This window comes from Plantibacter auratus (assembly GCF_050587365.1).
Lineage (GTDB): Bacteria > Actinomycetota > Actinomycetes > Actinomycetales > Microbacteriaceae > Plantibacter > Plantibacter auratus.
The window spans coordinates 1,001,953-1,117,295 of record NZ_JBOBFV010000002.1 but is presented as its reverse complement, the minus strand read 5'-3'; the positions used below and the strand labels follow the sequence as shown (position 1 = coordinate 1,117,295).

The window sequence follows — 115,343 nt, the reverse complement described above, 5'->3', positions numbered from 1 at the left end:
ATTCTCTAGGAGGCCGCGAACGCTCCTCCTCCGTTCCGCCAACGGTTGCGCCGGATAACGAAGGCGACTAACCGCTATTTGATGGAACCGAGAGCAGTCGCATCCAGGCGTCTGCAGGGCCGCGACTGGAGTGAAGCACGATTCGTTTCCCCGGGGCTAGCTGGTGGCAGGCACCATGTTGAGTTCGTCGGCTTCTTCTTCCGTGACGATTCCGACGAGCTCGGCTATCTTCACGGCAATGTCCTCCATTGGCTCTTCGGCCGTGCTGAATCCACCGCGCGACGCAAGGGTGGGGGTGACTTGATCGAGCTCCTCGAATGTCACACCGTGCATGACCGGGACGAGGATTTGCGATGGGACATTGGACATCGCCCCGCCTCCTTCGGTCAGGAACAGCCCCGTGGCGAGCGTGCTGTATCGCACGTCGCCTTCGGTGAAGGTCAACCGGGCGTGGAATATGACATCTTCACCTGGAAGACATAAGACAGCTACTTGTGAACGCGCACGCAAAGTGTCAAGCAGTGCGCCCCGCGTGGAGTGCTCATGGGCGCCTCCTCTCGAGCTCTACGCCGCTTGGATCCGGTACTCAGGCGACGAGGTTCTGCTGGGCCCACTCCCGGAGCGTTGTAGTCGGGATCGACCGGCGCTCGTTAAACGTGTCGCTCTTGTCCCAGGCTACGCCTCGCCCCTGCGCGAACACGGCGCGGTACTTCCGGGTCATGTTGTCTGGGTCGTTCGCCAGCTCGTTCATAAGCGACGACTCTGTCCAAACTGCAAGTTCGAACGGACGACCAAGGACTGCTTCCAGGGTTTCAGCGACCTGGCGATACGTGATCGTGTCGCCTGCTACGTAGACGATCTCGTTGCGGATCCGGGGCTCCTCGAACAGAATCTCCGCCGTGAGTGCACCGATGTCTTCCGGCGTGGTCACCGTGACCGCGGTGTCGGGGCTGCCGAGCGCGTTGACGGTGTGGTTCGGCAGGTCGACCATTCCTGAGCCTGGCTCGAAGAGGTAGTTCATGAACATGCCGGTGGAGATGATCACCCACTCGGTGTCGTGCTGCGCCCTGAGCAGATCTCGCACGTCGAGTTGCGAGTCGAAAATGTCCTGTGGACTGCCACGCCCGATCACATCGAAGTCGACGCCGAACTGCCACGGGAAGTACCGCGGAATCTTCGCCTGCAAAGCGGCCTGTGCGACTTTCATCGGAGTTTCAACGCCGGCTGTGATCCCGGTGCAGCCGATCACGGTGTCATATTCCGCGAAGATGGCCGCGAGTTCATCGATTGACTGCCCAACGAGATCCCCTTGAACGATGCCGACTCCCAAAGCGCGGATCTCAGCGACGTTGCGCTGCTTTGCGGGAGTGGTGGAGTCGATCGTGTTCGACCGCAGGAGCACATCGACGGACGCTTCCGGAGCTGGTGAGGCGCGCCTCACGACGTTGCGGAGGACAGGCATGCCGAGTTCTCCTGCTCCGATGACGAGAATGTTCCGCGAGGGGGCGCTGGAGGCGGTCGCCGACATAGGTGTGTCCTTCCTTTGGTCGCCCAACGGTTGGGCGCCCATCATGTCAGCCAGCGTAAAGTTTGACACCAGTGTCAATGTCAACTCCGGGTGCGGTGAAGGGATGGCTGAAGGATGAAGATCGGTGAAGCGGCTGCTGTGGTCGGCGCTCCGACGCGCATGCTGCGCTACTACGAACAACAAGGACTGATCCAGTCGACGCGATCGGCGAACGGCTACCGCGAGTACTCCGACGAGCAGGTCGAACACGCCCGCCATGTGCGCGCCCTGGTGCAAGCCGGATTGTCCACACGCATGATCAAAATCGTTTTGGACATCGAAGCACCCCAGCCGGGACAGCAGTCTGCCTCGTGCAGTCGCGCATTGGCGGAGGATCTGGCACGAGAATTGCGCGTCGTGGAAGACAGGATCGTGTGTCTTGAGAAAAGCCGTGACGCGGTCATCCACTACCTCCAGCACACCGACCACGCCGATCTGCTGTCGCCCGCGCGGCCCTGAACCGTCGCTGCCGGAGGAATCCCGGCGCACGGTGCAGACACTGATCGAGCGCTGAACTAACCACGGCGTGAAGTTAGGATGGAATCCCGTGGCGAATACTCGAAGCAACGGAACCAGCACCCCGCCCTCGATCTCAACTCCCAGAGTGACGAAACAGATCTTCGTCACGGGCGGGGTCGTCTCCTCGCTCGGCAAAGGCCTGACGGCGGCCAGCCTCGGCAACCTGCTCACGGCCCGGGGTATCAACGTCGTGATGCAGAAGCTCGACCCGTACCTCAACGTCGACCCGGGAACGATGAATCCGTTCCAGCACGGTGAGGTCTTCGTGACCGACGACGGAGCCGAGACGGATCTCGACATCGGGCACTACGAACGCTTCCTTGGCATCAACCTCAACCAGGGCGCGAATGTCACGACCGGCCAGATCTACTCGACGGTCATCGCGAAGGAGCGCCGCGGCGAGTACCTCGGGGACACCGTCCAGGTCATCCCGCACATCACCGACGAGATCAAGCGCCGCATGCGGTTGCAAGCTTCCGATTCCCCCCAGCCCGACGTCATCATCACCGAGGTCGGCGGCACGATCGGCGACATCGAGTCCCAGCCGTTCATCGAGGCGGCCCGACAGGTGCGTCACGAGCTCGGCCGTGACAACGTCTTCTTCGTACACATCTCCCTCGTGCCGTACATGGGCACTTCTGGTGAGCAGAAGACCAAGCCAACACAGCATTCGGTGGCACAGCTCCGCTCCCTTGGAATCCAGCCTGACGCACTCGTCCTGCGCAGCGACCGTCCAGTCAGCGGGTCGAACAAGACGAAGATCGCCCTGATGTGCGATGTCGACGAAAACGCCGTGGTGAACGCCATAGACGTGCCGTCGATCTACGACCTACCGACGCTGCTCCATGACCAGAGCCTCGACCAGGTCATCATCGACGCACTGCAGCTCGACGCGCATGACATGGACTGGTCGGCTTGGAAGCCGGTTCTTGATGCCGTGCACGAGCCGGAGGGGGATGTCACCATCGCCCTGGTCGGCAAGTACATCGACTTGCCAGATGCGTACCTGTCCGTCACCGCAGCCCTCCGGGCGGGCGGCTTCGCACACCGCACCACGGTGAATCTGAAGTGGATCGCTTCGGACGACTGCATCACAGCGGAGGGCGCCGCGGAGCAGCTCGGCGACGTGGACGGCATCTGCGTGCCCGGCGGGTTCGGTGTGCGCGGCATCGAGGGCAAAGTCGGAGCGCTGAAATTCGCTCGCGAACAGGGCATCCCGACGCTTGGCCTGTGCCTCGGGATGCAGTGCATGGTCATTGAATACGCCCGCCACGAAGCCGCCCTGCCGGAGGCCTCGAGCACCGAATTCGACCCGGAGACATCGACCCCGGTCATAGCGACCATGGCCGCGCAGGTCGACATCATCGCGACGGGCGAGCTGGGTGGCACGATGCGCCTTGGGCTCTATCCGGCTTCGTTCACGACGGGCTCTCTAGCCGCCGACCTGTACGGCGCTGTGACAGCATCCGAGCGGCACCGCCACCGCTACGAGGTCAACAACACCTACCGCGATCAGATCGCGGCGGCCGGACTGGCCTTCTCCGGCACATCACCTGACGGCACCCTCGTCGAGTACGTCGAGCTCGACCGCGGCGTGCACCCGTTCTACATCGGCACCCAGGCACATCCTGAACTCCGCTCTCGCCCGACCAACCCACACCCCTTGTTCGCAGGACTGGTCGGCGCGGCCATGACGAGGCGTGACTCATCCAGACTCTTCACTCGAGAAGTCGAGTCAGAACAGATCCAAGCGTGATGATCCTCTGCAAGGACACCCACCCGACTGTCGTGCTCGACACGAGCGGCACCTTTCCCTCCGCTCGGATCCGCACCAGCCGGATGGCCGAGTCCGTACGTGGCTCGCTCGTCCCGCGAGGCCCACATCGCCCACGCGAAGAACGCTCTAGGTTCGAGTGACCGCTCCCATTCCCCACCTCACCGCGGCGAACCTCGCCGTCGTCGCTCAGGCCAGCAGTCGGGACAGCCGCTCAGAATGAGCACCCTATTCGAGGGCATCTGGCGTCGCGGTGAAGAGCGCCCGGTGATCCCCTCGATCCCAACCAGACAGCCCATACGGATGGCCACCGCAGGCCGCATCAAGACCGACGGTCGCTGCTAGCCGGGCACCGGGGTGGTCAGTGCTTCATGGGCGCACTGACCACCCGTCGTGCTCACCTGGCCGTGAGATTCACGTACTTCGGCGGAAGGCCCGCCGCTGCAGCGCGCACGGTGATCGTCCCGGGGCCGGTTGGACGGATGATGGCCAGTGCACGTCCGTCGTAGGTGGTCCTTGTCGCCGCCGCGAACTCTTCGATGCTGTCCGGCTGGGCGCTGCCGAAGCCGGCGAGGATTCCGGGGCCCTCGATCTCCACCGAGACGGCGGTGGCGACGTCAGTCGCGATCGTCCCCGTCTCGTCGGAGAGTTCGACGCTGAGATACGCGAGATCTCCGCCGTCAGCTGTCAGTTCGGTGCGATCTGGCGTGAGGGCCAACTGGATGATGTCGCTGCGAGTGCGGAGCGTGCTGCTGCCGATCTCGATCCCGTCTCGGATCGCGATCGCCGTGAGTTCGCCCGGGTGGTATTCGGTTTCGAACTTCGCGATGCACGCCTTTTGGGCTCCGACCTGAGCGCGTCCGATGATTGTGCCGTTGAGGCGGAGTTCGACTTCGTCGGCATCGCTGTAGACGTCGACATTGATCGGTGACCCGGGCGGGACAGCCCAGCTCCAGCTGCTGATGGCGTCATCCCAGGACCAGCCGCCCACGAAGACTTCGCGTCCATGATGTTCGGGGCGCTGGACAGCGATGTATGGTTCGTCTCGCAGTCCCCAGATCGTCTCTTGCCAGAACGACACGGGGCGACGATTCCCGAGGATGTCGATCGTCCCGGACTGTGCAAGCATCCAGGGATATGGCGAGCTCGTGCCGACCGGCGCATCGGTATCGCCTGCGTAGACCGGTCGACCGATGCTCGCTTCCCCGATGTAGTCCCAAGCGGTCCAGGCGAAGTCACCGATCACCGTCGGGTGCTGCTCGACCAGCGGCCAGATCCGGTCGAGCGCGCGCGGGAAGGTCTCGGATCCTACGAGGATGCGGTTCGGGTGATGCTCGGCGTCGATCGCGTAGCGGGCTTCGGCGTAGTTGATCCCACTGACGTCGAGCTGCGACTGGGATTCTTCGATTCGATCGGAGACCAACGCCGTGGAGCCGAGCGTGTTCATCATGTCTTCCATCGACCCCATGAGCGCGTTGATGTTCATCGGGGTGTCGCCCGAGGCCATCTGTGCGGCGAAGACGTCCATGGTGGCGACCATCCCGTTGATGGCATTGGTGATGAGTCGCGAGTCGTCGAGCGAGCGCACTTTCTCTGCAAGCGCCCGCCCCCAAGTAGATCCGATAGCGCTGCCGGTCTCGAAGATCTCGTTGCCGGTCGAGTACATGATGACGCTTGGGTGATTGAAGTCCTTGGCGACCATCGACTCGACGTCTCGTTCCCACCACTCCGGGAAGTCGAGCGAGTAGTCGAAAGCGGTCTTGCTCTTCGTCCATACGTCGGACACTTCGTCCCAGACAAGGAGCCCGTGGCGGTCACAGGCGTCGAGAAAGGCACGGCTGATGTTGTTGTGGGAACTACGGACGGCGTTGTAGCCCGCCGCCTTGAGCAGTTGCACGCGACGCTCCTCCGCGCGCGGGTGGGCTGCACTGCCGAGCGGGCCGTTGTCGTGGTGGATGCAGCCACCCCGAAGCTTTACCGAGCGCCCGTTGATCCGCAGACCATGCACCGGATCGACGGTGACGGATCGTACACCGAAGACGGATTCGTCCTCATCGAGCAGGGTGTCGCCCTCTCGCACCCGAGTGTGCGCGGTGTGCAGTCGAGGGTCGTCGACGTTCCACAGTGCTGGTTCCGAAAGGTAGTGACGCAGGTGCACTCGTCCAGTCGTCCCGGGCAGCAGGGTGATCGGCGCGGTCTGCAGGCTGAGCACCACATCAGCATCGTCGCGGATCTCCGTTTCGACCCGGACGGTGCGCGTGTGACGGGTCTCGTTGGCGACCTCGACGGTGGTGATCACGGATGCGAGGTCGGGCTCGATGACGGGGGTCGTGATGCGCACGCCGTCGAGCGGGATGTGCACCGGCTCGGCGGTGACGAGCCACACGTTGCGATAGATACCGGCGCCGGCGTACCACCGGCTGTCTTCGTGGGTACGGACCTCGACGCTGATGGTGTTCGCCTCACCGAACCGGAGAAACGGGTCCAGCGCAACGGAGAACCCGACGTACCCGTTCGGGCGCTGAGCGGCGAAGTCGCCGTTGACATACACGACAGCATCACGGTAGGCGCCTTCGATGTCGAGGACGATGCTCTGATCACGCCATTCCGCCGGCACATCGATGGTCTTGGTGTACTCGAGGTGCGCGCTCGGGTAGTAACCGGTGTGACTGCCACTAGGGCTGTCTGCGGACCGCGGCAGGTCTCGGAGGCCGTCGTGCGGGAGCGTGACGGCCGTCTTGGCTGATCCGCCGCTGAAGGCGTCGAAGGGCGAACCCTTGTGACCGACGGTCCAGTCTCTGTTGAAGGGTGTGCGGATCATGCGTGTGCCTTTCTGGCGATGTGCGATAGGTGGTCGGATGCGGGATCGGTGGTCACCGAACGCTCTTGATGAATCGGACGCTGATGGCACCGAGGATGACGGCGACGATGGTCACGATGAAGAGCGGCTGGTAGAGCCCGGTCGCCGCGACAACGGCGCCGGCCAGAACGGGGGCGATCACCTGCGGTCCGGCATTGGCGACGTTCATCACGCCCAGATCCCGTGCGGCGTTGTCCATATTCGGGAGGACTCGGGTGATCAGCGATTGGTCGACGGCGAGGTAGACGCCGAAGGCGATGCCGAAGATGCCGCTGGCGATGAAGGCGCCGGTGAGCGTGGGCACCAGGAGGTAGACGAGGGCGCCCGGGGCGAAGAGGAGACTTGACAGGCCCACGAACACACGGATTCGTCCGAATCTGTCCGAGAGCCACCCGCCGATGATCGAGAAGACGAGGAGTCCGAGCGTGCTCACTCCCTGCACAGCGACGAGGACGGCGGCGGCTTCCGTGACCGTACCCACACCGATGTAGTCAGCGAGGATGTACAGCTGCATGCCGGACATGAAGTTGTAGCCGAAGATGATCAGGAACCGGCCGGCGAACGTCCACCAGAAGTCCGGGGCACTCCGGAAACTGGGGAAGCGAGCCGCCGCCCGACGCTCGGCCTTGGAGGCGTGAACCGCGGCACGGACCGGCACGTAGTCCTTCGTCGTCAACGCGAAGATCGTCCCAAGGACGAGCACAACCGCAGCGATGCCCACGTACCCTACGAAGAGGTTCGTCGTCAGGCCGGCGATCGTGATCCCTCCGAATGCACCAAGGATCGACGACGCTCCGACCAATCCGGACATGGTCCCCCGGTTCCGGATCGGGACGCGTTCGGGGAGAACGGCGGTCAGGGCCGCCTGCAAACCGCTCAGAGGCCACATCGCGATCGCCCACGTGATGGCGAGGACGAGCGGGCTCGGGCTGCTGGCGGTGACGAGCAGGGCGAGGGCCGCGGCGACCGCGGATCCCAAGATCCAGATGTTGCGCCGGCCAAGGAAACGGCTGCTCGTCTTGTCTGAGAGGAGTCCGAGCAGTGGCTGCGCCACCAAGCTCGAGATCGCACCAGCACTGATCACGAGGCCCAGCATGCCGGCTGCCCCGGTCGTCTCTCCGAGCAGCTCGGCGACCTGTCTGCCGAGCATCACCTGAAGCACGCCACCCCAGACGACGTTGACACTGATCATCGCCAGCGGATAGATGACCCAGAGCCATCGGCTCATGTGCTGGGGACCCGTCGATGGCTCGAGAAGGGCATCCGGTGTAACTGCTGAACCGGGTACAGCGGCTTGATGAGGGCCGGTTTCGGGTTGAACGCTGTTGGTCGACATTGAGGATCTCCACGGCTCTGTGAGGGAAACGCTTACGCGCGTTATCGCCTCATCTAACATCATCTGATTACGCGCGTCAACTACACTGGTCGGACAGACACAAGGGGGAACGCGGGATGGCAGTCACGAGCGATGACGTTGCACGCGCTGCGGGGGTATCTCGGCCGGCAGTCAGTCAGATCCTGAACGGGCGAGGACGGTTCGCTCCGGAGACCATCCGACGAGTGGAAGAGATAGCTGCGGCCATGAACTACCGCCCGTCAGCGGCCGCTCGGACGCTTGCCACCGGAACGAGCGACGTCGTGGTCGCTCTCGTGCCCAACACCACGTTCGGCACCAATCTGCAAGACGTCATCGACGTGCTCACCGCAGAGCTCGCTCAAGTCGGCCTGACGCTCGTTCTGCGTTTCGCGAGTTCTCCCGTGGAACTGCTCGAGCACTTCGTCACGACCGTTCGACCGCGCGCAGTGATCGCGCCCTTCGTCGCTGCCACGGCTGCGGAGCGGAAGTTCATAGAAGGCAGCGGGGTTACCCTGATCGATCTGGCCGCGGGAGAGGATGTGAACTATCGCATCGGTCAAATGCAAGGCGAGTATCTGGTATCGAAGGGGCACCAGGCGCTCGTCTACGCGCACCTGCACGACGCCCGCATCGACGTGTACGGCGACATGCGGGAACGAGGACTCGCCGATTCCTGCCGCGAGCACGCGATTGCAGCGCCGAAATCGATTCGGCTATCTGTCGACCTGGTGGACGCAGTGTCCGTCTTGCGCGACCTTCCTACCGGAATGGCCATCGCCTGCTACAACGACGACGTGGCTATCGCGCTCCTCGCCGCAGCACGAGAACTCGGACGTCGCGTTCCGGAGGATGTCGCTCTGCTTGGAGTGGACGCGACTCGGATCGGTGCCCTCATGTCGCCCCGGCTGACCACCATCGCGGTCGACACGACGACCGCTTTGCACGCAATGGTCGACAACATTGTGAGCCAGCTGTCCGGTTCTGTTCCCGTCGACTCCCTCGCGGATCGACTTGTGCTCAACGTCGTACACGGCGGCTCCGCCTGACGGCGGGCACTGAGATGCCCCATTGGTCACCAGGTTGCTTGCCCAGTCGGATCTCGCTTTCTCGGCCAGGGTGGCGCAGCGACCGAAACTCGTCCTGCTAGCCGCGGCGCCGGCCAGCCAGGACGGAAGCCGTGCGCCGCGGTGGCGATACTCGTCAGGAGCGCGCTAGATGCAGCCCTGCCGATACGGCGTCGTGGTCGCCCGAGTACGCTGCTGCCTCGATGCGAACACTGTCTGCGGCAGGCGCGAACCCGGCGTCTGTCCATCGCTGAAGTGGACGGGTGGAACCCGCGAGGCGGACCGTCCGGGTCTTTCCTGCCTCAAGCGTCAGCGGAGCGAATCCGACGAGGACCCGCTGTGGAAAGTCCGGAGCCTCGACCGCAGCGTAGAGCTGCACCACGTGTCGTCCGGGACGTTTACCGGTGTTCCGGACGGTGACGAAGGCGGAGAATTCCTCGCCGTCGACGTCGCCGAGCTCAATCGTCTCGATGTCGAACGAGGTGTACGACATACCGAAGCCGAGAGGGAAGGCGGCCTGGTGGCCGTCCCGGTCGAGCAGTCGCTGACCGTGCCAACGGTCGTAGGTGATGGCGGCGGCGTCGATGTCGAACGGGGGGAGGTGGTCTTCACTGGTGGGAATTGAATACGGGAGTCGTCCGGTTGCATCGCGTTCGCCGAGGATGACGTCCGCCAGTGCCGTGCCGCCTTCGCTGCCGCTGTACCAGCCGACGAGCACGGCGGGGACAGCGTCGCGCCATTCTTCCGTGATCACCGCACCGGCGGTGACGATGACGACGACGGTCCGCGGATTCGCGGCCGCGGTCGCTCGGATGATCTCGGCATCGACTGGGCGGACGCGGAGGGAGCGCCGGTCACCGCCGAGCGCTGTTCCCATAGTGTGCTGCGAGTCGCCGGCGCCGGCCATGAGTGCGGCGAGGTCCACGCCCTCGGGAGCTGGTGGAAACAGGTTCAACAGCTCGGGCTGTGATGTGAGATCGCCCATGTATTCACCTTCGTCGGCCGCGGTGTATCCAACGACAACGATCGCCACATCGGCTCCTGCTGCCGCGATAGCGGCTGCTTGTGGGTCGTCTTCGCCGGCGAACGTCACCGTAGCGTCCGGCAGCGCGGCCTGCAGACCGCGCAACGGCGTGATGACCTCGGGTGAGCGGACATTCGAGGAACCGCCGTCGCCCGTGTTCGGCAGGTCGGCGAGACGCCCGATGACCGCAACCCGATCCAGCCCCTCACGGTTCAGCGGGAGGAGCGGTGCACCGTTGACGTCGTCGTTCTTGAGGAGCACGATCGCCGTCGCGGCGGCCTCCCGCGACAGTGCACGGTGCTCGGGCGAAAAGACGACCTCGAGGCCTGGCTCCGCATCGAGCGGCCGAGCGAAGAATGCGAGCTGCGTCGCGAGGATCCGACGTGCCGCCCGATCGACGTCGGACCACACCACTCGACCCGCTTCGAGGTCGGCAGGCAGTTGCCCGGCCCGCTGCTGTCGGAACGGCTCTTCAACGTCGAGACCGGCTCGGAGGGACTTGGCCGCGTCGCGCAGGCCGAAGATGAAGTCGGAGACGGTGACGCCGGCGAATCCCCACTCTTCGCGGAGAATGCCCTCCATGAGTCGTTCGTTCTCGCCTGCCCACTCGCCGTTAACGCTGTTGTATGCGGTCATGATGCCGTCGACACCTGCCTCGACGACGCGGCGGAAGTGCGGCAGATACACCTCGTGCAAGGTGGCATCATCGGCCGTGACGTCGATCGTGAACCGGGCGTTCTCCATCGAGTTCAGCGCGTAGTGCTTCGCAACAGCCATGGCGTGCCGACGGACACCGCGGGTCAGCGCCACCCCGAACTCCCCGAGCAGCAGACTGTCCTCGCCGTACGTCTCCTGGGCCCGCCCCCAGGCAGGGTGCCGAGGGAGGTTGATGCAGACGCCTCCGAAGAAGTTCGCTCCCTGTGCCCGCATCTCGGCGCCGATCGCCGTTCCGATGCGTTCCTCCAGGTCGACATCCCAGGTGGCGCCGCGCGCCATCGCGACCGGGAATGCTGTGGAGTTGCCCATGACGACGCCCCGCGGCCCGTCGCTGAACCGCAACCCAGGGATCCCGAGTCGATCCACGCGTCCCATGATGATCGGCCGCATGTTGTAACCAGCGCTCATCTCGCCCATGCCGGGCCAGAACTCATCATCCCCGTCAAGCAGCCACAGCTTCTCCTCGTCCGTCAGCAACGCGAGCAGCGCGTCCACTTCGGTAGCAAGCTCGGCACCGCTCTTGACGCGTTCGAGACTGCGCGAGAACTCCGTCGTCTTCGTCGACATCACAAAACCTTTCATCCCTTACCTGCACCGATGCAGGTAAGGGAATTGTAGGGAGCCGCAACAAATTTCACAAGGACGGATATGCGACGCTTGAGTCCATGACCGAGCAGCAGCGGAGAACGCGCCTTGCGCCCAGTGAGCGACGAGCGCTGATCATCGACGCGGCAACCCGTCAGATCGCAGAGGGCGGATACAACACGTTCACTCTTTCCAAGCTGGCCGAGGACTGCGGGATGACTCGAGCAGGTATCGAGCATCACTTCTCGTCGCGCGAGGAGCTACTGATCGCCGTCCTCCTCCATCGGGACGACCTCGACGCCTTCGCGATCACCACACCCGTCGAGGGACGAGACCCCCGGACCTTCGATGAGGACAGCGCGTGGAAAGTGCTCGACAACCTGGTGATACGAAATGCGGGGCAACCTGAGCTCCTGCGGCTCTACACGATCCTCGGCGCCGAGGCGCTTGATCCGCAGCACCCGGCACATGACTACTTTGCTGAGCGCACTCGAACTGCACGCGACCTGCTCGCGGACCTGTCCGGTTCATGGCACCCGCAACCACGGGCCTTCGCGCTCGCAGTGCTCGCGGTCCTCGACGGGCTGCAGCTCCAATGGCTGCGCTTCCCCGACGAAGACCTGGTCGCCCTATGGAAGGGCGCCGGAGGCGCGCTGGCTCGCAAGACGGCGTGAAAACAGTTCTGGTCTCGCCATCGAGACGACCCGTCAGCCTGGGCTGATTGCCCGGCAGTCGGAGCCGCGGTAGCATCGACGCACGGTGTCGATTGACGGCGCGCCGAATCCCGCGGAAGCTTCCGCGTTCATTCGGTTCGACGGGGCATCCTCGACAGATGCCCACCAATCGACAGGTCACGTTGCTCTACGACATAACCCAGGCTCATCCCTGCCGCCAGTTTGTCATGCCCTGCGCAGGCAAGCAACGAGTGAAAGGGATGAGCTCTATGTCCGAACTGCACGATGCCTTCATCAGGAGCGTGGTCAACGCCAACCAGGTGGTCCTCGCCGAGGAAGAGCAGGCCCAAGTGTGGGTGCGCCAGCGAAGCAAGCTCGCCCGTCTAGCCCATCGAAACGGCGTCCGCTCGGAAGACATCGCGGTCGCGGTCGGGGTGCCCCCAGCAACGGTTCAGGAATGGTTGGACTCGGGGCGCGACTAGCGCAGGTTCTCATCGCGCGCTCGGGCCAAGAGGCAATGGGTTCCTCTGCCGCGTTCACTTTGTCCGCCCGCTTGCGACAAGCGTCTGGCATTCAGAACGTCGGCCGGCTACGCGACGGAACCGAGACCATAGCGCCCACCGATGGGCGTTGCGGATATTGCGCGGGGTGTGATGGCAAGCCTCGACCTGCCGCGGTAGCGTGCTCACGTGACCGAGCCACAACCGCCGCTACAGTTTGCACTCTCAACAGCCCACCTCGACGACGAGATCGTCGCAGGCGCGCTGAGGTTCCTCTTCAACGAGCATCAGTTAGCAGTGGTGCTCCTGAAAGAAATTATGACGCTGATGCCAGACCCATCGCTGTGGCGGCTGACGGTGACCGGCGATGTCATCAAGAGTGTGAATGAAATCGAGCAGCGCACGGACGGTGACTCCTACACCACTGATCGAGGAGCAGGTCGGGTCGGCGCTCGCACCATCGCCCATGCTGACGGAACTTTCGCACTCGCCGTCGCAGCACACCTGGCTCTCCACGAGGCCGGACACGCACTCCTGCACGTCAGACACGAAGACGCCAACGCGACTGTGGATCTCGTCGACGTCAACGAGACCGATCAGGGCTGGCGGCACTACGTTGCCGCCCATGTCGACGACTACCGCATTGAGGCACACACCACGCGACACGCACCGTCACCCTTCAGACACGCGATGCATCTTGAGAGCGCCATCAAACATCTCAGAGACGAGCTGAACGCCGCGCGTCGCAGTTGGCGTGAGGACATCGATGCAGCGCTCCGTCAAACGATGAGCGCCGCGAACGACATGTTCCGTGTCATGGCGTACCTTGCTGCCGAACTCGGAAGCGACGACCAGGGAAGACCGAATCGGCCTGATCCGGTGCCTGAAGGGTGGCAGACCTACCTCGAAACAGTTGGGACGAGTGGGCTTCGACCTATCAGCTCCTGCGCGCCGTCGACGAACCAATGCGTACGGACGAAATCGCAGTGATTGTGGGTGAACTCTGCGTCATCGCCGGAGCATGGCTTGGGTCGATCGGTGTCGACTACGGATTCACCGGCGGCCGCCAGTATGTCTTCTGGACCAACGAGACCTACTGACACCGCGGCCTGAACGCCACCCACACACTCCGGCAATCCGAGGCACCGGCCTCGCCGCCGGGGCGCTCACTTGCTAGCTTCGGCGGCTGGACCGCTCAAGCCGCTCGGATGCAGCCGCGACTGCCACAAGACATCGCCGCGAGGACGTTTTGCAATCTAAAACGTCGCTCCGAACAGAAAGCGACAATTTAGACTGCAAAGCGACACTTTACGACGAGCGTTCACACTACATGTGAACGCGGACGTAAAGTGTCGCCGCGGGGCCAGTGAACGAGCGGGTTTCCAACGTAAAGTGTCGCCGCCGTTTCCAGCGCAAAGTGTCGCCCCGAACACGCCTGCGTGATTCCGGGGTTTGAGGCCGACTTGGGGTCATCTGGTGGCGCTGCCTCTCGTCCGTAAAGCACGTCGGCTCGATGCCATCAGCCCCAAACTTTCGTCGAACTAGGGGCGGGCGTCCTCGAACTCTCCCGCTGCCTTGTGCTCCCGGCAAGCACCGACCAGCTCGACGACACCGGCTGCGTTATCGGCGCCGTAGAAACCGAATACTTGCCCCTGCACGGACGCGTGACAGCGCTCGTGTTGGCGCGATCGGAGAGCCGAAGGGATCTCCACGGTGAATCCCGGGAACGGATCTGCTCATGGGGCATTTGGGTCCGGATCGTGCCTCACTCGTGGCATTCATCAGCCTCCGGCTGTGCCCTCGCCAACGGGAGCGATGTCAGCGGCCCTGTTCAACCACAGCCGGCCATCGCTGCACAGAGGCAAACGGAACGCCCGCGGTAACCGTGAGCGGATGATTCGGAAACGCATCAAGCGTGCTCGCGAGCTTGATCGTCAACCGCTCGAGCGTCTCGATCTCCTCTGCGCTCCACCCGGTCAGCACACTGACATCCTGCATGGCGTCCAACACGCGGGAGCCGAGCGCTCGGCCCGAGGCAGTCAGCCCGATGACAGCACCGCGCGCGTCTCGCGGGTCGTGCGCGCGGAACACCAGGCCAGCGCTCTCCAGACGAGCGATGACCCGGCTCATGTTCGACCGCGTCGTGTCGACCGCGTCGGCAAGTGCGGTGGGCGTCGCCAATCCGCGATAGATGAGCTGGTTGATCACCAGGAACGCTGGCAGATCCTTCGGAAATGGGAACCCGCTGTCGCGCATGACTTGCTCGCGGTACGACCGCGACGTCCCCCACGCAACGATGGCCTGGAACGCCGATTGGAAGCTCGGCGCATCGCCTCCAACGAGTGGAGCAACGTCCTCGGCCGCGAGGGCGTCCAGCGGGAGCGTGTTCTTGCTTCTCGGCATCGGACGGGACTCTTTCTACGACTCGGGCTCCCCAGCATAGAGCGCTCCGCGAGAGAATCCTGTAGAACTATTTGACTCAGGAACATACTTGGTGGCACTGTTGGCGCGTTGATTCGTTTCATTTCGTCCCCCGACGATTCCCGCGCTCGTGCACTTCAAAGGAGAAGTCCCGTGTCACTCACATCAAAACCAGCCCCCCGCCCGTGGTGGGTCGCCGTTGTTTCCGGCATGGCCTCGTACGTCGACGCTGCCGCCATCACCGGCTTCGCCACCGCGATCGTCGTCTTCCAGCAGATCCTCGGGCTGAACGAGATCCAGATCGGCATGGCCGGCGGAGCACTCACCGCTTCCATGGCCATCGGCGCGCTCGTCGGCGGCCGGCTCGGCGATCGCTTCGGTCGTCGTCCAGTGTTCACCGCGACGATGATCGCGCTCATCATCGGCGCTGTCGTGCTGGTGTTCGCATCCTCGTTCCCCGTCATCCTCATCGGGGCGATCATGCTCGGATTCGCAAGCGGTGCCGACCTACCGGTCTCACTGTCGACCATCTCCGAGGCGGCGACCGAGCACAACCGGGGCCGCCTCATCGGGTTCACCAACCTCCTGTGGATGGCAGGCATCATCGCGAACATCGTCATCAGCACCCTCGTCGGCGATCTGGGCGCAGTGGCACCGATGATCCTGTTCGGGCACATCGCCGTGGTCGGCGCCCTGATCCTCCTCGGACGGCTGACGATCCCCGAGTCGGCAACGTGGCTCGCAGCCCGGGCCGAACGACGGGCCGGCGTGAAGACGGTCCGCGCGGAGCGCGCCGGCATTCGCATCCTGTTCCGTGGCCCTTACGGCACGGTCTTCCTCGCTCTGGTCATGTTCGCCTCGCTGACCAACCTCATCGCGAGCACGATCGGCAGTTACGGCACCTACATCCTCGTGAACTTCGGGGACGTCTCGATCAGCCAGGCATCACTGGTCACCCTTCCGCTGCTACCGGTGAGCATCATCGGGTACCTCTGGTTCATGAAGATCGCCGACAAGCCCGTCCGGTTCCGCTACTTCCAGGCGGGAGGCATCGCATTCGTGCTCTCTCCGCTGGTCGTCGCACTCTTCGGCGCAAGCGTCCCCGTCTACCTCGTCAGCCTGCTGCTCATGGGCGTCGGTTCGGCCTTCGCATTCGAAGGCATCCAACGAGTGTGGGCACAGGAACAGTTCCCCACGCTCCTGCGCACGACGGCGCAGGGCAGCATCATCGCCATCCAGCGCTTCACGGCAGCCGCCCTCGCGAGCGTCACCCCGACCCTCCTCATCGGCGGGCCGTCACTCCTGTTCGGCATCCTGACCGTCGGCTCCGCCATCGGAGTCGGCTGGGCCTGGATCGTGTTCCGCACCCGCGACCGACACGACGAGTTCGAGTCAGAGGCCGGTGCGACTGAACCAGCAGAACGCTCCGCGCCGATCGCCTTCCACTAACCCTGTCAAGAGGACTCCACCATGACCCCGCACTCGCTCACCGTCGATCGACGCCCCGCGCCGTTCGGCATCGACTCAGCCACCCCGGAATTCGCCTGGAAGCTCCCGAACGACGCACCTTCACAGCTTGGATACGAGATCGAAGTCTCCACCGACTCGTCGTTCGCCCTTCACGACGTCCTCTGGACGAGCGGCCGGGTGAGGAGCACGACCCCCTACGGCGTCTTCTATGCCGGCGTCGCGCTCCGGTCCCGCACCGAGTACCACTGGCGGGTGCGGGTGCACGGAGCCGAAGGCGCCGTCAGTGAGTGGGCTGCCGCGTCGTTCGAGACCGGGCTTCTGAGTCCGAGCGACTGGCAGGCCGACTGGATCAGCCACCCGCTCACCAAAAAGAACGACCCCCGCAGCATCTACCTCTCGACGACGATCGAGCTTCCAGGGGACGTCGTCCGAGCGCGTGCGTACGCGAGCGCGCTTGGTTGGTACCGGCTCTTCATCAACGAGCACGACATCACCGGTACCGCCCTGGTGCCGCGGTGGACACCGTTCCACGAGTACACGGAGTACCAGGTGTACGACACCGTCCACGCGCTGCGGGCCGGCACCAACACCATCGGCATCATCGTCTCCGAAGGACGATTCCGCGGACGCCTCGGCGCCTTCTCCCTCCCCAACCGCTACGGCGACCAACTCGCCGCGCTCCTGCAGCTGGAACTGGAACTCGCCGACGGCACTACGGTCCAGGCGACGAGTGACGCAGGTTGGACTGCCAGCCACGGGCGGGTGCGGGTCGCGGACCCGAAGGACGGTGAGCGGGTCGACCTTCGCCTCCCGGAATTGCCGTGGCTGCAGGGTCCCGCGGAAGGCTCCGTCTCAGCGGTGGTCGTCCCTGAGCGGCGCCGGATGATCGCGGAATCCGTCGCACGGGTCGAGCAGATCGACCAACGCCCCGGGACAGTGTCACGGACCCCATCGGGCAAGCAGCTGATCGACTTCGGCCAGAACCTCTCCGGCGTCGCACGCGTCCGCCTGTCAGGCCCCGAGGGCGCCACGGTGCGGCTGCTGTACAGCGAGGTGCTGGCCTCGAGCGGGGAGATCGCGACCGGCTACCTCGGGGGCGGCCCGTCCGAGAAGGATTGGTTCCAGCGCGATGAGGCGATCCTGGCAGCCGAACCCGTCGTCTACACCCCCGGCGCCACGATCAAAGGCTTCCGCTACCTGAGCATCGAGGGGCTCGCCGACCCGATCTCCGCGGACGACGTCGAGGCCATCGTCCTCTCGACGCCACTCCCTGCGGTCAGCGAGTTCCACAGTTCGGATGACCGGCTGAACCAGCTGTGGAAAAACGTCGTGTGGTCACTGCGCTCGAACTTCACCGACACCCCGACCGACTGCCCGACCCGAGAACGCAGCGGCTGGACGGGAGACATCCAAGTGTTCGGGACCACCGCCGTGCAACTCGTCGACGCCGGCGCCTACCTTCGCCGCTACCTCCGCAACCTCGCGGCAGAGCAGCACTCAGACGGAACGATCCCTCCGTTCATCCCCTCGGAGGCAGCACCAGGGATCAGCCGCAACCCCTTGGGCTTCACCCGCACCTCGGCAGGATGGGGCGATGTCGCTGTCATGCTCCCGTGGACGCTGTACCAGTACTACGGCGACACCGCGGCACTTCGCGACCAGTACGCCAGCTCGAAGGCGTGGGTGGACCAGCTGGCGACGCGCGCCGCGCGCAAACGAGGCATCAGGCGCAGGTTGCGGCGCGGCGTCGGACAACTCGAGCGGTACGTCGTCGACACCGGCTATCACTGGGGAGAGTGGCTCCGACCCGGAGAATCTCTCGCGTCGGAGATGCCCGGGAACTTCCTCGGACGACGCACCAGCGTCGCAACGGCCTACCTCGCCCACTCCGCACGACTCCTGTCCCGGATCGCCGACGTCCTGGGCGAAGACGCGGATTCCCATCGCTACGCCACCCTGGCCGAGAACGCCAGCTCCGCCTGGCGGGCCGCCTTCGTGGCCGACGGCGGAGGGCGCATCGGTGACGACCGGCAGGACGACTACGTCCGCGCCCTCGCGTTCGACCTCCTGGAACCACAGCACCGCGACCGAGCGGCTACCCGCCTCGTCGGACTCGTCCAGCAGGCAGGGAACCACCTGGCCACCGGATTCCTGAGCACACCGATGCTCCTCGACACACTCGTCAACACCGGCCACCCCGACGTCGCTCTGAGCATCCTGCTCCAGACCAGCGCCCCATCCTGGCTGCAGGCCGTCGAACGCGGAGCAACGACCACCTGGGAGACCTGGACCGGCTACAAGGAGGGCGAACCCGAAGCATCACACAACCACTACGCATTCGGTGCCGTCGCCGCATTCCTGCAGGAGCGCATAGCCGGCCTCGCGCCCGCAGCTCCTGGATACGCCCGCCTCCGCATCGCCCCCATCATCGGCGGGGGCCTGACCTCCGCCGCGGTCACGATCGACACCCCGTTCGGCCGTGCGTCGTCGGCCTGGGCTCGTGACGACACCGGAGCGGTCTCCCTCACCGTCGAAGTACCCCCCGGCGTCCGGGCGGACATCGTGTTCGGAGAAATCTCGACAGAAGTAGGATCTGGGACTCACCGGTTCACCTCGAACGCATCGGAGACGGCCCGCAGCAGCCAGTAGCCACCCTTCAGCAACGCTCAGATGGCTGCACTGCACCTCGGAGGGTCTCACCGCCACCAAGCCGCCACCGGAGCGTTCTCGCAGCCTAAAGTGTCGCTCCGAACAGAAAGCGACGCTTTAGGTTGCGAAGCGACACTTTGCGTTGAGCGTTCACACTACATCCCCGGCGCCATGTCGGCGAAGCGCGAGAAGTGCCCGTGGAAGCCCACGGTGATCGTGCGGGTCGGGCCGTTACGGTGCTTGGCGATGATGAGGTCGGCCTCGCCGGCTCGCGGGCTGTCCTTCTCGTAGGCGGACTCACGGTGCAGGAGCACCACCATGTCGGCGTCCTGCTCGATCGAGCCCGACTCACGGAGGTCGGACAGTGCCGGCATCTTGTCGGCCCGCTGCTCAGCACCACGGTTCAGCTGCGACAGCGCGATGACGGGGACCTGGAGCTCCTTCGCCATGAGCTTCAGCGCACGGGAGAACTCCGAGACCTCCTGCTGACGGCTCTCGACACGTTTACCGGACGTGAGCAGCTGCAGGTAGTCGATGACGACCATCTTCAGACCCACGCGCTGCTTGAGTCGACGGCACTTCGCGCGGATCTCGACGAGCGTCATGTTCGGGCTGTCGTCGATGTAGAGCGGTGCGTCGTTGATGCGGCCACGCACCTGCGCGATCTTCGTCCAGTCCTGCGAGTCGACCGTTCCCTTACGCATGAGCTGCAGCGGCACGGACGCCTCAGCGCTCATGAGACGCATCGCGATCTCGCTGCGCCCCATCTCGAGCGAGAAGAAGATCGACGGCTGGTTGTAGTGAACCGAGGCTGCACGGGCGAAGTCGAGCGCGAGCGTGGATTTACCGATAGCGGGTCGGGCGGCGACGATGATGAGCTGACCCGGGTGCAGACCGTTCGTCAGTTCGTCGAGCTCGCGGAAGCCCGTCGGCACGCCGGTCATGGAACCATCGGTGTGCTTGGCGGCCTCGATCTCGTCGATCGCGGCACTCACCGCGTCGGTCAGCGGGACGTAGTCCTCGACCTCCTGGTTACCGGAGACGGCGTAGATCTCGGCCTGGGCAGAGTTGACGAGCTCCACGGCCTCACCCTCGGCCGCATAGCCCATCTGCACGATGCGGGTGCCAGCCTCGACGAGACGACGCAGCAGCGCGCGCTCCGCGACGATGCGGGCGTAGTAGCCGGCGTTCGCCGCGGTCGGCACGAGGCTCGTCAGCGTGTGGAGGTAGTCAGCTCCACCGGCGCGGGACAGCTCGCCCGTCTTGACGAGCTCGTCGGTGACGGTGATGACGTCGGTGGGCTCACCGTGCGAGTACAGCGTCAGGAGGGCGTCGTAGATGACCTCATGCTTGGGGATGTAGAAGTCCACGCCACGGAGCGTCTCGACCACGTCGGCGACCGCGTCCTTGGACAGCAGCATGCCGCCGAGTGCACTCTGCTCCGCGAGGAGGTCGTGCGGAGGGACCCGCTCATTGCCGCGCGGCTCGTCGTACGATCCGCCGCCTTCGGAGCGGTTGAGGTGAGCGATCGACAAGTGGACATCCCTTCTCGATGTGGACTCGGGTGGTGCGGGTGGTGACGGCTCAGGTGTAGCAGGAGCATGCGACACGCACGGGCCCTGCGGGGCGCTCGAGGGCTACGGACGAGGGCTGCTCAGCCTGCTCGTCCGGCTGTTCCGAGACGCCGATGACTCACGATAGGGCCACTCGTCTCCACAACCAACTCTGCCTGTGGATAACTCTGTGGAGAGATCGGGGGAAACGCCGCGTGTCGTGTGCACAAGCTGTGGGAAACCCTGTGGAGAGAGAAGTTTTTCTGGCGCCCAATACGCTCCTGACCAGGTGATTCCGATTCCACAGGCTGTGTGTGGAAAGTTCTTTCGATCCTGTGTCGAACGTTGGGGAGAACGGGGGTCACCTGTGTACAACTTGCTTGACGCAGAGGGCGAAACGGGTGTAGCACACAGCCGTCGGGGCGGCCCGTCGCCCCTCTTCTGGGCACAGAAAAACGCGATGGCGGCAGACCTCTCGGTCCACCGCCATCGCGCTCATCACGACGTGCATGAGGCTCCGGACCCGAAGGCCCGACACCGCACGGCGGGTACTACTTGGCCGCGACCACCTGAAGGGTGATCGTGGCGACGATCTCGTCGCGGAGGCTGATGGTGGCCTCGTGCTCGCCGACGTACTTGATCGGGGTGTGGATCTCGATCTTGCGCTTGTCGACCTCGCCCAGCCCGGCTTCCGCCACGGCCTTCGCGATGTCGGCAGGCTTCACGGAACCGAACAGACGGCCTTCGCCACCCGTCTTGACCGTGAGCTTGACCTTGGTGGCCTGGAGGCGAGCCTTCAGGTCCTGGGCCTCTTCGATCGTGGCGTGCTCGCGCGCAGCGCGGGCCGACTTGATCTGCTCGACCTGCTTCTCGCCACCGCGGGTCCACGGGGTTGCGAAACCCTGGGGCACGAGGAAGTTGCGAGCGTAGCCGTTCTTGACGTCGACGACGTCACCAGCGGAGCCGAGGCCGGAGACCTCGTGCGTCAGAATCACTTTCGACATGTGCGGCGCCTCCTAGCGGCCAGAGCCGGCGTAGGGCAGGAGCGCCATCTCGCGTGCGTTCTTGACCGCACGTGCGATGAGTCGCTGCTCCTGGACGTTGACACCGGTGATACGACGAGCGCGGATCTTTCCTCGCTCGGAGATGAACTTGCGAAGCGTGGCGACATCCTTGTAATCGATGACACCAACGCGGATCGCCTTCGCGGGAGCGACGTTCTTGCCGCCCTTAGCACCGCGGGCAGGCTTGCGGCGGTCGCCGCTCGACTTTCCAGCCATGGTTGTTCCTTTGCGTGTGAATGGAGTGATCGGCTAGCCGGCAGAACCGGACCGATCGAATCTGTTTAGAAGGGGGTCTCGTCGCTGTAGCTGCCCGGAGTGTTCCAGGCATCTGCACCGCCGTTGCCGCCGGAAGCTGCGGGTGCGCTCTGAGCCCAGGGCTCGTTCTGCTGCACCTGCGGAGCTCCGCCGCCGCGCTGCTGACCACCGCCGCCGCCACCGGAGGGTGCACGGCTGATGGTCGCGGTCGCGTACCGGAGCGAAGGGCCGATCTCGTCGACTTCGAGTTCCATCGAAGTCCGCTTCTCGCCTTCCTTCGTCTCGTAGGAACGCTGCTTGAGACGCCCGGTCGCGATGACGCGGCTTCCCTTGGTGAGCGATCCGGCCACGTGCTCGGCGAATTCACGCCAGACGCTCGCGCGCAGGAACAGCGCTTCGCCGTCCTTCCATTCGTTCGTCGCGCGATCGAAGTTGCGCGGCGTGGAAGCGATGGTGAAGTTGGCGACAGCCAGGCCGTTCTGCGTGAAACGCAGTTCCGGATCGCTGGTCAGGTTGCCCACCACGGTGATGACGGTCTCGCCGGCCATGAGCCCTAGGCTTCCTTGGTCTCAGCCGCAGCCGGAGCCGCGTCTGCCTTGGGAGCCGCGGCGACAGCAGCAGCGGGCTTGGCGGCAGCCTTGCGGGCGGCCTTCTCTTCGCTGCGCTTCGTCTCGGTGGCGACCTGAGCGATGGCCTCTTCGGCACGCAGCACCTTGGTGCGCATGACGGCCTCGGAGAGCTTCAACTGGCGGTCGAGCTCCTGCGTGGCAGCGCTCGATGCAGTGAAGTCCACGACGGCGTAGATGCCTTCGGTCTTCTTGTTGATCTCGTAAGCGAGACGACGACGGCCCCAGATGTCGACCTTGTCGATGGTTCCACCATCGTTGCGGATGACGTTGAGGAACTTGTCGAGGCTCGGTGCAACCGTGCGCTCGTCAATCTCGGGGTCGAGGATGACCATGAGTTCGTACTGATGCGTCACTAACCCACCTCCTTCGGACTCGAACGGCCACAGACTTTCTGTGGCAGGAGGGTGTAAGCATCGTTGCGATCGGGCGAGAACAGAGCGGACGCACCCGGGCAACCTTCACAGCGTACCGGACGGGAGCCCGTACCGCCACCGCGGGCCTGTCGCGGAGCCGCCACGCGTGGGATGCTGGACCCGATGAGCACCCCAGCCAGCCGACAGCGCGCCGACCGACTGATCGGTCTCGACCTCGCGCGCTTCCTTGCGCTCATCGGCATGATGGCCACGCACGTCTGGGCGTTCGACATCGCGACCGGTGGACACACGCCGATCACGGAAGTGTTGTCGGGCAAGGCCGCGGCCCTGTTCGCCGTGCTGGCCGGGATCGGGATCGTGCTCACGAGCCGCCGCGACCTCGCCGCCGGTTCTCCCGCCGCCGCGCGCCTCAACCTCTTCGGACGCGGCTTCGCCCTGCTCGTCCTCGGCCTCACCCTCGGCGTCCTGCCCGGCGGCATCTACGTGATCATCGCCTACTACGGCGTGACCTTCTGGCTCGCGATCCCGGCCGTCACATGGCGTCCGCGCACGCTGCTGATCGTCGCGGCCGTCTGGGCGGTGGTCTGGCCGATCTGCTCGCAGGCGCTCCGGGTGCCGCTCAGTGGCGTCGACTCCCCCGAGATCGGCAGTGCGTCTTGGTTCGATGTCTCGAGCGGTGGGTTCGCCCGCGGGCTGCTCCTCACCGGGGTGTACCCGGCACTCACCTGGATCGTCTACGTCCTCGTCGGGATGGCGGTCGGCCGGCTGCTCATGGATGCGCGGGCGAACGGGACCCTGCGCCGGTTCGCACTCCGGCTCGCGGCGATCGGACTCGTCGTCGCCATCGCCGCGGATCGCCTCGCCGCCCTGCTCCTCGGTCCCGTCGGCGGCGTGCAGGGCATCGCGCGCGCCTGGACCGGCGGCCTCGAGCCCGATCCGACGACGATCACCGCCGTCGAGGACGCCCTCGCCGAAGGGATGTACGGCACGAGCCCCACGGAGTCCTTCTGGTGGCTCGTCGCCCGCGCTCCGCACTCGGGCACCACGCTCGACCTCGTCTTCACGATCGGGATCGCGGCGGTCGTCATCGGCCTGTGCCTGGCGCTCGGCACCGTCCTGAACCGCGGATGGTCACTCGCGCTCCTGCCGGCGACCGGCGCCGGGGCCGCTCCGCTCACCGTCTATTCGGCGCACGTCTTCATGGCGTCGGTGGGCGCCTTGGTCGCCGCGATCGCCGGGACGTATGCGGACACGGCGTGGCTCATCTCGAGCCCGCAGCTCTGGCTCGTACACGTCGCCGGCGCGCTCCTCCTCGGCTGGATCATCGCCCTCACCAAGCGTCGCGGACCGCTCGAGACACTGGTCCATGCGGCCGGCCGGGCACTCACCGTCGCGGCGAACCGCCCTGGTCGGACGCTCGCGACGATGACGCCCGTGCCCGTACCCCACGGAACACCCGACGTGCGATGACCGCACCGACGACTCGAACCACGACGCCGGACACGCGAGCACTCACCGAACGGATCGACCGACGCGCACTCCGCGAGTACCGCAGGGGCCTCCCGGGCGAGGTCCGTCCACCACTCATGGCGGCGATCTGGCCCGCCGTCGTGCTGGCAGTGCTGCCGGTCGGCTTCCTCTCCGCCTGGTGGCTCGTGCTCGAAGACGGCTCGATCCCGGCCGAGCCCTGGGACTGGTCGGCCCTGATCCTCCTGCCCTACCTCGCGCTACCCGTCGGCATGCTCGTCCTGCTGGTGCGCACGGTCCGACGACGCAGCGGCGTCCGCCAGTTCCGGCTGGACCGGTTCGCGCGGGCGAACGGCCTGAGCTACCGTCCGTTCGCCATACCGGTGGCGTTGCCCGGCCTGATCTTCACGATGGGCGGGACGAGCGTGGTCAGGGACCTGCTGTGGCGGGGCGGCCGGTCGCCGTTGTCTGTCGGGAACCTGCGCACGACCATCGGTTCGGGACGGAACCGCAAGGAGCACCGCTGGGGCTACGTGGCCCTCCGGCTGCCGGTGGCGCTCCCCCACATCGTCTTAGACGCCGTCGGCAACAACTCGCTCCTGCACCCCCGTCTGCCCGTCACCTACGCCAAGGACCAGCGGCTGTCGCTCGAAGGCGACTTCGACCGCCACTTCGAGCTGTACTGCCCGCGCGGGTACGAGACCGACGCCCTCTACCTCTTCACGCCCGACATCATGGCGAGGTTCATCGACACCGTCGCCGAGCTCGATGTCGAGATCGTCGACGACCACCTCTTCCTCTACTCACCCAAGGACCTCTCGACCCTCGACCCCGAGGTGTGGACGTGGCTGATGTCGGTCGTCGACATCCTGACCGAGCGCATCACGCAGTGGGAGCGCTGGCGGGACCGCCGACTGGAACCCGTCGGCGCGGCCACGATGCCGGGCGCGTTCCCACTGATCCGTCCGCCTCGGGGCGTGGCCGGGCAGGGCAGACGCCTGTCCCGGCGGACGGGATGGTGGTGGGTGATCGGGCTCGCCCTCGCCGTCTACGGGTGGTATCTCATCATCGGCGACGCGGTCCGGGCGATCACCGGCGGCTGAGCCCGTCCCAGCTCGCGAACTGTCACTTCGGAACAGTGCGGGCCGCGAACACCCGCATCAACTGACAGTTCGCGGGCTCAGACGCGAGTGATGAGTGCTTGCCGCGCGGCGACGGCCGCTGCCGCGAGCTGGTAGTAGACCGTGATGATGCCGATGACCTCATCCGTCGTTGCCAGGGTCCGGCGCACGGTGCGGTCACCGACGCGCTCGACACCCGGGATCCCGACGGCCATCTCGGCCGCGACCGTGAGTGGCAGATCGACCTCCAGTACCAGCTCCTCCGGCAGCACCGGCCGCGGCAGCTCGGCGTGACCCCGGACGGCACGCTCTGCGGCTGAACGCACGACCTCCCTGGCCACCGACGGCGCGAGCGAATTCGTCGCGGCGTACCCGTGAGCGATTTTCACCTCGGCGACCGCAGCACCGGGGATCCGATCCCGCACGACCTCGCAGATGACATCGTCGCCCGTCACGAGACCGACCGGAACACCGAGCGACGCCGCGTACAGGGCGTTGACCTCCGCCTCGGACACCGCCTGACCGTTGATCCGGACGCCCGTGAAGTGACTGGAGAAGGTGTGCGTGAGGACTCCCGGCCCGCCGGCGGGCGCGTGGTAGCCGATGAAGAGCGCGAGGTCGCAGTCGGCTGTGAGCCCCTCGGCCATGCACTGCAGCTTCGGGCTCCCGAAGACGAGACGGGCCCTGGGATCGAGCAGTTCGTGCAGGAGGTTGTCCATCGTGCCGTGCGAGTCGTTGACGACGACCTCCGTGGCACCCCCGTCGAACGCACCCGAGATCGCCGCGTTCGTCTCCAGCGTCATGAGCTCCTGGGAACGCGGGTATCCATGCCCGCCGCGGACCACCTGGTCGAACGTCGCGATCCCTGCAATGCCCTCCATGTCGACCGACAGGTACACCTTCACCGCACTCATACCGGTAGTCCCTGGCTCGAACGCAGAGCGTCGACGGCGACGCGGGCCACCGTGCCGATCGCGCGGTCGGCATCGGGGTGGCGCAGTTCGAGGCTCGACTCCCGGAGGAACACCCCCACCGCGTACCGTCCGCCGTCCGGGTACTCCACGACACCCGCCTCGTTGCGGATGAAGAAGAGCGTGCCCGTCTTGCCACTGACCTTCACGCGGGAATCGGGGAATCCTGCGACGAGTCGATGTGACCAGGCCTGCAACCCGAGCACCCGGCGCACCTCGGCCGCAGCGGCCGCCCCGATGACCTCGTCGCGCCAGACGGCCGCCAGCAGCGTCGTGATCTCCCGGGGCGTCGTCCGGTCGTTCGACTCGGGGTTCGAGACCCGTGAGGACTGCAGCTGCGCGAGGTCGGCGGCGGTCAGGGTCCCGGCCCGAAGGCGAACCTCCAGTTCGCCCAGTGACTCGCCGAGGTCCTCGGCCATCATGCGGAACAGTGCGTCGCAGTCCACCGGGACGACCGTCCGCTCGAGCCCGAAGCTCCGCATCGTGGCGTTCACCGAGTCGAGGCCGACGAGATCGGCGATGAGGTCGTTGGCCCGGTTGTCACTCACGGACATCATCAGGACGGAGAGGTCACGGAGCGACAGCTCGACGTCGTCGAGGAGGATCGAGAGGCCGGTCGGCCCGTCGGTGCGGCGCTCATCGGCTCCGACGTGGATCCGCTGTCGTGGGTCGAGGGCTCCGGCCTCGTACTGCCGAGCGAGCTCGACGAGCACGGGCAGCTTGAAGACGCTCGCGGTGACGACGTCGGTGTCGGCGTCCAGCCCGACCTCGACGCCCGAGTCGATGTCGACGGCGTGCACGTATCCGCGGACACCGAGCGGCTCGAGGACCGATTCGATCCGAGCTGCGATGACCGGATCGGAGTCTTGAGTGATCGTCATCCACCCAGTATCTTCGTGCACCAATGGAGCCGATTCGTCCAAGAGTCCAACTCTGGGGGGTTCGAGCTGTTCGATCGAGCAGAAATGGGTCAGATGAACGAGCAGCGCACGCCGGATCGAGTCACCCCTGCAGCGACGCTGGGACGGCTGTTCGATCGGCTCGGCTCCACACTGCTCTCGCTGGAGGCAGGGCACCTGGATGCGAGCACGCAGGTGTCTGCGGTCGTCCTCTACGACCCGCTCGACCCGCCGACGATCACGAGCGGCACGATCGTGCTCGGCGTCGGTCTCACCGGCCCGGATCAGATGGCGGCCCAGATCCGCTCTCTCGCGGCGGACGGGGCGGTCGCGCTCGTGGTGCGTGAACCGGTGCCGACGAGTCGCGAGGTCGCCGAGGCCATCGCAGAGAGCGACATGGTGCTCCTCGGGCTGATCCGCGGCGCCTCGTGGATCCAGGTGGCGACCATGCTGAACTCGACGCTGAGCCCCGAGGGCTCGGAGAGCGGCATCGTCGGCTCGGGGACGGATGCGGCGGCCGAGCTCTTCGAACTCGCCGACGCGGTCGCCGCTCTCCTGCAGGCACCCGTCACGATCGAGAACCTGTCCTCACGTGTGCTGGCGTTCTCCGCCGACCAGGCCGGCACGGATGAACCGCGGCGGCAGACCATCCTCGGCCTGCAGGTGCCCGACGTCTACGGCGACATGCACCGCGCCCAGGGGGTGTTCCGCCAGATCTACACCTCGCCGACACCGGTCTTCGTGAAGTCCGTCGTCAGCGGAAGCCTCCCCCGCGTCGCGATGCGGGTGAAGGCCGGCGAGGAGGTCCTCGGGTCGATCTGGGCGGTCGTCGAGGAGCCGCTCACAGCTCAGCGGGCCCAGGGCATGGTGGAAGCTGCGCGCGTCGTCGCGCTCACCATGCTGCGAGCGCGCGTGGCGTTCGACGCCTCCGCTCGATTGCGGCTCGGGCTCGTCAGCATGCTGCTCGACGGCGGTATCCGCGCGCGGGAGGCGGCGACACAGCTCGACATCGCCGCCGACGCCGCGTGCGTCATCGCCCTCGGACCCGGCGAGCGCGGAGCAGGCGACGAAGCGAGATCGGAGGCGGAGCTGCAGCGGGTGACGAGCACCTTGAACATGTACCTGCAGCCGATCTACCCGAGGGCCATCGCCGCGCTCCTCGGCGGGGTGATCTATGCGGTCGTCCCGCTGCGTGCGGCCGATGAGCGGATGCAGTCCGAGATGGTGCAGCTCGCGCGGGAGTTCGTGTCGCGGATGGACGCGCCGAGCCGGTTCTTCGCCGGCGTGGGGAGCGTGGTTCCGAGTGTGTCGGCGCTCACCGAGTCGAAGTCCGAGGCCGATGGGGCGCTCCGTGTGCTCCGGAACCGTGCGGTCGTCGGCGAGCAGGTGGCGACCGCCGACGAGGTGCAGGTGGATTGGCTGATGCTGCGGATCTCCGATTCGCTGGCGGTCGACGGGATCGTCGCCACCGGCCCGCTCGCGACCCTCCGCACCTACGACGCGCAGCACGGGACCGAGTTCGTCGCGACACTCCGCTCCTGGTTGGACCATTTCGGGGACGTCCGTTCGGCATCCCAGGCGATGCATGTGCACACGAACACGTTCCGCTACCGACTGGGTCGACTGTCCGAGATCGCCGGCATCGACCTCGACGATGCCGCCAGCCGATTCGGTCTGATGCTGCAGCTCCGTCTGCTCGGCTGATGCGATCGCGGACTGTTCGATCCGACGATCGGGACGTCGATACTGGTCCGATCACACGATGATCGGTTCGAGGGCAGGGCGCAAGGTTGAACAACCGGTGACGTAACCGTCATCCGCCGCCCACACATCGAACAGAAGGCCGATCGAATGACCGTACGCGCCCTCGCCACCGCGGCCCTCGCCGCAGTCGGCATGCTCGCCCTCGTCTCCTGCAGCGCCGCCGCACCGGGAGGGTCGTCCTCCGAGGACTTCGCCGAGGACGGCACGTTCACGACGATGATCTCGCAGGACCCCGGCGACCTGAACCCGCTCGTCACCAACCTCGTCTCCGCCCAGTTCGTCAACGCCTACGCCTACGACTCCCTGCTCTTCGTCGAGCCATCGACGGGCGACCCCAAGCCGTATCTCGCCACGAGCTGGGAGGACGGCGCGGACCGCGTCTCCTTCACGCTGCGGGACGACATCACCTGCTCGGACGGCACACCGTTCACCGCCCAGGTCGCCGCCGACAACTTCTCCTGGGTCGCCGACCCCGCCAACGGCTCCCCGCTCATGGGCACGACCGTCCCGGCCGGTACCGTCGCGACCGCCGAGGGTGACGTCCTGACCGTCACGACGCCCGGCCCGTCGCCCTTCCTCCTGAAGATCATCGGCTCCGCCGCCCTCGCATGTCCCGCCGCGCTCGAGGACCCGAAGGCGGCCAGCGCCGCCAGCGTCGGCACCGGTCCGTTCACCATCACCGAGGTCGTGCCGAACGACCACATCACGCTCGAACGTCGCGACGACTACACCTGGGGCCCTGACGGTCTCACGACCGCCGCAGCCGGGGTGCCGAAGACGGTGACCGTCAAGATCGTCACCGACCCGAGCACCGCCGCGAACCTGCTCCTCGCCGGCGAGCTGAACGCCGCTCCCGTCACCGGCGCCGATGAGGAACGCGTGATCGGCGCGTCGCTCGACTCCCGCTCCTACTCCGCGATGTCCGGCGAGATCATGTTCAACCAGTACGAGGGGCTGCCGACGGCCGATGTCGCGGTACGCCAGGCGCTCATCCAAGCCGCCGACCTCGACACGTACACGACGATCAACACCGCGGAGAAGGGCGTGCGGGCGACCTCGCTCCTCGCTCCCGAACCACTCATGTGCACCTACGACAGCGTCGACGGCGCGGTCCCGGGCTTCGACGCGAAGGCGGCCGCCAAGACGCTCGCCGACGCTGGCTGGACGAAGGGCGCCGGCGGCAAGCTGGAGCGCGACGGCAGTCCACTCGCCATCAGCGTCGTGTACATCAACTCGATCGATGCGCAGAGCGCCGGTGCGGAATACCTCGCCGGGCTCTGGGAGGAGCTCGGCGTCACCGTCAAGCTCGTCGGTGGTGACCGCAACGCCCTCCTGTCGAACACCTTCTCGGCGGTCGACCCGAGCTCCTGGAGCGTCGTGCTCGGTCTCACCATCCAGACCAACACCCCGTCGATCCTCCCGCCCTACCTGTCCGGAGCGATCCCGCCGGACGGCATCAACTTCGCCTCGGTCGACAACCCGGAGTACACCGAGCTGGCCACCACGGCCGCGTCGCTCGCCGGCGACGAGTCCTGCGCGACCTGGGAGCAGGCGGAGCGCGCACTGTTCGAATCGGCCGACATCATCCCGATCTCGATCACGAAGAGCAACATGTACTTTAACGGCGCCACGACCGTGATCGACCCCTCCGGTGGGCTCATCCCCGGTGCCGGCATCCGGGTCCTGAAGTAGCGGTCGCCGGCATCATGACGCAACAGCAGATCGCATCGACGACCGGGAGCGGCGCCCTCACGGCGACGCGTCAACGCCGCCAGGGCCGCGCGCGCGGCACCTGGAGCGCGTTCCTCCTCCGGAGGCTCGGTCGCCTCGCGATCTCGATCGTGGTGCTGGTGACCGTGTCCTTCTTCATGATCCGCCTGGTCCCCGGTGACCCCATCCGGAACGCGCTCGGCATCAACGCCACGCCCGCTGTCGTGGAAGCCCGCAGGGAAGCCCTCGGACTGAACCTGCCGCTCTGGGAGCAGTACCTGCGTTTCTGGCAGGGGCTGTTCACGGGCGACCTGGGTGAGTCGTTCTCGCTCCAGATCCCCGTCTCGCAGATCATCGCCCAGCGCCTCCCGGCCACCCTCGAACTCGCACTGCTCGCCCTCGTGACGATGCTCGTGTTCGCGATCCCGATCGGTCTCGCCGCCGCCGCACTCACCCGCGGCGGGCGGCGACGCGGTCTCGAGCTCGGCTACACCTCGGTGAGCGGATTCTTCGCCGTCGTGCCGGAGTTCCTCATCGGCGTCGGTCTCATCTACGTGTTCGCCGTTCAGCTCCATCTCCTGCCGGTCGCCGGCCGGACCGGCCCTGCGTCGTACCTGCTCCCCGTCGCAGCACTCTCGATCGGCAGCATCGCGGCCATGTCGCGCATCGTGCGGGCCGAGGCACTCACCGTGCTCGACCAGGACTACATCCGGACGGCTCGGGCGAAACGCATGCCGGCCTGGCGCGTCTACCTGCGACACGCACTGCCCAACCTGCTCACCTCGGCGCTCACCATCGGCGGACTCGTCCTCGGCGGGCTCATCGCCGGAACGGTCCTCGTGGAGACGATCTTCTCCTGGCCGGGACTCGGGCTCACGATCGTCAACTCCATCAGGGACAAGGACTACCCGGTCGCCCAGGGCGTCATCATCCTCTACGGACTCATCGTCCTGCTCGTCACGCTGCTCGTCGACGTGGTCCTCGTCCTGCTCGACCCCCGCAGCGCCCTGAAGGAGAACTGACATGGCGACCGTGCAGTCCACCGACCGACGTGGCCCGAGCCGGGTCTCACGCGTGCTTCGATCCCCGCTCGGCATCGCCACCATCGTCGGGCTCGCCATCCTCATCACCGCGACCGTCCTCGGCCCCGTCATCTGGGGCACGCAGTCGATGGTGACGGACGTCACCCAGCTGTCCGCGAAGCCGAGTGCCGCGCACCCGTTCGGCACCGATGCGGCCGGACGCGACGTGTTCGCGAGAGTGATGACCGCGACCCGGCTGTCGGTGGTCATGGCGCTCGCCGCCACCGCGATCGGCGTCACGCTCGGTATCGTCGTCGGCTTCCTGCCGTCGATCCTCCCGCGACCGGCAGCCGCCTTCATCGTGAGCGGCACGGGCATCGCCCTCGCCTTCCCGTCGCTGCTGCTCGCCATCGTGCTCTCGATCTCGGTGGGAGCGTCGTCACTCGGCGCCGTCCTCGCGATCGGGTTCGCCATGATCCCGTTCTTCGCACGGCTCGCGCAGACGATGTCCGCGAGTATCGCCGGTCGCGACTTCGTGTCGGCCGCGCGGATCCTCGGCGTCCCGCGGTGGCGCATCCTCGTCCGGCACATCCTGCCGAACGTCCGGGAACCGCTCATCGTCAACGCCAGCATCGGCGCCGGCGGGTCGCTCATCGCGTTCGCCGGGCTGTCCTTCCTCGGTCTCGGGGTACAGGCGCCGGAAACGGACTGGGGCCGCATGCTCAACGAAGGGCTCGCGAAGATCTATGTGAACCCGGCGACGGCGCTGGCCCCCGGTGCGGCGGTCATCTTCGCCGGTGTCGTCTTCACCCTCCTCGGCGAGACCCTGTCGCGTGCGTTCGGGATCGATTCGCTGGGCAGCCGACGCCAGACCACGCGCGCCCCGCGTTCGGCCCGCGTCGAGGCCGAACCCGCAGCGCTCGACGCGGCGTCCGACGCCGTGCTCAGCGTCCGCGACCTTCATGTGGCGGCTCCGTCGGGAGCCGGCTGGACCCATCCCGTCGCGGGCGTCGACTTCGACATCGCTCCCGGGGAGATCGTCGGGCTGGTCGGTGAATCGGGCTCCGGGAAGTCGCTCACGTGCCTGGCCGTCGCGGCGCTGCTGGAGGATCCGCTCGTCGTCACCGCGGGGCGCGTGCGCTTCGACGGCAGCGAACTCACCCGCCACGGCGTCGTCCCCGGCCGAGCCTCCACCCGGGCACTCGCGAAGCAGCTCGGCACCCGGCTGGCGATGGTGTTCCAGGACCCCTCGACGTCCCTCAACCCGGCCCTGCGCATCGGCCCACAGGTCGCGGAGATCGGCCTCCTGCACGAGGGCTTCGGTCGCCGTGCAGCAGCCGAACGGGCCGTCGGGCGCCTCGCCGACGTCCGGATCTCCGACCCGGAGCGACGCGCGAAGCAGTATCCGCACGAGTTCTCCGGCGGTATGCGGCAACGGGCGATGATCGCCATGGGACTCATGGGCGAACCGGCGCTCATCATCGCGGACGAGCCCACCACCGCGCTCGACGTCACGGTGCAGCGCGAGGTGCTCAGCCTGCTGCACGCCGTGAACCGCGAGACGGGGGCCGCCGTGCTGCTCGTGTCGCACGACATCGCCGTGGTCACGGGCCTCTGCACCCGCGTGATGGTGATGTACCGCGGCCGGATGGTCGAGGACCTGAGCGTGGACGCACTCCTGGCCGGTGAAGCGCAGCACCCCTACACGCGGGCACTGCTCGACGCCGTGCCGGACTTCGACGCCGAGCCGGGCACACCGTTCGCGACGATCGCCGAGGGGACCGACTTCCAGACCGAAGCGGCGCGGACCCGGACGACGGAGACACAGGGAGTGAACGCATGAGCAGTCTCGAGTTCCAGGGCCTGGACGTCCGTTTCGGAGCAGGCCGGTCGGCCGTCCACGCCGTGTCCGAGGTCGACCTGTTCATCGCGTCAGGGGCGATGGTCGGTCTCGTCGGCGAGTCCGGTTCCGGCAAGTCGACCATCGCGCGGGCGGCCGTCGGGCTGCACGAGCCGAGCGATGGCCGGATCCTCCTCGACGGGGTCGATGTCGCCCATGCCCGCGGCAAGAACGCCATCCGTCGCCAGCGCATCCAGATGGTGTTCCAAGACCCTTACTCCTGTCTCGACCCACGGATGACGATCGGCGCCTCGATCGAGGAGGCCATCGAGGTCACCGACCGTCGTTCGCGCCGCCAGGGATCGTCGACGGGCCGCAGCACGGCGGCACAACGCCGGCAACGGACCGCCGAACTCCTGCAGTTGGTCCACCTCGATCCCGACCGGACGTCGTCACTGCCGGGCGGTCTCTCCGGTGGCCAGCGCCAGCGCGTCGCGATCGCCAGGGCACTCGCTGCGGAACCCGACGTGCTCCTCGCGGACGAGATCACCTCCGCGCTCGACGTGTCGGTGCAGGGGTCCGTACTCAACCTCCTGTCGGAAATCCGCGAGCGGCTCTCCCTGACCGTCCTCTTCATCAGCCACAACCTCGCCGTCGTACGCCAGCTCTGCGACGAGGTCGCCGTGATGCGCGACGGTCGGATCGTCGAGCACGGCCCCGTCCTCGACGTCCTCGAGCGCCCCGCACACGACTACACCCGCGAACTCATCGGCGCCGTACCTCGCCTCGGCGTCCCGCTGTTCACCTCGGAAGGAACCAACGCATGACCCGCTCACTCACCATCGACGACCTCGCACGACTCGTCACCCCGACCGACACCGCCATCTCGCCGGACGGTGGACTCGTGGTGTTCACCCGCTCCGAGGTGGTCGCCGGCAAGACCACGACGTCACTCTGGAGCGTCCGGTCCGGCAGCGCAGCCCGGCGGATGACGGCCGGCCCCGGCGACAGCAGCCCGCGCTTCTCCCCCGACGGCGGATCCCTCGCGTTCCTCCGAGTCGTCGAGGGGGCACCCCAGCTGCACCGCCTCGACCTCGACGGCGGCGAGCCCGTCCGTCTGACCTCGGCCTCGACGCTTCCGATGGGCGCCGGAGCGGCCGCCTGGAGCCCGGACGGCGCTCGGATCGCCTTCACCGCACCGGTCACCCGCACGGCGGGCGCCGATCCCGAGGCACCGATCGTCACCGACCGTCTCGGCTACAAGGTGGACGGCGTCGGCTGGTTGGGCGACAAGCGCATGCACCTGTTCGTCGTCGACACGACCGGAGACGCGCCCGCACGACGCCTGACCGACGGTGACTGGAACGCGGGAGAGCCCGCCTGGTCGACCGACGGCACCGGCCTCGCATTCACCGCCGACCTCGAACCGGACGGCGATCTCGACAACGTCTCGCGTGCCTACCGGATCGTCGTCGACGACCCGATCGTCGCCCCGGCGCCAGTCGGCTCGGCCACCTTCATCGGCGGGCCGCTGCTGCGCCTCGACGACGACGGCCTGGTCGCGGTCGGAGGTGCCGACCTCCGTGTCGGGAACGCGGAGCTCATCCTGCTCGGCGGCGGTGACGACGAGCCGGACGTCGCCCTCACGGCGGACCTGGACCGGAACGTGATGCTCGGCGGCCCCGGCTACCCCGGCGGCCGTCCCGGACTCAGCCATCACGCCGGCGGGGCCGCGGAGATCGTCTTCTGCGTCCGCGATCGCGGATGGACCCACCTGTACGCCATCGGCACCGACGGCAACGGCCTCCGCACGGTGATCGCGAACGAGGACGAGGTGGTCTCCGCCCTCTCCGTCGCCCGCGACGCCCGCCGCGCTTCGGTGATCCTGACGACGCAGTCGAGCTTCGGCGAGGTGGCCGTCGTCGATCTGGACACCGGCGAGGTGTCCGTCCTCACGACCCTCACCGCGGACGCTCTGCCCGACGTCACGGTCCTCGCCGCCGAGCAGCGCGAGTTCGAGATCTCCGACGGCGGCACCGTGCACGGATGGCTGCTCTCCGCTCCCGAGACCGACGGTGCCGCGCCACTCCTCCTCGACATCCACGGCGGACCACACAACTCGTGGACCGGCGTCGCGGACAGCGCCCACCTGTACCACCAGGTGCTCGCGGCCTCGGGCTGGCGGGTCCTCACGCTGAACCCGCGCGGTTCCGACGGCTACGGCGAGGAGTTCATGCGCGCCGTCATCGGCGGCTGGGGAAGCGCCGACGGCCCCGACTTCCATGAACCGATCGACGCGCTGATCGCGGAGGGTCTCGTCGACGCCGACCGCCTCGCGGTGACCGGCTACAGCTACGGCGGTTTCAGCACCGCCTACCTCACCGCTCACAGTGACCGGTTCGCGGCGGCCGTCGCGGGCGGTCTGGTCTGCGACTTCACGGCGGTGGCCGGGGCGTCCGACGCCGGAGGCTACCTCGCGAAGATCTCCGTCGGCGGCACGGTCGTCGACGACGCCGAGAAGTTCCTCGCCGCATCGCCGATCAGCGCGGTCGGGAACGTGACGACGCCGACGCTCATCCTGCACGGCGCCCAGGACCAGCGCTGCCCGCTCAACCAGGCCGAGCAGTGGTTCTCGGGCCTGCGATCGCAGGAGGTGCCCGTGCGTCTGGTCTCGTACCCCGGCGCCACCCACGCGTTCGTCGTCACGGGATCGCTCAGCCAGCGGATGGACTACAACCGTCGCGTCATCGACTGGGTCGAACGCTACACGCCGCCCGTGCCCGCCCGCTCCGTCGGTCCCGCCCGCGCCGCCCTCGACACCGCCGCCTGGCAGTCCGAGCTCGACGTGCTGCGTGAGCGATACGGCGTCACCGGCGCGCAGTTCGGCATCGTCGAACTGACGGCCGACGGTCGACCGCTCTCCCGCACCACGGTCGCCTCCGGAGTCCTGAACGCCGCGACGGGCGCACCGGCCGGTGTGGACGCCATCTTCCAGATCGGTTCCATCACCAAGGTCTGGACCACCACGCTCATCATGCAGCTCGTGGACGAGGGGCTGCTCTCGCTGGAGGACACCGTCCGATCCGTGCTGCCCGACTTCGCGCTCGACGACGAGGAGACCGCGGCGAACGTCACCATCAGGTCGCTGCTCTCCCACCGGAGCGGCATCGACGGCGACCTGTTCACGAACACGGGGCGCGGCGACGACTGCATCGAGCTGTACGTCGCGACGCTGCAGACCGCCCGCCAAGTCCACGCCCTCGACGACGGCTTCTCCTACTGCAACTCCGGATTCGTCATCCTCGGTCGGATCGTCGAGGTGCTCCGCGACGGGCAGTACGACGCGATCCTCCGCGAGCGGCTCATCCAGCCGCTCGGTCTCGAGCACACCGTGACGCTCCTGGAGGACGTCCCCCGGTTCGCTGCGGCCGCCGGACACCGCCCAGACGGGGTTCCCGCGTCGGTCTGGCCGATCACCCGTTCGATGGGGGCGGCCGGCAACATCGTGGCGAGCATCGGCGACCTGCTCACCTTCGCCGAGTTGGGGCTCCGCCTGGGCGAGACCGCCGACGGGACGCGGATCCTCTCGCGCGAGTCCGCCGTGCTGATGCAGCAGGAGCAGATCGACCTGACCGACATCTACCCGTCGCTCACCGGTTGGGGACTCGGCTGGTTCCTCGAGGAATGGTCCGGTGCACGCGTGTACGGCCACGACGGCGGCACGATCGGCCAGCGCGCCTACCTCCGGGTGTTCCCCGATCAGCAGCTCGCGATCGGTCTCCTCACGACTGGTGGCCGCCCGGACGGGCTCTACCACGACCTCTTCGAGAGCGCCGCGTCGACCATCGCCGGGATGCACGCACCGGCGGGAGCCAGTCCGATCGATCGCGCCGAGGTCCCCGCGGAGGTCGCGCTCGGCACCTACGGGACCAGCGGCCTCGGCATCGAGATCCGCGAGGCCGAGGAGCACCTCGAGATGGTCGTCACCGAGCGGGTCCAGGTGGTGCCCTCAGAGAGCGAACCGGAGGTCGCCACCTCGGCGGCCGAGGCGGCGAGCGCCGTCACCGAACCAGCGGACGAGAGCGCGGTGGATGCGACCGACGATTCGGCGGGCTCCTCGACGGACGACACCCGGACCGCCGACCCGGCACCGACGCCGGCGAACGTCGTCAAGCTGATTCCGTCCTCCCTTCCCGGCGTCTGGGTGATGCGGGCACCGGGCAGCGCCGGCTGGGCGCAGGTGCGACCGCACCGCGGCGGCACCTACGTCGGCCTGCGATTCCTGCCGCGTGAGGTCCGTGACGAGGTCGAGGTATGAGCAGCCGGACGACCGCGGAGGTACCGCGGGCGGCACCGTCAGCCGCAGCCGTCCTCGACGACGCGCAGACGACGGCGGGTCGATACGCCGAGCAGAGCGGGGTCGTCGTCCGCCTGCTCGCGTCGCCCGCCGAGATGGCCGCGGCTGCCGCCCTCCTGGCCGACGTCTGGGGCATGGAGGCGAAGCACTCGAGGCTCGATCCGAGCATGCTCGTCGCCATGGTGCACTCCGGCAACTACGTCGCAGGAGCGTTCGTCGACGACGCGCTCGTCGCCGCGTCGGTCGGGTTCTTCCACCCGCCGCTCGCCCACGCGATGCACTCCCACATCACGGGTGTGCTGCGTGCGTACTCGGGACACGGGATCGGCGCGGCGCTGAAGTTCCACCAGCGCGCCTGGTGCCTCGAGCGATCGGTCACCACCATGACGTGGACGTTCGACCCGCTCGTCGCCCGCAACGCGTATTTCAACCTCCGCAAACTCGGCGGGCGGGCGGTCGAGTACCTACCCGACTTCTACGGGCCGATGCTCGACGAGCTGAACCTGGGCCAACCGAGCGACCGCATGCTGCTCGAGTGGGACCTGGCGTCGCCGGTCGTGCGAGCCGCTCCGCTCGAGCAACCGGCGGTCGCGGTGCTGCTCCGCGGTCCCCAGGGGCCGATCATCGGCTCAGCACCCGCAGACGGCGTCGACGCCATCCGCATCGACCTCCCGGAGGACGTCGAAGCCCTCCGGGCGCGGGACGCGACGACCGCTCGTGCCTGGCGCGACGCGTTGCGCTCGGTCACGACAGGACTGCTCGCCGACGGCTGGCAGCTCACCGATTTCGACCGCAGCGGGTTCTACCGCGCGGAGAGGAGCACCCATGCACATCCTTGACGTCGAGCTCATCACCGTCCGGCTCCCCCTGGTCAGCCCGTTCACCACGTCGTTCAGCACCCAGACCGAGCGGACCCCGCTCCTCGTCAAGGTCACGGCGCTCGAGGACGGCGTCCGCACCGTCGGGTGGGGTGAGTGCGTTGCGTTGAACGACCCGGTGTACTCCGAGGAGTACCTCGACGGCGCGCGGTCGATGCTCGAGGGCTATCTGATCCCGATCCTGTTCGCGGCGCAGGCGGCCGGGACGGACATCACCGCGGAGCGGGTCGGCCACGTCCTCCGGCACATCGTCGGACACCGCATGGCGAAATCCGCCCTCGAGATGGCCGTGCTGGACGCACAGCTGCGCGCAGCGGGCCGCTCCTTCGCGGACTTCTTCGGCGCAACAGTCGACCGGGTGCCCTCCGGGGTGTCCGTCGGTATCCACGAGTCCACCGCGCAACTGCTCGACGCGGTCGGAGGCTACCTCGACGAGGGCTACGTGCGCATCAAGCTGAAGATCAAGCCCGGCTGGGACATCGAACCCGTGCGCGCCGTGCGCGAGCGGTTCGGCGACATCCCCCTGCAGGTCGACGCGAACGCCGCCTACACCCTGCTCGACGCACCGTTGCTCCGGCGCCTCGACGCCTTCGACCTCCTCCTGATCGAGCAGCCGCTCGCCGAGGACGACCTCCGGCAGCACGCGCAGTTGGCGACGCTGATGACCACCCCCATGTGCCTCGACGAGTCCATCGTCTCCGCGGCGCGCGCCGCCGACGCCATCGCGTGGGGCGCGGCCGCCATCATCAACATCAAACCCGGGCGGGTAGGCGGGTACCTGGAGGCGAAACGCATCCACGACATCGCGAGCGCGAACGGGGTCGCGGTCTGGTGCGGCGGCATGCTCGAAACCGGCATCGGCAGGGCGGCCAACGCGGCGCTGGCCGGCATGCCGGGCTTCACGCTGCCGGGCGACATCTCCGCCTCCGACCGCTTCTACCGCGAGGACATCACGGCGCCGTTCGTCCTCGACGGCGGCGACATCGCGATCCCGACCGGTCCAGGTCTCGGGGTCGAGCCGATCCCCGAGGTCCTCGCGGACGTGACGGTGCACACGGTCACCCTGCGCGCCTCGTGACGAACGCGTCGAAGGTGTCCACGGGGCGGCCGACGGGGGTCGTCCCCGGGAGTTTCCCCGTGATCGACGGACACAACGACCTGCCGTGGGCTGCCCGGGAGGGTTCGGGGTACGCCGTCACCGGCTTGGACGGCGACGGCGACGCATCCGCTTTCCAGACCGACCTCGCGCGGCTCGAACGCGGCGGCGTCCGAGGGCAGTTCTGGTCCGTCTACGTCCCGGTCGGACTCGCTCCCGGCGATGCGGTCCAGGCCACCCTCGAGCAGATCGACTTCGTACACCGGCTGACCGCCCAGTACCCCGACCGCCTGTCCCTCGCCCGCACCGCCGATGACGTCAGGCACGCCTGGGCGACCGGACGCATCGCCTCACTCCTCGGCGCGGAGGGTGGACACAGCATCGGCGACTCGCTCCCGACCCTGCGGATGCTCGCACGACTCGGTGTCCGGTACCTCACGCTGACCCACAACGACAACACCCCCTGGGCGGACTCGGCGACCGACGAGTCGGTACACGGTGGACTCACCGAACGCGGGAGGGAGATCGTCGCCGAGATGAACCGCATCGGGATGATCGTCGACCTCTCGCACGTCGCGACCAGCACGATGACGGACGCGCTCGACGCGACGACCGCCCCCGTGATCTTCAGCCACTCGTCCTGCCGAGCGCTCTGCTCGCACGAGCGCAACGTCCCCGACGCGGTCCTCGAACGACTCCCCGGCAACGGCGGCATCGTCATGGTGGCGTTCGTCCCGCCCTTCCTGAGCGACGAGTACGCCGACTGGTGGCGCGGCGGTCGGCACGGGCCGAAGCCGACGGTGACCATCGACGACGTCGTCCGCCACATCGAGCACGCTCGTGATGTCGCCGGCATCGAGCACATCGGGCTCGGGGGCGACTACGACGGCTTCGACGACTTCCCGGTCGGTATGGGCGACGTGACCTCCTACGCCCGCGTGCGTGATGCGCTCCGCGAGCGACGGTGGAGCGACGACGACCTGGACCGGCTCGCGGGCCTGAACGCCCTCCGCGTCATCGGCGACACGGAGCGCTCAGTGCCGGGCGTCACCGACGACCTCGACCGACCGGCACCCGGGAACGGGCGCACACCATCTCCGGAAGGACCCTGACCATGCCAGCGAACGAGACGACGGTCCTCGACGAAACGACCCTGCGACTGCCCGAGATGCTCTCCGACCTGCAACGCCTCGTCGAGACCGAGTCTCCGTCGGGGGATCACGCAGCGGTCGCAGCGAGCGCCGCCGTCGTCGCGGAGCTGGTCGAGCAGCGACTGGGCCGCACGCCCGAGATACTCGTGGAGAACGGCTGCACCCATGTCCGACTGCGGTTCGGCGCGCCTCGGGTGCTCCTGCTCGCCCATCACGACACGGTGTGGCCGCTCGGCTCCCTCGCCGTCCAGCCGTTCTCCATCGTGGACGGGGTCATCCGGGGTCCCGGGTGCTTCGACATGAAGGTCGGGCTCGTGCAGGCCATCCACGCCATGGCGACGCTCCGCGACCGCGGCGGCGACGACGCACTCGACGGGATCGAGCTGCTGGTGACCGGCGATGAGGAGCTCGGCTCCCCCGATTCGCGCGAACTCATCGAGGCGGACGCAGCCGGCTGTTCGGCCGCGCTCGTCCTGGAGGCCTCCGGTGACGGCGGTGCGCTGAAGATCGGACGCAAGGGCGTCGCGGTGTACCGCCTGGACATCACCGGGCGGGCCGCCCATGCCGGGCTCGAGCCGGAGCTGGGCGTCAACGCCGGTGTCGAGTTGGCGCACCAGATCCTCCGGATCAGCGGGTTCGGCCGGTCGGCCCTCGGGACCACCGTCACCCCCACCGCCGCCGGAGTCGGCACCACGTCGAACACCGTTCCGGCCGCCGCGCACCTCCTCGTGGACTCGCGTGCGACGAGTCTCGACGAACAGTCGCGCGTCGATGCCGAGATGCATGCACTCACACCGGTCCTGGCCGGGGCGCTGGTCACGGTGGACGGTGCACCGAACCGACCACCCATGGACCACGAGCACACCGAACCGGTGTTCGCCCGTGCGCTCCGACTCGCGGGCGAGCACGACCTCGGCCCGCTGACGGGGATCGATGTCGGCGGCGGTTCCGACGGCAACTTCACCGCGGGGATCGGGGTACCCACGCTGGACGGTCTCGGCGCGGTCGGTGGCGGCGCTCACGCGGCCGATGAGCACGCGCTTGTGGACTCGATCGCCCCGCGGACGGCGCTCCTGGTTCATCTCGTCGCGGACCTCCTCCCCTGAGCAGGCTCGCGAACTGTCACTTCGGAACAGTGCGGGCCGCGCACACCCGCATCAACTGACAGTTCGCGGGCTACTTGGCGTCGGCGTAGGAGGTGACGACGGCGGTGGTGACCGGGAACTCGACCGGCGCGGTGCCGAAGATCAGGCGACCGGCCTCCGCCGCCGCCTCACGCACGAGGGCGACGACCCGCTCGGTCTGGTGCTCGGGGCAGTGGACGACGATCTCGTCGTGGAGGAAGAAGACGAGGTGGGCCGACTCGGTGAGCGCGGCCGCCGGACCGACCGACTCTGCGGCGAGCGCCTGCAACCGTGTCCGGAGGCCGGCCATCCAGCACAGCGCCCATTCGGCGGCGGTGCCCTGCACCACGAAGTTGCGGGTGAAGCGACCCCAGCTGCGCGCCTCCATGCGGGCGCGCTGTGTCGCGGCGGCGTTCGCGCCCTCCATCGAGGCGGCCGACTGGATCTCCCGCCAGTCGGCACCGGGGAGCGGAGAGGTCCGACCGAGTCGGGTACTGACCCGCTCGCCGCGTTCTCCTGCCCTGGCCGCCGTCTCGACGAACTCGATCGCCCGCGGGAACGCCCTCGTGAGCCGGGGCAGGAGGCGCCCGCTCTCCCCGGTCGTCGCGCCGTACATGGCACCGAGCATCGCGATCTTCGCGTGTGGTCTGGTGTCGACCGCGCCGACGTCGACCATGCCCTGGTAGAGGTCGACGCCGCGTCCGGCATCGGCCATCGCGCGGTCGCCGGACATCGCCGTGAGGATCCGTGGTTCGAGCTGCGCGGCGTCGGCGACGACGAAACGCCAACCCTCGTCCGCGAGGACGGCACCGCGGACCTGGTGCGGAAGCTGGAGGGCACCGCCACCGTCGGACGCCCAGCGGCCCGTGACGACCCCGCCGGGAACGTAGGTGGGACGGAAGCGTCCGTCCTTCACCCAGGTCTCGACCCACGTCCAACCGTTCGCGGTGAGGAGACGCGACAACTTCTTGTACCGGAGCAGTGGCTCGATGACGGGGTGCTCTATCTCCTGCAGCTCCCACTGCCGGGTGGAGGTCGCGTTGATGCCGGCACGCTGGAGCGCCTTGAGGAGTTCGCCCGGTGACTCGGGGCTGAGCTCCTGCACCCCGAGGGCGGCCTTGACCTCCTCGAGGACCGCGGCCAGCTTCGCCGGACGGACACCGGGCGGCACCTTGGGGCCGAGGGCTTCCGCGAGGATGCGGTCGTGGGCCTCGGCGTCCCACGGGAGACCGGCGAAGGTCATCTCCGTGGCGATGAGGGCACCGGCGGACTCGGCGGCGAGGAGGAGTCCGAGCTGCGAGCGTCCCTGCGGTGTCGCGCCGTCGACGGCGTCGCGCTGGAGCGTGAACTCGGCGACGGGATCGCGTTCGCCACCCGGGAGGTCGAGGTCGAAGAGGGTCCCGACCGCCTCCGCACGCTGGGCGACGCGCGGATCGAGGACCTCGTCCCACGGGCCGGCCGGAGCGGCCGCGAGGGCGGAGTCGGCGGTGAAGGCGGCGTTGCGGAGGAGGTTGTGGGAGAGCCGGAGGTCGACGCAGCGGGCGATCCGGACACCCGCGGCGAGGAGCGCCGGGTACCAGAGCGTGGTGTCGTCCCACACCCAGCGCGGCGGGTTCGGCTCGGCTTCGAGACGCCGGACGAAGGCCGCGAGGTCGGCCCGCGGCATGGTGGTCTCGGAGACCGGAGCTGGTTCGCCGGACGGAGTGGGGCGGTCCTCGAGGTGCACGACGCGCACGCGGGCGCCGTCGAGCTGCTGGAGGACGATGTGCACCACCCCAGTCTGCCGTCACCCGCCGACCTCGCCCGACGCGACCTCTCGCTGGAGACACGAGACCCGGACGGAATCGCGCGTTCAATCCGGGTCTCGTGCGGGCAGCGCAGGGACGGAACGGGGGCGGCGGGCTCGCTGGGCGGCAGGCACGGCCAAGCAGTCCCCGAAGACGGGACATCCCCCCTATGGGGGTGGGCGCAGCGGTGCCAGACTGCGAGCATGCTGATCTCGACGATGAACGATGTCCCCGGCCGCCAGGTCACCGAGGTGCTGGGCGAGGTGACCGGACTCACGGTCCGTGCACGCAACGCGGGCGTGCAACTCGGCGCCAACTTCAAGGCGCTGCTGGGCGGTGAGCTCTCCGGGCTCACCAAGCAGCTCGCTGAGAGCCGCGAGGAGGCGAAGCAGCGACTCATCGAGGCCGCCACCGCCCTCGGAGCCGACGCGGTGCTCGCGATGCGGTTCGACGCGGCCGAGGTCGGCCAGAACTACCAGGAGGTCGTCGCCTACGGCACCGCCGTCAAGCTCGGCTGAGCACGGGGCCTGAACCGACGCGGTCCCTGAGCTCCATCCCGGTCCCTGAGCTTGTCGAAGGGCGCACTTCGACAAGCTCAGTGACCGGGGGGGGTGAGGCTCAGGGACCGGGGGGTGAGGCTCAGGGACCGGGGGGTGAGGCTCAGGGACCGGGGGGGGTGAGGCTCAGGGATCGGGGGGTGAGGCTCAGGGACCGGGCCCTTCGACAGGCTCAGGGACCGAAGAAGGATCAGGCGCGGAGGCGCTTGAGCTCCTCGCGACGGACGGCCTGCTCGGCCGGGTCTGGCACGGGGAGTGACGCGAGGAGACGACGCGTGTAGACGTCGCTCGGCGCACCGAGCACCGCTGAGCCGGGCCCCTCCTCCACGATGTCGCCGCGATACAGCACGACGATGCGGTCGGCGAGGATGTCGACCACCGCGAGGTCGTGGCTGATGAACAGCGACGCGAACCCGAACTCACGCTGCAGCTCGGCGAAAAGCTCCAGTACGCGAGCCTGCACCGACACGTCGAGTGCCGAGGTCGGTTCGTCGGCGACCAGCAGTGCCGGTTCGAGCGCCAACGCCCGCGCGAGCGAAGCGCGCTGCCGTTGCCCACCGGAGAGCTCGTGCGGGAACCGGTCGCCGAACGCCTTCGGCAGCTGAACCGCTTCGAGCAACTCATCCACCCGACGCCGGGCAGCTCGGGCGTCGCCGAAGCGACCGTGCACGATGAGCGGTTCCGCCACGCACTCGGCGATCGTGAGCAGTGGGTTGAAGCTCGTCGCCGGGTCTTGGAACACGAACCCGATCTCGCGGCGCTTCGGGGCGAACTCGCGCTCCTTCACCCGGTTCATCTCCACACCGAGCACCGACAGCGAGCCGCCGGTCACCTTGGTGAGCCCGGCGATGGCGCGGCCGATCGTGGTCTTGCCGGACCCCGACTCCCCCACCAGGCCGAGGACCTCGCCCGCGTGGATCGTGAAGTCGACGCCCTTGACCGCCCGGAACCCGGCACGACCGAAGCGGCCGGGGTACTCGATCTCGAGCCCCTTCGCGACCACCACCGGCTCACCGAGCTGCAGCTGCTTGCCGCGCTCGACCTCGGCCGGCGCGGAGCTCTTGCCGCGGCCGACGTGCGGCACCGACGACAGGAGCTTCTTGGTGTACTCGGCCTTCGGTGAGGAGAACAGCTCCTGGACGGGAGCCTCCTCGACGATGTCGCCCTGGTACATGACCACGACGCGGTCGGCGAGGTCGGCGACGACGCCCATGTTGTGGGTGATGAGGACGATGGCCGTCCCGAACTCGTCCCGGCACCGACGCAGGAGGTCGAGGATCTCCGCCTGCACCGTGACGTCGAGCGCCGTCGTCGGCTCGTCCGCCACGATCAGTCCGGGGTCGAGCACGAGCGCCATCGCGATGACGATGCGCTGCTTCTGCCCGCCGGAGAACTGGTGCGGGAAGTAGTCGACCCGCTCCTCCGGCTCCGGGATGCCGACGCGACGCAGGATGTCGATGGCCTTGGCCCGCGCCTCGGCCTTCGTGTACGACCCGTGCGCGCGGAGACCTTCGGCGATCTGCCACCCCACCTTGTAGACGGGGTTGAGGGCCGTGGACGGCTCCTGGAACACCATCGCCGCGTCGCTGCCGCGGATGGACCGCAGCTGCTCCGCCGACGCCGTGACGACGTCCTGCTCGGTCGAACCGTCGCGCGAGCGCAGGACGACCGCGCCGGAGGCCGTGGCCGTCTCCGGGAGCAGACCGAGGATGGTCTTGGCCGTGACCGTCTTGCCCGAGCCGGACTCACCGACGATCGCGACGATCTCGCGCGGTGCGACCGACAGCGAGATGTCGTTGATCGCCTTCACGGCGCCGGCGTCGGTCGAGAACGAGACCCCGAGGTCGCGGATGCTGACGATGTCCGTGGTGCCGAGGTCGCGTGGACCGGTGGTCGGCGTCGACTGGCTCATGAGCGCTCGTCCTCTCGTCGGTTCTCCAGATCGCTGTCCGCCGCGGCGTCGCTCACGACTCCCAGCGACTCGGCGTCCATCATCCCGGCGCCACCGGGGCTGTCGGGCGTGCCACCGGTGGTCGTGATGCTCGACGTCGCAGCGACCGATCCGCTCGACGCACCGACACGACGACGGCTGCGCAGACGCGGGTCTGACAGGTCGTTGAGGCTCTCACCGACGAGCGTGATGCCGAGCACGACGAGCACGATCGCGAGGCCGGGGAACAGCGCGGTCCACCAGATCCCGCTCGTGACGTCGGAGACGGACCGGTTGAGGTCGTAGCCCCACTCGGCGGCCGCGGTCGGCTCGATGCCGAACCCGAGGAAGCCGAGCCCCGCGAGCGTGAGGATGGCCTCGGAGGCGTTGAGGGTGATGATGAGCGGCAGGGTCCGCGTCGCGTTCCGCAGCACGTGACGGAACGTGATGCGGGAGCTCGACGCACCGATGACCTTCGCCGACTCGACGAACGCCTCGCTCTTGATACGCACGACCTCGGAGCGGATCACCCGGAAGTACTGCGGAATGAACACCACGGTGATCGAGATCGCGGCGGCGAGGATGCCACCCCAGAGGCTCGACTGCCCGCGGCTGATGACGATCGACATGACGATCGCGAGCAGCAGCGACGGGAAGGCGTAGACCGCGTCGCACACGACCACGAGCACGCGGTCGAGCCAGCCACCGAAGTACCCGGCGACGAGCCCGAGCAGGACGCCGATGAAGATCGACAGGATGATCGCGGAGACGATGACGAAGAGCGCGGTCTGGGCGCCCCAGAGCACCCGGGACAGGACGTCGTACCCGCCGACGGTCGTGCCGAGGAGGTTCGTCGCGTTCGGCGCCTGCTGCGTGCCGAACGAACCGTCGTCGCCGCGCAGCTGGTTGAACCGGTAGGGCGCGACGAGCGGCGCGAGGATCGCGATGAGCACGAACACGCCCGTGACGACGAGACCGATGACGAGCATCGCCCGCTGCAGCCCGACCGACTGGCGGAACTGCTTCACGACGGGCAGGCGGTCGCGCAGCGGACGCTTCGCTGGCGCGGTCTGCACGGCGGTGGTGGCTGTCGGAGCACTCATGCTCAGTACCTCACCCTCGGGTCGATGATCGCCGCGATGATGTCGACGATGAAGTTGGTCAGGGCCACGATGACGGCCAGCAGCGCGACGATCCCCTGGACGGCGACGAAGTCACGCGCCTTGAGGTACTCGCTCAGCATGAAGCCGAGGCCCTTCCATTCGAAGGTCGTCTCGGTGAGGACCGCGCCCGCGAGGAGGAGCGCGATCTGCAGGCCGATGACCGTGATGATCGGGATGAGCGCCGGACGGTAGGCGTGCTTCGTCACGAGCCGGAACTCGCTGACGCCGCGCGACCGGGCCGCGTCGACGTAGCCGGAACCGAGCGTGCCGATGACGTTGGTGCGGACCAGCCGCAGGAAGACGCCGGCCGTCAACAGGCCGAGGGCGATCGCCGGGAGCACCGCGTGGGCGAGGACGTCGCTGATCGCCGTCGGGTCGCCGAGGCGGATCGCGTCGATCAGGTAGATGCCGGACGGGTTGGAGATGGTCTGGAGCGTCAGCTCGGTGCCGGTGCTCGCTCGACCGGCGACCGGGAGGATCCCGAGCCAGACGGAGAAGACCAGCTTGAGCAGCAGGCCGGCGAAGAACACCGGGGTGGCGTAGCTGAGGATCGCGAAGACGCGGAGGCCCGCGTCCTGCCAGCGGTCGCGGCGGGCGGCGGCGAGCATGCCGAGCGGGATGCCGACGATGAACGCGACGATGAGGGCGTAGATCGCGAGTTCGAGGGTCGCGGAGCCGTAGGTGAGGAGGACCTCGATGACCGGGCGGTTGTCGGAGATCGTCGTGCCGAAGTTGCCGACGGCGATCTGTCCGAGGAACTCGAAGTACTGGACGAAGAGCGGCCGGTCGTAGCCGGCGGCGCTGATGCGTTCCGCAAGTTGGTCGGCTGGGAGGCGACCGCCGAGCGCCGCGGTGATCGGGTCACCGGTCAGGCGCATCAGGAAGAAGACCATGGTGACGAGGATGAACACCGTCGGGATGATCAGCAGGAAGCGGATGACGAGGTACCGCCAGAGTCCGCCACCTCCGGAACGTCTGGCCGCCTTGGGGGGTGGGGTTGCGACAGCTGCCGTCATTGCAGTGGATCCTCCTCGATCACCGACTCGGTAGAGCCCGGACAGACGATCGGGGCGGCTCTGTGGAGCCACCCCGATCGCGACGTCCGACTCACCATAGTCGGATATCAGTTGGTCAGGCTACTCAGCCCTTGGTGATGGGGGCGTAGCGGAACTTGAACGACGCATCGAGGACGGTGCCCTCGATGTCCTTGCCGACGACCGCCACCTGAGCGCCCTGGAGCAGCGGGATGGTCGACAGGTCGGCCGCCTCCGTGTCCTGGATCTGCTCGATGAGCTTCGTCCGTGCGTCCGCGTCCGTCGTCGAGCGCTGCTCGTTGATGAGGTCGTTGACGGCCGGGTTGTCGTAGTGGTTCGCGAGGAAGTTGTCCGTGGCGAAGAACGGCGTCAGGTAGTTGTCCGCGTCGGAGTAGTCCGGGAACCAACCCAGCTGGTACGCCGGGTAGACGTCCGTCGTGCGGTCCTTCGAGTACTGCACCCACTCGGTCTGCTGCAGGTTGACGGTGAACAGGCCGTCGGCCTCGAGCTGGTCCTTGATGAGCGCATACTCGTCGCCGGAGCCGGAACCGTAGTGGTCACCGTTGTACTGGAGGTTGAGCGCGACCGGAACGGTCACACCGGCTGCCTCGAGCGTCTCCTTCGCCTTGGCGGCATCCGGGCCACCGTCGCCGTCGCCGTAGAGGCCCTTGAGGGACTCGGTGGCACCGGTCAGGCCGGCGGGCACGTAGGAGTAGAGCGGCGTGTAGGTGTCCTTGTACACGTCCTTGGCGATCGCAGCGCGGTCGATCAGGTCGGCAGCGGCCTGGCGGACGGCGAGCGCCTTCGCCGGGTCGGCGTCAGCAGTGGTCGCTCCGTAGGGCATCGTGTCGAAGTTGAAGACGAAGTAGCGGATCTCACCACCGGGGCCGTCGACGACCTTGACGTTCTTGTCCTTCTTCAGGTCTTCGATGTCGGTCGCGGAGAGGCTGCGCGATGCGACGTCGATGTTGCCCTGCTTGACGTCGAGCTTCAGGTTGGACTCGTCGGTGTAGTACTTCACGTTGACGGTGTCGTTCTTCGCCTCGCCGAGGAGGCCCTGGTAGTCGGCGTACTTCTTGTACGAGATGAGCTCGTTGAACTTGTAGCTGTCGATCGTGTACTGTCCGGCGAAGGCCTTGCCCTTGACGATGTCGTTGTCGGGCGTGACCTCGGTGGCGGAGAAGACGTCCTCGTCGACGATCGGGCCGACGGGGCTCGAGAGCACCTGTGGGAAGGTCTGGTCGTTCTCGGTCTTCAGCGTGAAGACGACGGTGAGGTCGTCGGGCGCGTCGGTCTTCTCGAGGTTGCTGAGGAGCGACGACGGGCCGTTGTCGTCGGCGATGGCCAGCTGACGGTCGAAGCTGAACTTCACGTCGGAGGAGGTGAGGTCGTTGCCGTTGGCCCACTTGAGGCCCTTCTTGAGCTTCACCGTGTACTCGGTCGGCGAGGTGAACTCGGCCGACTCGGCGATGTCGGGCTCGACGTCGGGGCTGTTGTACGGCGTGTTCAGGAGGAAGGGGAAGACCTGGTTCATGACGGCGAAGGAGCCGTTGTCGTACGATCCGGCCGGGTCGAGCGTTGTGACCTTGTCGGTCGTGCCGATGACGATCGTGCCGCTGGCACCGCTGCTGGAGCCGCTGCCACCGGCGGCGCAGCCGGCGAGGGCGAGGGCGGTGATGGACAGACCCGCGAGCGCGACGGCGCTCTTCCGGAATCCACTACGTGGGGATGACATTGATGTCGACCTCGTTTTTCTGTGTGTGAGAGACGGCACGGCTGTGTGCAGGTTCTTCGCACGTGCTTGTAGAGGATTACAGCACGCTCCGAACAAATCCCTCAAACCGAGAAGGCTTCCGGTGCAGATTCGTTACGAGCACGAAACGTGCGCGAGCGACATCTGTAGCGCAAGGACCGCGCGTTTCGCCAGGTTCGGACGCCAGCGAGATCCCGGGCCCGACGCACGCACAGCCGGGGTCGGTCAGTACCCGCGCTCGGCCTCGAACCGGTTCAGCAGCGGTTCGCCTGCGCGGTAACGGGCGAGGTTCTGGATGAACAGTGCCGTAAGTGTCGCGTTCTCGCTCTCGACCGTGGACGCCGAGTGGGGCGAGATGAGCACGTTGTCGAGGTCCCAGAGCGGGGAGTCCGCGGGCAGCGGCTCCTCGCGGAAGACGTCGAGGGCCGCGCCACCCAGCTTGCCCGAGCGGAGCGCCGCGATCAGCGCGTCCTCGTCGACGACCTGTCCGCGGGAGATGTTGACGATGGCGGCGCCGTCGGGCAGGAGGGCGATCCGGTCGGCGCTGATGAGGTTCTCGGTCTCGGGCGTGAGCGCCGTGCAGAGGACGAGCACGTCGGTGCCCGGCAGCACCTCGTCGAGCCGGTCCACATCGCTCAGCTCGACGCCGTCGGGGAGCTCATAGGTGCCGCCGACCCGACCCACCGCGGTCACCCGTGCGCCGATGGCGTCGAAGGTCCGCACCACGTTCGACCCCATGCCGCCGACGCCGACGACGGTGACGCGCATCCCGGCCAGCTGCCTTGTCGTGTACCGCTCGAACCGGCGCTCCCGCTGCCGGCGCTGGAGGAAGGGAACGCCCTTCACGACGAAGAGTGCCCCGGTGAGGGCGAACTCGGCGAGTGGGACGGCATGCACGCCGCCCGCCGTCGTGACGGTGATGCCGCTGCGTTCGAGTCCGGTCCGGCGCATGAACGCACCGATGCCGGCGCTCGTCGCCTGGATCCATCTCAGGTTCGGGGCGCGCTCCGGCAGTGCCGCCGGGTCCTGCCAGTCGAAGTCGAACGCGACGTCGGCCCGGGCGAGCATGTCCGCCCACCGTTGCTGGTCCGCTGCGGACAGCTCGGGTGCCGGCCCACGGTGATCGGCGACGTACTGCGGGACCGCGACGAGCGTCGGGTCGTACAGCACCTCGACATCCGGGTGGGATGCGCCGATCGCCTCGACGTACTCAGGCTCGAGGTGACTCGCGATGAGGATCCGCATGATGGTCCATCATGCCCTGCGATGCCCTGCGATGCCCTGCGCCCGGACTCAGTCGTTGATGGCGGCGTTGGCCGCCTCCTGCGCCTTCTTGAGACCGTCGGCGACGGGCGTCGTGCCGGCGAAGATCTCCTTGAAGATCGGGTCGTAGGCGGCGAGTCCCTTCGCGTACCCGGCACCCGTCGGCGGCGCGATGGTCTTCGCGTCGTCGGCGATCACGTCGAAGAAGGGCTGCACGTCGACGTCCTGGCCCTTCCAGTAATCGAAGTACTGCTTCTGGGCCGCGGTGACGGCGGGGACCGCCGAGCCGGACGAACCGACGGGAGCGTTGCCCTCGGTGCTGCCCAACCAGGCGAGCACCTTCTTCACCTGGTCGGGGTGCTTCGTGGCCGCGTTGCCCGCTGCGGCGATCCCGTTCGTGACGCTGACCTTGCCCGCAGGGCCGGCCGGGAGCTCGGCGACACCCCAGCGGAAGTCGGCACCGTCGTGCACGGCCTTCAGGCTGTAGAGCCCCGACTGGAACATCGCGACCTTGCCCTGGAGGAAGGCGTCGCGGGAGAAGTCACCGTCGGCGTTCGTGGAAGCGGCCGGTGGGGCGACCTTGGCGCCGTTGATCGCGTTGACGAGGTAGCTGACGGACTCGCTCGTCTTCGGGTCGTTGAACGCGAAGTCGTCGCCGTCCTGGTACTTCCCGCCGTTCGAGCCGATGAACGGCAGGAGCACGGCCTGCAGGTCGTACCCGAGGCCGGTCCCATAGGTGGCGGGCGCCGCCGGGTTGAAGCCGGGCTGGTCGGCCGAGACCCCGGCCGCGTCCTTCGTCAGCTTCTTCGCCAGGGGCAGGAACGTGTCCTTCGTCGCGTCGGGCGACCAGGTCGCGTCCTCGAGCTCGGCGGGCTTCACGCCGGCCGCGTCGAGGAGGTCGGCGTTGTAGTAGACCGCGATCCCGGCGTCGGACAGTTGCGGGACGGCCCAGAGCTTGTCGTTCCGGGTGAACTGGCTGACCACGCTCGGTGCCCAGTCCTTCGAGGCGTCCTTACCGAGCGTCTGCCCGACGTCGAGGACGCTGCCGCTGTCCGCGTACCCGGCGAGGTAGGAGTTGTTCAACCAGAAGACGTCGGGAGCGGTGTCCGCCGCGACATCGGTGCGGAGCTTCGTCCAGTAGTCGGCCCACTCGACGACGTCGACGCGGACACGGATGTCGGGGTTCTCGCGCTCGAAGGCGGCGAACGAGGTCTCATAGGCGTCGGCGACGGCGGCATCCCAGACACGCACCGTGACCGTCGTGCGCTCCGTGGATCCGGCGGCGCAACCGCTCAGCATCAGGGCGGAGGCAGCCGCGATCGCGAGGGCGGCGTGGCGCTTGAGCATGAGAATCCTTCGTTCCGTGAACCTCAGGGAGGCTAGCAGTTCAGTCTGAACGCCCGCGAGCTGTCAGAAACGGTCAGTGTGACGCCGTCTGACCGTGCGTTTGTGACAGTTCGCGGGCAGGTGGGGCTGTCACCGGGAGGACCACCAGTCGAGGAGGCGGCGGGTGGCCTCCTCCTCGCCGAGCGGGCCCTCGTCGAGGCGCAGCTCCAGTAGCCAGCGGTACGCCTCGCCGACCTCGCGACCGGGTGCGATGCCCAGCACCTCCTGGATGCGGTTGCCGTCGAGGTCGGGCCGGACGGACTCGAGCTCCTCCTGCTCCTGGAGCTCGACGATGCGCTGCTCCAGGTCGTCGTAGGCGAAACCGAGGCGGTCGGCCTTGCGCCGGTTGCGGGTCGTGACATCGGCGCGGACGAGCATGTGCAGCCGCTCGAGCAGCGGACCGGCGTCGCGGACGTAGCGCCGCACCGCTGAGTCGGCCCAGACGCCCTCCGAGTACCCGAAGAACCGCATGTGCAGCTCGACGAGCCGCGCGACGCTCTTGATGGTGTCGCCGTCGTAGCGGAGCGCGGTGAGGCGCTTCTTCGCCAGCTTCGCACCCACGAGGTCGTGGTGGTAGAAGGTGACGGCTGCGCCGGGGCCGGTCTTCTTCGTCGCCGGCTTGCCGATGTCGTGGAGCAGCGCGGCCCAACGCAGAACGAGGTCGGGCGCCTCGCCGGGGTGCCGCGAGCGCTCGTAGCCGATCGCCTGCTCGAGCACCGTGAGCGAGTGCTGGTAGACGTCCTTGTGGTGGTGGTGCTCGTCGGGCTCCAGCCGGAGCGCGGGCAGCTCGGGCAGCACGAGGTCGGCGATGCCGGTGTCGACGAGCAGCTCGAGGCCCGCGCGCGGGTGGTCGGTCGCGAGCAGCTTGCCGAGCTCGGCCTGGATGCGCTCGGGACTCACGATGGAGATGGTCTCGCGACGCTCCTCCATCGCCTCGATCACGTCGTCGGTGGGCCGGAAGCCGAGCTGCGAAGCGAACCGCGCGGCTCGGAGCATGCGCAGCGGGTCATCGCCGAAGGAGACCTCGGGCGAGCTCGGCGTCCGCAGCAGGTGGGCGACGAGGTCCTCGACGCCGCCGGACGGGTCGACGAGGGTGATCTCGGGGATGCGGAGCGCCATCGAGTTGACGGTGAAGTCGCGCCGCCGCAGGTCGTCTTCGAGGGTGTCGCCGAACGCGACGACCGGCTTGCGGGTCACGCCGTCGTAGGCGTCGGCCCGATAGGTCGTGATCTCGACGGTGTCGGCGTGCTCGACGCCGCCGTCGTCGGTGACGGTGACCTTCGCGCCGATCGTCCCGAAGTCGCGGCCGACGTCCCACCAGGCGCTCGCCATCGGCTTGAGGACCGCGAGGATCTGGTCGGGCGAGGCGTTCGACGTGAAGTCGAGGTCGCTCACGGTGCGACCGAGCATCGCATCGCGAACCGGTCCACCGACGAGGGCCAGTTCGTACCCGGCTTCGGCGAACGCCGACGCCACCCGAGCGACCACGGGCGACGAGGCCAGGTCCTGCAGGCGCACCAAGGATTCCGCCACGCTCACCATGGGTCAATCGTACCCGGACGCCGCCTGCGACCCCGTCGCCGTCAAGCCGCGAGCGGTCCCGGGCGACGGCCGTACAATAACGATGAACCCACTCCCCAGCAGACCAGAGGCGGACACGATCACGAACGAACTCGACGACCAGCGGCCAACCGTCGGCACTCAGGCACCGACGGCCTTCACCAGTACCGCGAAGGACACGATTCCGCCGGAACTCCCGTTCACCACCGCCCCTGAGCTCGTCCTCGTGACCGGTGGCTCCCGATCGCAGCGCTTCGACCGCCCCGACGTGGTGCAGCGCAAGGGCGTCTACACCCTCATCAACGGTCACCTGACCCCACAGCAGTCGATGGTGGAGGACCTGCTCGCCGTCGCCGACGTGCTCGACGCGGCCGAGATCGAATACCTCCTCATCCGGGGCGAGCACGACCGCCCCGTCATCGTCATCGACCGCTCCCTGCGCAAGCGCCTGCAGACCGCACTCGCAGAGGCGTTCGCCGACGAGCCCTTCTACAGCGTGCCGCTCAAAGCGCGCATGTCGACGGTGAAGCCGGCCGGCGATCCGCACCTCCTCTCCGACGGCCTGCTCACCGGCGCCCGCAAGGCCGAGGTGTTCCGGCTGTACCGACCGCGCATCGAACCGCTCGGCCGCCTCCGCTACGGCATGGAGACCGCCCTGCAGCTCGAACTCTGGCGCTTCGGCGACGAGGAGATCACCGCTCCCGTTGAGAACGTCCTCATGCGGACGTACATGCCCCGCACCGAGGCCGTCGAGACGACCGTCGAACGCTATGGCCGCACCTGGCGGACGCTCGAGCACATGTTCGGTGCGCTCGCGAGCGACGTCACCTTCGACATCGACCTCGTCTTCTCGTGGGTGGACGGCTCCTCCGAGGAGTTCCAGCGCGCCCGCGCCAAGCGGATGCAGAGCTACGTCGTCGGCGACGGCGACGACTCCGACGCCCGGTTCCGCCAGATCAACGAGCTCAAGTACGCCCTCCGCAGCGTGCACACCTTCGCCCCGTGGATCCGACGCATCTTCATCGCGACCGACTCCCCCGCGCCCGAATGGCTGGCGGAGCACCCGAAGGTCACCATCGTGCGCAGCGAGGAGTTCTTCGGCGACCTCGACGCCCTGCCGACGCACAACTCCATGGCCGTCGAGAGCCAGCTCCACCGCATCGAGGGGCTGTCGGAGCACTTCCTCTACTCCAACGACGACATGTTCCTCGGACGACCGATCAGTCCCGAACTGTTCTTCTCACCGGGCGGCATCAGCAAGTTCGTGGAGGCGACCACCCGCATCGGCCTCGGGGCGAACGACCCCTCGCGCAGCGGCTTCGAGAACGCGGCCCGCGTGAACCGTCGGCTCCTGCACGAGCGCTTCGGACGCGTCACCACCCGTCACCTCGAGCACTGCGCCGCACCCCTCCGCCGGAGCATCATGGCGGAGATGGAGCAGGAGTTCGCCGAGGAGTTCCGCGCGACCTCCCACAGCGCGTTCCGTGCGGCCGACAACATCTCGGTGACGAACTCGTTCTACCACTACTACGGCCTCATGACGGGTCGCGCGGTGCAGCAGACCCAGGCGAAGGTCCGCTACATCGAGACGACGCTCAAGCAGTCGCTCGGGCAGATGGAACGACTCCTCAAGCGACGCGACCAGGACATGTTCTGCCTGAACGACGGCAGCCGGCCGGAGATCTCGGTGGAGCAACGCACCACCGCGGTGATCGACTTCCTCGAGCGGTACTTCCCGTTCCCGGCCCCGTGGGAGCGCGAGGCCGCCGTGCCGAACGCGCTCGAGATCGAGCCCGCCAAGCTCAGCTGACCGCCCTTCGACAGGCTCAGGGACCGAGACGGGCGCTCAGAGGCCGGAATGGGCCACTGAGCAGAACCCGGTCACTGAGCTTGTCGAAGTGCCGCCCTTCGACAAGCTCAGGGACCGAGACGGTCGCCACCCTTCGACAGGCTCAGGGACCGCACGGGTGCCCAGGGGCCGGAAGGGCGCCCGGGGACCGGGGCCGGTCAGGGGACGATGCGCTCATCGCGGAGGCGGTCGAAGATCGCGATGAAGGCGTCCAGCGTCCGCCGGTAGCCGGTGAAGCCGGCGAGTCGGCTCTTGCTCATGTCGGTGACGACTTCGATGTCCCGGCCGAGGTCGCCGTCGGTGTGCCACCACGACGCCACGCGGGAGAGATCGGCCTCGACGAGACCGTGTTCGGCCGCCAGCTCGGCCCAGGTGCCCTCGACGCCCGCCATCTGCTGCTCGAGCGGACGCGGCTCGGTGTCGAAACCCTCCGGCTCGACGCCGAGGTGCGCAGCCAGTCGCGGCCACATCCAGCGCCAGCGGAAGACGTCGCCGTTGACGATGTTGAACGCCTCGTCCGCACCGGCCGGTGAGGTCGCAGCCCAGAGCATCTGCTCGGCGAGGAGTCCGGCGTCGGTCATGTCGGTGAGGCCGTTCCACTGGGTCTCGGAACCGGGGAACACGAACGGTCGGTCGAGGCGCTTACAGAGCGCCGCCTGCACCGCGAGCGTGGACGCCATGTTCATCGCATTGCCGACCGCATGTCCGATCACGGTGTGGGAGCGGTGTACCGACCAGGTGAACCCCGCTCGCGCAGCCGCGGCGAAGAGCTCGTCCTCCTGCTCGTAGTAGAAGTTGGGCGTGTCGAGTCGGTCCTCGTCCTCGTGGAACGGGGTGTCGGGCATCTCGCCCGCCGCATAGGCCTCGAACGGGCCGAGGTAGTGCTTCAGGCCGGTGACCAGGGCGACGTGCTGAACGGGCTCGGCGGAGAGGGCTGCCAGCAGGTCGCGGACCATGCCGCCGTTGACCCGGATGTTCTCGGCCTCGGTGTCCTGACGTGACCAGGCGGTGAAGAACACGTGGGTGACGCCGGTGCCGCCGAGGGCGCGCGCGAGGTCGTCCGCGTCCCGGAGGTCGGCCGCGACGTGCTCGACCTGCGGGTGGGCCGCCGGCGCTCGGCGAGCGAGGGCGAGGATCCGCCAGCCACCGTCCTCGAGGAGCTGCGACACGATCGCGGAACCGGTGATGCCGCTGGCGCCGACGACGAGTGCGGTGCGGGGTGCTTCTGGGGAGGTCATCCGTCCACGATAGGCGCGTCGGTCTGGGGAGGCTCCCGGAACGGCGGAGTCGGCACGCTGCGGCCCTTCGACAGGCTCAGGGACCGGAGAACGTGCAGCCCTTCGACAGGCTCAGGGAACCGGGGGAAGTTCAGGGACCGGGGGGAAGTTCAGGGACCGGAGGCGAGCTCAGGGAGCAGGGAGGTGCAGCCCTAGACGAGTACGCCGATCGGCATCGTCAGCGGCGGCTCCGGCTGCACCGGCACCGTGTCCGACACGGGCAGCTCGATGCCGTCGCGAGCGAGCAGGCGCGCACTCTCCTCGGCGTCGATGTAATGCAGCGGCGGGGTCTCACCCAGCGGCACCACCGAGTGCAGGACCGTCTTGCCGTAGACGTGGACGAGGTTGAACGCCCGCGCGCCGTCGCGACCACGCGTCCCGCCGACGGGCACGTTGAGGTCCTGCGTGTAGCACGTGGCCGAGGCGACCGACACCGGGATGCCCGCGAACGTCGCGGTCGACGAGTAGTGCAGGTGACCGGCGATGATGCTCCGGACGTCGGACCCCTCGAGCACTTCGGCGAGCTTCGCCTGATCGCGCAGCTCGACGCTCACGGCGAGGTCGAGCACGCTCGGGACGGGCGGGTGGTGCATCGCGAGGATCGTGCCGTGGGGCGCCTTCGTCGAGAGTTCCTCGGCGAGCCAGTCGAGCTGCTCGTCCGAGACTTCGCCGTGGTGGTGCCCGGGGACGCTGGAGTCGAGGGTGATGACGCGGAGGCCGTTGACGTCGTAGACGCGGTCGACCGGGCGGGTGGTCGGCACCTCACCGAACAGCCCGGCGCGGAACGCCTGGCGGTCGTCGTGGTTGCCCATCACCCAGATGATCTGCGATCCGAGGCGCTCGGCGACCGGCTCGGCGATGGAGCGGATGCGGTCGTACGCGTCGGGTTCGCCCTTGTCGGCGAGGTCACCCGTGAAGACGATCGCTTCGGGCCGACCGCCGGACGCCTCGAACTCGGCGAACAGGTGACGCAGATGCGTCTCGCTGTCGACGCTGTCGTAGAGGCTCCCCCCGCCGGCGAGGAGGTGCGTGTCGCTCACATGGAGCAGGAAGTGATCGGGCCTCGGGTACTCGGCCGTGCGAAGACTCACGTGACAACTCTCGTTCGAGCGATGCTCTCCGAACCGCATCGCAGCTGTTTGACCATCTGACCAGACTCGGTTGAACGGCAACGGAACGCCACGCTACGACGCGGGAAACTCGTGAGCAAGGTCACGAGCCGACATCCAGGGGACTCACACCTGACGGTGGGCTGCGGGAGGATGTCCGCATGCCCTACCTCGACGACGATGAGCAGCCGCTGCAGCGGATCGATCTGGCGCAGATCCCCCCGACCGGACGCCGGTTCCGGCTCGAACGGCGGATCGGGTTCCAGGAGCACGCACCTGACGGTCCCGTCGTGTGGGCACAGGCGTCCGACGGCGGGCACGACGGCGGCCGCACGGAGGGATGGACCGACCTCGCGTCCGTCCCGGGCGTCCTGTGGAGCTTCATCGGCAGCTACGGCCGACAGTCCGCGCCGGCCGTCGTGCACGACCACCGGGCACTCCTCGCGCTCGGGCTCCCGCCGGACCAGGCACTCGAGCAGCGGTTCGAGGACGACCGACAGTTCCGCGTCGGCCTCCGCCACCAGCGGGTGCCGCTCCTGCGCGCCTGGCTCATGTGGGCCGTCGTGTCGGTCGAGCGGTACGTCAGGCACGCTCCAGGCGTCGCCGCCGTCCTGATCGGGCAGTCGGTCCTCGGGGTCCTGGCCGTCTGGGTCGCGACGATCGGACTCGTCACGCCCGTGCTCGGCGCTCCGACGCCCGGGTGGCTCGGCCTCGCGATGGCACCCGCGGTCCTCGCCGTGTGCTGGCGGGAGGAACGGAGACTCCTCGTCTGGTTGCCGTACGCCGGTGCGCTCCTCGGGCCGATCCTCCTCGTCCAGCTCGCGGCGGTCGGCGCGTTCCGCCTCCTCGAACTGCTCGTCCGGGAGACGATCGACCGACCGTTCATCGACGACTCCCCCGGCCCGGTCGGCCCGCCGACCCTCCGCTGACCGGTTCCCTGACTCAGGAACGCCTCGGCGTGTCGAGCGCGGGGGACCCGACACGCCGAGACGCTCCTGAGACAGGGACGGAGCAGGGGTCCGGCTAGGCGCCGGGGAGGGTGCCGAGTCCGTCGACGACCGGGATCGCCGCGAGGAGCCGCTGCGTGTAGGCGTCCTGCGGGTCGGACCAGACGCGGTCGACCGGACCGTGCTCGACGATGCGACCGGCGCTCATGACCGCCACGTCGTCCGCGATGACCCGCACGACGGACAGGTCGTGGCTGATGAACAGGAGCGCCGCGCCGGTCTCGACCGCGAGCTTCCGCATGAGCTTCGCCACCCGAGCCTGCAGGGAGGCGTCGAGCGACGCGATCGGCTCGTCACCGATGAGCAGCTCGGGGCCCGCCGCGATGGCCCGGGCGATCGCGATGCGCTGACGCTGGCCGCCCGAGAACTGGTGCGGGTAGCGGGTGCGGCTGGCGGCGTCGAGTTCGACGTGCTCGAGCAGCTGACCGACGTCCCACGCGTCGCGCACCGGGTTGACCCGGAGGCCGTCCTCGATCTGACTCCCGACCGTGCGGCGCGGGTTCAGCGAGGCGTACGGGTTCTGGAAGACCATCTGGATCCGCAGCAGCTCCGGTGCGCGCTTCCGGAGACCCAGCTTGCCGATCGGCGTCCCGTTGAACGTGATCGCGCCACCCGAGGTCGGTTCCAGCCCGCAGACCGCTCGCGCGAGTGTCGACTTGCCGCAGCCCGACTCCCCCACCAGGCCGAGCACCTGTCGCGGCTCGAGGTCGAAGCTCACGCCGTCGACCGCGTTCAGCGTGCCGCGACCGGGCAGCTTGTACGTCACGTGGACGTCGTCGAGGTGCAGCAGCGTCATGACGCCGCCTCCGTTCCCGTGTCGGGCAGCGCGTCGATGAGCGCCTTGGTGTACTCGTGCTGCGGATCGGTGATGACCTGGTACCGGCTGCCGTGCTCGACGATCTCGCCGAGCCGCATGACCGCGATCGTGTCGGCGAGCGCCGACATCACTCCGAGGTCGTGGGTGACGAGGATGATCGCGATCCCGAGCTCGTCGCACAGCTTCCGCAGCAGGCGGAGGATGCCGGCCTGGACCGTGACGTCGAGGGCCGTGGTCGGTTCGTCGGCGATGAGCACCGAGGGCTCGCACATGAGCGCCGAGGCGATTGCGACGCGCTGCAGCTGCCCGCCCGAGAACTGGTGCGGGTACTTGCGCAGCGCCGCCTCCGGGTTCGGGACGGCGACGAGGCCGAGCATCTCCAGCGCCCGCGCGTGGGCGGCCGCCTTCGAGGCTCGCGTGTGGTGCCGGTAGTGGTCGACGAGCTGGGCCTCGACCGTGAGCATGGGGTGCAGGCTCGCGGTCGGGTCCTGGAAGATCATCGCGATCTCCGTGCCGCGGTACCGGTTCATGGTGCGCTGCTTGAGCCCCACGAGCTCGGTGCCGTCGAAGCGGATGCTGCCGCCGAGGTCCGCACCGGCCGGCAGGAGCCCGCAGATCGCGAGCCCGGTCATGGTCTTTCCGGACCCCGACTCACCGGCCAGCCCCGTGATGCGACCGGCGGGGACCTCGAGGTCGATGCCGCGGAGGATCTGCTTGGCGGCCGCGCCGCGGCCGAAGCCGAGCGTGAGCCCCTCGATGACGATCCCGCCACCGGTGCCGCCTGCTGACTGGGTCATGTCGCGTCCTTTCGGATCGGTCACTCCGTGCTCGCCGCTCACAGCGCGCGCCCCTGCACGGCTTCCTGCGACCGGGGGTCGAGGGCGTCGCGGAGGGCATCGCCGAGGAAGTTGAAGGCGAGCACCACCGTGAGGATGGCGAGTCCAGGGAAGACCGCGATCCACCAGGAGGAGAAGTTCTGCACCCCGTCGGACACCATCGCGCCCCAGTCCGGCGTCGGCGGGACGGCACCGAGGCCCAGGAACGAGAGCCCCGACAGCAGCAGGATGGCCGTACCGACGTCGAGTGTGGCGAGCACGACGACCGGCGACACGACGTTCGGCAGGATGTCCTTGCCGAGCGAGGTGAACGGCCCGTTGCCGAGCAGACGACCGGCGATGACGTACTCGGCACCCCTGGCTCCGATGACGAGCGAACGCGTCACGCGGGCGTACGCCGGCCACGACACGATGAGCATCGCGATGACGGCGTTCGTGAGGCTCGGGCCGAGCGCAGCGGCGATGACCATCGCGAGGATGATCGTCGGGAACGCGAACACGAGGTCCGCGATCCGCATGATGGTCTCGTCGAGGGCCTTGCCGAAGTAGCCGGCGATCGCCCCGAGCAGCGAACCGATGAGCATCGCGAAGATCACGAGCATGAGGGCGAGCGGGATCGAGACCTGCGCGCCGCTGACGACCCGGGACAGGACGTCGCGGCCCACCTGGTCGGTGCCGAACCAGTGCGCGGCACTCGGGGCCCGCAGCCGGTCGAAGTCCTGGGCGAGCGGGTCGAACGGCCGGATCCACGGCGCGAGCACCGCGACGAGCAGCCAGAAGAGCACGATCACACCACCCGCGACGGCGAGCGGGGTGCGCAGCTGCTTCGAGATGCGGAGGCGGCCCTTGCGCTTGGTCTGGACGGCGAGGACGTCGGTCATGCCACCCTCACTCTCGGGTCGATGAAGCCGTACAGCACGTCGACCAGGAAGTTCAGGCCGATGTACACGAAGCCGACGATGAGCCCGACGCCCATGATCGCGGGCAGGTCGAGTTTGGTCGCCGCGGAGTACGCGTACTCGCCGAGGCCGTGCCACGAGTACACCTTCTCGACGAGGACCGTCCCGGACAGCAGCGACCCGAAGGCGACGCCGAGCACGGTGATGATGGGGACGAGCGCCCCGCGGAGCACGTACCGGGTCACGACGACGTGGCCGGGAAGGCCCTTCGCCCGTGCTGCGCGCACGTAGTCGAGGTCGAGCACCTCGAGGATCGCCGACCGTGCGAACCGGGTGAGCAGACCGATCGTGTAGAGCGCCAGGACCGAGGCGGGCAGGATCAGGTGGGCGATGGCGTCGCCGAAGGTCGACCACTGGCCGGCGAGCAACGCGTCGATCGTGTACATCCCGGTGACCTTCGGCGGCGGGATCGCCGCGGGCGAGAGTCGCCCGGAGCCCGGGAACCAGTGCAGCTGGGAGAAGAACACGAAGTAGACGACGAGTGCGAGCCAGAACGACGGCACCGAGATGCCGATGAGGCTCACGACCCGGATGACCTGGTCGGTGATCGTCTTGCGTCGCAGCGCGGCCCACATGCCGAGACCGACGCCGATGATGATCGAGATGACGATGGCGGTGAGCGCCAGTTCGGCCGTGGCCGGGAAGGCGCGACCGAGTTCGTCCGCGACGGCGCCGCGGGTCTGCTGCGAGGTCCCGAGGTCACCCTGGAACAGGTTTGCGACGTAGGTGACGTACTGGACGGGCAGTGGCTTGTCGAGGCCGGCGCTCTCGCGGAACTGTGCGACGATCGTCGGATCCGCTGCGGCCTGCTCACCGAGCGCCGCCTGCACGGGGTCCGCGGGGACGAGGTTGGTCAGCGTGAAGGTGACGAGCGTCACCCCGAACATCAGGAGGACCGTGAGTCCGAGCCGAATGCCGAGGTAGCGCGCGAGCGGGTGGAGACCCGCTCGCGCGCTGGACGTCGTCGGTGCGACGCTACTTGATTCCGGCAAGATCGACGGTCCACGTCGGGTTCAGCGGAACCTCGGTGATCGTGGTCGCGGTGACCACGTTCTGCGCCGGCTGCAGGAGCGGGATGAACGGTCCGCTCGCGTTCTGCGCCTTCTGGAGGTCCTGGTACGCGGCGGCACGGGCGTCCGTGTCGGTCGCGGCGAGCGCCGCGTTCGCGAGGTCGGTCACCGTCGGGTCGGCGCCTGCCGGCCAGCCCGCGCGGAGGCCGACGAGCTCACCCGGCGTGAACGCGAGGTAGTTCGACGGGTCCGGGAAGTCCGGGCCCCAGTACCAGAGACCGACGGTCTCCTTGCCGTCGCGGTAGGCGTCCAGCTCGGTGGCGACCGGAGCCGGGGCCAGCGTGATGGTGATGCCGACCGACTTCAGCTGCGCCTGGACCGACTCCGCGATGCTCTGGAGCGACAGCCCCTGCACCGTGATGTCGTTCGGGAAGTTCAGCGTGACGGCTTCGCCGGCGTAACCGGACTCCTTGAGAGCCGCCTTCGCCGCATCGGCGTCGAACTGGTTGCCGTCGGCGGCGTCGAGCGCACCGTTGAAGATCGAGGGGATGAAGCCACCTGGACGGACGGAACCGTCGCCGGCGAGGTCGACGATCTTGTCGTAGTCGATGCCGAGCTTGACGGCCTCGAGGAACTTCGGGTTGCTCGTGATGTCGCTGATCGCGGGGTCCTGGTTGAGCATGAGGAAGATCATGTAGCGCGAGGGATTCGCGATGATCTTCACCTTCGAGTCGTCGAGCTCGGAGACCTGGTCGGGGTTCAGGTCGAGGGCGACCTGCGAGTCACCGGCCTCGACGTTGAGCTTCTGGGTCGGGCCCTGCACGTTGCGGAGGACGACGCGCTCGTACGCGGGCTTGGTCCCCGTGTACTCGGGGTTCGCCGTGAAGACGACCTGCGAGGCGGCGTCGAAGGACTCGAGCTTGTACGGGCCGGAGCCCGCGGAGGTGGTGTTGAGGAACGACTCGGCCGCATCGTCGGCGGTCGCGCTGCCACCGTTCTCCTCGACGACCTTCTTGTTCACGACGCCGAGGGCCGGGTTCGGCAGGATGAACGGGAGGGCCGGGTTCGGCGTCGCCGAAGTGAGCGTGAGGGTCGTGTCCGAGGTCTTCTCGATCGTGACGCCGTCGAGCAGGAAGGACGGGTTGCCCTTCACGCCCTGGACGCGCTGCAGCGAGAACACCGCGTCGTCGACGGTCACGTCGGAGCCGTCGGAGAACTTCTTGCCGTCCTTCATCGTGAGGGTCATCACCGTGTTGTCGGCGTTCATCTCGTAGCTCGCGAGGCCGTCGACGGGGGCGGTGACGTCGTCGCCCTTGAACGTGAGGAGGGTCTCGTAGAGCGCCTTCGCGACGATCGAGCCGGTGGTCTCGTACTCGCGGTTCGGGTCGGCGGTCTTGAGGTCGAAGGACGCGTCGACGACGAGCGACTTGCCCGCACTGTCATCGGAGCCACCTGAGGGGGAGCAGGCGCTGAGCGCGAGGCCGGCGGCGAGGGCGAGGCCGAGGGCCGCCATGCCGCGCCGGCTCGTGCGGCTGAAGGATCGTGACAAGGTGGAGCTCCTTATCTGGTTGGAGGGATGAGCTGAAAGTAGTGCGATACGCGATCATTCGTCAATCCACAAGCCGTTACCAAAGAAGAATTGTCTCGATTTCGCGGCGAATCTGCCATATCCTCTCAATCGACCGCCAGGACCACCGCTGAATCTGGACGTTTGGAGCAATCGATGCAACTCGACGACACCCACATCCGCATGTTGGAGCTGCTCCGGGAGGACGGGCGGGCTTCGGTCGCCGCACTCGCGGAAGAGCTCGGGATCTCCCGCTCGAACGCCTACTCGCGCTACGAGGCGATGCTCCGCGCCGGCGTCCTGAAGGGGGTCCACGCGGAGATCGAGCCGGCCACGGTCGGGCTCGGTGTCGCGGCGATGGTCTTCATCACGCTGCGACAGAGCCAGTGGGCGGACTTCCGCGCGCGCCTGTCCTCGGTCCCTGAGCTCGAGTACTTCGCCGTCACGACCGGCGAGCACGACGCGATGATGCTGATCCGGGCCCCAGATGTGGCGGCGATCCACGAACTGGTCGCCACCCGGCTCGCACAGTGGCCGTCCATTAAGGCGACGACGACCGTCTTCCTCATGGACGAGGAGCGGTCGAACGTGTCGCTCCGCATGACGAGGTCCGAACGCACGAGCGTCGAGGACTCCGGCGAGCGCTTCGGCATGACCCGGTTCGTCCGAACGAGCGACGAGCGCGCCCAGCGGGTGCCGGAGCGACGCGGACGCTGACCCGCCGGCGGCGGCGTGCCGAACCTGACCGGTTCAGGCGGCGGCGATCTCCCGACAGACGCTGACGTGGGACTGGCCGTCCGGGCCGATGAAGTCCTCGGTGAGGATGAACGAGCCGTCCTCGGCGCGGGAGATGATCGAGCTCGCTTCGCCGCGCGTCGTCAGGTCGCCGGCACGGTTGCGGTGCACGAACGAGATGTCGATGCGTTCGCCGCTGCGCACCCCGCAGAACCGTCCGACGGAGACGGTGTCGCCGACGTATTCGCCCCACAGCACGCCGTGCGTCTCGTGGTAGACGAATCGCGTGGGTGCGTCGGCGTCGACGACGCTCGCGGACGACGACACCATGTCGAACACCTTCGCATCGAGGTTGAAATCGAGCGTGGCACTGGTGCCGGTGTCGGCGGTTCCTGTCATGCCGTCATTCTGCGGAGGCGTCCGAACAGGTGTCAACCTGCCGACGATCCGTCCATCCCGTCCATCACCTGAGCCGGTCAGACAGGACGAAACGCCGGATCTGACGACACCGACGAGATGTTCCGCTGGCTCCAGGCGTCGCAGCTTGACGGCGTCCACCGCGGGTGGCTTACTGATCTCCATGTGTCCAGACAGCCTGCAGTTCCGCGACCCCCGCACCCAGCCGCTCCCCCGGGACGACGCGTTCCGCGAGTACCTCGCGACGGGCTGGGGTGCGGTGGACCGCTCCGTCGACCTCGCCGAGGGTGCCGGCGCAGCCGCCGGGCGTCACCGCGACGTCGTCAGCGCGCAGTTCCCCGGCCGGTGGCTCGTGGTCACCGCGGGACGCGCCGTGACGCGCGCGAACGACACCGAGTTCCCGTTCCGGCCCGACAGCGACTTCGTGTGGCTCACCTCCTGTCAGGCGGAGGGCGCCGTCCTCGTCATGCGGCCGACCGCCGGTGGGCACGACGCGACGCTGTACCTCGCCGAGCCCGTCGGTCCCGGTGAGGAGGCGTTCTACGCCGACGCCATGCGCGGCGAGCTCTGGATCGGCCCGTCCGCCGGACTCCCCCAGTGGGCGGAGGCGCTCGGCATCGAGGTCCGCTCGCTCGAGGTGCTGGACGAGTCCCTCGCCCTCGTACCCGCCGACGCGCTCCGCGCAGGCGCCCCGGAGCCCAGGGTCGACGGTCGATTCGCGGCGTCGCGAGCGCTCCTCATCGCCCTGTCCGCCGCGAAGCTCGTCAAGGACGACTGGGAGATCGCGCAGCTCCGCGCCGCCGTGGACGCCACGGTCGGCGGGTTCCGCTCGGTCGTGCGCGAACTGCCCGCCGCCATCGAGTTCGGCGGAGAACGCTGGTTGCAGTCGACCTTCGAGCGCCACGCCCGCACCTTCGGCAACGGTGTCGGGTACTCGACGATCATCGGCAGCGGACCGCATGCTCCCACGCTGCACTGGACGCGCTGCGACGGTCCGGTCCTCCCCGAGCATCTCATCCTCATGGACGCCGGTGTCGAAGCCCGCTCGTTGTACACCGCCGACGTCACGAGGACCTTCCCGGCGAGCGGGTCCTACACCGCGGCCCAGCGCGAGGTCCACGACCACGTCGAGCGGGCCCACCGCGCCGCGATGTCGGAGGTGGGCCCCGGCCGGTCGTTCATCGACATGCGGAACACGGCCTACGAGCAGATCGCCACGAGCCTCCGCGAACTCGGCATCCTGCAGGTGTCGGTCGACGAGGCGATGTCGCCGAACGGCCAGCAGCACCGCCGCTACCTGCCGAGCGGCACCGGCCACCATCTCGGACTCGACGTGCACGACTGCGCCCGCATCGGCGACGAGCGGTACCTCGACGAGCCGTTGCAGCCGGGCGCCGTCCTGACGGTCGAACCCGGCCTCTACTTCCACGCGAACGACCTCACCGTGCCGCCGGAGCTGCGCGGTATCGGCGTCCGCATCGAGGACGACCTGCTCGTGACCGCCACCGGCCACGAGGTGCTCTCCGCAGCACTCCCGATCAGCGCGGACGGTCTCGAGGCCTGGTTGCGGAGCTGACCGACGGTTCACAATTCAGGACGGTCGTCGCATGTCGCGACGCGCCCCTGCGGCACCAGCAGCGACTCGCCCGGTGCGTCCTGCGTTGCGAACGAGCCTAGGCTTGCACGGTGAGTCAGCCCGACGCCCCCATGCGCACCGCCGTCCGCCCGAGCCCGGGCGTCATCGCGACCCTGCGGAACCCCATGGCCTTCAGTGTCGAGATCCTCGCCGGGATCGTGACGACGCTGGCGCTCATCCCCGAGGTCATCTCCTTCTCGATCATCGCCGGCGTCGACCCGAAGGTCAGCCTCATCGCCTCCGTCGTGCTCGCCATCTCGATGTCGATCCTCGGCGGGCGTCCGGCGATGATCACGGCCGCCGCGGGAGCCGTCGCCCTCGTCGTCGCGCCGCTCGTCAAGGAACACGGCGTGGAGTACCTGCTCCCCGCCGTCATCCTCGCGGGCCTCATCCAGATCGTGTTCGGCGTCACCGGTCTCTCCCGGCTCATGCGGTTCATCCCCCGCTCGGTGATGATCGGGTTCGTCAACGCGCTCGGCATCCTCATCTTCGTCGCCCAGGTCCCCCACCTGCTCGGCGTCCCGTGGCTCGTCTACCCGCTGTTCGTCATCACGGTGCTGATCGTCCTGCTGCTCCCCAAGCTCACCACCGCGGTGCCGGCGCCGCTCGTCGCCATCGTCGTCGTCACCGCGATCACGATGATCGCGCACGCCGCCGTGCCGACCGTCGGCGACCAGGGCGACGTCTCCGGCGGCCTCCCCGGCCTGACCGCGCTGCTCGTGCCGCTGAACCTCGAGACGCTCGGCATCATCTGGCCGACCGCGCTGAGCGTCGCGTTCGTGGGGCTCATGGAGACCCTCCTCACGGCGAAACTCGTCGACGACATCACCGACACGACCTCGTCGAAGGGGCGTGAGTCGTGGGCCCTCGGCGTCGCCAACATCCTGGCCGGTTGGTACGGCGGGATCGCCGGCTGCGCGATGATCGGTCAGACGGTCGTGAACGTCAAACTGGGCCGAGCTCGGACGAGGATCTCCACATTCGTCGCCGGCGTCTTCCTCCTGCTGCTCGTGACCGCGCTCAGCCCGGTGATGGCGCAGATCCCGATGGTCGCGCTGGCCGCCGTGATGATGATCGTCGCCATCAAGACCGTCGACTGGCACAGCGTGCGCCCGGCGACCCTGCGACGGATGCCGATCCCCGAGACGGTCGTGATGGTGGTGACCGTCTCGGTGGTCGTCATCACACACAACCTCGCGATCGGCGTCGCTGCAGGAGCCGTCCTCGCGATGGTGCTCTTCGCGCGGCGCGTGGCCCACGTGATCCGCGTCCGCCGGGTCCTCGCGGACGACGCCGCCTCCGTCCGCTACAGCGTCATCGGCCCCCTGTTCTTCGGCAGTAGCAACGACCTGGTCGAGCAGTTCGACTACGCCGCCGATCCTGCGGACGTCGTCGTCGACTTCACCGCCTCGCAGATCTGGGACGCCTCGAGCGTCGCCGTCCTCGACGCCGTGCAGGAGAAGTACGCCGCACACGGCAAGCAGGTCGTGTTCACCGGACTCGACGAACGCAGCTCGGCGTTCCACGGAAAGCTCACCGGCCACCTCTGAGCCGATCGCTCCGGCACCACCTCAGAGGTGCAGCACTCGCCGGAGCCCCGCGTCCAGATCCAGTGACAGGGTGACGGGAACCCTCCCGGCGGCCGGACCGAGGTCGTCCTCATCGAGGGTGAGCAGCTGCGTGGTGTTCACGACCGAGTCCTTCGGCAGGCCGGAAGCCGTCGCAGGGAGGAACACGTTGCCCGGGAGCTCGGCGAGCGCCGTGTTCGACGTGACGACCGCGACGATCACGGTCCGGAGTGCGCTCCGTGTGTAGGCGTCATGTTGGACGACGACGACCGGGCGCCGACCGGCGGGCGCACTCCCCCGTTCGCGAGGGCCGAGATCGACCCACCGGATGTCACCGCGGCGGATCACCAATCGTCTCCGGCAGTGAGTTCGGCAAGGCGGTCGCGTCCGGCCGCGGCGACGCCCCGTGCTTCCTCCGCTGAAGCGACTCCCGCACGCCGCAGCGCGGTGTCCACTGCGTCAGTGAGACCGGCGGCATCGGTCTCGTCGAGATACCGACTCGCCGCCGCCGCGAAGAATTCGGACCGGTTGACACCGAGCTCGGCGGCGCGAGCCTCGACGCGGGTGAACAGTTCATCAGGCAACGAGATGGCGGTCTTCACAGGTAAGAGTATAACCGGGTATAACTTGGGTTGCGACCCTGGGCTGAAGATGTCGACGGCGTGACTGGGCATGCGACCACGGTACGCAGCCCAGGTCGGTCACGGCCTGGCCGGCGCAGCAGCGGTGGAGAGGAGCCCCCGCAAGCCGGGCTGTGGAGGACTGAAGTCGCCGATTCGCGGGCCACCAGAGGATGATGGAGTCATGGCAGAAACCGGAACGCCCAGAGTCGCGGTCTACATCGACTTCGACAACATCGTCATCTCGCGCTACAACCAGCTCTACGGGAAGGCGGCGTTCAGCCGGGATCGCGCGCGGTCCCACGTGCCCTCCGCCGCACCCGAAGGCGACGAGATCTCCGAGCGCCTGCAGGCCGCTCGCGTCGACGTGGGCGCCATCCTCGACTACACCTCGTCGTTCGGGAACATCGTCATCAGCCGTTCCTACGCCGACTGGTCCGAGCCGGTCAACTCCGCGTATCAGAAGGACCTCGTGGACCGCGCGGTCGACCTGACGCAGATGTTCCCCACGACGAAGGCGATGAAGAACGGTGCCGACATCCGCCTCGCCGTCGACGTCGTCGAGGACCTCTTCCGCCTCCCCGACCTCACGCACATCGTGATCGTCGCAGGCGACTCGGACTACATCTCCCTCGCGCAGCGCTGCCGACGCCTCGGACGCCACGTGATCGGGATCGGTGTCGCCGGTGCGACGAGTCGTGCGCTCATGGCGGCGTGTGACGAGTTCTCCGACTACGACGACATCCCCGGGATCGTCCGGCCGGTCGTCACGCGCACGCCCCGGACCCCTGCCGCCGTCGAGAGCACGGCGGAGGTCTCCCCGGAGGAGGCGCCGAAGTCCGCGCCCAAGTCCGGCGGGCGTCGTCGCGCCTCGTCCGGGTCCACGCCGACGGCCGAAGCGCCGGTCGCCCAGACACCTCCCCGCATCGGCGGCCTCTTCACTGAACCGGTCTTCAGCCACCGCGACGCCGACGACCTGGACGACACCGACGAGGAGACCGCGGACCCCTCCGGCCCCGACGCACAGCGTGCGGCGACCGAGCTCCTCGTGCGGGCGCTCCGCCTCGTGCACGCCAAGAACGACGACGAGGACTGGCTGCTGAACGCCGAGGTGAAGAACCAGATGATCCGCATGGATCCGGCGTTCAAGGAGAAGCCGCTCGGCTACCGCTCGTTCAGCGACTTCATCAACTCGCGCTCCGACCTCGTCGAGGTGAACCCGGACGCGAGCCCCGACGGACGTCGTCTGCGACTGCGCGAACTGGGCTGAGCCCGGCCCGGTAGCAGGAGATCAGCGCCGGAGCAGGACCGTCCGCCTTCGGGCGTCCTGCTCCCGCGCGGATCTCCTGCTGCGGCGCGGCTCAGGCGCCCCGGAAGAACGCCTGGACCGCTGCGCTCAGAGCGGTCGGATCGTCGATGTGGCACAGCTCGCGGGCGGAGTGCATCGACAGCAGCGGCGTCCCGACGTCGACCGTCCGGATGCCGAGCCGCGTCGCGGTGAGCGGGCCGATGGTCGAGCCGCACGGCACCGTGTTGTTCGACACGAAGTCCTGTGAGGCCACACCTGCGGCGGCGCAGCTCCGGGCCCACAGTGCGGCCCCGAGGGCGTCGGTGGCGTAACGCTGGTTCGCGTTGATCTTGAGCAGTGGCCCGCCACCGGCGATCGGACGGTTGGCCGGGTCGTGGCGCTCCGGGTAGTTCGGGTGGATCGCGTGGCCGGCGTCAGCTGACAGGCACCAGGAGGCCGCATAGGCCTGGAGCCGTTCGGACGTCGTCGCGCCCAGCGATGCGCCGATGCGGGTGAGGACGTCGTCGAGGAACGGACCGCTGGCACCGGACGTCGAGGCCGAACCGAGCTCCTCGTGGTCGAAGGCGGCGAAGACCGTGATGTGTCCGGCGTCGTCCGTCGCTCCCCCGTCGCTCGCGGCCAGCAACGCCGCGAGTCCCGCGTGGACCGAGGTCAGGTTGTCCATGCGTCCGGCGGCGAACAGCTGACCGTCGAGACCGAATCGCCGGGGCTCCTGGGTGTCGGCCACGAGCACGTCGTATCCGGCGATCGCGGTGGGATCGATGCCTGCGATCACCGCCAGGTGCGCGAGCACGTCGGCGTGGGCGAGGTCACCGACCCCGTACACGGGCTGCAGGTGGCGCTGGCGATCGAGGACGAGGCCGTCGTTGGCGCTTCGGTCGAGGTGCACGGCGAGCTGCGGGATGCGCAGGAACGGGCCGGTCCGGACGAGGTGTACGGTCCCGTCGAGCGTCACCAGGCGTCCGGCGAGTTCGAGCTCGCGGTCGAGCCAGGAGTTGAGGAGCGGTCCGCCGTAGACCTCCACGCCGGCCTGCAGCCACCCGTGAGCGCCGGTCGTCGGCTTCGGCTTGAGCTTGAAGCTCGGCGAGTCGGTGTGCGAGCCGAGGATGCGGAACGGCGTCGTGGCGTGGGCCTGCTCGGGCTGCACCCAGGCGATCACCGCGCCCTCGCGTTCGACGAAGAACTGGCCGGCGCCCCCGTCCCAGGACTCGGTCTCGAGCCGCCGGGTGAAGCCGGCCGCCGTGAGGCGCCGAGCACTCTCCGCGACCGCGTGATACGAGGTGGGCGAGGCGACGATGAAGTCGGCGAGGTCGGTGATGTGGGCGACGGAGTCCATCCCACCATCCTCCCACCACCCACGCACCCGGCACGTGGATGCACCAGGCCCTACCCTGGACGGGTGACGAAGACCCGCAGCGACCTCATCGGGCCCGCAAGCGGCCTGTCCGAGGATCGTCGCGGACGGATCGCACGCATCGTCGACGGTTGGTTCTTCGCCTTCGGCACGGCTGCGGCCGTCTTCCTGGCGTACGTGCTGCTCACCGAGGCGTTCGCGCGCGGGTGGGCCCAAGCCTGGTTCATCCTCGTCATCTACCTCGTCATCGCCTACCTCATCCTCCCCCGCCTGCACACCGTGCTGTCGCGCGTCTACCTGCCCGACTACTTCATCGGACGCACTCGCACGCGCGAGGGCATCCTCGGTGATCCCGTGAACCTCGGCCTCCGTGGTCGGGAGGAGCAGATCCACATGGCGATGCTCTCGGCGGGCTGGACGCTCGCCGACGACCTCGGCCTGCGCGCGAACCTGCGGATCGTGACCTCGACGCTGACCAGGCGCAGCTACTCGGAGGCGCCCGTCTCGTCGCTCTACCTGTTCGGTCGCCGCCAGGCGTTCTGCTACCAGCAGGAGGTCGACGGCAGTCCGGGGAAGCGGCACCACGTCCGGTTCTGGCCGACACCAGCGGGCTGGCTGCTCCCGGGCGGCTACCAGGCGGATTGGTTGGCCGCCGGGACGTACGACCGATCGGTCGGGATCAGCATCTTCACGCTGCAGGTGACCCACCGGATCGCCGACGACGTCGACGACGAGCGCGATCACATCGTCGCGTCGATCGCGGCAGCGGACGTCGGAGCGACGACGTCCGTGATCGAGAACTTCTCCACCGGCTACCACTCACGGAACGGCGGAGGCGACGCGATCGTCACCGACGGCGACCTGCCGATCATCGATCTCAGCGCGGTGGTCGTCCCGCCGGCGGCGACCCTGCCGGCCGCCGACGCTCCCCCGACGCGCTCCCTCATCCGGGCCGGCGACCCGCGGCCCCTGGACACCACCGTCGGCGTGGTCCTGATGGTCGTCGCGGCACTGTCCACCGTGCTCTCCGGCGTCCTCCTCGTCTCCGATTGGAAGCAGGTCATCTCGGAGGCCCGTGCAACGGCCGCGACGGCTGACGACGTCGTCCTCATCCCGTGGGTCGTCGGGGCCGTGCTGGCCCTGTCGGCCGTGGTGACGCTCTGCTACCTCGTCCTCGCCTGGCGGGTCCATCGGGGAGGCAATCTCGCGCGCCTGCTCGCCATGACCTTCAGCTCGACGTCCATCGCCACCCTCGCCGCGAGCTATGTCGCCGGCGCCGGCGGATTGACCCTGCAGACCAACCTGATCGGCTTCGCGGTCGACTGTTCCATCATCCTCGCCCTCTCCGGAACCGAGGCCCGTGACTGGGCCCGTGGGCGACAACGACGCACCCGGAGGACGAAAGCATGACCGACGCACCCGACCAGACGGACGAGGGGCCACGCCCCGCCACCTCGCTCAAGCGCGCGCTGCTCCTCGGCGCAGCCATCATCACGATCGTCGCCGGGCTGACGGTGCACTGGTCGGTGGCGGCAGCCTGGGCGAACCCCGTGACCAACGCGCTGTACACGGTCCTCGTCGCGCTCCTCCTGGCCTTCGCCGCCCCACGGCGTCCGCTGTGGCAGATCGCCCTCGGCGCGTTCGGCTTCTCGGCGGCGATCGAGTGCTTCCAGGCCACGGGCGTGCCGGCCGCACTCGCCGACCAGTGGCCGCCCTCGGCGCTCGTGCTCGGCACGACGTTCATCCCCACGGACTTCATCTCCTACGCCCTGGGCGCGGCGGCGTTCCTGTTCCTGTCGCTCGCCATGTCGCTGCTGATCCGCTGGGTTCGCAACGACATCCTCGAGCGACGCGCACGCGCGGACCGGGAGACACGGCGCCGATCGGGCTCAGGACCCGCCTGACGGGTGCCCTAGCCGCGAGTCGTCTCCCCGTACTGGACGTGCTCGAGGTCGAAGACGGCCTCCGCCAACGCCGACCTCGCCGCTTCGAACTCGACATCGTCGGGGTGGCCCACCACCCGTGCGTGCTCGAGGTGCCAGGTGGCACTGCGCAGGAGTTCGACGGTCGTCGGAGCGGGGGAGGGGGCTCGCGTCGAGGCCGCGGGTGACGCGTCGGCGTTCGCCGCTCCGCCGGGGACGAACTCGATCGTGTTCGATTCCGCCGGAGCGTCGTCCTGGGCGTATTCCTTCTTCTTCATATGTCCTTCGTCGAGATCGTGGTCCGTTGTGGTTTGCAGGGATATCGGCCCCCTGAGTGGCGCGAATGCCCGTTGTGGGGCTGAACCGTTATATGCCGAGAAAGGAATATCCGGTTTGGAGCGCTGCTCGGGCCGCGCCATGGCGAGGAGCGTGGGGACACGCCCCCGGTCGTCCGGAGCATCCGAGGCGCCGAGGACCTGGAACCGTTCGAGCCCCCAGCGGGACCAGGCGGATGCCGTCCACGCGCAGATGGCCGCGTCGATGAGGTCCTCACGGTGCTTGTGCGCCGATTCCTTCAGCGGCAAGGGTTCCGCGATGAGGAGCGCCGTCACCGGGTGTGTGTCGAGGTCGAGTGGCGGAGTCGCCGAGGTCAGCGCCTCCAGGCGCGAGACGAGGTCGTCACAGACCTCCGCACGGCGTCGCCGTCGCTCGGCGACAGGGAGACCGGGGTCGAGGCGTTTGTAGCGGGGCCGCGCATCCGGGTACCCGAACTCCTCGGCACCCACCAACGTGGTGTGGGGATAGGCCTCGAAGAACAGGACGGCATCCGCGGCGGGCGTGCTCAGTCCGTCGAAATACTGGAACCCAGCCGCCTCCAGCGCCCTCAAGAGCGCGACACCACCGAGCGCCGGAAGGCCGAGGTTCGACGGATAGGCCGAAACCTGCCAGCGCCCGTACCGCTGTCCGACCTCACGTTCACAGAGACGCATGCCGGTCTGATTCTGGACGAGCAGTGGGGCGTCGACCGCGATCACGGAGCCCGGTGATGCGGTGTCGACGAGCCAGGCGACGACGGCGTCGATCCCCACGGCCCACCCGGCCTCGATGACCGTCCCGGTCTCGTCGATGCACACCAGTCCCGACTCGTTCGCCGCGCGGGAGCCGGTCCCCTCGCCCCAGGCGAGGTCGACTCCGAGAAAGCGGGTCACGAGCGGTTCCTTCCGGTGGTCGCGGCGAGGCACCGCCTCCCGAGCCTACTGGCCAGACGTCGACGACTCCTCGGGTCCGGCTGCGGGCCGGAGGTGAGGAGTCGTCGAGCGTCCCGAGCGCGCGATCAGCCGACCGGGCCCTCGATCAGGGTCACGTCAGCGGTCTGCGAGGTCCCACTCGCCGTGGTCCAGGTGACGGAGACCGTCTGGCCGGGCTCGAGCGTGGCCATGGTCGCCGTCAGGGTCTCCGCGGAGTCGATGGCGGCACCGTTGATGCCCGTGATGACGTCGCCGGCTGCGAGGCCGATCGACGCCGCCGGCGTGTTCTCGATCACCGAACCGACCACAGCCCCCGGCACGGTCTGGGCTGCGCCGGACGCGGCCAGACCGATCCCGATGAAGGCCGGGTAGCCGATCGAGACGGTGTCGGTCGCGACGCCGGTGCGGATCTGGTCGACGATGGACAACGCGTCGTCGATCGGGATCGCGAATCCGTCGATGTCGGTCCCACCGGAGGAGGCAGCGGTGTCGACGCCGACGACCTCGCCCTCCGAGTCGTAGAGCGGTCCGCCGGAGTCGCCCGACTGGATGTCCGCGTCCGTCTGGATCAGTCCGGTCAGCTGCTTGCCCGCCCCGGTCGTCTCGTCCTGCACCGTGATGTCCTGGTCGAGGGCGGTGACGGACCCGTCCGCCGCGCTGGGCGTCCCACCCGTGCCTCCCGCGTTCCCGACCCCGGTGACGGCGTCACCGACGGCCGCGCCGCCGTCATCGTCGATTGCCACGGTGTCCAGCCCTGAGGCGCCGTCGAGCTGCAGGAGCGCGACGTCGTTCGTGGCATCCGTCCCGACGACGCGTGCGCCGTACTTCTCCCCGGTCGCCACGACGGTCACGACGATGCTCGTCGCTCCCGCGACGACGTGGTTGTTGGTCAGGATCTGGCCGTCCGCGGTGAGGATCATCCCGGTTCCCGCGGCGGCGGCCCCCTGGTAGGCCAGCTCGGTGTCGATGTCCACGACTCCCGCGGATTCAGCGGCGGTGGCACTCCGGGTGTTCGCCGTCGCGGCATCCGGCGTCGCCTGCTGCGGCCCAGGCTGCCCACCGGGAGCGCGGAAGCTCTGACCGCCGTCGTCCGGCACCGTCTCCGTCACCTGTGAGGAGGCGGCGACGCTCTGGAACGCGCCGGCCGCCAGCGAAGCGAGGCCGAGGCCACCGGTCACGAGGGACACGACCGTGGCGGCCGTCGCGGCGGCGATGATCCAGCCGATGGGCTGCTTCTTCGCGGGAGTGCCCGTGGTCGACAACGACTGGGGAATCGTCTGCTGTCCGTACGGTTGGGGCTGCCAGGTGCCGGAGGGCGCGGACTGGCCCTGGCCGGCGGCGTACGGTCCGTACTGACCCTGTGGGCCCCGGTGGTGATCGGGCCACACGTGACCGCTCGTCGCGTGGGGAGCCGTCGCGTAACCGAAGGGCGTCGTGGACTCGCGTCGTGGACCGCCGCCGGTCGTGTTGCCGGGGTAGCCGGCCGGGGGAGTGACGTCCACCCCGGGCTGGGGCTGATACGAGCCGGTGGGCGGCTGGTACGGGTCGGGTGCGGGCGACGGCTGCTGCGCTTGCGTGCCGTCCGCTGGTCGCGACTCAGGGCGTTCTGGATCTGGGGTGGTGTTCACGGGGATTCCTCTCGGCGGGGGTGCTGAGTTCATCTGACTCCCGCAATCCGAGTGAATCGTCTGGTTCGACCATGAACGGCCTCTGAGCTTCCCGACCGTTTCCCGGATGATGATCGTGCAAACGCTCCAAGCGGGACGCCACCTCAGGGTCGCGTGAGCAACGCCTCCAGCGCGGGTCGGGCCGCCGCCTCGGAGATGTGTCCGGCGACGACGAGTTCCGCGAGCCCGTGGACCGCGGCCCAGACCGCCGTGGTCAGAGCGGCGATGACCTGCGGCTCGGCGCCGGGCGCCAGCGACGCCGTCGTCTCGGCGAGCAGCGCTTCGACGCCACCGATGAGTGGCGCCATCGCCTCGCTGGGCGAACCGGGGACACAGACTTCGGGGTCGTAGATCAGGCGGAACCGCTCCGGATGCTGCGCCGCGTAGTGCACATACGTCGAACCGATCCGGACGGCCGCCTCCTGTGGGTCTCGACCCGCCGTCGCCTGCCGCTCCTCGCGCATGGCGTCCAGGAGCTCGGCCATGCCGCGTTCGCTCAACCGTTTCAGGAGCGCGGTGCGGTCGCCGAAATGGTGGTACGGCGCGTTGTGACTGACCCCGGCACGGCGTGCGACCTCTCGCAGGCTCAGCGTGGCATGGCCCTGCGTCCGCATGAGTTCGAGCGCAGCGTCCTCAAGCGCCGGCCCGAGGTTGCCGTGGTGGTACGCCGTCGTCGATCTTGACACAAGCAACATCGTACCGGTAGAGTCGGTTCCGGCCGGAAGTGGACAGTGTCCAGATTCTTGGCACTGTCCAGACCTACAACTGTTGGAGAACTCATGCCCTCCCTCGTCATCGACGGACACCCGAACCCCGGGTCCCTCTGCGCCGCCCTCGCCACGAGCTACGCGGAGGCGCACGGCGACGCGACCGTCCTCGCTGTCCGCGACCTCGCGTTCGACCCGAACCTCCGCCTCGGTTACACCCGCCGTCAAGACCTGGAGCCCGACCTCGAACGGGCGTGGGAGCAGATCCTCGCCGCGGACCACATCGTGATCGTGGCTCCGGTCTGGTGGGGATCGGTGCCGGCGCTGCTCAAGGGGTTCTTCGATCGCCTGCTGCTGCCCCGTCGCGCCTACCGGATGAAGTCCAACGGCCTCCCTGAGGGGCTGCTGGCGGGCCGCACTGGTCGGGTGATCGTCACGTCGGACTCGCCCTCGTGGTACCTGCCGCTCGTCGGCGACACGACGGTGAAGCAACTCCGCACCACCACCCTCCGGTTCTGCGGGATCAAGCCTGTCGCCGTGAACCGGTTCGGTCGGGTGAAGGATTCGACCGTGGAGCAGCGTCAGGGGTGGCTCGCGAAGGCGGCGCAGAACGGTCGTATCGACGCGGCGCGACGGAATCCTCGCCCCTCCGCAGCCGCGGTGGAGCTGGTCAGTGGCCGTCGACCAACCGGATGAAGGCGCTGAGCTCGGCGACACCCTCCGGCGTCACCGGCAGGTACTCGGTGAGTGCGGGGGAGTGCACGAGGTACGCCGCCCACTGGGCGCGGGAGATCCCGACGTTCAGTCGGTTCTTCATCAACAGGAACGACATGCCCCGCGGGACGTCGGCGGGGGAGGACGCGGCCAGCGACACGATCGCGATGACGGCCTCCTGACCCTGGAACTTGTCGACGGTCCCGACGCGCACCGCGTCGAACCCGGCCGCGTCGAGCGTCGCACGGACGACTGCGACGTGGGCGTTGTAGGGACAGACGACGATGATGTCGGCCTCGCTCACCGGGTCGTCGATGCGGCCGGCATCCGGATCGGTCCAGCGGAGCCCGATGCTCGACCGGACGAGTTCGGCGACGCGGTCGGCCTCCTCCTGCGAACTCGTCGCATTTCCGACGTGGTGGACCGGGACGACGTGCAGTCCCGGCGCACGACCCTCCAGGCGCCGCTTCGTCGTGGCCGCTGCTGAGCGCAGCTCGCCACCGTACGACAAGCGCGAGACCGGCTCGGTGACCGCGGCGTCCATCCGCCAGGTCTCGTGGAGGAAGTAGCCGAGTTCCGGAGGGAGGACGTCGCGACCGTCGGCCACGAATCCGAGGGCCGAGGTGTCGATCGGTTCGGGATGCGTCCCCTGGCTCACCTGCGGCAGCTGCTGCGGGTCGCCCAGGAGGAGGAGGTTCCGCGCGGCGACGCTCGCCGCGATCGTGTACGCGAGCGAGAACTGGCCGGCTTCGTCGACGACGAGGAGGTCGAGCGACCTCCGGTCGAACCGGTTGGGGTTGCTGAAGTCCCAGGCCGTCCCGCCGATGACGAAGCCGCCGGCCTGCTCGGCCATGAACGCGCCATGACCATTGGCCGGAAGGACCGTGTAGCCGCGCTCCGCATCCGGGTCGGCACCGGATCGCAGGGTCTTCGCCACGAGCGCGGGGGAGAGCCCCGCCTTCACCACACGCTCGAGGAGGTTCTCGACGACGTCGTGCGACTGCGCCACGACCCCGATCCGCCAGCCGTGCTGCTGCACGAGGGCCGTGATGACGTGCGAGGCGACGTAGGTCTTGCCGGTTCCGGGCGGCCCCTGGACGGCGAGCGCCGAGTCGTCGAGGTCGAGCAACGCGGCGGTCACGTCTTCGATCGTCCGCCCGTCTCCACGGTGGGGGATCGGCTCACCCGAGCTCGTGCGGGGCGGCCGTCGCCGCAGGATGTCGACGACGCCGTCATCCGGCCACTCCGGAGCGGCGTCGAGGACCGCTTGCCCCCACTCGGCGATCGCGTCGACCTGTGTTCCGGGTCGCGGGGGAGGAGACGGCGTGAGCGCGACCGGCAGCTCCGTGTAGGGCTCACGATCCGTTTTGAGCGTCTCCTGGATGAGCAGGGAGTCGTCGTCGACCTCGAGGACCGTGATCTGCCCCGCCGGTCGCGAGCCGGGCTCGGCGCGGGGGAGCGTGTACGGTCCCGGGTGGTCGTAGACCGCGAACGGGTCGGCGCCGACCTTCACACTGCTGCCGGGAGCCCATCGGCCGCGGAGTCGGACGTGACGGCGGTCGCTGCGCTGCCGCCCCTCGCGGAACCAGTCGCGCTCGACGACTCCCGAGGTGACGGTGAAGACGTTCCGGGTGTCCTCCCATTCGTCGCGCGCGGCGATGAGTCGGGAGAAGTGCTCCTGCCAGAACGACTTGTGCTCGCGCCGGTGGTAGTCGATGGCGGCGGCCGCGAGCGCATACGCGGTGGCGTCGGCGGTGCGTTCCGGGTCGAGGGGGTCTCCGGCCAACGCCGTCAGCGCGTCGTGGAGCGGCGTCGGTTCGTCCACGAGGGGCTCGGGTGCGTCGGTGACGAAGGTGCCCGGCAGCACGCCCCGTTCCGCACCGAGGTCGAGCAACCAGTTCCGCAGCCGACGGGTCGACTCGCAGTCGTACGCGTTGTACTCGGCGATCTCCGAGAGCTTCCGTTCGCCTTCGGCCACGAGCTCCGGGTCGTCGCTCCGACTCAGCTCGCGCGCCTCCGCGTAGGCGGTGATGGATGCTGCGGCGTCGGTGACGTCGCTGTCGCGGTGGTCCTCACCCATGTAGAGCGGCTCGAGCTTCTTGATCGAGTAGGACCGCGATCCGACACGCACCGTCTTGCGGACGAACGGGTAGAGGTCGAAGAGCACGGCCTCGCGGAGGAGGTCGTCGATCGTGTCCTCCCCGACCCCGTGCCGGGCGGCCAGCGAGAGCAGGTGCGTCCGCTCGTACGCGGCGTAGTGGTACACGTGCATGCCTGGGAACTCCGCACGGCGGGCGGTGAGGTAGGCGAGGAAGTCGATCAGGGCCGTGCGCTCCTCATGGAAGTCGTGCGCCCACCAGGATCGGAACCGGCCGTCGGTGTCGACCAGGCCGAACAGGTAATCGATGCCCCACCTGGTGCGGTCGCCCCGGCGGGCGTCTCCAGGCTCGCCCTCGGTGTACAGCGGGTCGCCCTCGAAGTCGAAGAAGACGTCGCCCGGATCGGGTTGCGGCAGGAGTCCGAGCGCCGTGGCGTCGTGCACGCGGAACGCCGGCACGCCGGCGGCGGGTGACGGCTCGAGCTGCAGGTGCGCCTGCTCGCGCAGCGCAGCGAGCGTGCTCTCGGCGATGCCGTCGACCGTCCCGCCGGCGCCACCCGACAGCCCGTGCGGCCCCGGTCGCTCGGTCGATCCGGTGAGCGTGAGCGACGCCAGATCGTCGATCGTGGCGATGCCGGCCGCCAGCAGGCGGTCGCGCTGCGTCAACCGGAGCCCGGCCACCAGCAGGACGTCGCGTGAGGCCGTGATCTCGGCGTCGCACCACGCGCATCGTCCGCAGACGCTGTAGCGCTGATCCCCCCAGGCCACCGGGGCGTCGGCTTCGAGCCGTTCGGCGACGATCCGCAGCAGACGCGCACGACGGCGACGGTACACCGGCAGGATGTCGGCCACCGCGTGGGTGCTGACGGTGCCGTCTCCCAGGATGAGGTCGACGTCGTCGTCGACCGGGATCCCGGCCGTCTCCAGCTGCTCCACGTAGGCGGCGAGCTGGAGGAGGGCGGTGACCTTCGGTGAGCGCGCGAGTTTGGTGTCCTGCACGCGATACCGGCCGTCGGGCCGGCGCACGATGAAGTCGGCGAAGCCGATGAACGATCCGTCGAAGAACGCGGCCTGGAAGACGACCGGGGCTCCGTCGCGGAACGCCGTGATCGTCGACTCGACGGCTGCGGCGAGCGCCACCGCGTCTCGGACGTCGGGGCGGTCGAGCTCGACGACACCGGTGCCGAACTCGGCGCGGTACGACTCGAGGACGCGCAGCTCGTGCTGGTCGCCGAGCTTGGAGGTCCGCATGAGCATCTCGTCCTCGGGCTCGACGATCGGTTCGATCCGACCGAGCTTCGCGTCGACCGTGCGCAGGAAGGCGAACTCGCAGTAGGAGGCGTTGGAGAGGTCGCTGGCGCTCGTGATGGCGGAACCGTCGAGGAGGAACATCGGTGCGGTGGGTGCCTTTCGAGACGACTGCTGCGGGGGCTGGTCCGCCTCCGATCGCTGTCAGTCTGGCACGCACCACCGACCACAGCGCCGCCGCGGGATGCAGGCTGTCGTCAGCCGAGGGGGAGCCGTCTGTGGAGCGGCGTCGGGCGTCCTCGATCCCGCGTCCCCTAGCCTGGACAGCGACCACGACGCCACGGGACGGGAGCGCATGATGACCACCACGATCCAGGTCGTCGCGGGTGTCGCCTCACGGGACGACACCGTGCTCGCATGTCGGCGGGCACCCGGGCGGGCTTCCGGTGGACTGTGGGAGTTCCCCGGCGGCAAGGTCGAGCCCGGCGAGCAACCGCAGGACGCGCTGGCTCGTGAGCTGCGCGAGGAGCTCGACGCCGACGTCGCTGTGGGGGCGCTGCTGGACCGCTCCACCGTCACCGTGGGCGAGCTCGTCATCGACCTCGCCTGCTACGAGGTCGTCTTCCGCGGGGCACCCCCGGTCCACAGCACGGACCATGACGAACTGCGCTGGGTCACCCGCGAACAGCTCCTCGGACTGGACTGGGCGACGCCCGACCTCCCGATGGTCAGGCGACTCACCGCGAGCTGATCCCGGAGACCCGGGGCGTCACTCGGCCGCGTGGAGCGGAATGCGGGCGAGCGTGCGTCCGCTCAGCACGAGGTCGTCGTTGGTCGAGGTGATCGCCAGCTCGGTGACCGTCCACTCGAACAGGGTGACGTCGCGCCAACGCTCGAGGAAGGCGGCGAGCGCCGCGGTCTCACCTGCATCGAGCTCATCGCGGAAGTGGTGCAGGCCCACCCCGACGAGCGGTGCGGGACGCCCGCCGACGGAACGTTGGATGGAAGCGAAGGCGTCCGCGGTGGCGGGGAGGTAACAGCGCCCCCGGTTGAACCCGCCGATGACGGGGCCCGCCAGCCTGACCCGGAAGGGCGTGAACGCGCCGACGCTCGTCCGCAGCGCGTCGAGGAACCCGGAGTCCGCGTCGATGGAGGAGAGCGTCGCGTGCAAACGGTGTGCGCGTCGGAGCTCGATGCCTCTGGCGAGCTTGGGTGCGAAGGGTGCTGAGGCGAGGTCGGCCTCGTAGCTCAGGAAGATCGGATCGACGAACAGCCGTTCGACCGGGACGGGGATGACGACCGCCAGGCGCGCCTCGGCGTACCGCCCGCCACGGTAGACGCCGTCAGGACTTGCGGCGAGCGCGAGCGGGTGGTCGGCGTCGATCAGGGGGAGCTGGGCATACCGGTAGCGCTCGTCGAAGGTGAGCGCCTCACCTGGTCGGAAGGTGGAGCGGACGACGTCCCAGCTGCTGAGGGCGTCGTGCGAGTGCGACGACGTGTCCGCAGCCCTCGTGGCCGTTTCGGGGACATCGACCTCGAACGTCCGGTCGGCGGATCCGCCGGTCACCGTCCGGATCAGACCCGTCGCGACGCCGGTCGGCAGCGCACCGATCGTGTTTCCGGACGCACCGGCGGGAGAGGGCATGTCGTGAGGTTAGTGGAGCCGTCAGCCCAGCGCGTCGGGGACACCCCGAATTCGGGTGATCGACCCAATTCACCGCACGGTCGACGCGAACGCCGGTTCCGTCGGGCGATCAGTGCGCCTTGCCGGCCTTCCAGTAGCCACAGAACATGACACGGTCCTTCGGCATGCCTCCGCGGACCCAGAGCCGGCGCATGTTCGCGGCCAGGGACTGCTCTCCGACGACCCACCCGTAGCACGGGGCGGACGGCACGCCGAGGGCCGTCGCGGCGGCCAGCGCCGCTCGTCCAGGGACGTCGTGCGGATCCTCTCGGACCACCCATCGCAGCTCGAGCCCGTCCGGGACACGCACGTCCTGCGCGTCGGCCGCGGACGGGATCTCGACGATCGCCGTCCCGACGGTCGACGCCGGAAGCGAGGTCAGGATGCCTGCGACGGCGGGGAGTCCGGTCTCGTCCGCGACCAGCAGCACCCGGTCGAGGTCCGCCGGGAGGTTGAACATGCGCCCCTCGTCCAGCAGCGCCACGGCATCGCCCACCTCGCATGACTGGGCCCAGCTCGCCGCGGGCCCCGCAGTCCCCTCGGCGGCCGACCCGTGGATGACGAAGTCGATGTCCAGCTCCGGCCCGTCGGGGCCGTCGCGCCGGAAATCCCGCACCGTGTAGTTCCGGAGCACGGGGCGCACCGACTTGGAGATCGCGAGGTACTTGGCGTAGGCCAGCATGTCGAGCTTGGTCGGCAGCCGCTCGAGCCCGCCCTCGGAGACCGGGATGAAGAACCGGAACCACTGGTCGTACCCGAGGAACGTGAAGTCGGCGATGTCACCGCCACCGAGGGTGACCCTGGCGATGTTCGGCGAGATACGCGAGCGGCGGACGACCCGCAGCGTGAGGAGTGTCGCCGCCTCGGGTTTGATGCGCGCCGTCTCGGCATTCGTGCGAGCCACTCGAACCCCTTCCTCCGGCGGCTCCGACGGCCGCGACTGAGGCTACCCTAACTCAGGTCACCCTTACTTGGAGGATCCGGGTGCGTCGGCGGCGACCTTCCGCGAACGGGTGTCGAGCAGCGCGAAGACGAGCGCCACGACCACGAAGCCGATCGTGACGAGGGTGCTGTTGCGATACGCGTCGTGATAGACGTCGAGCGAGGCGCCCGACGCATCGCCGCCGTTCTCCGAGTACACGGTCGCGTAGAAGGTGGCCGTCGCGGCGGCGAGTCCGACCGCGGTGCCGATGCGCTGGCCGAGTTGACCGATCGATCCGGCGACACCACCGGAGGCCACGGGGATGTGCGCGAGCATCAGCGTCTGGTTCGGAGAGATGACCGCGCCGCCGCCGATGCCGGCGAGCAGCATCGCGGCACCCATCGCGTACGGCGTGATCTCCGGGGGCGTGATGAAGGCGAGGAGCGAGTTGAGACTGAACCCCACCACGACCAGCACGAGCCCACCGACGACCAGGGGACGTCCGAGTCGGTCGACGACCCGACCGCTCAACCACGAGCTGACGGCCGAGGCGAGGGCGAACGGGATCGTGATCATGCCCGCGAAGACCGGCTCGAGCCCGAGCCCCTGCTGCACGAACAGCGTGAGCGTGAGGAAGGTGGCCGGCATCGCCGCGAAGTACGTCGTGGAGATCAGGACGCCATTGCGGTAGCTGCCGAGCTTGAACAGGGAGAAGTCGACGACGGGTGTCTTCCCGGCGCGTTGATAGCGACCCTCCCACCAGGCGAAAAGGCCGGCGAAGACGGCGAACGCGACCAGCAACCACCAGCGCGCCGGGTCGTCGCCCGGAGAACCGGTCGTCAGGACGAACGGCAGCATGAGCGACAGCACGGCGAGACCGAGGAACACGATGCCCACCGGGTCGAGCGATCCGGCACCCGCCTCGTGCGGCTGCTGCTTGGGCAGCAGTCGGGCGGCGATCGGCAACAGGATGATCGCGAGCGGGACGTTCATCCAGAAGAGCAGGCGCCAGCCGTCCTCCGGGCCGCCGATGGCGATGAGCAGACCGCCGAGCGTCGGTCCGAACGCCGTCGAGAGACCGATGATGGCTCCGAAGAGCCCGAAGGCGCGGCCGCGCTCCTTCCCCACGAACAACTGCTGGATGAGCCCGATGACCTGCGGCATCAGCAGACCCGCGGCGATGCCCTGGAGGATCCGCCCGCCGATGAGGATGCCGACGCTCGGTGCGACGGCGCAGGCGAGACTGGCCGCCCCGAACACGCTCAGGCCGATCATGAACATGCGACGCCGCGAGTGCAGGTCGCCGTAGCGCCCGGCGGGCACGAGGATCAGACCGAAGGCCAGGGCGTACCCGGCGACGATCAACTGCAGGGCGGTCGGGCCGGCGTCGAGCGCCTCCTCGATCGACGGCAGTCCAACATTGACCTTCGAGAGGTCGAGGATCGTAAGGGCGGCGACCGACACGCAGATGGCGAACGCGCGCCACTTCGTCCGGTCGTCGGGGGCGGTTCGCTCGTCAGTCATCCTGGCCAGCCTAGGCCCGCGTCAACCCGGTCCACCCCGGCTTGACGGGCACGGATCCACCGTCCTGTCCAGCATCTTCAGCCTCAGAACCGGCTCAGACGATGACGGGGCAGCCGTCACGGGCTACGCTCGGAAGATGCATATGGATGCCCCTCGCGGGCTGCAAGACCCCGACGAACTGGCCGAACGACACCGCATGCTGGCCGAGTCGCCGGCACTCGCGCCGCTGCGCGACTGGTCGGACGCGATGATGACCCGCCGAGGACGGCGGCAGGCGGACCTCGTCCTCCCGCTCGTCGACCCGGCCGATGCGGCCGTCAACGCGAAGACACTGATCCTCCTCGACGCCCCGGGGACCCTGGCCCCCGACAGCCTCGACGCCCCGGGATCCGGCTTCGCCTCGGTCGACAACGACGACCCGATCGCCGAGAGCCTCTGGAATCTGCGGAACGACATCGGCTTCGACGACGTCATGGTCTGGAACATCGTCCCGTGGTACCTGAGCGCCGGGCGGAAGAAGCCGAACGCGCCCGAGGTCGCTCAGGGAGCGATGGAACTGCGTGCCCTCCTGCCCCTCCTCAAGAACCTGCGCGTCGTCGTACTCTGCGGTCCTCACGCCCAGGACGGTTGGTGGAAGCATGTCGAGCCCCTGCTCGGCAACACCTACAGCGCCTTCAACGCTCCGCACCCCTCGCCGTTGTCGCTGAAGCAGCCGGGTCGTCGCGAGGAGATCGAGAAGGTCTTCGCCCGCGCCAAACAGGTCGCCGGCTGATCACACATCCCCGTTCCGCAACCCCCTCGCCCGTCGGGCGAGGGGGTTGCGTGCATCTGAGGCCTCGTTAGGGTCGATGGACGAGGAGAGGAGCATCACATGGACATCAGCACCATCATCATCCTCGCCGCGCTCGTCCTCCTGGCGATCGCGGCCGTCTGGTACGTGTCACGGCGAGACCGCGCCGCGCGCTCGGCCGACGAACACCATTCGCACGACAATGACGCGGAGGTCGAGCGTGAACGCGCGAGAGGCCTGGCCGAAGGCACCGGCGGCGTGCCCCGCCGTGGTGGCGGCCCGATGGGCGTCTGAGCCCGCGAGAACGCAGCAACGGTCGCCATTCACGAGGAATGGCGACCGTTTCCGCGTGTTCGGCGGTGGGCTCTAGACGAGCGGCGGGAGGCCGGCTGCGACGCGCGCGCCCAGCGTGCCGTCGACGGCGGTCCAGTAGGCGATGACCCGGGCACGGAGCTCGGGGCGCGTCACCTTCGAGACGTGGCCGATGATGTTGCCGACGAGGCGGTCGCGGGCGGCGTCGTCGAGCACCTCGCGCACGAGGGTCCCGGCCTGGCCGAAGTCGTCGTCCTCGGCGTGCAGCGTCGCGGCTGCCCGCACGAGCTCGCCGTCGGACTGCCAGCCGTTGGATTCAGCGGCACGCGCAGGGTCGGCGTGGGCGCCACCGACCGAGTTGGGTGCGTAGACCGGCGCGTCCGCGTCGTTGAAGGTGTAGCGCATGGCGCCTTCCTTCGAGTACGTGTGCACCGGCGCGTGCGGCGCGTTGTCCGGCAGCTGTGCGTGGTTGGTGCCCACGCGGTATCGGTGTGCGTCCGCGTAGCTGAAGATGCGGGCCAGGAGCATCTTGTCGGGGCTCGCAGCGATTCCGGGGACGAAGTTCGACGGCGCGAAGGTCGCCTGCTCGATCTGCGCGAAGTAGTTCTCCGGGTTGCGGTCGAGGGTCATCTTGCCGACCTCGATGAGCGGGTAGTCGCTGTGCGGCCAGACCTTGGTGAGGTCGAACGGGTTGAAGCGGTAGCCTGCGGCGTCGGCGTAGGGCATGACCTGCACGGAAAGCGTCCAGCTCGGGTGCTCCCCTCGCGTGATGGCCTCGGAGAGGTCGCGGATGTGGAAGTCGGCGTCCTCGCCGGCGATCTGGTCGGCCTGGTCCTGCGTGAGGATCTCGATGCCCTGGTCGGTCTTGAAGTGGTACTTCACCCAGAACCGCTCGCCTGCGGCGTTGACCCACTGGTAGGTGTGCGACCCGAAGCCGTCCATGTGGCGCCAGGAGCCCGGCAGACCGCGGTCGCCCATGAGCCAGGTGACCTGGTGCGCGCTCTCGGGGGAGAGCGTCCAGAAGTCCCACTGCATGTCGTGGTCGCGCAGGTGCGAGCCCGGGAGACGCTTCTGCGAGCGGATGAAGTCGGGGAACTTGATGCCGTCGCGGATGAAGAACACCGGCGTGTTGTTGCCGACGAGGTCGTAGTTGCCCTCGCTCGTGTAGAACTTCAGCGCGAAGCCACGGGGGTCGCGCCAGGTGTCGGGGCTGCCCTGCTCACCGGCCACGGTGGAGAAGCGTGCGAGCATCTCGGTCTCGACGCCCGGCTGGAACAGCGCGGCGCGCGTGAACTGGGAGACGTCGCCGGTCGTGACGAACCGTCCGAACGCACCGCCGCCCTTGGCGTGGACGACGCGCTCCGGCACCCGCTCGCGGTTGAACTGCGCGAGCTTCTCGACCAGGTAGTGGTCGTGGAGCGCGATCGCTCCGTCTGCGCCGACGCTCTGCGAATGCTCGTCGCTCGCGACGGGTGCTCCGCTGTTGGTGGTGGTGTAGCTGGTCTCGGACATGTCTCTCCTCGAGGGTGGGGCTGGTCGGACGGTCGGATGGATTCAGCACTGCCACCTTGGCGGTGTCAGCTGACGATCGGCATGGAGGTGCCGTCGAGTGGTCTGTGGAACGGCGTCAGGCGGCATCCGCCTGGCACGCGGGGCATACTCCCCAGAACGTGATCTCGGCCGTGTCGATGACGTACCCAGCCGTGTCGTCGGGGTGCATGCATGGTGCCGAACCCTGCGTGCAGTCGACGTCGACCACGGCGCCGCATGAGCTGCACACCAGGTGATGGTGGTTGTCGTCGACGCGCAGCTCGTACCGGCCGGGATGGCCGTCCGGTTCGATCCTGCGCACGAGGCCGGCCGCGACGAAGGCGTTGAGCACGCTGTACACGGCCTGTGGGGAGGTCTGCGGGGCTCGCGGCTTCAAGGACGCGACCACCTGCTCCACATCGGCGTGCGGTGTCCGGGCGAGGATCTCGAGGACGGCGAGGCGTCCCGTGGTCACCCGCAGCCCGGCTGCCCGGATCTTCGTGTTGAAGTCGAACGTCGCCGACTCCACCTCCGATCCGTTCATGCAGCCACCGTACCGAGTTGTTTTGAATTAGTCAAAATAAGGACTTCCCCTCCGCGTTGTCCCGCAGCCACCCCAACTCTAATATCAGATATGAGTGGTGGACCGATGGATGCCGCCGGATGTGGAGGAATCCTGATCACGGCGGGGGAGTGCCGTGCTACAGCTCGACCGTCAGCAGAGGCCGCAGCGAACGTCGGGTCTCCTCGGCCATGTCCACCGAATCACGGTCGAGCAGCCACTGCAGCTGCAGGCCGTCCATCATCGCGATGAGCATGCGTGCCGCGCTCGCAGGCTCGACGCCGGCCACCAGCTGGCCCTCACGCGCCATCACCTCGAAGGAGACGGTCATCCCGTCGATCAACCAGCTGTACCGCCGGACGAAGTGCTCGTGCGCCGGGTGGTCCGGTGAGGTCGCCTCGGCGGACAGGACGCAGTGGAGCTCGACGAGACCGGGGACGCGCATGTTGTGCTCGACGAGGCGGAGGAGCCCGCGGATGCCTTCGATGCCGCTCCCGATCTCGATGCCGGACTCCTCGCGATCCCGGTCGTCCCGGAAGTCGAGGATCGCGGCGAGCAGGTCGTTCTTGGTCGAGAAGTGGTGGAGGAGGCCGGCCTGGCTCATGCCCACGCGCTCCGCGACCTCACGGAGCGATCCACTGCGGAACCCCTGCTCGGCGAAGACGTCCATCCCCGCCTCGAGGATCTCCCGACGTCTTGCCGCCGTCTTGGCGTAGCTGCCGCGGGAGCGGCCCGTCTGCGTCACCGTCATCCTGCGATCGTATCGGGCGTGCGGTCCGCCGGCGAAGGGTTCCCGAGGCACCCCTAGCCCGCTCCTTCCCCAGGTGTCCACCCCGGTACTTCCCCAGGTGTCCACCCCGGTACTTCCCCAGGTCGCTGTCGTACGGTGTCGCCATGAGACGCCCTATCGAGCCCGTGTACGACACCGCCGTCGGTGTCGGTCGCTCCCTGTTCGGCTTCTGGCGTCTGCGCCGTCACACCACCGGCATCGAACACCTGCCCGACGAGGGTGGCGCGGTGATCGCGATGACCCACTTCGGGTACCTCGAGTTCGCACTCGTCGAGTGGGCCACCGTGCTCCACAACCGTCGCCGTATCCGCTTCATGGCCAAGCAGGGCGCCTTCGACCAGCCCGTCGTGGGCCGCCTCCTCCGGAGCATGCGGCACATCGCGGTCGACATGCGCGCCGGCGCGGCCGCCTATGCCGACGCCGTCGCAGCGCTCCGCAGCGGCGAGCTCGTCGGGGTCTTCCCCGAGGCCGGCGTCAGCGCCTCGTTCACCGTCCGCGACCTCAAGTCGGGCGCGGTCCGCCTCGCACAGGAGGCCGGCGTGCCGATCATCCCAGTCGCGGTCTGGGGCGGTCATCGCCTCCTGACGAAGAACCACCGGGTCGGCTTCCGCGAGCGGTTCGGGGTCCCCGTGCACTTCTCGTTCGGCGAGCCGATCGTCGTCGCGCCCAGCGACGACGTCGGTACGAGTACCGAGCAGCTCCGCGACCGTCTGCAGGGCATGGTCGACGAGCTGCAACGCGACTATCCCGTCGACGGGACCGGGGCGTGGTGGCAACCTCGCGCCCTGGGCGGAACGGCTCCCACGCCCGCCGAAGCTGCAGCCGCCGACCTCGAACGCGAGCGCCGACGTGAGGCGCGTCGACAGACGGCGAGCTGAGCGCACGTCCGCCGCGGTCTATCCTGTGGAGGTGCCACCTCTGACCTCGACGACCCACCCAGCAGGGCATCGTCGCTCTGCCAGCCCGCGTCCCGAGCGGAGCGTGGCACCGTGAGTCGCGGGTGGAACGGCTTCGTCGCGAAGTCGACATGGCTTCCGAAGGCGTGGCGCGAACGCGCTGAACGTGCGCTCGAGGAGGACCCCTCGACACCGGCCGCACCGGACACGGACGACGCCGAGTCCTCAGCGGACCACCCGCCGCGGCGCACGCCGGATCCCGCGCCGCGGACGACGCCGACGCACCCTGCGCCGCAATCCACCGGCTCGGAGCCACTGGACGACCGCGAGGCGAACGCACCCCGGACACCCGTCGCCGGCCCGGACGTCCACGGGGAGGCGCCGGCCGACGAGCACTCCGCGACCCGCTTGGTGGACCCGGTCGCCCTCCCCGTCACCGCGTCGGCTCCGGTCGTCCCCCTGAGCGTCGCCATCACCGATTTCGAGCTCGCCGACGACTCCGTCATCGGCCCGGCGTCCGTCCTCGACAACCTCGAGCTGACGAAGGCAGCCGTGACCCGCGTCGCGTCGGCGATCCTCACGACCGAGGGCCCGATCGCCGTCCCTCGCCTCGTGACCATCGTGGCCCGGCGCTTCGGCGTCGACCGGCCGTCCGAGGAGTCGCGCGCCGAGCTGTCAGCGCTGGTGACGGAGGCGTTCGTCGTCCAGAACGGCTTCGCCTGGCCCACCGGACTCGACGTCGTCACGTGGCGAGGCGTCCGCCGGGTCGTGCATCGCGACCACCGCGCGGTCACGGACATCAGTCCCGCGGAGATCTGCAACGCCATGGAGCTCGTGATCACCGCGAGCCCCGAGCACGAGGTCGACCGCGAGCAGCTGCCGATGCAGGCGGCATCGGTGCTCGGCTACGGTCGCCTCGGTGAGACCGCTCGACGTTGGCTCGACCTGACGCTCGCCCAGGCGGTGCTCCACGGTCGTCTCGTCGAGGACGACGACCGCATCCGCCTCCCCTGAAGCGGGTCGTTCAGCGGACGGGCGGACCCTGCTGCCCGAACGGCAGGCTCGTGTCGGTGATGCCGTCGATGAAGGCGTCCATGCGCTGGAGGTTGAACCGGCCCTGGTCGTTGAGCAGGAACTGGTACTCGTGCTCGAGCCCTGGCCGGAAGTCCGGGTTGAAGATCATCGATTGCACGTCCACACCGAGGCCCTGGAGCTTCGCCTTGAACTCGACCGACTGCGGGTAGAGCGGATCCCAGTTGCCGACCGTGATGTACGTCGGTGGATACTTCGCCGTCAGATAGTCGACGACGGACGCGGACGCCACCTCCGGCCGGGTCTTGTAGTCGCGCGCTCCGAAGTACGACCACAGCACCGTGTCGAGGAACCACCCGAAGCTGCCTTCGGCGTTGACCAGGCTGAGGTCGTAGGCCCCGCAGGCGAGGACCACCCCGGCGAGCTGCTCCGGTTCGATCGGCGATTCGACCTTGATCGAGCTGGCGTACTCGGAGCTCGTGACCACGTTCGCGACCTGGGCGGCGATCTGGGCACCGGCGGAGTCGCCGGCGAGGATGAGCTTGGACGAATCCACGTTGAGCGCGCGAGCGTTGGCGTCGAGGTAGCCGAGCGAGTCGGCGACCTGCTCGATGGGCAACGGGTACTGACCCTCGGGCGCGATCGTGTATTCGACCGCGATCGCCGTGTACCCCTCGCCGGCCAGCACGCGCATGTAGTTGGAGATGAGTTCCTTGCTACCGGAGATCCACGCTCCACCGTGCACCCACACGATCGTCGGGAGGGCGGCACCACTGCCGCGCACCCCGTCGGGCGTGTAGACGTCGAGCAGCGCGTCCGCGTCGCCGGAGCGGTACGGGATGTCCTGTCGGACGTCGACACCGTCGGGGACGTACTTCACGAGGTCGGATTGCACGACCTTCGCCCGCTCGTCGAATGCCATACGGATGACCATCGAGCCCGGCCACGGGGTCAGCTGCAACCAGACGAAGATCACCAACGCGATGGCGAGGATCACGCCGATGATCCAGAACATCGTGTTGCGGACGACACGCAGGAAGCGCGCGAAGCCCGAGCGAGGGGGTGCTGTCCTCAAGCGATTCACCTCCCGGCGGGTCTGGACGGCGGCGCTGCCTGGCGGAACACGAACCTCCAGTCTCGCATTCGATCGGACACCGGCGGCGTCCCGGAAGTTTTTCGACGGATTTCGTGACGAATGCCCGCCGAGCTGCGTCTTACCCGATGACCGGACATCATCACCGGTTTCCAACGCAGACGAAGGAGAACGCCATGAGTGCATCGGACAAGATCCAGAACGCCGCTGAGGACCTCGCGGGCAAGGCGAAGGAAGCCCTGGGCAAGGTCACCGGCGACGACAGCAAGGTCGCAGAGGGTAAGGCCGACCAGACGAAGGCCGACGCCAAGAAGGCCGGCGAGAATGTCAAGGACGCGTTCAAGCACTAGTCCTCGCGATACAGTGGCTGCCCCCGCCCACCGGCGGGGGCGGTAACACGGTCGAACGGCACCCCGTTCGATCCGGCAATCACATTTGGAGACATCATGAGTTTTCTCGGCTTCCTGCTGCTCGGCCTCATCGCCGGCGCCCTCGCCAAGGCGATCCTTCCGGGCCGTCAGGGCGGCGGCTGGTTGATCACGCTGCTGCTCGGCGTCGTCGGAGCACTGCTCGGCGGCTGGCTCGGCGGCATCCTCTTCGGCGCGAACCTGCAGGAGTTCTTCTCGCTGCAGACCTGGCTCCTCGCCATCGGCGGATCCATCGTCGTGCTCCTCATCTACGGCGCACTGACCCGCAACAAGAAGGCGTAAGCGCGCCTCCACACAGCACTCGAACGCCCGGCCCCTCCAAGGGGTCGGGCGTTCGTGCGTGTCGGAGGAAGGCCGGCGACCGCGGGGTGTCCGCCATTGAGGGGACTGTGCGACCTCCTGTGCCCTGTCAGGATGTCTGATGTTTGACGTCAGAAGCTGATATGAAAGGAGGTGGTCTCATGGACTTCTATCGAAAGTTGCTCGAGCTGCTCCGCGCGATCTGCGGCTGGGCCTGACCCGCACGGACGAACGCCCGGTCCACCAGGACCGGGCGTTCGTGCGTCGCGTTGCGACCGGAGTCAGGCGTGCTGACCCTCGTGCTCGCCCTCACCGATCTCCTCCACGAGCTTCGCGTTGAAGGCCGGGAGGTCATCAGGCGTCCGGCTCGACACGAGGCCCTGGTCGACGACGACCTCCTCGTCCACCCAGGACGCGCCCGCGTTCCGCAGATCCGTCTTGAGGCTCGGGTAGCTCGTGAGCTCACGACCGCGGACGACGTCCGCCTCGATGAGGATCCATGCGCCATGGCAGATGACCCCGACCGGCTTGCCCTGCTCGAAGAACGCCTTCGCGAAGGCGATCGAGGACTCGTCCACGCGGAGGTCGTCCGCGTTGACGACGCCGCCCGGCAGCACGAGTGCGTGGTAATCGTCGGAGGAGGCCTCGGCGACCGCGACGTCGACGGGCTGGACGTGTCCGTTCTTGCCGGTCACGTCCTGGGTGGCGGGAGACACCAGTCGGGCGGTCGCTCCGGCTCCGGTGACCGCCTCCCAGGGGCTCGTCAGTTCACTGTCCTCGTAGCCGTCCGTGAGCAGGAAGGCCACCTGCTTGCCGTTGAGTGCTGCGCTCATCGTCGCTCCAATCCGTCAGCGTCGAGGCACCGTCCAGCGCCTCGCCAGCGACGATACGCTCGGCTCCACATCTCGGACCCGGACTTCCGCCGAACGCGAACGGGGTTGCTCAGGCGTCGCAGGCGATACCGTCACCATCCCGATCGAGGTCGTAGACGTCGCTCCCGACGACGTACACCGGGCCGGGCGTGTACGCCGGTCCGTTGCCGCTTCCCCCGGCGCAGTCGACGTCGCTGGCGATCGGAACGCACTGCCCCTCGTAGTTCGGGTCACACCCTCCACTGGCCGGATCGGCGACGGGAGCGGGAGGCGGCGGAGCGGGTTGCCGCGTCCCGACGGACGTCACCTGCGCGACCGGTTGGACCGACACGAGCTGTGCGACGAGCTCTCGAGCGATCTCGACCCCGGCTCGCGTGGTGACGCGGTAGGTGTTCGTCTGCTGCCCGGGGACGCCCGTCGTCGTCACGACGACCTGACCGACGTCGATGTTCGGGTCCTGCACCTCGGTCACCGCGAACGGGATCTCCACCACCTCGGTCACCTCGGTGACGACCTCGGTCGGGGTGGGGGTCGGCGTGGCGCTCGGCTTGGCGACGGACGTCCCCTCCGGAGCCGACAACAGCGCCGCCGGACGGGGCCCGACCGGGTGGATGGCCGCGTTGGCGCTTCCGCCCACGACGACCAGGCACAGGGCGGCACCGATCACGGCGGCCGCGATCCCGCGGTTGCGGATCCCGAGGGAGGAGACGCGACCACGGACGAGCGCGACCACGCCGATGACCACGGCAACGATGGCGACGAGTGCGAGCATCGCCCAGAACGCGCCACCGACGGCGCTGACGAGCAACAGTGCTCCGACCAGGCTGAGCAGGACGATGTGGAGTGGTCCGAGGCGGCGCGTTCGCGTGGCCCCGGCAGCAGCAGCAGGGACGGCGACCGGGGGAGCGGGCACGGCCGCCGGCATGCGTTGCCCACCCCAGCCGACTCCGGTCCACCATCGTTGCCGGCCGGGCTGCTCGGGATCGGGATACCAGCCTGCGGGAGAAGTCATGCCCTGATGCTGGGGCCCGGAGCACGACGGCACAAGGTCCCCGAGTGGGGCGGGAGGGGATTCCTCCCGTGCCGTGTCAGGGAGCGTGTCAGAGGCCGACGAAGCGGATGGTCTGCTGCAGACGCGTGCGGATGTCGAACAGCTGGTTGCCGCCCATGCGGTCGACGCCCGGGAGACCGGTGCGGAGGAGGTCGGCCAGGCGGGAGCGCTCGACGAGGACCGTCACCGGATGCTTGCGACCGATGAACTCCACCGACTCCGGGGTGGCGCCGTCCGGCACGACGATGACGGAAGCCGTGAACTTCACCCGCGCCGCCTTCGCGACGGTCCGAGCCGAGCGCACGATCGACCGGACGGGCTCCTCGCGAGGATCGAGTGTCTCCCCGACGACCTCTCCACGGTGCACCCGGACCGGCCCACCCCAGTCCTCCGACTTGACCGCGAAGAGGCCGGTCGGGCCGAGGACGACGTGGTCGAGCTTCGCCTCGCCCGGCGCCAGGACGTCGTGCCAGACCGTGTATCCGATGCCGAGCGTCGCCACGGTGCGCGCCGTCTGCTCCTCGGCGAGCGCGTTGGCCAACTGGTGCCGGATCTCGCGCGGAGCCGAGCGGACGAGCTTCGGGTCGTAGGGGTCGTCGAGTGGGACACCTCGGCCGACCCACTCCCGGATGAGCCCGAGGTAGGCCTCCCGCGAGTCTCCGCCGGGGTGTCCGTAGGCACGAGCGCGAGGGCGTGAGTCGGCGCGCTGCGTACCCGACCGACCAGTGGTCGACGCCGACCAGGTCGGAGCGTCGTCGTCGCCCGCGTCGGAGGACGGAACGTTGCGCCCGCGGTCGTAGGCGGCCCGGTCCTGCTCGGTTCCGACGCGCTCCCAGGCGAGCTGGACGGCGTTGAACTGCCGCGCGCTTCCGCCGAGGTCGGGGTGGGTCTCGCGCATGAGCCGTCGGTAGGCCCTCCGGAGCTCGTCCTGCGTCGCCGTCGTGCTCACGCCGAGCACCTCGTACGGGCTGGCTGAGAGTGGGCTCTCCGGCATGGAGGGTGGTCGCTTTCGTCGGCGGCGTCGGTCGGTCCGACACGGCAGACTATCGCCATCACCTGGAAGACCGCCCGAACCGGCACCCTGTCGGTGCTGTGGAGCATCGACTGGTCTCCCGCATCACGGACGACGGCGTCCTCATCGCCCAGGCACGGTTCCACGACGAGTAGGGCCAGCGTGCCTGAACACCTCAGGAGCTCGGCAGGAGGATGCCGTCGTCCAGCAGGGCGCGGACCCGGGGGATGAGTTCGGCGCGGAGTTCCGCCGCATCGACCTCGACGAGCTGGGCGATCGCGTCGATGATGGCTCCCAGAGTCAACTCGCCGTCGCAGGCCCCGACGAGCCCCGCCAGGCCCGTGTCGATGCCCACCGAGCGAGCCAAGCCGCCACCCTGCCGCAGCGTCATCGCCGTCGGGTCCTCGTCCCCGGGCCAGTAGTGGCGCTCCTCGGTGACATCGCCCGCGAGGATGACGCGTTCACCGAGCAGCTGGTCGTCGTCGAGCGCCACCTGCCAGTCGTGAGTGAGGAGACACACGGCGAGGTGCGCACCCAGCCCGGCGGAGTTCGAGCCCGCCTGCCCGTGCAGCCGCTCGTAGCGGCGCAGCGGAGTGGACGGGTCCGATCGACGGAGCAGCACGTACCCGAAACCGACGCCGGTCACGGCCCGAGCCGCGAAGTCGTCGAGCCAGGCTCCCGCGAGGCGCTCGAACTCCGGCGTCCCGAGCCGTGTTCCACCGTCGCGGATCCAGGTCTCCGCGTATTCGGCCGGATCCTGCACCTCGCGCTCGATGACCCAGGCGTCGACCGGTTCCGGGCTGCGCTCCACCCACCCGGCCACGCGGTCGAGCCCGTCGGCGCCGTCTCGGTACTCCCAGTTCCCGAGGAACTGCGCGACCCCGCCGGGCGTCAGATGCCGGGCGACCTCGAGGAACACGGACTCGACGAGCGCATCGCCGACGAGACCGCCGTCGCGGTACTCGTAGCTCGGCACGCCCTCGGCACGCGGGGTGATGACGAACGGCGGGTTGGAGACGATGCGGTCGAACCGTTCACCGGCGACGGGTTCGAACATGCTGCCGTGGCGGAATTCGATCGAGTCGATGCCGTTCAGGCGCGCGTTGAGTGCGGCGAGCTCGAGGGCTCGTTCGGAGATGTCCGTCGCGACCACGTGATCCGCGATCCGCGACAGGTGGAGCGCCTGGATGCCGCACCCGGTCCCGAGGTCGAGTGCCGTTCCGATCCGCTCAGGGAGGATGATGCCGCTCAGGGTCATCGACGCGCCGCCGACCCCGAGGACGTGCTCCTCGCCGAGCTCGTGACCCAGCGCGAGTTCGCCGAGATCGGAGGCGATCCACCAGGCACCGCTCCCGTTGGCGTCGACCCAGGCGTACGGCCGCAGATCGATGGCCGGGGCGACGGATCCGTCGTCGCTCAGGCCGACGAGACCGAGCGCCACCGCGCCGTCGAGACCGAGCGACGGCAGTGCCCGCGTCGCGTCATCGGCCTCCACGGCGACACCGAGCACGAAGAGCGTCGCCAGCGTCGCGATCGGTTCCACCCCCGCGGTCCGGCGGCGTTCGTCGAGTGAGCGGATCGCCACGACCCGGTTGGAACGGTGCAGGGCGGCCTCGGCCGTCTCACCCCAGAGGCCGCGCACCCGTTCCACCGTGTACCCGGCCGCGTCGAGGTCGGAACGGAGGAGGTCGATCAGTCGCTGGTCCACGCCCACCAGTGTGCCAGCTGCGGGGTGGGCCGAGCCGCCCACCCTGCAGCCGCCGTCAGCGATCCGTGGTGAGGATCGCGTCGAGGTCCTCATCGGTCTGCTCGTCGTGCTCCTCGGCCTCGCGCTGCGCGGCCTTCGCCGTGCGCTTCCGCTCGCGCTTCGCCAGACGGCGCTCGGTCCGGCGCTCCAGGAGCAGGTACAGCACCGGCACGAGGATGAGCGTCAGGAGCGTCGACGACACCAGGCCGCCGATCACGACGATCGCGAGCGACTGCGAGATGAACACCCCGCCGCCGGTGAGGCCGAGCGACATCGGCACGAGCGCGAAGATGGTCGCGCAGGCGGTCATGATGATCGGTCGCAGACGGAGTCGGGCCCCGTGCAGGACCGCGTCGTCGATGCCGTCGCCCCGAGCCCGGTACGAGTTGACCAGGTCGATGAGGACGATCGCGTTCGTGACGACGATGCCGATGAGCATGAGGAGGCCGATCATCGACGGGATACCGAGCGGGGTCCCCGTGATGAGCAGAGCCGCGATCGCGCCGGTCGCCGCGAAGGGCACGGAGACCAGCAGGATGAGCGGCTGCAAGAGGCTCCGGAACGTCGCCACCATGACGATGAAGACGAGCACGATCGCGATGAGCATCGCGAGGCCGAGCTGCGCGAACGACTCCTCCTGGTCCTGCGCGACGCCGCCGACCGACGCCGTGACGCCGTTCGGCAGGTCCAGGCCGTCGAGGCCCTCCCGGACGGCGAGCGTCGTCGCGCTGAGGTCGTCACCCGTCGGCGTCGCCGACACGGTCACGGTCCGGACGCCGTCGATGCGCGTGATCGCCGATGCGGCACGTTCCTCCGCCACCTGGGCGACGGCGCTGACCGGGATCGGGACGGCGCTGACGTTGGCGAGGTCCTTCTGCGCCTGGGTGAGGCGGTCCGCCTCAGCCTGCTGTTCGGCGGCCTCGCTCTCGGCGTCCCGCATCGCGGTCAGCTGCTCGTCGATGGTCGTGATCGAACCCTGAAGCTGGGAGATGGCGTCGCTCAGTCCGGCGAGTTGGGCGGCGCGGGCTTCGTAGGCCTGTCGTGCCGCCTCCTCCTCCGGAGTCGTGGGCGTGACCGGTGGCACCTCGACGGGAGCCGCCTGCAACGCGCTCAGCTGAGCCCGCAGGGCGTCGAGCTGCGATGCTGCGGTCGAGCGGGCCTCCTGGAGTTCCGAGCGCTGGGTCGCGGCCTGGGATGCCGCCTCGTCCTTCGCACGCTGGGTGGCCTCGTCCTGCTCGGCCGTGAGTGCGTCGGTCGCGGCCTTCTGGGCCGCGGCCTGCTGTAGCGCGCTGACCGGAAGGGGGAGCGCGGCGATCTCGGCCGGTGTCGTGCCGACCCGCTGCGAGCGCACGATGATGTCGCGAGACGAGCCCTCGAGGATGACCGAACCCATCGGCGTGCCTCGGAGCGCACTGGCGATGGCCTGGCCGACCTGTTCCTGCGTGAAGCCGTACCGGGCGGCGGCGGCGCGGTCGACGTTCACCTTGAGCAGGCCCTGCTCGTCGGCGAGGTCGCTCGTCGCATCGCGGAGGCCGTCCGTACCGCCGAGCATGTCCTGCACCGCGGCCGCCGCTGTGGCGAGTGCCACGGGGTCCTCACCCTGCAGCGTGACCTCCATGCCGCCTCCGCCACCGGTGAATCCACCGGCGGCGTCGCCGACGGTGACCTTGCCGACGTCGTCGAGCTTCGCCACGGCCTTCCGGATGGTGTCGGCGACGCCCTCGCGTGAGCTCTCCTCACCGACGGTCACGCTGATCTGTGCCGTGTTGCTCGAGCCGTTCCCACCGACGGTGGTCAGGTACCCGGAGACGCCCGCCGTCTTCGCGAGGACCGCTTCGACGGCCGCGGCCGCGTCGCTGGTCACGTCGAGGCTCGTCCCCTCGGGGAGTTCCTGCGTGACCGTGACGGTGTTCTCGCCCCCGATGTCGCCGAGGTAGTCGGTCTTCAGGAACCCGGCCGAGACGATCGTCCCGGCGAACACGACCGCCGCCACAAGCAGGGTCACGACCGGACGCTTCAGGGCGGTGCGCAGGACCGGCAGATAGGCGCGCTGGAGCTTGGAGTACGCCTCGGACTCGTCCTCGACGACAGACGCATCTTCGGTGGCCGCGTCCTCGGTGGCCTTGCCCGCAGCCGGGGCGGAGGAGCCTCGCATGAACCAGTAGGCGAGCACCGGCACGATCGTGAGCGACACCACGAGGGACGCGATGAGTGCGACCGACACGGTGACGGCGAACGGTCGGAACAGCTCGCCGACCGTCCCGCCGACGAAGGCGACCGGGAGGAACACGGCCACGGTCGTGATCGTCGACGCCGTCACGGCCCCGGCGACCTCGCGGACCGCCTCGACGACACTCGTGGTCGTCATCGCCCGCCCGGTATGCCGACGTTTGATGTTCTCGATCACCACGATCGAGTCGTCGACCACCCGCCCGACGGCGACGGTCAGCGCTGCGAGCGTGAAGATGTTGAGCGAGTAGTCGCCGATCCACAAACCGATCATCGCGATGAGGAGGGAGAGCGGGATCGACACGGCCGTGATGATCGTGGACCGGATCGACAGCAGGAAGACCAGGATCACGATGATCGCGAACAACAGCCCGAGCCCGCCCTCGACGGAGAGGTCGTGGATGGACTGCTCGACCATCGGCGACTGGTCGAAGACGACGGTGAAGGCCGCACCCGAGCCGAGCTCCTGCTCCAGCCCGGGGAGGGCGTCACGGATGGTGTGGGCGAGTTGGACGGCGTTGGCCGACGGGTCCTTGAGGATCGTGAGCGACAGCGACGGGAGACCGTCCGCCCGGGCGATGGAGGTCTCGGCTGCGGGCACGAGCTCCACGTCCGCGACGGCGGAGAGCGCGAAGGGACCGTCCTCATGTTGGATGGGCAGGGCCTGCACCTCGGCCAGCGAGCCGACGGGCGACCCGACCTCGATCGAGAGTTCCTTGCCGGCGTCGACGCTCGTCCCGGCGGCCGTGATCACACCACTCGCTTGGACGGCCGCCATGACCTCCTCCGCGGTCACCTTCTTGGCCGCGAGGTCGGCCGGACGCATCGTGATGACGAGCTGCGTGGCGTTCTCACCGGCGAGATCGACCTGACGCACGCCGGCGATCCCACGGAGCGCGGGGAGCACGGTGCTCTCGACCTTGCCCGCGAACTCACCGGACTCGTCCTCGGACGCGACCGCGAGCTGCAGCACGGGGATGTCCTCGCTCCCACCGGCGTAGACCTCGGTGCTCGTGTCGTTCGGAAGGGTGCTCTTCAGGCCGGCGAGCGCGCTGCGGATGTCGCCGACGATCTTCTCGTCGTCCTGGCCGAAGTCCCAGCTCACCTGCACGGACGTGGAACCGCTGACCGACGTCGAGGTGACGCCGGTGACGCCCTTGACCCCCTGGACCGCCTGCTCGACGGGCTTCGTGACCTCGCGCTCCACCGACGACGGCGATGCGCCGGGATACGTCGCGGCCACGACGGCACCCGGCTGCTGCACGGACGGCAGGAGTTCCTGCTTCAGCGAACCGACCGCGAAGAGTCCGAAGGCCACGATCGCCGCGGTGATGAGGCCGACGATCAGTCGATTGGCGAGGCTGAGCCTCGTGAGGAATGACATGGAAGGACGGGCCTCTCGGTCGCGGAGTGGGCGCGATCCGCCCCACTCCACGCTATGGAGCGCCGCCACCGACCACATCCGCATGAGGATGGAGCTGATGCGACCCCGGCATCCGCCGATCGGACGACATCGGTGGTCCTGCGGTACCAGCCTCGGCCGCGAGGGAGCTGCGCCTTGACGGCATGGTCCACCGATACCGGGCGTACCCTTGATACCCGAGTGCGCGCCGCGGGGTGCGCCGGAGCGAGGAGGGTACGTGGATCTGCAGGCCGTCGACCTCCCCAGGTTGCGCCGCGACGCACAGCTCGAGCGCGAGGTGATCATCGAGCACCGCGCCCGCGACGGCGAGGACCCCTGGGACTTCCTGCCTTCGATGCCGACGGTCGACGAGCTCGTCGTCGCCGTCCTCCGGGACGACGCGCTGCACGCCCGGGGTCTGGCCGCCCAGCACGCGATGGCGCGGCTCGCCGGGTACTCGTCGCTCGACGACGCCCAGGACCACCGCGACAACGCGGACCACTTGGAGTACGAGGTACTCCGTGAGATCGCCCGGGTGCACCCCGAGTTGACCCGAGCGGTATGGCGGATGTCCGGCAAGGTCGCGCGGCCGCCGTGGGAGGGCGACGACGCCGAGTAGATCGACGCCGCCGCCCAGGTCACAGCGCCGCGGCGAGCCCCATGGCGACGACGGAGACCGTCATGCTCACCACCTCGACGACCACGACCCGCTCACGCCGCCGAGCCGCGTCGACCGCGATGCGCGTGGACAGAGCGATGAACCCCGTCATGGCGCCCGCCAGGAGCACGGCAGGGAGGGCACTGCTTCCGATCTGATGGCCTGCCGGGTGTATACCCGATCCGGCATATATACTCCCGGCGGCATGACCCGCCATGGTGCACACGAGCGCCGCCATGATGACGAGACCGCCTGAGGTGTGCACGGTCATCGCCGCACGGTGGCGCGTGACGGCGAGCGACACAGCGTCGTCGACCGGAGCCGGCGGTCCGGCGATGGACCGAAGCCGGACCGCCGAGGCGACGGCGAGGACGATCAGGACGACGGCCCAGAGCAACGGATGCAGCATCCCGACACCGGTCGCCAGGTCGAGCATCGCCGCGAGCATGACGATCGCGGCCACGAGGTCGAGGGGTCCGCGTCGGCCGCCGACGGTGCAACAGGCGCCGACGGCGGCCGGGACGAGCGCCCCGAGGTGGAGGACCTCGCTCATCGCCGCGACCTAGTGCCCGTGGCCACAGTGCTCCTCGGCGCCCTGGTCGTGACCTCCGTGTCCCGCGTGCGCGGCGCCGGTGTCGTGCGAACAGTGCCCGACCGCTTCGTTCGGCGGGACGTTCAGGGTCGGGTTCTTGCCGAAGAAACCGTAGGGCTTGAGCGTGAACCGGGCGTAGTCCACCGGCATCACCGGCCAGTCCTCTGGACGGGGGAAGTGCGTCGGTCCGAAGGTGTGCCAGAGCACGATGTCCTCGCCGTCGATCGACTCGTCGCCCTCGATGAACCGCGTGATACCGTCGCCACCCGGGTTCTGGTGGACGAAGTCGCCCGCCGCGTATCGCTCAGCCGGGTCGTACTTCGTGACGAAAAGGTGCTTCGTCGCGAACTCCGCCCGCTTGGCGATCGACGACGACGCGTCGGCCATGAGCGTCGGCGACTCCTGCGGGTACAGCACGTACCCCGTCGGGCGTCCCATCCGGTTCGTCTTCTCCGTGTTGACGATGTGCCAGGCCCGAGCGGCCGAGCCTTCCGCCACGCGTCCGGACCCCGCTTCCGTGCTGAGCCGCGTGACCCGCTTCGTGAACGCGTTGCCGTGCTCGTTCCCCGGCCCGATCGGCACCCGGACCGCGTCCACCTCCTCGACCGCGTTCGACAGACCGTCGACCATCATGTCCAGACGGGCCGAGAAGAGGTGCTGGTGGTACGGCCCACCGAGCCCGGGCGCGACCTCCGAGGCGTACGGGTAGTCGGCGCCCTCCGCGTCGAGCCCGGGGTACGCCGAGGTGAACAGGATGCCCGTCAGCTTCGACTCGCACTCGATGGTGCCGTCGAGGTACAGGTACCAGTAGAACCCGTAGTCGTAGTTGCCGACGGTCGTGAAGAACGAGATGACCAGCCGACGCGACCGCCGGACCTCGTTCGAGCCGGTGTACAGGTCGGAGTGCTTCCAGAGGGTGCCGAAGTCCTCCTCGTGCATGCAGATACCGTTCTCGATCGTGAACGGGTTGCCGAGTTCATCGGCGAGCACCGCGTCGAAGTACTTGATCTCGCCCACGCAGTCGCACCCGAGCGCCAGGGAGTTCGTGAACCGGCCGAACAGGTACTCGCCGGTGTCGAAGTAGTTCTGCCAGAAGCGCACGGGGGAGGGGTCACCGTAGGGGACCAGCATCTCGTTGATCGACGCCCGGTAGATGATCGGTCGTTCCTCGCCGGCATCGTCGAACGAGAGCTGACGGAGGACGAGGCCCTCACGGACGTCGAACCCGACCTGGAACCGCCAATTGCCCCACTCGACGAACTCGCCGTCGACCTGGAAGCTCGGACCCTCCGGCTGGGTGATGACGATCGGCTTGAGCGAGGAGAGCGGAGCACCCTGGACCGCCGGGTCGTCGAAGTTCCCGGGCTCCGCCGGAATCGCCAGGGCGGTCGCGTCGATCAGGCGGGTGATCCGCCGCGCCGCGGTGTCGACATAGGCGCTCAGCCCGTCGACGGGGTGGGCCCACGGGTGGTCGGCCGGGTAGTCCTGGCGGAATGCGAGGACCCGGACGATCCGGCGCCCGACCTCCTCGGGATAGTCGTAGAAGCCTGCCGACAGCGGGACGACCTTCACCTCGTCGACCGTGCAGCCACGGGCGGCGAGGGCGGCGACCCACCCCTCGTCCTCCGCCACGATCTCCGCGATGGCGTCGAACTCCTCGATGAGGATCGGCAGTTGGCCGCGGGAGCCGTCCAGCACGACCGTGCTGAGCAGAGACCCGCTGTCGATGGACACCACGTTGTCCGTCGATCGACCCGTGGCCATGTCGAGCAGCATCACGCGGGCGAGGCGTTCCGGCAGTGGACCGTCGCCGGCCTGCCAGGCGAGCACCGCCCGCTTGTGGGGCTCCTCGAGGCCGACGTAGGCGAACCGGGTCGTCTCGGTGAAGTCGTCGAAGCCGGTGACGATGTCGCGGATGCGGTCGAACTCGGGTGCGGACAGGCTGGCGAGCGGGTGCTGGACGGGGGCGTCGCCGTCGGCGCTGCGCAGGGTGGTGGGGTCGGTGATGGTCATCGTGATGCTCCTGGTTCGGTGATGCGGGTGGTCGCGGGTGGCGAGGGGAAGGGTCGGATGGTCAACCGCCGATGGCGTCCATGACGTCGGCGTAGGCGGCCGGGCGACGACGACGCAGGTACGCGGCCTGCACGAGGCCGACGACGGGGCAGACCGCGATGAGGGCGAGGAGGACGGCGCTCACGGTTCCGAACACGGGGTTGCCGCCCGCATCCACGTCTCCCACCAGCATCGGGAAGTAGACGACGATCACGACGGCCGAACCGACGAGTCCGATGAACCCGAGGCCGGGTGCGACGACCGTGTTCCACAGCCGCCGATCCTGCTTCGTGCGAGCGAAGTACACGATCACCGCGAGGCTCGTGACCGCCATGAGGATCGCGATCGCGAGGGTCGCGACGCCGGCGAACCACGTGAACACCTGCAGGACGGGGTCGAGACCGAGCACGGCGAAGACGACGATCAGGATCGCTGCGGTTGCGCTCTGGACGAGCGACGAGGTGTGCGGCGAGAGGTGCTTGGGGTGGACTCCGCCGAGCCGGCCCGGCAGGACGCCGGCGTTCGACATCGTGTGCTGGTAGCGGGTGATGACGTTGTGGAAGGAGAGGACGCAGGCGAACATGCTCGTGATGAGGAGGACGTTGATGACGAGCTCACCGACCGGACCGAGGTAGAGCAGCGTGGTGCGGAGGATCATCGCACCCGGGTCCTCACCGGCCACGGCGAGGACGTCGTCCGGCCCCCAGGCCATGACGAGCGCCCAGGAGGCGAGGGTGTAGAACAGGCCGATCCCGATCACCGCGATGTAGGTCGCCCGTGGGATCGTGCGGGACGGGTCCTTCGCCTCGTCGCGGAAGATCGCGGTCGCCTCGAACCCGATGAACGCCGCGATCGCGAACATCAGTCCGACACCGGGCGACCCGGAGAACACCTGCTCTGGCACGAACGGCTCGGCCGACAGCCCGTCGGCACCGCCGGTCACGATGACCGCCCCGGCGAGGACGAGGACGATCCCGACCTCCGCCACGAGCAGGACGCCGAGGACCTTCGAGCTGAGGTCGATGTGGCGGTAGCCGAGCAGACCGACCACGGCGATCGACGCGAGCGAGTAGACGTACCAGGGGATCTCCGGAGCGCCGAGACCGGCGAAGGTCACGCTCAACAGGTAGCCGATGTAGCCGTACACCGACACCTGGATGGTCGTGTAGGTCAGGAGGGCGAGGAACGCCGACGCGAGACCGGCCGGTTTGCCGAGCCCGTATCCGACGAAGGTGAAGAAGGCACCCGGCTTGGGGACGTGCCGCGTCATGGCCGAGAGTCCGACGGCGAACAGCAGGAGGATCACCGCGGACACGACGTACATGCTCGGGAAGCCGACCCCGTTGCCGAGCAGGATGCCGAGCGGTGCGGCTCCACCGACGACGGTCAACGGCGACGCCGCGGCGACGACCATGAAGACGATGGCGGTGACGCCGAGCGATCCCTTCAGGGACCGGGTGGGCTGTCCGGCATCGGTGGCCGGACCTTTCGTGACGGTCATGGACACTCCTCGAGCAATGCGGCGGTATCGGGACGAGGCCAGCATCCCGGTCTCCTGTTGCCGCCTCGTCTCGTCGCCGTAACACCTGCTCGGCACCGAATGAGACCGGTCGACACCGCTGTCTCATTTGACGGTCATGAAGCCGAAACACGCCCGCCACGCCGGTGCAACGGGACGCGCCTAGCCTGAACGACGAGGAGGAGGTGAGGGACGTGACGGCTCTGGAACGCGCGATCAGCAATCCTCCGAGCGTCCGTGGTCTCGAGTCCCGGTCACCGGTCGACGGCCTCCAGCGGCGCAGTGTCGGGTTCATCGACGTGTTCGCCCAGTCCGTCTCGGCAGTGGCGCCGTCTGCCGCTGCGACGACGATCCCGTTGATCGTCACCGTGACCGCGGGCGGGGCGACCATGTGGTCGCTCGCCATCGCGATGCTGCTGTCGTTGCTCGTCGCCACCACCGTGAACGTGTTCGCGAAGCGCATCGCCGCGACCGGCTCGCTGTACACCTTCGTCTCCAAAGGGCTCGGAACGGGTGCAGCCTTCGTCACGGGCGTCGCGCTGCTCATCGGGTACGGCTTCATCGCCATGTTCGCCCTGGCCGGTGCCGGGTACTACCTGTCGATCCTGCTGCACCGGTTCTGGCCCGGCATGCCGAGTTCGACGGGTGTCGTGTCCGCACTCCTCGTGTGCATGGCCGTCGTCTGCCTTGTCGTGCTCGTCCGCGGGATCCACCTGTCCACCCGGGTGACCCTGATCGTGGAGAGCGCCTCGGTCGCGATCATCCTCATCCTCGTGGGCGTGCTCCTGTCGCAGCTCGGACCGACGCCCGATTGGGCCGTGCTCGGGCTGGACGCCTCCCCGGAGCACCTCGCGGTCGGATCGGTCCTCGCCGTGACCGCCTTCGTCGGATTCGAGAGCTCCTCGACGCTGGGCGTCGAAGCCCGGCGGCCCTTCGCGAGCATCCCACGGTCCCTGGTCTGGACCGTCGTCGGCGCGGGTCTCCTCTTCCTCGTCACCTCGTACAGTCAGCTGGCGGGCTTCGCGGCGTTGGGGGAGGACATCACCGCGACGCGGACGCCCATCAACGACCTGGCGCTGGCCTCCGGGGTCGAATGGATGGGACTGCTGCTCGACCTGTCCGTCGCGGCCTCGTTCCTCGCCTGTGCGATCGCCTCCATCACGGCGTTCTCGCGGGTCGTCTTCTCGATGGGTCGAGAAGGGGTCCTCCCGTCGCGCCTCGGGACCACGCACGGCCGGTTCCGAACGCCCCATGTGGCGATCATCACGGCTCTGGCGATCGTCACGCCCGTCTCGGTGCTCGCGCTCCTGCTGACCGGAGGAGCCTGGGCGGCCATGCAGGTCCTCATCGTCGTGGCTGCGGCCGGGTACATCACCGCCTACGTCCTCGTCTGCATCGCAGCCCCGGTCTTCCTCTGGCGGATCGGAGAACTGACGCTCTGGCCGCTCCTGCGCGCGGTGGTGGCCGGGGTGCTGCTGTCCGTCGCGCTCGTCGTCTACCTGGTCGTCGAGAGCACCGGCGAACGGGGCGTCGGCGTCTGGGTGTTCCTCGTCACGATGGCGCTCGGTATCACGATCTGGGCGATCCGGCATCGACGCCGACCGTGGCTGAGTTCGACCGTGGGGGTCTACGACGAGACGGTGAGCGCCGACGTGCTCGGCGGACCGTCCGCGGAGCACCGGTGAGCGGCGCGGGTGAGCTCCGCGCCCGACAGCCGAAGGCCGTGCACAGCGCGCTCACCGTGCTCGAAGAGGTCGCGCGATGCGGTGCCGGTGTGACGGCGCAGGAGGTCTCAGCCGGACTCGACATGCCGAGGGCGACCACCTACCGACTCCTCAACCTCCTCGTCCAGGACGAATACCTCGTCCGCATGCCCGACCTGCGCGGATTCGCACTCGGGCGGAAGGTCGTCGAGCTCGCCCATCTCGTCGCTCCGGCCCCACCCCCGCTCGCTGCGCGCGAGGTGATCGGACGATTGCGGTCGAGCGTACGAGGAGGCGTCCACCTCGTGCGGTACGAGGGCGATCGGATCAGGATCGCGGATGCGGATCCCGACTTCCCGTTGAGTGACGAGCAGCGGATCGTCAGGCGCCTCGACACCTCCGCGATCGGGCGCCTCCTTCTGCACGAGCTCGCTCATGGCGGATACGACTGGTCAGGACTCGTCCAGCGGCCGTTCCGGGAGGCCGAGCCGTTGATCCGCGACGTCGAACGACTCGGGTATGCACGACAGGTGGGTGAGGTGACGCCCGGTCACGGTTGCCTCGTGGTCCCGATCCGGGACGACCGCGGCGGTCTCGTCGCGGGGCTGTCGCTCTCGGCACCCAGTGAGCGGATCGAGCGCCCCGCCGCACTCCTGGACCTCTTGCTCGACGGCTCGCACCAGCTTCAGCCGCTCCTCGTCTGACCACCGGATGTCCGTGTGACATCAGCCTCGAGAAGGCGCATAATCAGAATATGCAGCCAGCTGATCGTTTCCGCGCATGACGGAGTCCACGCCTTCCGCGAAGCCTGAGCGCTCGCCGTCGGACCGTCGCAAATGGTTCGGCCTCGTCGTCATCAGCATCGCCGTCGCCCTCATCATCGTCGACTCGACGATCGTCAACGTGGCGATCCCGTCGATCGTCGACGACCTCGGGATCTCCTCGACCCAGGTGCAGTGGGTCCAGGAGTCCTACACGCTCGTCTTCGCCGCACTGCTCATCGTGTTCGGCACGCTCGCCGACCGGTTCGGCCGTCGTCGCATGCTGCTCATCGGCGTCGTGGTCTTCGGCGGAGCCTCCGTCTTCGCCGCCATCGCGCCGACGGGCGACCTCCTGATCCTGTCCCGGGTCATCCAGGGCGTCGGCGGCGCGATGATCTTGCCGACGACCCTCTCCATCATCAACGCGACCTTCCGAGGCCGCGACCGTGCGATCGCCTTCGCGGTCTGGGGCTCCACGATCGGGGGCATGGTGGCGGTCGGTCCGCTCCTCGGCGGCTGGCTCACCACCGACTTCTCCTGGCGCTGGGCGTTCGGGATCAACGTGCCGCTCGGTGTCCTCATCATCGTCGGACTCCTCCTGTTCGTGTCGGAGTCGCGGGAACCCGCGACCGACCGCATCGACGCCGTCGGCGCCGTCCTGTCGATCCTGACGAGCGCGTCCCTCGTCTACGGACTCATCGAGGGCCGGAGTCTCGGGTGGTGGCTCACGGACACCCCGCTCGTCATCGGGGACTGGACCTGGCCGTTCAGCCTCTCACCGGTACCTGTGGCCCTCATGGTCACGGTCGTCGCAGGTGTCGCGTTCGTCCTCTGGGGACGCCACCGGATGCGCCAGGGGCGCAGCACGATCATCGCGTTCTCCCTGTTCTCACTGCCGTCGTTCCGGAACGGCAACATCGCCGCCCTCATCGTCTCGCTGGGGGAGTTCGGCATCATCCTCTCGCTGCCGATCTGGCTCCAGTTCGTCCTCGGCTACAGCGCACTGCAGACCGGTCTGATCCTCCTGGCCCTCGCGATCGGTTCCTTCGTCGCGAGCGGGTTCGCCGGCGCGTTCGGCAACCGGGTCGCGCCCGTCCTGATCGTCCGCGTCGGCATCGTCGCGGAGATCATCGGTGTCGCGGGCATCGGGCTGGTCGTCGGGCCGGCGACCGAATGGTTCGCGATCGTGCCGTTCCTGTTCGTCTACGGCTTCGGCGTCGGTCTCGCCACAGCGCAGTTGACGGGCGTCGTCCTGAAGGACGTGCCCGTCGAGCAGAGCGGCCAGGGCTCCGGGACGCAGAGCACGGCGAGGCAGATCGGCTCGGCACTCGGTATCGCCGTCCTCGGGACCATCCTCTTCGTGAGCACGGCGTCGGTCCTCGACGGACGACTCGAGGACGCCGGTGTGCCGACCGCGCAGCGCGACGCCCTCGTGACGAGTGTCGTCGACAGCTCGGGCGCCGCCATCGCCGGGCTCGACGCGAACCCGGCGACCGCGACGGTCGCCGAGGACGCCAGGATCGCCCTGTCGGACGGCACCCGCTCCGCGGCGTTCGCGGCCGCAGGATTCCTGGCCGTCGGCTTTCTCGCCACCCTGTCGCTCGGCGCCGGGCGCCGGGAGGACCGAGAGGACGAAGCCGGAGCACGAGCGGACGGGACGCACTCCTCCGAGACGTCCGACCCGGCCCCGCGGGCGTAGGACGCGAGGCCGCCTCACACCTCCGCCGACGTCGCATCGGCGTCGTACAGCGCACAAGCATCCAGGTTCGACTGGGAGGCCCCCGTACAATCGTCACCGGACGGCTCCGCCCGAGCGGACCGTCCCCACCGCCCATGACACGCCACCGCCACCGCCCACGCCTCCTCAGCGCCCTCGCAGCAGCCGCGCTGTCGTTCGCCGTGGTGTCCGCCGGCGGATGGTCCACGGGTTCCAGCGCGATCGCCTCGCCCGAGCTGAGCGCGAACACGGCATCGACTCCCGACGGCCTCGTGTCCGTCGAGGTGAGTCCGAGCGACGGGGGAGCGGTCGAACCCTCGTCCCTCACCTCGTTCGGCATCACGATCACGAACGGCACCGACGCCGATCTCCCCGCCGGCTCCGTGTCCGTGGCGATCACCACGGCGCGGATCACCGGCACGGCGGCGCTCGACGCCTGGCTCGACACGACCGGTGCGGACGCGGCCGCGACCCCCTCCGGCACCACCGTGGTGCGGACGATCGACATCCCCGAGCTCATCGCCGGGCAGCAGTACGTCGTCAGCGGGCTCGACTTCACTCCTCCGGCGCTGGGGTTCGACGACACCGACGCGTGGGGCTCCTACGGCGTCTCAGCCGGCTACGTCGCGGGCGACACGGCGGCCGGAGGTCGGACGGCGCTCGTCTGGCGGGCGCAAGGACAGCCCACATCAGCCACCGTCGCGCTCGTCGCCCCGCTCACCGTGCCGCTCAGCTACGGCGGACTCCTCGATGCGGACGAACTCACCGAGCTCACGGCCGACGACGGCGCGCTCACGACGCAGCTCGACGCACTCTTCGGCGAGCAGATCGCGCTCGGGATCGACCCACGCATCATCGCTTCCATCCGGGCGCTCGGCACGCGCGCACCGGAGAGCGCCGTCGCCTGGCTCGCCCGCCTCGAGGCCGCTCCGAACGAGACCTTCGCGCTCCAGTACGGCGACGCCGAACCCGCCGTGCAGGCCGAAGCCGGCCTCGACCGACTGCTGACCCCGAGCTCGTTCTCCTTCGCCCTGAACGTCGCCGACTTCCCCGTCGTGCAGCCGACCGAGACGCCCACCCCGACCGCGTCGCCGACCACCGGGCCCGACGACGTCCAGCCGACTCCGCAGGCCGGCTCGTCACCGGCCACGTCCTCCGAACCATCGGCGGCAGCCACTCCGTCGGAGGAACCGGCACCCACACCGAGCCCCTCCGAGACGCCCGGCCAGGCGGTGCCGACCGTTCCGACGATGGACGAGCTCCTCAGGTGGAGTTACTCGCTCCCCAGCATCGTGTGGGCGGGAGGCGCGGTGACCGATGCGGATCTCGCCGTCTTCGCCGCATCGGGCGGAACGGTCACGTTGCTCGACTCCGCGAACACGACCGACACCGGACAGTCCGTGCGCGCCTCGACGGCGGTCGGCACGGCGCAGACGCTGCTGGCCGACCACGGCCTCGCCGAGTCACTGGGCGACGCCGCCGCCGCCACGACAGACGCCGCGTTCGAGAGCGCCATCGCCGACGTGAACGCGCGGGCGGCCGCCATCGGCACCGAGGGTTCGTCCGGCGGAACGGTCGTCGCCGTGCTGCCTCGGGGAGTGGACGCGACCCTGCCCGCCCTCGCCGACACCGTGAACGCGCTCCGCTCCCTGCCGGCCACGACGCAGACCTCCCTGGCGGCGACGCTCGCCGAGCCCCCTGCCGCGGCGACGCTCGGGGCGATGGCACCCGACAGCGAACGCGTGTCCGACGTGCAGGTCCTCCTCGACGAGGAACAGGACGTCACCGCCTTCTCCTCGGTGCTCGACGAACCCGAGCTGCTGACCGGACGGGAGCGCGCCACCCTGCTCTCCAGCCTCGCGGCCGGCTGGCTGCGTACGGAGGGCGACTGGGGATCGGCGGTGACCGCGCAGCAGGAACGGACGGACACGGTCCTCGCGTCGGTGCGCGTCACCGACAGCAGTCGCATCAACATGGTCGGCGGCGAGGTGTCCCTGCCGTTCGCCGTGCGCAATGACCTGCCCTATCCCGTCACCGTGGTCATGGAGGCCTCGCCGAGCAACGGTCGACTGAGCATCTCCGGTTCCGTGACGCAGGAGATCGCCGCGGACTCGCGCGCCACCGTGCTCGTCCCCGTGCAGTCGCAGATCGGCAACGGCGACGTCACCCTCCGTCTGCAACTCTTCAGCACCAGCGGGCAGGCGATCGGCGAACAGTCCTTCGTGGGCGTGAACGTCCGCGCCGACTGGGAGGGCATCGGTGCCGTCGTCCTCGCCCTGCTCGTCGCCCTACTGTTCGTCAGCGGTGTGGTCCGCATGGTGGTGAGCCGACGAGCCAAGCGACGCGGCTCGGGTGCCACGTCCGCCGCCCCCACAGATGCTCCGGACAGCGGTCAGCCCCCCGGCGGTGAGCCCCCGGTAGAGTCGTCACCCGGACGACAGGAGACGAATGGCTGACGGCATCGGCAGGGCGAGCGCGCTCCTCGCCTCGGGAACCCTCGTCTCCCGACTGCTCGGCTTCGTCAAGGCGATCCTCGTGGCTCAGGCCATCGGCGTCCTGGTCATCGGTGACACCTTCGCGATCGCCAACCAGCTCCCGAACACGATCTACGTCATCATCGGTGGCGGCGTGCTCAGCGCCGTGCTCGTGCCACAGATCGTCCGTGCGGGGATCCATGCCGACGGTGGCAACGCGTACATCAACAAGCTCGTCACCATCACCCTCGTCTTCATCGGCGGGGCCACCGCGCTCATCACCCTGCTCGCTCCCGTGTTCGTGTTCATCGTCGCCGCGACGCTGTCGCCTGATCAATTCGCGCTCGCGACGGCATTCGCCTACTGGTGTCTCCCGCAGATCCTGTTCTACGCGCTCTACACCGTCCTCGGGGAGGTCTTGAACGCACGCAAGATGTTCGGACCGTTCACCTGGGCACCGGTGCTCAACAACGTCATCGCGATCGCCGGGCTGATCGCCTTCATCACGCTGTACGGCAGCGGCGACCTCGCGGTCAGCGAGTGGACCGACGGTCGAACGGTGCTCCTCGCAGGCTCCGCCACCCTCGGCGTCGTCGTCCAGGCTGCCTTCCTCATGCTGTTCTGGCGTCGGGCCGGACTGCGTTTCCGACCGGACTTCCAGTGGCGAGGCGTCGGCCTCCGCGCCACCGGGCGGATCGCCAGCTGGACCTTCGGCATGCTGCTCCTGACGACCGGTGCGGGGATCGTCGAGACCCAGATCGTCGCTTCCGTGAGCAAGCAGGGACCCTCGGTCGCGATCCTCAACTACGCCTGGCTGATCTTCATGCTCCCGCACTCGATCATCACCGTCTCGATCGCGACGGCCTATTTCACGCGGATGAGCGAGCACGCGCAGGGCACACGCGATCGCGGACGGGACATCCCGCGGCTGCAGGCCGACATTTCCGGGGCCATCCGCGTCGTGAGCGTCCTCATCGTGCTCGCAGCGGCCGTCATCATGGTGGTCGCCGTGCCGTTCGGCAGTGTCTTCGCCGAGACGTTCGAACAGGCGCAGGCGATGGGCGGCATCATCATCGCGTTCGTGATCGGACTCGTGCCCTTCTGCATCCTCTTCGTCCTCCAGCGCGCC

At 68.5% G+C, this 115,343-nt stretch carries 95 protein-coding genes (1 of these 95 running past the window's edge); 44 read left to right on the top strand and 51 right to left on the bottom strand.

Translation table 11 applies throughout. From position 1 onward, the window contains the following. Nucleotides 1-156: 156 nt before the first annotated feature. Together ACQ3HE_RS12435 and ACQ3HE_RS12430 are read right to left on the bottom strand one after the other, a co-directional pair. Complete coding sequence (locus ACQ3HE_RS12435; protein WP_139382337.1) at nt 157-444, bottom strand: hypothetical protein; 288 nt, start codon at nt 442-444, stop codon at nt 157-159. Between the two features lie 142 nt (nt 445-586). Continuing rightward, nucleotides 587-1,528, bottom strand: a complete 942-nt coding sequence (locus ACQ3HE_RS12430; protein WP_079704256.1) for an aromatic alcohol reductase — start codon at nt 1,526-1,528, stop codon at nt 587-589. Between the two features lie 114 nt (nt 1,529-1,642). Between ACQ3HE_RS12430 and ACQ3HE_RS12425 the strand changes: the two genes are divergently transcribed. Further along, entirely contained in the window at nt 1,643-2,026 is a 384-nt protein-coding gene (locus ACQ3HE_RS12425) for a MerR family transcriptional regulator (RefSeq protein WP_056781292.1), read from the top strand. A gap of 130 nt (nt 2,027-2,156) precedes the next feature. Then, complete coding sequence (gene pyrG / locus ACQ3HE_RS12420; protein ID WP_430893091.1) at nt 2,157-3,842, top strand: CTP synthase; 1,686 nt, start codon at nt 2,157-2,159, stop codon at nt 3,840-3,842. A gap of 415 nt (nt 3,843-4,257) precedes the next feature. Here the strand turns inward: pyrG and ACQ3HE_RS12415 are convergent, their stop codons facing one another. Further along, a complete protein-coding gene (locus tag ACQ3HE_RS12415) occupies nt 4,258-6,159 on the bottom strand; it encodes a glycoside hydrolase family 2 protein (RefSeq protein WP_430893090.1) in 1,902 nt (633 codons plus the stop codon). Between ACQ3HE_RS12415 and ACQ3HE_RS19430 the strand changes: the two genes are divergently transcribed. Continuing rightward, nucleotides 6,121-6,606: a hypothetical protein gene (locus tag ACQ3HE_RS19430; protein ID WP_488609606.1), complete on the top strand. Its 486-nt coding sequence runs from the start codon at nt 6,121-6,123 to the stop codon at nt 6,604-6,606. The two genes, ACQ3HE_RS12415 and ACQ3HE_RS19430, sit on opposite strands and share 39 nt — an antisense overlap. A gap of 127 nt (nt 6,607-6,733) precedes the next feature. Here the strand turns inward: ACQ3HE_RS19430 and ACQ3HE_RS12405 are convergent, their stop codons facing one another. Continuing rightward, entirely contained in the window at nt 6,734-7,948 is a 1,215-nt protein-coding gene (locus ACQ3HE_RS12405; RefSeq protein WP_056781287.1) for an MFS transporter, read from the bottom strand. 224 nt (nt 7,949-8,172) lie between these two features. Here ACQ3HE_RS12405 and ACQ3HE_RS12400 point away from each other — a divergent pair, with 224 nt between their 5' ends. Continuing rightward, the gene (locus ACQ3HE_RS12400) at nt 8,173-9,123 is read left to right on the top strand and encodes a LacI family DNA-binding transcriptional regulator (RefSeq protein WP_430892971.1); all 951 of its coding nucleotides are present in this window, start codon (nt 8,173-8,175) and stop codon (nt 9,121-9,123) included. 154 nt (nt 9,124-9,277) lie between these two features. On the opposite strand, the gene ACQ3HE_RS12395 is transcribed toward ACQ3HE_RS12400, so the two are convergent. Beyond that, entirely contained in the window at nt 9,278-11,449 is a 2,172-nt protein-coding gene (locus ACQ3HE_RS12395) for a glycoside hydrolase family 3 protein (RefSeq protein WP_079704261.1), read from the bottom strand. Between the two features lie 98 nt (nt 11,450-11,547). On the opposite strand from ACQ3HE_RS12395, the gene ACQ3HE_RS12390 reads away from it, so the two are divergent. The 3 genes from ACQ3HE_RS12390 (at nt 11,548) to ACQ3HE_RS12380 (ending at nt 13,631) form a co-directional block, all read left to right on the top strand. Next, nucleotides 11,548-12,141, top strand: a complete 594-nt coding sequence (locus ACQ3HE_RS12390; RefSeq protein WP_079704262.1) for a TetR/AcrR family transcriptional regulator — start codon at nt 11,548-11,550, stop codon at nt 12,139-12,141. A gap of 158 nt (nt 12,142-12,299) precedes the next feature. Further along, nucleotides 12,300-12,623, top strand: coding sequence for a hypothetical protein (locus tag ACQ3HE_RS12385; RefSeq protein ID WP_430892969.1), 324 nt, complete (start codon nt 12,300-12,302; stop codon nt 12,621-12,623). Nucleotides 12,624-12,830: 207 nt separating this feature from the next. Further along, a complete protein-coding gene (locus ACQ3HE_RS12380) occupies nt 12,831-13,631 on the top strand; it encodes a hypothetical protein (protein ID WP_430892968.1) in 801 nt (266 codons plus the stop codon). An 828-nt stretch (nt 13,632-14,459) separates the two neighbouring features. On the opposite strand, the gene ACQ3HE_RS12375 is transcribed toward ACQ3HE_RS12380, so the two are convergent. Next, complete coding sequence (locus ACQ3HE_RS12375; RefSeq protein WP_124767772.1) at nt 14,460-15,044, bottom strand: MarR family winged helix-turn-helix transcriptional regulator; 585 nt, start codon at nt 15,042-15,044, stop codon at nt 14,460-14,462. A 108-nt stretch (nt 15,045-15,152) separates the two neighbouring features. Here ACQ3HE_RS12375 and ACQ3HE_RS12370 point away from each other — a divergent pair, with 108 nt between their 5' ends. Continuing rightward, entirely contained in the window at nt 15,153-16,511 is a 1,359-nt protein-coding gene (locus tag ACQ3HE_RS12370) for an MFS transporter (RefSeq protein ID WP_430892966.1), read from the top strand. 21 nt (nt 16,512-16,532) lie between these two features. Continuing rightward, a complete protein-coding gene (locus ACQ3HE_RS12365; RefSeq protein WP_430892964.1) occupies nt 16,533-19,181 on the top strand; it encodes a family 78 glycoside hydrolase catalytic domain in 2,649 nt (882 codons plus the stop codon). Nucleotides 19,182-19,336: 155 nt separating this feature from the next. On the opposite strand, the gene dnaB is transcribed toward ACQ3HE_RS12365, so the two are convergent. The 5 genes from dnaB to rpsF form a co-directional block, all read right to left on the bottom strand. After that, nucleotides 19,337-20,710, bottom strand: a complete 1,374-nt coding sequence (gene dnaB, locus ACQ3HE_RS12360; protein ID WP_369808454.1) for a replicative DNA helicase — start codon at nt 20,708-20,710, stop codon at nt 19,337-19,339. 575 nt (nt 20,711-21,285) lie between these two features. After that, nucleotides 21,286-21,738, bottom strand: coding sequence for a 50S ribosomal protein L9 (rplI, locus tag ACQ3HE_RS12355; RefSeq protein WP_056010352.1), 453 nt, complete (start codon nt 21,736-21,738; stop codon nt 21,286-21,288). Nucleotides 21,739-21,750: 12 nt separating this feature from the next. Further along, entirely contained in the window at nt 21,751-22,014 is a 264-nt protein-coding gene (gene rpsR, locus ACQ3HE_RS12350; protein WP_056010351.1) for a 30S ribosomal protein S18, read from the bottom strand. Nucleotides 22,015-22,079: 65 nt separating this feature from the next. Then, nucleotides 22,080-22,601: a single-stranded DNA-binding protein gene (locus tag ACQ3HE_RS12345; RefSeq protein WP_064295656.1), complete on the bottom strand. Its 522-nt coding sequence runs from the start codon at nt 22,599-22,601 to the stop codon at nt 22,080-22,082. Between the two features lie 5 nt (nt 22,602-22,606). Then, nucleotides 22,607-23,014, bottom strand: coding sequence for a 30S ribosomal protein S6 (gene rpsF / locus ACQ3HE_RS12340; protein WP_194718777.1), 408 nt, complete (start codon nt 23,012-23,014; stop codon nt 22,607-22,609). A 204-nt stretch (nt 23,015-23,218) separates the two neighbouring features. On the opposite strand from rpsF, the gene ACQ3HE_RS12335 reads away from it, so the two are divergent. Continuing rightward, the gene (locus ACQ3HE_RS12335; protein WP_430892962.1) at nt 23,219-24,526 is read left to right on the top strand and encodes a heparan-alpha-glucosaminide N-acetyltransferase domain-containing protein; all 1,308 of its coding nucleotides are present in this window, start codon (nt 23,219-23,221) and stop codon (nt 24,524-24,526) included. Next, complete coding sequence (locus ACQ3HE_RS12330) at nt 24,523-25,626, top strand: hypothetical protein (protein ID WP_430892961.1); 1,104 nt, start codon at nt 24,523-24,525, stop codon at nt 25,624-25,626. Before ACQ3HE_RS12335 ends, ACQ3HE_RS12330 begins: the two co-directional genes overlap by 4 nt. 77 nt (nt 25,627-25,703) lie before the next feature. On the opposite strand, the gene ACQ3HE_RS12325 is transcribed toward ACQ3HE_RS12330, so the two are convergent. Continuing rightward, nucleotides 25,704-26,558 carry a M55 family metallopeptidase gene (locus tag ACQ3HE_RS12325; RefSeq protein WP_430892959.1) on the bottom strand — a complete coding sequence of 285 codons (855 nt, stop codon included), beginning with the start codon at nt 26,556-26,558 and terminating at the stop codon, nt 25,704-25,706. Then, nucleotides 26,555-27,496 carry a serine hydrolase gene (locus ACQ3HE_RS12320; protein WP_430892957.1) on the bottom strand — a complete coding sequence of 314 codons (942 nt, stop codon included), beginning with the start codon at nt 27,494-27,496 and terminating at the stop codon, nt 26,555-26,557. Before ACQ3HE_RS12320 ends, ACQ3HE_RS12325 begins: the two co-directional genes overlap by 4 nt. A 93-nt stretch (nt 27,497-27,589) precedes the next feature. Between ACQ3HE_RS12320 and ACQ3HE_RS12315 the strand changes: the two genes are divergently transcribed. The 10 genes from ACQ3HE_RS12315 to ACQ3HE_RS12270 all read left to right on the top strand — a co-directional run bounded on the left by ACQ3HE_RS12315 (nt 27,590) and on the right by ACQ3HE_RS12270 (nt 42,438). Continuing rightward, a complete protein-coding gene (locus ACQ3HE_RS12315) occupies nt 27,590-29,218 on the top strand; it encodes a PucR family transcriptional regulator (RefSeq protein ID WP_430892956.1) in 1,629 nt (542 codons plus the stop codon). A gap of 147 nt (nt 29,219-29,365) precedes the next feature. Next, nucleotides 29,366-30,970 carry an ABC transporter substrate-binding protein gene (locus tag ACQ3HE_RS12310; RefSeq protein WP_430892954.1) on the top strand — a complete coding sequence of 535 codons (1,605 nt, stop codon included), beginning with the start codon at nt 29,366-29,368 and terminating at the stop codon, nt 30,968-30,970. A gap of 14 nt (nt 30,971-30,984) precedes the next feature. Next, on the top strand, nt 30,985-32,010 hold the full coding sequence (locus ACQ3HE_RS12305; RefSeq protein ID WP_430892952.1) for an ABC transporter permease: 1,026 nt from the start codon (nt 30,985-30,987) through the stop codon (nt 32,008-32,010). A 1-nt stretch (nt 32,011) separates the two neighbouring features. Further along, entirely contained in the window at nt 32,012-33,853 is a 1,842-nt protein-coding gene (locus tag ACQ3HE_RS12300) for a dipeptide/oligopeptide/nickel ABC transporter permease/ATP-binding protein (protein WP_430892950.1), read from the top strand. Further along, nucleotides 33,850-34,677 carry an ABC transporter ATP-binding protein gene (locus ACQ3HE_RS12295; RefSeq protein ID WP_430892948.1) on the top strand — a complete coding sequence of 276 codons (828 nt, stop codon included), beginning with the start codon at nt 33,850-33,852 and terminating at the stop codon, nt 34,675-34,677. Before ACQ3HE_RS12300 ends, ACQ3HE_RS12295 begins: the two co-directional genes overlap by 4 nt. Continuing rightward, nucleotides 34,674-38,168 carry a serine hydrolase gene (locus tag ACQ3HE_RS12290; RefSeq protein WP_430892946.1) on the top strand — a complete coding sequence of 1,165 codons (3,495 nt, stop codon included), beginning with the start codon at nt 34,674-34,676 and terminating at the stop codon, nt 38,166-38,168. The genes ACQ3HE_RS12295 and ACQ3HE_RS12290 overlap by 4 nt, the downstream gene beginning before the upstream one ends. Next, nucleotides 38,165-39,046, top strand: a complete 882-nt coding sequence (locus tag ACQ3HE_RS12285) for a GNAT family N-acetyltransferase (protein WP_430892945.1) — start codon at nt 38,165-38,167, stop codon at nt 39,044-39,046. The genes ACQ3HE_RS12290 and ACQ3HE_RS12285 overlap by 4 nt, the downstream gene beginning before the upstream one ends. After that, nucleotides 39,033-40,163, top strand: coding sequence for an o-succinylbenzoate synthase (gene menC / locus ACQ3HE_RS12280; RefSeq protein ID WP_124767784.1), 1,131 nt, complete (start codon nt 39,033-39,035; stop codon nt 40,161-40,163). The genes ACQ3HE_RS12285 and menC overlap by 14 nt, the downstream gene beginning before the upstream one ends. Nucleotides 40,164-40,222: 59 nt before the next feature. Further along, nucleotides 40,223-41,293 carry a dipeptidase gene (locus ACQ3HE_RS12275; RefSeq protein WP_430892943.1) on the top strand — a complete coding sequence of 357 codons (1,071 nt, stop codon included), beginning with the start codon at nt 40,223-40,225 and terminating at the stop codon, nt 41,291-41,293. 2 nt (nt 41,294-41,295) lie between these two features. Continuing rightward, complete coding sequence (locus ACQ3HE_RS12270; protein WP_430892941.1) at nt 41,296-42,438, top strand: M20/M25/M40 family metallo-hydrolase; 1,143 nt, start codon at nt 41,296-41,298, stop codon at nt 42,436-42,438. Nucleotides 42,439-42,508: 70 nt separating this feature from the next. Here ACQ3HE_RS12270 and ACQ3HE_RS12265 read toward each other — a convergent pair whose 3' ends face one another. Next, on the bottom strand, nt 42,509-44,227 hold the full coding sequence (locus ACQ3HE_RS12265) for a bifunctional 3'-5' exonuclease/DNA polymerase (RefSeq protein ID WP_430892939.1): 1,719 nt from the start codon (nt 44,225-44,227) through the stop codon (nt 42,509-42,511). A 219-nt stretch (nt 44,228-44,446) separates the two neighbouring features. Between ACQ3HE_RS12265 and ACQ3HE_RS12260 the strand changes: the two genes are divergently transcribed. Beyond that, a complete protein-coding gene (locus ACQ3HE_RS12260) occupies nt 44,447-44,761 on the top strand; it encodes a YbjQ family protein (protein ID WP_064294105.1) in 315 nt (104 codons plus the stop codon). A gap of 229 nt (nt 44,762-44,990) precedes the next feature. Here the strand turns inward: ACQ3HE_RS12260 and ACQ3HE_RS12255 are convergent, their stop codons facing one another. The 7 genes from ACQ3HE_RS12255 to ACQ3HE_RS12225 all read right to left on the bottom strand — a co-directional run bounded on the left by ACQ3HE_RS12255 (nt 44,991) and on the right by ACQ3HE_RS12225 (nt 54,871). Beyond that, a complete protein-coding gene (locus ACQ3HE_RS12255) occupies nt 44,991-46,712 on the bottom strand; it encodes a dipeptide ABC transporter ATP-binding protein (protein WP_194600045.1) in 1,722 nt (573 codons plus the stop codon). After that, nucleotides 46,709-47,833 (bottom strand): ABC transporter permease, encoded by a 1,125-nt coding sequence (locus tag ACQ3HE_RS12250; protein ID WP_430892937.1) that lies wholly within the window; start codon nt 47,831-47,833, stop codon nt 46,709-46,711. The genes ACQ3HE_RS12255 and ACQ3HE_RS12250 overlap by 4 nt, the downstream gene beginning before the upstream one ends. Before the next feature lie 2 nt (nt 47,834-47,835). Beyond that, nucleotides 47,836-48,909 (bottom strand): ABC transporter permease, encoded by a 1,074-nt coding sequence (locus ACQ3HE_RS12245; protein WP_124767788.1) that lies wholly within the window; start codon nt 48,907-48,909, stop codon nt 47,836-47,838. Nucleotides 48,910-49,033: 124 nt separating this feature from the next. Next, nucleotides 49,034-50,662, bottom strand: a complete 1,629-nt coding sequence (locus tag ACQ3HE_RS12240; protein ID WP_079704272.1) for an ABC transporter substrate-binding protein — start codon at nt 50,660-50,662, stop codon at nt 49,034-49,036. Nucleotides 50,663-50,905: 243 nt separating this feature from the next. Then, nucleotides 50,906-51,925, bottom strand: a complete 1,020-nt coding sequence (locus tag ACQ3HE_RS12235) for a D-2-hydroxyacid dehydrogenase (protein ID WP_430892935.1) — start codon at nt 51,923-51,925, stop codon at nt 50,906-50,908. 48 nt (nt 51,926-51,973) lie between these two features. Next, nucleotides 51,974-53,290: an ABC transporter substrate-binding protein gene (locus ACQ3HE_RS12230; protein ID WP_124767791.1), complete on the bottom strand. Its 1,317-nt coding sequence runs from the start codon at nt 53,288-53,290 to the stop codon at nt 51,974-51,976. A 129-nt stretch (nt 53,291-53,419) separates the two neighbouring features. Beyond that, complete coding sequence (locus ACQ3HE_RS12225; RefSeq protein ID WP_430892934.1) at nt 53,420-54,871, bottom strand: CCA tRNA nucleotidyltransferase; 1,452 nt, start codon at nt 54,869-54,871, stop codon at nt 53,420-53,422. Here ACQ3HE_RS12225 and ACQ3HE_RS12220 point away from each other — a divergent pair. Continuing rightward, entirely contained in the window at nt 54,870-56,699 is a 1,830-nt protein-coding gene (locus tag ACQ3HE_RS12220) for a stealth family protein (protein WP_430892933.1), read from the top strand. The two genes, ACQ3HE_RS12225 and ACQ3HE_RS12220, sit on opposite strands and share 2 nt — an antisense overlap. 197 nt (nt 56,700-56,896) lie before the next feature. On the opposite strand, the gene ACQ3HE_RS12215 is transcribed toward ACQ3HE_RS12220, so the two are convergent. Next, entirely contained in the window at nt 56,897-57,976 is a 1,080-nt protein-coding gene (locus ACQ3HE_RS12215) for an SDR family oxidoreductase (protein WP_430892932.1), read from the bottom strand. A 191-nt stretch (nt 57,977-58,167) separates the two neighbouring features. Further along, nucleotides 58,168-59,106: a phosphodiesterase gene (locus ACQ3HE_RS12210; protein WP_430892931.1), complete on the bottom strand. Its 939-nt coding sequence runs from the start codon at nt 59,104-59,106 to the stop codon at nt 58,168-58,170. A 179-nt stretch (nt 59,107-59,285) separates the two neighbouring features. Here ACQ3HE_RS12210 and ACQ3HE_RS12205 point away from each other — a divergent pair, with 179 nt between their 5' ends. Further along, a complete protein-coding gene (locus tag ACQ3HE_RS12205; protein WP_430892930.1) occupies nt 59,286-60,053 on the top strand; it encodes a DUF1353 domain-containing protein in 768 nt (255 codons plus the stop codon). Nucleotides 60,054-60,147: 94 nt separating this feature from the next. Here the strand turns inward: ACQ3HE_RS12205 and ACQ3HE_RS12200 are convergent, their stop codons facing one another. From ACQ3HE_RS12200 to ACQ3HE_RS12180, 5 genes are read right to left on the bottom strand one after another with little or no spacing between them, the layout of a single operon-like run. Beyond that, nucleotides 60,148-60,927 (bottom strand): ABC transporter ATP-binding protein, encoded by a 780-nt coding sequence (locus ACQ3HE_RS12200; RefSeq protein ID WP_079003721.1) that lies wholly within the window; start codon nt 60,925-60,927, stop codon nt 60,148-60,150. Continuing rightward, entirely contained in the window at nt 60,924-61,745 is an 822-nt protein-coding gene (locus tag ACQ3HE_RS12195; RefSeq protein ID WP_430892929.1) for an ABC transporter ATP-binding protein, read from the bottom strand. Before ACQ3HE_RS12195 ends, ACQ3HE_RS12200 begins: the two co-directional genes overlap by 4 nt. A gap of 38 nt (nt 61,746-61,783) precedes the next feature. After that, nucleotides 61,784-62,665, bottom strand: a complete 882-nt coding sequence (locus tag ACQ3HE_RS12190; protein WP_430892928.1) for an ABC transporter permease — start codon at nt 62,663-62,665, stop codon at nt 61,784-61,786. Then, nucleotides 62,662-63,735 carry an ABC transporter permease gene (locus tag ACQ3HE_RS12185; RefSeq protein ID WP_228501403.1) on the bottom strand — a complete coding sequence of 358 codons (1,074 nt, stop codon included), beginning with the start codon at nt 63,733-63,735 and terminating at the stop codon, nt 62,662-62,664. The genes ACQ3HE_RS12190 and ACQ3HE_RS12185 overlap by 4 nt, the downstream gene beginning before the upstream one ends. Beyond that, a complete protein-coding gene (locus tag ACQ3HE_RS12180; RefSeq protein ID WP_197977346.1) occupies nt 63,719-65,302 on the bottom strand; it encodes an ABC transporter substrate-binding protein in 1,584 nt (527 codons plus the stop codon). Before ACQ3HE_RS12180 ends, ACQ3HE_RS12185 begins: the two co-directional genes overlap by 17 nt. A 174-nt stretch (nt 65,303-65,476) precedes the next feature. Between ACQ3HE_RS12180 and ACQ3HE_RS12175 the strand changes: the two genes are divergently transcribed. Then, entirely contained in the window at nt 65,477-66,037 is a 561-nt protein-coding gene (locus tag ACQ3HE_RS12175) for an Lrp/AsnC family transcriptional regulator (protein WP_079003723.1), read from the top strand. A 33-nt stretch (nt 66,038-66,070) separates the two neighbouring features. Here ACQ3HE_RS12175 and ACQ3HE_RS12170 read toward each other — a convergent pair whose 3' ends face one another. After that, a complete protein-coding gene (locus ACQ3HE_RS12170) occupies nt 66,071-66,454 on the bottom strand; it encodes an avidin-fold protein (protein ID WP_201299337.1) in 384 nt (127 codons plus the stop codon). Nucleotides 66,455-66,635: 181 nt separating this feature from the next. Between ACQ3HE_RS12170 and ACQ3HE_RS12165 the strand changes: the two genes are divergently transcribed. Both ACQ3HE_RS12165 and ACQ3HE_RS12160 read left to right on the top strand, forming a co-directional pair. Further along, a complete protein-coding gene (locus ACQ3HE_RS12165) occupies nt 66,636-68,048 on the top strand; it encodes an aminopeptidase P family protein (RefSeq protein WP_079704284.1) in 1,413 nt (470 codons plus the stop codon). Nucleotides 68,049-68,179: 131 nt separating this feature from the next. Continuing rightward, the gene (locus tag ACQ3HE_RS12160; RefSeq protein ID WP_430893089.1) at nt 68,180-69,658 is read left to right on the top strand and encodes a SulP family inorganic anion transporter; all 1,479 of its coding nucleotides are present in this window, start codon (nt 68,180-68,182) and stop codon (nt 69,656-69,658) included. 21 nt (nt 69,659-69,679) lie between these two features. Here the strand turns inward: ACQ3HE_RS12160 and ACQ3HE_RS12155 are convergent, their stop codons facing one another. Continuing rightward, nucleotides 69,680-70,024 carry a type II toxin-antitoxin system PemK/MazF family toxin gene (locus ACQ3HE_RS12155; protein WP_274498837.1) on the bottom strand — a complete coding sequence of 115 codons (345 nt, stop codon included), beginning with the start codon at nt 70,022-70,024 and terminating at the stop codon, nt 69,680-69,682. Continuing rightward, complete coding sequence (locus ACQ3HE_RS12150; RefSeq protein WP_159876470.1) at nt 70,021-70,278, bottom strand: CopG family ribbon-helix-helix protein; 258 nt, start codon at nt 70,276-70,278, stop codon at nt 70,021-70,023. The genes ACQ3HE_RS12155 and ACQ3HE_RS12150 overlap by 4 nt, the downstream gene beginning before the upstream one ends. A 202-nt stretch (nt 70,279-70,480) precedes the next feature. On the opposite strand from ACQ3HE_RS12150, the gene ACQ3HE_RS12145 reads away from it, so the two are divergent. Further along, a complete protein-coding gene (locus ACQ3HE_RS12145) occupies nt 70,481-71,566 on the top strand; it encodes an NYN domain-containing protein (protein ID WP_079704288.1) in 1,086 nt (361 codons plus the stop codon). Between the two features lie 91 nt (nt 71,567-71,657). Here ACQ3HE_RS12145 and ACQ3HE_RS12140 read toward each other — a convergent pair whose 3' ends face one another. Continuing rightward, on the bottom strand, nt 71,658-72,941 hold the full coding sequence (locus ACQ3HE_RS12140) for a M18 family aminopeptidase (RefSeq protein ID WP_430892927.1): 1,284 nt from the start codon (nt 72,939-72,941) through the stop codon (nt 71,658-71,660). A 63-nt stretch (nt 72,942-73,004) separates the two neighbouring features. Here ACQ3HE_RS12140 and ACQ3HE_RS12135 point away from each other — a divergent pair, with 63 nt between their 5' ends. Both ACQ3HE_RS12135 and ACQ3HE_RS12130 read left to right on the top strand, forming a co-directional pair. After that, entirely contained in the window at nt 73,005-74,369 is a 1,365-nt protein-coding gene (locus tag ACQ3HE_RS12135; protein ID WP_430892926.1) for an LssY C-terminal domain-containing protein, read from the top strand. Then, a complete protein-coding gene (locus ACQ3HE_RS12130; RefSeq protein ID WP_274498841.1) occupies nt 74,366-74,863 on the top strand; it encodes a ribosomal maturation YjgA family protein in 498 nt (165 codons plus the stop codon). The genes ACQ3HE_RS12135 and ACQ3HE_RS12130 overlap by 4 nt, the downstream gene beginning before the upstream one ends. A gap of 8 nt (nt 74,864-74,871) precedes the next feature. Here the strand turns inward: ACQ3HE_RS12130 and ACQ3HE_RS12125 are convergent, their stop codons facing one another. From ACQ3HE_RS12125 to ACQ3HE_RS12115, 3 genes are all read right to left on the bottom strand, one after another. Further along, on the bottom strand, nt 74,872-76,089 hold the full coding sequence (locus ACQ3HE_RS12125) for a DUF429 domain-containing protein (RefSeq protein ID WP_430892925.1): 1,218 nt from the start codon (nt 76,087-76,089) through the stop codon (nt 74,872-74,874). A gap of 125 nt (nt 76,090-76,214) precedes the next feature. Next, on the bottom strand, nt 76,215-77,756 hold the full coding sequence (locus ACQ3HE_RS12120; RefSeq protein WP_430892924.1) for a S1C family serine protease: 1,542 nt from the start codon (nt 77,754-77,756) through the stop codon (nt 76,215-76,217). A 143-nt stretch (nt 77,757-77,899) separates the two neighbouring features. Further along, complete coding sequence (locus tag ACQ3HE_RS12115) at nt 77,900-78,481, bottom strand: TetR/AcrR family transcriptional regulator (protein WP_342450778.1); 582 nt, start codon at nt 78,479-78,481, stop codon at nt 77,900-77,902. A 93-nt stretch (nt 78,482-78,574) separates the two neighbouring features. Between ACQ3HE_RS12115 and ACQ3HE_RS12110 the strand changes: the two genes are divergently transcribed. Further along, nucleotides 78,575-79,198 carry an NAD(P)H-dependent oxidoreductase gene (locus tag ACQ3HE_RS12110; RefSeq protein WP_430892923.1) on the top strand — a complete coding sequence of 208 codons (624 nt, stop codon included), beginning with the start codon at nt 78,575-78,577 and terminating at the stop codon, nt 79,196-79,198. Here the strand turns inward: ACQ3HE_RS12110 and ACQ3HE_RS12105 are convergent. Further along, a complete protein-coding gene (locus ACQ3HE_RS12105) occupies nt 79,173-82,706 on the bottom strand; it encodes a TM0106 family RecB-like putative nuclease (protein WP_430892922.1) in 3,534 nt (1,177 codons plus the stop codon). The genes ACQ3HE_RS12110 and ACQ3HE_RS12105 overlap by 26 nt on opposite strands. A gap of 214 nt (nt 82,707-82,920) precedes the next feature. Here ACQ3HE_RS12105 and ACQ3HE_RS12100 point away from each other — a divergent pair, with 214 nt between their 5' ends. Then, nucleotides 82,921-83,313: a (deoxy)nucleoside triphosphate pyrophosphohydrolase gene (locus ACQ3HE_RS12100; protein ID WP_137242955.1), complete on the top strand. Its 393-nt coding sequence runs from the start codon at nt 82,921-82,923 to the stop codon at nt 83,311-83,313. Nucleotides 83,314-83,331: 18 nt separating this feature from the next. Here the strand turns inward: ACQ3HE_RS12100 and ACQ3HE_RS12095 are convergent, their stop codons facing one another. The 3 genes from ACQ3HE_RS12095 to ACQ3HE_RS12085 form a co-directional block, all read right to left on the bottom strand. Further along, nucleotides 83,332-84,207, bottom strand: a complete 876-nt coding sequence (locus ACQ3HE_RS12095; protein ID WP_430892921.1) for a hypothetical protein — start codon at nt 84,205-84,207, stop codon at nt 83,332-83,334. A gap of 109 nt (nt 84,208-84,316) precedes the next feature. Continuing rightward, nucleotides 84,317-85,150 carry a siderophore-interacting protein gene (locus ACQ3HE_RS12090; protein WP_430892920.1) on the bottom strand — a complete coding sequence of 278 codons (834 nt, stop codon included), beginning with the start codon at nt 85,148-85,150 and terminating at the stop codon, nt 84,317-84,319. A 63-nt stretch (nt 85,151-85,213) separates the two neighbouring features. Next, nucleotides 85,214-86,692 (bottom strand): MFS transporter, encoded by a 1,479-nt coding sequence (locus ACQ3HE_RS12085; protein WP_430892919.1) that lies wholly within the window; start codon nt 86,690-86,692, stop codon nt 85,214-85,216. A 136-nt stretch (nt 86,693-86,828) separates the two neighbouring features. Here ACQ3HE_RS12085 and ACQ3HE_RS12080 point away from each other — a divergent pair, with 136 nt between their 5' ends. Then, nucleotides 86,829-87,464, top strand: coding sequence for a uracil-DNA glycosylase (locus ACQ3HE_RS12080; protein WP_158596626.1), 636 nt, complete (start codon nt 86,829-86,831; stop codon nt 87,462-87,464). A gap of 99 nt (nt 87,465-87,563) precedes the next feature. Next, entirely contained in the window at nt 87,564-87,776 is a 213-nt protein-coding gene (locus ACQ3HE_RS12075; protein WP_430892918.1) for a hypothetical protein, read from the top strand. Between the two features lie 72 nt (nt 87,777-87,848). Here the strand turns inward: ACQ3HE_RS12075 and ACQ3HE_RS12070 are convergent, their stop codons facing one another. From ACQ3HE_RS12070 to ACQ3HE_RS12060, 3 genes are all read right to left on the bottom strand, one after another. Next, complete coding sequence (locus ACQ3HE_RS12070) at nt 87,849-89,306, bottom strand: catalase (protein ID WP_430892917.1); 1,458 nt, start codon at nt 89,304-89,306, stop codon at nt 87,849-87,851. A gap of 115 nt (nt 89,307-89,421) precedes the next feature. Continuing rightward, nucleotides 89,422-89,868, bottom strand: a complete 447-nt coding sequence (locus ACQ3HE_RS12065) for a Fur family transcriptional regulator (RefSeq protein ID WP_430892916.1) — start codon at nt 89,866-89,868, stop codon at nt 89,422-89,424. A gap of 157 nt (nt 89,869-90,025) precedes the next feature. Next, nucleotides 90,026-90,637, bottom strand: coding sequence for a TetR/AcrR family transcriptional regulator (locus ACQ3HE_RS12060; protein WP_064294065.1), 612 nt, complete (start codon nt 90,635-90,637; stop codon nt 90,026-90,028). A gap of 143 nt (nt 90,638-90,780) precedes the next feature. Here ACQ3HE_RS12060 and ACQ3HE_RS12055 point away from each other — a divergent pair, with 143 nt between their 5' ends. Both ACQ3HE_RS12055 and ACQ3HE_RS12050 read left to right on the top strand, forming a co-directional pair. Continuing rightward, nucleotides 90,781-91,554 (top strand): lysophospholipid acyltransferase family protein, encoded by a 774-nt coding sequence (locus ACQ3HE_RS12055; RefSeq protein WP_430892915.1) that lies wholly within the window; start codon nt 90,781-90,783, stop codon nt 91,552-91,554. A gap of 111 nt (nt 91,555-91,665) precedes the next feature. After that, nucleotides 91,666-92,586, top strand: coding sequence for a hypothetical protein (locus tag ACQ3HE_RS12050; RefSeq protein WP_430892914.1), 921 nt, complete (start codon nt 91,666-91,668; stop codon nt 92,584-92,586). Nucleotides 92,587-92,596: 10 nt separating this feature from the next. On the opposite strand, the gene ACQ3HE_RS12045 is transcribed toward ACQ3HE_RS12050, so the two are convergent. Continuing rightward, nucleotides 92,597-93,679: an alpha/beta hydrolase gene (locus ACQ3HE_RS12045; RefSeq protein ID WP_430892913.1), complete on the bottom strand. Its 1,083-nt coding sequence runs from the start codon at nt 93,677-93,679 to the stop codon at nt 92,597-92,599. Nucleotides 93,680-93,873: 194 nt separating this feature from the next. Between ACQ3HE_RS12045 and ACQ3HE_RS12040 the strand changes: the two genes are divergently transcribed. Both ACQ3HE_RS12040 and ACQ3HE_RS12035 read left to right on the top strand, forming a co-directional pair. Continuing rightward, a complete protein-coding gene (locus ACQ3HE_RS12040) occupies nt 93,874-94,047 on the top strand; it encodes a CsbD family protein (protein ID WP_064294062.1) in 174 nt (57 codons plus the stop codon). 96 nt (nt 94,048-94,143) lie between these two features. Next, a complete protein-coding gene (locus ACQ3HE_RS12035) occupies nt 94,144-94,407 on the top strand; it encodes a GlsB/YeaQ/YmgE family stress response membrane protein (RefSeq protein WP_064294061.1) in 264 nt (87 codons plus the stop codon). 299 nt (nt 94,408-94,706) lie between these two features. Here the strand turns inward: ACQ3HE_RS12035 and ACQ3HE_RS12030 are convergent, their stop codons facing one another. From ACQ3HE_RS12030 to ACQ3HE_RS12010, 5 genes are all read right to left on the bottom strand, one after another. Then, entirely contained in the window at nt 94,707-95,258 is a 552-nt protein-coding gene (locus tag ACQ3HE_RS12030; RefSeq protein WP_430892912.1) for a type 1 glutamine amidotransferase domain-containing protein, read from the bottom strand. Nucleotides 95,259-95,367: 109 nt separating this feature from the next. Then, nucleotides 95,368-96,309 carry a G5 domain-containing protein gene (locus ACQ3HE_RS12025; protein WP_430892911.1) on the bottom strand — a complete coding sequence of 314 codons (942 nt, stop codon included), beginning with the start codon at nt 96,307-96,309 and terminating at the stop codon, nt 95,368-95,370. Nucleotides 96,310-96,397: 88 nt separating this feature from the next. Further along, nucleotides 96,398-97,342: a J domain-containing protein gene (locus ACQ3HE_RS12020; protein WP_079704305.1), complete on the bottom strand. Its 945-nt coding sequence runs from the start codon at nt 97,340-97,342 to the stop codon at nt 96,398-96,400. A 193-nt stretch (nt 97,343-97,535) separates the two neighbouring features. Then, entirely contained in the window at nt 97,536-99,161 is a 1,626-nt protein-coding gene (locus ACQ3HE_RS12015) for a DUF7059 domain-containing protein (RefSeq protein ID WP_430892910.1), read from the bottom strand. Further along, nucleotides 99,124-102,720: an efflux RND transporter permease subunit gene (locus tag ACQ3HE_RS12010; RefSeq protein WP_430892909.1), complete on the bottom strand. Its 3,597-nt coding sequence runs from the start codon at nt 102,718-102,720 to the stop codon at nt 99,124-99,126. Before ACQ3HE_RS12010 ends, ACQ3HE_RS12015 begins: the two co-directional genes overlap by 38 nt. A 256-nt stretch (nt 102,721-102,976) precedes the next feature. Here ACQ3HE_RS12010 and ACQ3HE_RS12005 point away from each other — a divergent pair, with 256 nt between their 5' ends. After that, complete coding sequence (locus ACQ3HE_RS12005; RefSeq protein ID WP_064294055.1) at nt 102,977-103,357, top strand: hypothetical protein; 381 nt, start codon at nt 102,977-102,979, stop codon at nt 103,355-103,357. A gap of 19 nt (nt 103,358-103,376) precedes the next feature. Here ACQ3HE_RS12005 and ACQ3HE_RS12000 read toward each other — a convergent pair whose 3' ends face one another. From ACQ3HE_RS12000 to ACQ3HE_RS11990, 3 genes are all read right to left on the bottom strand, one after another. Further along, entirely contained in the window at nt 103,377-103,949 is a 573-nt protein-coding gene (locus tag ACQ3HE_RS12000) for a hypothetical protein (protein ID WP_430892908.1), read from the bottom strand. 9 nt (nt 103,950-103,958) lie between these two features. Further along, a complete protein-coding gene (locus ACQ3HE_RS11995) occupies nt 103,959-106,001 on the bottom strand; it encodes a primary-amine oxidase (RefSeq protein ID WP_430892907.1) in 2,043 nt (680 codons plus the stop codon). A gap of 61 nt (nt 106,002-106,062) precedes the next feature. Next, nucleotides 106,063-107,541, bottom strand: a complete 1,479-nt coding sequence (locus ACQ3HE_RS11990; RefSeq protein ID WP_159876496.1) for an APC family permease — start codon at nt 107,539-107,541, stop codon at nt 106,063-106,065. Nucleotides 107,542-107,753: 212 nt separating this feature from the next. Between ACQ3HE_RS11990 and ACQ3HE_RS11985 the strand changes: the two genes are divergently transcribed. From ACQ3HE_RS11985 to murJ, 5 genes are all read left to right on the top strand, one after another. Further along, nucleotides 107,754-109,244, top strand: coding sequence for an APC family permease (locus tag ACQ3HE_RS11985; RefSeq protein ID WP_079704310.1), 1,491 nt, complete (start codon nt 107,754-107,756; stop codon nt 109,242-109,244). Then, nucleotides 109,241-109,966: an IclR family transcriptional regulator gene (locus ACQ3HE_RS11980; RefSeq protein WP_430892906.1), complete on the top strand. Its 726-nt coding sequence runs from the start codon at nt 109,241-109,243 to the stop codon at nt 109,964-109,966. The genes ACQ3HE_RS11985 and ACQ3HE_RS11980 overlap by 4 nt, the downstream gene beginning before the upstream one ends. A gap of 76 nt (nt 109,967-110,042) precedes the next feature. Continuing rightward, on the top strand, nt 110,043-111,722 hold the full coding sequence (locus ACQ3HE_RS11975) for a DHA2 family efflux MFS transporter permease subunit (protein ID WP_430892905.1): 1,680 nt from the start codon (nt 110,043-110,045) through the stop codon (nt 111,720-111,722). A 134-nt stretch (nt 111,723-111,856) separates the two neighbouring features. Beyond that, the gene (locus ACQ3HE_RS11970) at nt 111,857-114,196 is read left to right on the top strand and encodes a DUF6049 family protein (RefSeq protein WP_430892904.1); all 2,340 of its coding nucleotides are present in this window, start codon (nt 111,857-111,859) and stop codon (nt 114,194-114,196) included. Beyond that, nucleotides 114,189-115,343: the 5' portion of a murein biosynthesis integral membrane protein MurJ gene (gene murJ / locus ACQ3HE_RS11965; RefSeq protein WP_079704314.1), read on the top strand. It continues 462 nt past the right edge of the window; only the first 1,155 of its 1,617 coding nucleotides appear in the window; the start codon lies at nt 114,189-114,191; the stop codon falls past the right edge of the window. The genes ACQ3HE_RS11970 and murJ overlap by 8 nt, the downstream gene beginning before the upstream one ends.

Coding starts and splice junctions, on each gene's coding strand:
- ACQ3HE_RS12100 (WP_137242955.1), top strand. CDS start 82,921: ATGACCACCACGATCCAGGTCGTCGCGGGTGTCGCCTCACGGGACGAC.
- ACQ3HE_RS12230 (WP_124767791.1), bottom strand. CDS start 53,290: ATGCTCAAGCGCCACGCCGCCCTCGCGATCGCGGCTGCCTCCGCCCTG.
- ACQ3HE_RS12095 (WP_430892921.1), bottom strand. CDS start 84,207: ATGCCCTCTCCCGCCGGTGCGTCCGGAAACACGATCGGTGCGCTGCCG.
- ACQ3HE_RS11970 (WP_430892904.1), top strand. CDS start 111,857: ATGACACGCCACCGCCACCGCCCACGCCTCCTCAGCGCCCTCGCAGCA.
- ACQ3HE_RS12400 (WP_430892971.1), top strand. CDS start 8,173: ATGGCAGTCACGAGCGATGACGTTGCACGCGCTGCGGGGGTATCTCGG.
- ACQ3HE_RS12315 (WP_430892956.1), top strand. CDS start 27,590: ATGAACGAGCAGCGCACGCCGGATCGAGTCACCCCTGCAGCGACGCTG.
- ACQ3HE_RS12060 (WP_064294065.1), bottom strand. CDS start 90,637: ATGACGGTGACGCAGACGGGCCGCTCCCGCGGCAGCTACGCCAAGACG.
- ACQ3HE_RS12395 (WP_079704261.1), bottom strand. CDS start 11,449: ATGTCGACGAAGACGACGGAGTTCTCGCGCAGTCTCGAACGCGTCAAG.
- ACQ3HE_RS12190 (WP_430892928.1), bottom strand. CDS start 62,665: ATGACCGACGTCCTCGCCGTCCAGACCAAGCGCAAGGGCCGCCTCCGC.
- ACQ3HE_RS12110 (WP_430892923.1), top strand. CDS start 78,575: ATGCCCTCCCTCGTCATCGACGGACACCCGAACCCCGGGTCCCTCTGC.
- ACQ3HE_RS12105 (WP_430892922.1), bottom strand. CDS start 82,706: ATGTTCCTCCTCGACGGTTCCGCCATCACGAGCGCCAGCGACCTCTCC.
- ACQ3HE_RS12015 (WP_430892910.1), bottom strand. CDS start 99,161: ATGAGGACCTCGACGCGATCCTCACCACGGATCGCTGACGGCGGCTGC.
- ACQ3HE_RS12385 (WP_430892969.1), top strand. CDS start 12,300: ATGCCCACCAATCGACAGGTCACGTTGCTCTACGACATAACCCAGGCT.
- ACQ3HE_RS12130 (WP_274498841.1), top strand. CDS start 74,366: ATGACCGACGCACCCGACCAGACGGACGAGGGGCCACGCCCCGCCACC.
- ACQ3HE_RS12160 (WP_430893089.1), top strand. CDS start 68,180: ATGCGCACCGCCGTCCGCCCGAGCCCGGGCGTCATCGCGACCCTGCGG.
- ACQ3HE_RS12080 (WP_158596626.1), top strand. CDS start 86,829: ATGCATATGGATGCCCCTCGCGGGCTGCAAGACCCCGACGAACTGGCC.
- ACQ3HE_RS12325 (WP_430892959.1), bottom strand. CDS start 26,558: ATGAGTGCGGTGAAGGTGTACCTGTCGGTCGACATGGAGGGCATTGCA.
- ACQ3HE_RS12390 (WP_079704262.1), top strand. CDS start 11,548: ATGACCGAGCAGCAGCGGAGAACGCGCCTTGCGCCCAGTGAGCGACGA.
- ACQ3HE_RS12330 (WP_430892961.1), top strand. CDS start 24,523: ATGACCGCACCGACGACTCGAACCACGACGCCGGACACGCGAGCACTC.
- ACQ3HE_RS12165 (WP_079704284.1), top strand. CDS start 66,636: ATGTGTCCAGACAGCCTGCAGTTCCGCGACCCCCGCACCCAGCCGCTC.
- ACQ3HE_RS12195 (WP_430892929.1), bottom strand. CDS start 61,745: ATGACCCAGTCAGCAGGCGGCACCGGTGGCGGGATCGTCATCGAGGGG.
- ACQ3HE_RS12040 (WP_064294062.1), top strand. CDS start 93,874: ATGAGTGCATCGGACAAGATCCAGAACGCCGCTGAGGACCTCGCGGGC.
- ACQ3HE_RS12025 (WP_430892911.1), bottom strand. CDS start 96,309: ATGACTTCTCCCGCAGGCTGGTATCCCGATCCCGAGCAGCCCGGCCGG.
- ACQ3HE_RS12030 (WP_430892912.1), bottom strand. CDS start 95,258: ATGAGCGCAGCACTCAACGGCAAGCAGGTGGCCTTCCTGCTCACGGAC.
- ACQ3HE_RS12375 (WP_124767772.1), bottom strand. CDS start 15,044: ATGCCGAGAAGCAAGAACACGCTCCCGCTGGACGCCCTCGCGGCCGAG.
- ACQ3HE_RS12260 (WP_064294105.1), top strand. CDS start 44,447: ATGCTGATCTCGACGATGAACGATGTCCCCGGCCGCCAGGTCACCGAG.
- ACQ3HE_RS12055 (WP_430892915.1), top strand. CDS start 90,781: ATGAGACGCCCTATCGAGCCCGTGTACGACACCGCCGTCGGTGTCGGT.
- ACQ3HE_RS12035 (WP_064294061.1), top strand. CDS start 94,144: ATGAGTTTTCTCGGCTTCCTGCTGCTCGGCCTCATCGCCGGCGCCCTC.
- ACQ3HE_RS12430 (WP_079704256.1), bottom strand. CDS start 1,528: ATGTCGGCGACCGCCTCCAGCGCCCCCTCGCGGAACATTCTCGTCATC.
- ACQ3HE_RS12240 (WP_079704272.1), bottom strand. CDS start 50,662: ATGTCATCCCCACGTAGTGGATTCCGGAAGAGCGCCGTCGCGCTCGCG.
- ACQ3HE_RS12290 (WP_430892946.1), top strand. CDS start 34,674: ATGACCCGCTCACTCACCATCGACGACCTCGCACGACTCGTCACCCCG.
- ACQ3HE_RS12300 (WP_430892950.1), top strand. CDS start 32,012: ATGGCGACCGTGCAGTCCACCGACCGACGTGGCCCGAGCCGGGTCTCA.
- ACQ3HE_RS12250 (WP_430892937.1), bottom strand. CDS start 47,833: ATGAGTGCTCCGACAGCCACCACCGCCGTGCAGACCGCGCCAGCGAAG.
- ACQ3HE_RS12075 (WP_430892918.1), top strand. CDS start 87,564: ATGGACATCAGCACCATCATCATCCTCGCCGCGCTCGTCCTCCTGGCG.
- ACQ3HE_RS12070 (WP_430892917.1), bottom strand. CDS start 89,306: ATGTCCGAGACCAGCTACACCACCACCAACAGCGGAGCACCCGTCGCG.
- ACQ3HE_RS11975 (WP_430892905.1), top strand. CDS start 110,043: ATGACGGAGTCCACGCCTTCCGCGAAGCCTGAGCGCTCGCCGTCGGAC.
- ACQ3HE_RS12270 (WP_430892941.1), top strand. CDS start 41,296: ATGCCAGCGAACGAGACGACGGTCCTCGACGAAACGACCCTGCGACTG.
- ACQ3HE_RS12200 (WP_079003721.1), bottom strand. CDS start 60,927: ATGACGCTGCTGCACCTCGACGACGTCCACGTGACGTACAAGCTGCCC.
- ACQ3HE_RS12310 (WP_430892954.1), top strand. CDS start 29,366: ATGACCGTACGCGCCCTCGCCACCGCGGCCCTCGCCGCAGTCGGCATG.
- ACQ3HE_RS12225 (WP_430892934.1), bottom strand. CDS start 54,871: ATGGTGAGCGTGGCGGAATCCTTGGTGCGCCTGCAGGACCTGGCCTCG.
- ACQ3HE_RS12245 (WP_124767788.1), bottom strand. CDS start 48,909: ATGACGGCAGCTGTCGCAACCCCACCCCCCAAGGCGGCCAGACGTTCC.
- rpsR (WP_056010351.1), bottom strand. CDS start 22,014: ATGGCTGGAAAGTCGAGCGGCGACCGCCGCAAGCCTGCCCGCGGTGCT.
- ACQ3HE_RS12405 (WP_056781287.1), bottom strand. CDS start 7,948: ATGAGCCGATGGCTCTGGGTCATCTATCCGCTGGCGATGATCAGTGTC.
- rpsF (WP_194718777.1), bottom strand. CDS start 23,014: ATGGTCATCCTCGACCCCGAGATTGACGAGCGCACGGTTGCACCGAGC.
- ACQ3HE_RS12205 (WP_430892930.1), top strand. CDS start 59,286: ATGCCCTACCTCGACGACGATGAGCAGCCGCTGCAGCGGATCGATCTG.
- ACQ3HE_RS12170 (WP_201299337.1), bottom strand. CDS start 66,454: ATGACAGGAACCGCCGACACCGGCACCAGTGCCACGCTCGATTTCAAC.
- ACQ3HE_RS12010 (WP_430892909.1), bottom strand. CDS start 102,720: ATGTCATTCCTCACGAGGCTCAGCCTCGCCAATCGACTGATCGTCGGC.
- menC (WP_124767784.1), top strand. CDS start 39,033: ATGCACATCCTTGACGTCGAGCTCATCACCGTCCGGCTCCCCCTGGTC.
- ACQ3HE_RS12320 (WP_430892957.1), bottom strand. CDS start 27,496: ATGACGATCACTCAAGACTCCGATCCGGTCATCGCAGCTCGGATCGAA.
- ACQ3HE_RS12255 (WP_194600045.1), bottom strand. CDS start 46,712: ATGAGCCAGTCGACGCCGACCACCGGTCCACGCGACCTCGGCACCACG.
- ACQ3HE_RS12085 (WP_430892919.1), bottom strand. CDS start 86,692: ATGACTGACGAGCGAACCGCCCCCGACGACCGGACGAAGTGGCGCGCG.
- ACQ3HE_RS12065 (WP_430892916.1), bottom strand. CDS start 89,868: ATGAACGGATCGGAGGTGGAGTCGGCGACGTTCGACTTCAACACGAAG.
- ACQ3HE_RS12285 (WP_430892945.1), top strand. CDS start 38,165: ATGAGCAGCCGGACGACCGCGGAGGTACCGCGGGCGGCACCGTCAGCC.
- ACQ3HE_RS12000 (WP_430892908.1), bottom strand. CDS start 103,949: ATGAGCGAGGTCCTCCACCTCGGGGCGCTCGTCCCGGCCGCCGTCGGC.
- ACQ3HE_RS12335 (WP_430892962.1), top strand. CDS start 23,219: ATGAGCACCCCAGCCAGCCGACAGCGCGCCGACCGACTGATCGGTCTC.
- ACQ3HE_RS12425 (WP_056781292.1), top strand. CDS start 1,643: ATGAAGATCGGTGAAGCGGCTGCTGTGGTCGGCGCTCCGACGCGCATG.
- ACQ3HE_RS12345 (WP_064295656.1), bottom strand. CDS start 22,601: ATGGCCGGCGAGACCGTCATCACCGTGGTGGGCAACCTGACCAGCGAT.
- ACQ3HE_RS11995 (WP_430892907.1), bottom strand. CDS start 106,001: ATGACCATCACCGACCCCACCACCCTGCGCAGCGCCGACGGCGACGCC.
- rplI (WP_056010352.1), bottom strand. CDS start 21,738: ATGTCGAAAGTGATTCTGACGCACGAGGTCTCCGGCCTCGGCTCCGCT.
- ACQ3HE_RS12220 (WP_430892933.1), top strand. CDS start 54,870: ATGGGTCAATCGTACCCGGACGCCGCCTGCGACCCCGTCGCCGTCAAG.
- ACQ3HE_RS11990 (WP_159876496.1), bottom strand. CDS start 107,541: ATGACCGTCACGAAAGGTCCGGCCACCGATGCCGGACAGCCCACCCGG.
- ACQ3HE_RS12295 (WP_430892948.1), top strand. CDS start 33,850: ATGAGCAGTCTCGAGTTCCAGGGCCTGGACGTCCGTTTCGGAGCAGGC.
- ACQ3HE_RS12365 (WP_430892964.1), top strand. CDS start 16,533: ATGACCCCGCACTCGCTCACCGTCGATCGACGCCCCGCGCCGTTCGGC.
- ACQ3HE_RS12175 (WP_079003723.1), top strand. CDS start 65,477: ATGCAACTCGACGACACCCACATCCGCATGTTGGAGCTGCTCCGGGAG.
- ACQ3HE_RS12235 (WP_430892935.1), bottom strand. CDS start 51,925: ATGCGGATCCTCATCGCGAGTCACCTCGAGCCTGAGTACGTCGAGGCG.
- ACQ3HE_RS12140 (WP_430892927.1), bottom strand. CDS start 72,941: ATGGACTCCGTCGCCCACATCACCGACCTCGCCGACTTCATCGTCGCC.
- ACQ3HE_RS12020 (WP_079704305.1), bottom strand. CDS start 97,342: ATGCCGGAGAGCCCACTCTCAGCCAGCCCGTACGAGGTGCTCGGCGTG.
- ACQ3HE_RS12145 (WP_079704288.1), top strand. CDS start 70,481: ATGGCAGAAACCGGAACGCCCAGAGTCGCGGTCTACATCGACTTCGAC.
- ACQ3HE_RS12215 (WP_430892932.1), bottom strand. CDS start 57,976: ATGACCTCCCCAGAAGCACCCCGCACCGCACTCGTCGTCGGCGCCAGC.
- ACQ3HE_RS12305 (WP_430892952.1), top strand. CDS start 30,985: ATGACGCAACAGCAGATCGCATCGACGACCGGGAGCGGCGCCCTCACG.